The sequence below is a fragment of the Rhizobium sp. Root483D2 genome, from assembly GCF_001426685.1.
In the GTDB taxonomy this organism is placed as follows: domain Bacteria; phylum Pseudomonadota; class Alphaproteobacteria; order Rhizobiales; family Rhizobiaceae; genus Pararhizobium; species Pararhizobium qamdonense.
In genome coordinates this window covers 57,672-167,828 of record NZ_LMFB01000012.1, presented here as the reverse complement: position 1 = coordinate 167,828, position 110,157 = coordinate 57,672, and the positions used below count along the sequence as shown (strand labels likewise).

Annotated in this window: 117 protein-coding genes, 1 tRNA gene and 1 pseudogene (2 of these 119 running past the window's edge); 63 read left to right on the top strand and 56 right to left on the bottom strand. The window is 60.5% G+C overall.

The window, feature by feature from the left end; all coding sequences use genetic code 11:
* Positions 1-455: the 5' portion of a nicotinate phosphoribosyltransferase gene (locus ASD32_RS10310; protein WP_060637937.1), read on the bottom strand. It extends 928 nt beyond the left edge of the window; 455 of the gene's 1,383 nt are visible here — the first part of the coding sequence; it begins with the start codon at positions 453-455; the stop codon falls past the left edge of the window.
* Positions 456-813: 358 nt separating this feature from the next.
* On the opposite strand from ASD32_RS10310, the gene ASD32_RS10305 reads away from it, so the two are divergent.
* Positions 814-2,664: a hypothetical protein gene (locus ASD32_RS10305; protein WP_060637936.1), complete on the top strand. Its 1,851-nt coding sequence runs from the start codon at positions 814-816 to the stop codon at positions 2,662-2,664.
* 92 nt (positions 2,665-2,756) lie between these two features.
* Here ASD32_RS10305 and rpsA read toward each other — a convergent pair whose 3' ends face one another.
* Both rpsA and cmk read right to left on the bottom strand, forming a co-directional pair.
* Complete coding sequence (rpsA, locus tag ASD32_RS10300) at positions 2,757-4,460, bottom strand: 30S ribosomal protein S1 (protein WP_060637935.1); 1,704 nt, start codon at positions 4,458-4,460, stop codon at positions 2,757-2,759.
* A 153-nt stretch (positions 4,461-4,613) separates the two neighbouring features.
* Positions 4,614-5,264 carry a (d)CMP kinase gene (gene cmk, locus ASD32_RS10295; RefSeq protein WP_060637934.1) on the bottom strand — a complete coding sequence of 217 codons (651 nt, stop codon included), beginning with the start codon at positions 5,262-5,264 and terminating at the stop codon, positions 4,614-4,616.
* A gap of 311 nt (positions 5,265-5,575) precedes the next feature.
* On the opposite strand from cmk, the gene ASD32_RS10290 reads away from it, so the two are divergent.
* The 5 genes from ASD32_RS10290 to ASD32_RS10275 all read left to right on the top strand — a co-directional run bounded on the left by ASD32_RS10290 (position 5,576) and on the right by ASD32_RS10275 (position 8,599).
* Positions 5,576-5,965 carry a TIGR02300 family protein gene (locus tag ASD32_RS10290; RefSeq protein ID WP_060638155.1) on the top strand — a complete coding sequence of 130 codons (390 nt, stop codon included), beginning with the start codon at positions 5,576-5,578 and terminating at the stop codon, positions 5,963-5,965.
* Positions 5,966-6,167: 202 nt separating this feature from the next.
* Positions 6,168-6,243 (top strand) — tRNA-Ala (locus ASD32_RS10285).
* 197 nt (positions 6,244-6,440) lie between these two features.
* Complete coding sequence (locus ASD32_RS28955; protein ID WP_082546725.1) at positions 6,441-6,989, top strand: Panacea domain-containing protein; 549 nt, start codon at positions 6,441-6,443, stop codon at positions 6,987-6,989.
* On the top strand, positions 6,967-7,686 hold the full coding sequence (locus ASD32_RS10280; protein WP_060637933.1) for a hypothetical protein: 720 nt from the start codon (positions 6,967-6,969) through the stop codon (positions 7,684-7,686). The genes ASD32_RS28955 and ASD32_RS10280 overlap by 23 nt, the downstream gene beginning before the upstream one ends.
* A gap of 133 nt (positions 7,687-7,819) precedes the next feature.
* Positions 7,820-8,599, top strand: a complete 780-nt coding sequence (locus ASD32_RS10275) for an SDR family oxidoreductase (RefSeq protein WP_060637932.1) — start codon at positions 7,820-7,822, stop codon at positions 8,597-8,599.
* A gap of 45 nt (positions 8,600-8,644) precedes the next feature.
* Here ASD32_RS10275 and ASD32_RS10270 read toward each other — a convergent pair whose 3' ends face one another.
* Positions 8,645-8,899 (bottom strand): hypothetical protein, encoded by a 255-nt coding sequence (locus tag ASD32_RS10270; protein WP_348270736.1) that lies wholly within the window; start codon positions 8,897-8,899, stop codon positions 8,645-8,647.
* 150 nt (positions 8,900-9,049) lie between these two features.
* On the opposite strand from ASD32_RS10270, the gene ASD32_RS10265 reads away from it, so the two are divergent.
* Positions 9,050-9,769, top strand: coding sequence for a Crp/Fnr family transcriptional regulator (locus ASD32_RS10265; RefSeq protein WP_060638153.1), 720 nt, complete (start codon positions 9,050-9,052; stop codon positions 9,767-9,769).
* 7 nt (positions 9,770-9,776) lie between these two features.
* Here ASD32_RS10265 and ASD32_RS10260 read toward each other — a convergent pair whose 3' ends face one another.
* The 3 genes from ASD32_RS10260 to tauA are packed head-to-tail and all read right to left on the bottom strand — an operon-like array spanning position 9,777 to position 12,485.
* Positions 9,777-10,625 (bottom strand): ABC transporter permease subunit, encoded by an 849-nt coding sequence (locus tag ASD32_RS10260; protein ID WP_060637931.1) that lies wholly within the window; start codon positions 10,623-10,625, stop codon positions 9,777-9,779.
* A complete protein-coding gene (locus tag ASD32_RS10255; protein ID WP_060638152.1) occupies positions 10,622-11,419 on the bottom strand; it encodes an ABC transporter ATP-binding protein in 798 nt (265 codons plus the stop codon). The genes ASD32_RS10260 and ASD32_RS10255 overlap by 4 nt, the downstream gene beginning before the upstream one ends.
* A 55-nt stretch (positions 11,420-11,474) precedes the next feature.
* Positions 11,475-12,485, bottom strand: coding sequence for a taurine ABC transporter substrate-binding protein (gene tauA / locus ASD32_RS10250; protein ID WP_060637930.1), 1,011 nt, complete (start codon positions 12,483-12,485; stop codon positions 11,475-11,477).
* A gap of 217 nt (positions 12,486-12,702) precedes the next feature.
* On the opposite strand from tauA, the gene ASD32_RS10245 reads away from it, so the two are divergent.
* Positions 12,703-14,070: an LLM class flavin-dependent oxidoreductase gene (locus tag ASD32_RS10245; protein ID WP_060637929.1), complete on the top strand. Its 1,368-nt coding sequence runs from the start codon at positions 12,703-12,705 to the stop codon at positions 14,068-14,070.
* A gap of 4 nt (positions 14,071-14,074) precedes the next feature.
* Here the strand turns inward: ASD32_RS10245 and ASD32_RS10240 are convergent, their stop codons facing one another.
* From ASD32_RS10240 to ASD32_RS10230, 3 genes are all read right to left on the bottom strand, one after another.
* Complete coding sequence (locus tag ASD32_RS10240; protein WP_060637928.1) at positions 14,075-14,728, bottom strand: methionine ABC transporter permease; 654 nt, start codon at positions 14,726-14,728, stop codon at positions 14,075-14,077.
* Positions 14,709-15,788: a methionine ABC transporter ATP-binding protein gene (locus tag ASD32_RS10235; RefSeq protein ID WP_060637927.1), complete on the bottom strand. Its 1,080-nt coding sequence runs from the start codon at positions 15,786-15,788 to the stop codon at positions 14,709-14,711. The genes ASD32_RS10240 and ASD32_RS10235 overlap by 20 nt, the downstream gene beginning before the upstream one ends.
* 130 nt (positions 15,789-15,918) lie before the next feature.
* Positions 15,919-16,752, bottom strand: coding sequence for a MetQ/NlpA family lipoprotein (locus ASD32_RS10230; RefSeq protein WP_060637926.1), 834 nt, complete (start codon positions 16,750-16,752; stop codon positions 15,919-15,921).
* Positions 16,753-17,017: 265 nt separating this feature from the next.
* Here ASD32_RS10230 and ASD32_RS10225 point away from each other — a divergent pair, with 265 nt between their 5' ends.
* On the top strand, positions 17,018-17,446 hold the full coding sequence (locus ASD32_RS10225; RefSeq protein ID WP_060637925.1) for an OsmC family protein: 429 nt from the start codon (positions 17,018-17,020) through the stop codon (positions 17,444-17,446).
* A 3-nt stretch (positions 17,447-17,449) separates the two neighbouring features.
* Here the strand turns inward: ASD32_RS10225 and ASD32_RS10220 are convergent, their stop codons facing one another.
* Positions 17,450-18,037 (bottom strand): DUF1349 domain-containing protein, encoded by a 588-nt coding sequence (locus tag ASD32_RS10220; protein ID WP_060637924.1) that lies wholly within the window; start codon positions 18,035-18,037, stop codon positions 17,450-17,452.
* Between the two features lie 194 nt (positions 18,038-18,231).
* On the opposite strand from ASD32_RS10220, the gene ASD32_RS10215 reads away from it, so the two are divergent.
* Genes ASD32_RS10215 through ASD32_RS10205 form a run of 3 tightly spaced genes read left to right on the top strand, consistent with a single transcriptional unit; the run spans position 18,232 to position 21,377 of the window.
* On the top strand, positions 18,232-19,539 hold the full coding sequence (locus ASD32_RS10215) for a UDP-glucose/GDP-mannose dehydrogenase family protein (protein ID WP_060638151.1): 1,308 nt from the start codon (positions 18,232-18,234) through the stop codon (positions 19,537-19,539).
* Between the two features lie 49 nt (positions 19,540-19,588).
* Positions 19,589-20,620: an NAD-dependent epimerase gene (locus ASD32_RS10210; protein ID WP_060637923.1), complete on the top strand. Its 1,032-nt coding sequence runs from the start codon at positions 19,589-19,591 to the stop codon at positions 20,618-20,620.
* Positions 20,601-21,377 carry a metallophosphoesterase gene (locus ASD32_RS10205; protein WP_060637922.1) on the top strand — a complete coding sequence of 259 codons (777 nt, stop codon included), beginning with the start codon at positions 20,601-20,603 and terminating at the stop codon, positions 21,375-21,377. Before ASD32_RS10210 ends, ASD32_RS10205 begins: the two co-directional genes overlap by 20 nt.
* On the opposite strand, the gene ASD32_RS10200 is transcribed toward ASD32_RS10205, so the two are convergent.
* A complete protein-coding gene (locus tag ASD32_RS10200; protein WP_060637921.1) occupies positions 21,374-22,531 on the bottom strand; it encodes a fumarylacetoacetate hydrolase family protein in 1,158 nt (385 codons plus the stop codon). The two genes, ASD32_RS10205 and ASD32_RS10200, sit on opposite strands and share 4 nt — an antisense overlap.
* Positions 22,532-22,783: 252 nt before the next feature.
* Here ASD32_RS10200 and ASD32_RS10195 point away from each other — a divergent pair, with 252 nt between their 5' ends.
* The 3 genes from ASD32_RS10195 to ASD32_RS10185 all read left to right on the top strand — a co-directional run bounded on the left by ASD32_RS10195 (position 22,784) and on the right by ASD32_RS10185 (position 25,638).
* Positions 22,784-23,974: a TMEM43 family protein gene (locus ASD32_RS10195; RefSeq protein WP_060637920.1), complete on the top strand. Its 1,191-nt coding sequence runs from the start codon at positions 22,784-22,786 to the stop codon at positions 23,972-23,974.
* Positions 23,975-24,121: 147 nt separating this feature from the next.
* Positions 24,122-24,910 carry a YdcF family protein gene (locus ASD32_RS10190; RefSeq protein WP_060637919.1) on the top strand — a complete coding sequence of 263 codons (789 nt, stop codon included), beginning with the start codon at positions 24,122-24,124 and terminating at the stop codon, positions 24,908-24,910.
* A 92-nt stretch (positions 24,911-25,002) separates the two neighbouring features.
* Positions 25,003-25,638 carry a trimeric intracellular cation channel family protein gene (locus ASD32_RS10185; protein WP_060637918.1) on the top strand — a complete coding sequence of 212 codons (636 nt, stop codon included), beginning with the start codon at positions 25,003-25,005 and terminating at the stop codon, positions 25,636-25,638.
* A gap of 32 nt (positions 25,639-25,670) precedes the next feature.
* On the opposite strand, the gene irrA is transcribed toward ASD32_RS10185, so the two are convergent.
* Entirely contained in the window at positions 25,671-26,090 is a 420-nt protein-coding gene (gene irrA, locus ASD32_RS10180; protein ID WP_060637917.1) for an iron response transcriptional regulator IrrA, read from the bottom strand.
* A 320-nt stretch (positions 26,091-26,410) separates the two neighbouring features.
* On the opposite strand from irrA, the gene fabA reads away from it, so the two are divergent.
* From fabA to ASD32_RS10155, 5 genes are all read left to right on the top strand, one after another.
* Positions 26,411-26,926: a 3-hydroxyacyl-[acyl-carrier-protein] dehydratase FabA gene (gene fabA, locus ASD32_RS10175; protein WP_060501228.1), complete on the top strand. Its 516-nt coding sequence runs from the start codon at positions 26,411-26,413 to the stop codon at positions 26,924-26,926.
* A gap of 46 nt (positions 26,927-26,972) precedes the next feature.
* Positions 26,973-28,196, top strand: a complete 1,224-nt coding sequence (gene fabB, locus ASD32_RS10170) for a beta-ketoacyl-ACP synthase I (RefSeq protein WP_060638150.1) — start codon at positions 26,973-26,975, stop codon at positions 28,194-28,196.
* Between the two features lie 4 nt (positions 28,197-28,200).
* A complete protein-coding gene (gene fabI / locus ASD32_RS10165) occupies positions 28,201-29,007 on the top strand; it encodes an enoyl-ACP reductase FabI (RefSeq protein ID WP_060637916.1) in 807 nt (268 codons plus the stop codon).
* A gap of 101 nt (positions 29,008-29,108) precedes the next feature.
* Positions 29,109-30,995 carry a molecular chaperone HtpG gene (gene htpG, locus ASD32_RS10160; protein WP_060637915.1) on the top strand — a complete coding sequence of 629 codons (1,887 nt, stop codon included), beginning with the start codon at positions 29,109-29,111 and terminating at the stop codon, positions 30,993-30,995.
* A gap of 249 nt (positions 30,996-31,244) precedes the next feature.
* Positions 31,245-31,640, top strand: coding sequence for a type II toxin-antitoxin system HicB family antitoxin (locus ASD32_RS10155; RefSeq protein WP_060638149.1), 396 nt, complete (start codon positions 31,245-31,247; stop codon positions 31,638-31,640).
* Positions 31,641-31,645: 5 nt separating this feature from the next.
* Here ASD32_RS10155 and ASD32_RS10150 read toward each other — a convergent pair whose 3' ends face one another.
* The 9 genes from ASD32_RS10150 to rbfA form a co-directional block, all read right to left on the bottom strand.
* Positions 31,646-31,885, bottom strand: a complete 240-nt coding sequence (locus ASD32_RS10150; protein WP_060637914.1) for a hypothetical protein — start codon at positions 31,883-31,885, stop codon at positions 31,646-31,648.
* A 142-nt stretch (positions 31,886-32,027) separates the two neighbouring features.
* A complete protein-coding gene (locus ASD32_RS10145) occupies positions 32,028-33,044 on the bottom strand; it encodes a class I SAM-dependent methyltransferase (protein WP_060637913.1) in 1,017 nt (338 codons plus the stop codon).
* 163 nt (positions 33,045-33,207) lie between these two features.
* Positions 33,208-35,340, bottom strand: coding sequence for a polyribonucleotide nucleotidyltransferase (gene pnp / locus ASD32_RS10140; protein ID WP_060637912.1), 2,133 nt, complete (start codon positions 35,338-35,340; stop codon positions 33,208-33,210).
* 364 nt (positions 35,341-35,704) lie between these two features.
* Positions 35,705-35,974 carry a 30S ribosomal protein S15 gene (gene rpsO / locus ASD32_RS10135; RefSeq protein WP_060637911.1) on the bottom strand — a complete coding sequence of 90 codons (270 nt, stop codon included), beginning with the start codon at positions 35,972-35,974 and terminating at the stop codon, positions 35,705-35,707.
* Positions 35,975-36,152: 178 nt separating this feature from the next.
* Positions 36,153-36,458, bottom strand: a complete 306-nt coding sequence (locus ASD32_RS10130) for an SH3 domain-containing protein (RefSeq protein WP_060637910.1) — start codon at positions 36,456-36,458, stop codon at positions 36,153-36,155.
* 86 nt (positions 36,459-36,544) lie between these two features.
* Positions 36,545-38,254 (bottom strand): sensor histidine kinase, encoded by a 1,710-nt coding sequence (locus tag ASD32_RS10125; protein ID WP_060637909.1) that lies wholly within the window; start codon positions 38,252-38,254, stop codon positions 36,545-36,547.
* 168 nt (positions 38,255-38,422) lie between these two features.
* Complete coding sequence (truB, locus tag ASD32_RS10120) at positions 38,423-39,358, bottom strand: tRNA pseudouridine(55) synthase TruB (protein ID WP_060637908.1); 936 nt, start codon at positions 39,356-39,358, stop codon at positions 38,423-38,425.
* A 3-nt stretch (positions 39,359-39,361) separates the two neighbouring features.
* On the bottom strand, positions 39,362-39,817 hold the full coding sequence (locus ASD32_RS10115) for a hypothetical protein (protein WP_060637907.1): 456 nt from the start codon (positions 39,815-39,817) through the stop codon (positions 39,362-39,364).
* Positions 39,817-40,236 carry a 30S ribosome-binding factor RbfA gene (gene rbfA, locus ASD32_RS10110; protein ID WP_060637906.1) on the bottom strand — a complete coding sequence of 140 codons (420 nt, stop codon included), beginning with the start codon at positions 40,234-40,236 and terminating at the stop codon, positions 39,817-39,819. The genes ASD32_RS10115 and rbfA overlap by 1 nt, the downstream gene beginning before the upstream one ends.
* A 188-nt stretch (positions 40,237-40,424) precedes the next feature.
* On the opposite strand from rbfA, the gene ASD32_RS10105 reads away from it, so the two are divergent.
* From ASD32_RS10105 to fdhA, 4 genes are all read left to right on the top strand, one after another.
* Positions 40,425-41,180 (top strand): type 1 glutamine amidotransferase, encoded by a 756-nt coding sequence (locus ASD32_RS10105; RefSeq protein WP_060637905.1) that lies wholly within the window; start codon positions 40,425-40,427, stop codon positions 41,178-41,180.
* 204 nt (positions 41,181-41,384) lie between these two features.
* The gene (locus ASD32_RS10100) at positions 41,385-42,065 is read left to right on the top strand and encodes a pentapeptide repeat-containing protein (protein ID WP_060638148.1); all 681 of its coding nucleotides are present in this window, start codon (positions 41,385-41,387) and stop codon (positions 42,063-42,065) included.
* 168 nt (positions 42,066-42,233) lie between these two features.
* Complete coding sequence (locus ASD32_RS10095; protein ID WP_060637904.1) at positions 42,234-42,689, top strand: GFA family protein; 456 nt, start codon at positions 42,234-42,236, stop codon at positions 42,687-42,689.
* A gap of 164 nt (positions 42,690-42,853) precedes the next feature.
* Positions 42,854-44,044, top strand: a complete 1,191-nt coding sequence (gene fdhA / locus ASD32_RS10090) for a formaldehyde dehydrogenase, glutathione-independent (RefSeq protein WP_060637903.1) — start codon at positions 42,854-42,856, stop codon at positions 44,042-44,044.
* A gap of 79 nt (positions 44,045-44,123) precedes the next feature.
* Here the strand turns inward: fdhA and ASD32_RS10085 are convergent, their stop codons facing one another.
* Genes ASD32_RS10085 through ASD32_RS10070 form a run of 4 tightly spaced genes read right to left on the bottom strand, consistent with a single transcriptional unit; the run spans position 44,124 to position 47,859 of the window.
* A complete protein-coding gene (locus ASD32_RS10085) occupies positions 44,124-44,423 on the bottom strand; it encodes a CcdB family protein (RefSeq protein ID WP_060637902.1) in 300 nt (99 codons plus the stop codon).
* Positions 44,423-44,653, bottom strand: coding sequence for a type II toxin-antitoxin system CcdA family antitoxin (locus tag ASD32_RS10080; RefSeq protein ID WP_060637901.1), 231 nt, complete (start codon positions 44,651-44,653; stop codon positions 44,423-44,425). The genes ASD32_RS10085 and ASD32_RS10080 overlap by 1 nt, the downstream gene beginning before the upstream one ends.
* A gap of 58 nt (positions 44,654-44,711) precedes the next feature.
* Positions 44,712-46,547 (bottom strand): translation elongation factor 4, encoded by a 1,836-nt coding sequence (gene lepA, locus ASD32_RS10075; protein ID WP_060637900.1) that lies wholly within the window; start codon positions 46,545-46,547, stop codon positions 44,712-44,714.
* Between the two features lie 49 nt (positions 46,548-46,596).
* The gene (locus ASD32_RS10070) at positions 46,597-47,859 is read right to left on the bottom strand and encodes an MFS transporter (protein WP_060637899.1); all 1,263 of its coding nucleotides are present in this window, start codon (positions 47,857-47,859) and stop codon (positions 46,597-46,599) included.
* Positions 47,860-48,088: 229 nt separating this feature from the next.
* Between ASD32_RS10070 and ASD32_RS10065 the strand changes: the two genes are divergently transcribed.
* The 3 genes from ASD32_RS10065 to ASD32_RS10055 all read left to right on the top strand — a co-directional run bounded on the left by ASD32_RS10065 (position 48,089) and on the right by ASD32_RS10055 (position 49,731).
* On the top strand, positions 48,089-48,658 hold the full coding sequence (locus tag ASD32_RS10065; RefSeq protein WP_060637898.1) for an XRE family transcriptional regulator: 570 nt from the start codon (positions 48,089-48,091) through the stop codon (positions 48,656-48,658).
* A gap of 5 nt (positions 48,659-48,663) precedes the next feature.
* The gene (locus ASD32_RS10060) at positions 48,664-49,194 is read left to right on the top strand and encodes a GNAT family N-acetyltransferase (RefSeq protein WP_060637897.1); all 531 of its coding nucleotides are present in this window, start codon (positions 48,664-48,666) and stop codon (positions 49,192-49,194) included.
* A 159-nt stretch (positions 49,195-49,353) separates the two neighbouring features.
* Positions 49,354-49,731, top strand: a complete 378-nt coding sequence (locus ASD32_RS10055; protein ID WP_060637896.1) for a hypothetical protein — start codon at positions 49,354-49,356, stop codon at positions 49,729-49,731.
* 56 nt (positions 49,732-49,787) lie between these two features.
* On the opposite strand, the gene ASD32_RS10050 is transcribed toward ASD32_RS10055, so the two are convergent.
* Both ASD32_RS10050 and ASD32_RS10045 read right to left on the bottom strand, forming a co-directional pair.
* Positions 49,788-50,498 carry an anti-sigma factor gene (locus ASD32_RS10050; protein WP_060637895.1) on the bottom strand — a complete coding sequence of 237 codons (711 nt, stop codon included), beginning with the start codon at positions 50,496-50,498 and terminating at the stop codon, positions 49,788-49,790.
* A complete protein-coding gene (locus ASD32_RS10045; protein ID WP_060637894.1) occupies positions 50,495-51,046 on the bottom strand; it encodes a sigma-70 family RNA polymerase sigma factor in 552 nt (183 codons plus the stop codon). The genes ASD32_RS10050 and ASD32_RS10045 overlap by 4 nt, the downstream gene beginning before the upstream one ends.
* Positions 51,047-51,284: 238 nt before the next feature.
* Here ASD32_RS10045 and ASD32_RS10040 point away from each other — a divergent pair, with 238 nt between their 5' ends.
* From ASD32_RS10040 to ASD32_RS10030, 3 genes are all read left to right on the top strand, one after another.
* Positions 51,285-52,073 (top strand): DUF4394 domain-containing protein, encoded by a 789-nt coding sequence (locus ASD32_RS10040; RefSeq protein WP_060637893.1) that lies wholly within the window; start codon positions 51,285-51,287, stop codon positions 52,071-52,073.
* 192 nt (positions 52,074-52,265) lie between these two features.
* Positions 52,266-52,931: an OmpA family protein gene (locus ASD32_RS10035; protein WP_060637892.1), complete on the top strand. Its 666-nt coding sequence runs from the start codon at positions 52,266-52,268 to the stop codon at positions 52,929-52,931.
* 191 nt (positions 52,932-53,122) lie between these two features.
* Entirely contained in the window at positions 53,123-54,220 is a 1,098-nt protein-coding gene (locus tag ASD32_RS10030) for a helix-turn-helix transcriptional regulator (RefSeq protein ID WP_060637891.1), read from the top strand.
* On the opposite strand, the gene ASD32_RS10025 is transcribed toward ASD32_RS10030, so the two are convergent.
* Positions 54,217-55,269 carry a lysine-2,3-aminomutase-like protein gene (locus ASD32_RS10025; RefSeq protein ID WP_060637890.1) on the bottom strand — a complete coding sequence of 351 codons (1,053 nt, stop codon included), beginning with the start codon at positions 55,267-55,269 and terminating at the stop codon, positions 54,217-54,219. The two genes, ASD32_RS10030 and ASD32_RS10025, sit on opposite strands and share 4 nt — an antisense overlap.
* Complete coding sequence (gene epmA / locus ASD32_RS10020; protein WP_060637889.1) at positions 55,266-56,324, bottom strand: EF-P lysine aminoacylase EpmA; 1,059 nt, start codon at positions 56,322-56,324, stop codon at positions 55,266-55,268. Before epmA ends, ASD32_RS10025 begins: the two co-directional genes overlap by 4 nt.
* A gap of 191 nt (positions 56,325-56,515) precedes the next feature.
* Here epmA and efp point away from each other — a divergent pair, with 191 nt between their 5' ends.
* A complete protein-coding gene (efp, locus tag ASD32_RS10015; RefSeq protein ID WP_060637888.1) occupies positions 56,516-57,085 on the top strand; it encodes an elongation factor P in 570 nt (189 codons plus the stop codon).
* Positions 57,086-57,154: 69 nt separating this feature from the next.
* Here efp and ASD32_RS10010 read toward each other — a convergent pair whose 3' ends face one another.
* Both ASD32_RS10010 and ASD32_RS10005 read right to left on the bottom strand, forming a co-directional pair.
* Complete coding sequence (locus ASD32_RS10010; protein WP_060637887.1) at positions 57,155-57,484, bottom strand: hypothetical protein; 330 nt, start codon at positions 57,482-57,484, stop codon at positions 57,155-57,157.
* A 36-nt stretch (positions 57,485-57,520) separates the two neighbouring features.
* A complete protein-coding gene (locus tag ASD32_RS10005; RefSeq protein WP_060637886.1) occupies positions 57,521-57,772 on the bottom strand; it encodes a GlsB/YeaQ/YmgE family stress response membrane protein in 252 nt (83 codons plus the stop codon).
* A 258-nt stretch (positions 57,773-58,030) separates the two neighbouring features.
* Here ASD32_RS10005 and ASD32_RS10000 point away from each other — a divergent pair, with 258 nt between their 5' ends.
* The 4 genes from ASD32_RS10000 to ASD32_RS09985 all read left to right on the top strand — a co-directional run bounded on the left by ASD32_RS10000 (position 58,031) and on the right by ASD32_RS09985 (position 61,857).
* On the top strand, positions 58,031-58,876 hold the full coding sequence (locus ASD32_RS10000) for an EamA family transporter (protein ID WP_060638147.1): 846 nt from the start codon (positions 58,031-58,033) through the stop codon (positions 58,874-58,876).
* 84 nt (positions 58,877-58,960) lie between these two features.
* The gene (locus tag ASD32_RS09995) at positions 58,961-60,202 is read left to right on the top strand and encodes a cyclopropane-fatty-acyl-phospholipid synthase family protein (protein WP_060637885.1); all 1,242 of its coding nucleotides are present in this window, start codon (positions 58,961-58,963) and stop codon (positions 60,200-60,202) included.
* 137 nt (positions 60,203-60,339) lie between these two features.
* On the top strand, positions 60,340-61,323 hold the full coding sequence (gene mbfA, locus ASD32_RS09990; protein ID WP_060637884.1) for an iron exporter MbfA: 984 nt from the start codon (positions 60,340-60,342) through the stop codon (positions 61,321-61,323).
* 141 nt (positions 61,324-61,464) lie between these two features.
* Positions 61,465-61,857, top strand: coding sequence for a glyoxalase superfamily protein (locus ASD32_RS09985; protein WP_060637883.1), 393 nt, complete (start codon positions 61,465-61,467; stop codon positions 61,855-61,857).
* 64 nt (positions 61,858-61,921) lie between these two features.
* On the opposite strand, the gene ASD32_RS09980 is transcribed toward ASD32_RS09985, so the two are convergent.
* Entirely contained in the window at positions 61,922-62,542 is a 621-nt protein-coding gene (locus ASD32_RS09980; protein ID WP_060637882.1) for a transglutaminase-like cysteine peptidase, read from the bottom strand.
* Positions 62,543-62,767: 225 nt separating this feature from the next.
* Entirely contained in the window at positions 62,768-63,571 is an 804-nt protein-coding gene (locus ASD32_RS09975; protein ID WP_060637881.1) for an alpha/beta hydrolase, read from the bottom strand.
* A 217-nt stretch (positions 63,572-63,788) separates the two neighbouring features.
* Here ASD32_RS09975 and infC point away from each other — a divergent pair, with 217 nt between their 5' ends.
* From infC to ASD32_RS09930, 9 genes are all read left to right on the top strand, one after another.
* Positions 63,789-64,325 carry a translation initiation factor IF-3 gene (gene infC, locus ASD32_RS09970; RefSeq protein ID WP_082546723.1) on the top strand — a complete coding sequence of 179 codons (537 nt, stop codon included), beginning with the start codon at positions 63,789-63,791 and terminating at the stop codon, positions 64,323-64,325.
* Between the two features lie 219 nt (positions 64,326-64,544).
* Complete coding sequence (gene rpmI, locus ASD32_RS09965; RefSeq protein ID WP_018323613.1) at positions 64,545-64,748, top strand: 50S ribosomal protein L35; 204 nt, start codon at positions 64,545-64,547, stop codon at positions 64,746-64,748.
* A gap of 39 nt (positions 64,749-64,787) precedes the next feature.
* The gene (rplT, locus tag ASD32_RS09960) at positions 64,788-65,192 is read left to right on the top strand and encodes a 50S ribosomal protein L20 (RefSeq protein WP_060637879.1); all 405 of its coding nucleotides are present in this window, start codon (positions 64,788-64,790) and stop codon (positions 65,190-65,192) included.
* A 107-nt stretch (positions 65,193-65,299) separates the two neighbouring features.
* Complete coding sequence (gene pheS, locus ASD32_RS09955; RefSeq protein ID WP_060637878.1) at positions 65,300-66,385, top strand: phenylalanine--tRNA ligase subunit alpha; 1,086 nt, start codon at positions 65,300-65,302, stop codon at positions 66,383-66,385.
* A gap of 4 nt (positions 66,386-66,389) precedes the next feature.
* Positions 66,390-66,626, top strand: coding sequence for a DUF4160 domain-containing protein (locus ASD32_RS09950; protein ID WP_060637877.1), 237 nt, complete (start codon positions 66,390-66,392; stop codon positions 66,624-66,626).
* Complete coding sequence (locus tag ASD32_RS09945) at positions 66,607-66,882, top strand: DUF2442 domain-containing protein (protein ID WP_244490147.1); 276 nt, start codon at positions 66,607-66,609, stop codon at positions 66,880-66,882. The genes ASD32_RS09950 and ASD32_RS09945 overlap by 20 nt, the downstream gene beginning before the upstream one ends.
* A 4-nt stretch (positions 66,883-66,886) precedes the next feature.
* Positions 66,887-67,306, top strand: coding sequence for a GFA family protein (locus ASD32_RS09940; RefSeq protein WP_060637876.1), 420 nt, complete (start codon positions 66,887-66,889; stop codon positions 67,304-67,306).
* Positions 67,303-69,729: a phenylalanine--tRNA ligase subunit beta gene (gene pheT / locus ASD32_RS09935; protein WP_060637875.1), complete on the top strand. Its 2,427-nt coding sequence runs from the start codon at positions 67,303-67,305 to the stop codon at positions 69,727-69,729. The genes ASD32_RS09940 and pheT overlap by 4 nt, the downstream gene beginning before the upstream one ends.
* 872 nt (positions 69,730-70,601) lie before the next feature.
* A complete protein-coding gene (locus ASD32_RS09930; protein WP_060637874.1) occupies positions 70,602-71,786 on the top strand; it encodes a TCR/Tet family MFS transporter in 1,185 nt (394 codons plus the stop codon).
* Positions 71,787-71,805: 19 nt separating this feature from the next.
* On the opposite strand, the gene ASD32_RS09925 is transcribed toward ASD32_RS09930, so the two are convergent.
* Positions 71,806-72,165: a nuclear transport factor 2 family protein gene (locus tag ASD32_RS09925; protein WP_060637873.1), complete on the bottom strand. Its 360-nt coding sequence runs from the start codon at positions 72,163-72,165 to the stop codon at positions 71,806-71,808.
* Between the two features lie 131 nt (positions 72,166-72,296).
* On the opposite strand from ASD32_RS09925, the gene ASD32_RS09920 reads away from it, so the two are divergent.
* Positions 72,297-72,914: a hypothetical protein gene (locus tag ASD32_RS09920; RefSeq protein WP_060637872.1), complete on the top strand. Its 618-nt coding sequence runs from the start codon at positions 72,297-72,299 to the stop codon at positions 72,912-72,914.
* On the opposite strand, the gene ASD32_RS09915 is transcribed toward ASD32_RS09920, so the two are convergent.
* Complete coding sequence (locus ASD32_RS09915) at positions 72,911-73,354, bottom strand: GNAT family N-acetyltransferase (protein WP_060637871.1); 444 nt, start codon at positions 73,352-73,354, stop codon at positions 72,911-72,913. The genes ASD32_RS09920 and ASD32_RS09915 overlap by 4 nt on opposite strands.
* A gap of 21 nt (positions 73,355-73,375) precedes the next feature.
* Positions 73,376-74,326 (bottom strand): aldo/keto reductase, encoded by a 951-nt coding sequence (locus ASD32_RS09910; RefSeq protein WP_060637870.1) that lies wholly within the window; start codon positions 74,324-74,326, stop codon positions 73,376-73,378.
* Between the two features lie 173 nt (positions 74,327-74,499).
* Here ASD32_RS09910 and ASD32_RS09905 point away from each other — a divergent pair, with 173 nt between their 5' ends.
* The 5 genes from ASD32_RS09905 to ASD32_RS09885 all read left to right on the top strand — a co-directional run bounded on the left by ASD32_RS09905 (position 74,500) and on the right by ASD32_RS09885 (position 79,113).
* The gene (locus tag ASD32_RS09905; RefSeq protein ID WP_060637869.1) at positions 74,500-75,486 is read left to right on the top strand and encodes a Gfo/Idh/MocA family oxidoreductase; all 987 of its coding nucleotides are present in this window, start codon (positions 74,500-74,502) and stop codon (positions 75,484-75,486) included.
* 145 nt (positions 75,487-75,631) lie between these two features.
* Positions 75,632-77,224 (top strand): exodeoxyribonuclease VII large subunit, encoded by a 1,593-nt coding sequence (xseA, locus tag ASD32_RS09900; RefSeq protein WP_060637868.1) that lies wholly within the window; start codon positions 75,632-75,634, stop codon positions 77,222-77,224.
* A gap of 1 nt (position 77,225) precedes the next feature.
* Positions 77,226-77,816, top strand: coding sequence for an NAD(P)H-dependent oxidoreductase (locus ASD32_RS09895; RefSeq protein WP_060637867.1), 591 nt, complete (start codon positions 77,226-77,228; stop codon positions 77,814-77,816).
* A gap of 85 nt (positions 77,817-77,901) precedes the next feature.
* A complete protein-coding gene (locus tag ASD32_RS09890) occupies positions 77,902-78,252 on the top strand; it encodes a MarR family winged helix-turn-helix transcriptional regulator (RefSeq protein WP_060637866.1) in 351 nt (116 codons plus the stop codon).
* A 6-nt stretch (positions 78,253-78,258) separates the two neighbouring features.
* Positions 78,259-79,113 (top strand): NlpC/P60 family protein, encoded by an 855-nt coding sequence (locus ASD32_RS09885; protein ID WP_060637865.1) that lies wholly within the window; start codon positions 78,259-78,261, stop codon positions 79,111-79,113.
* Here ASD32_RS09885 and ASD32_RS09880 read toward each other — a convergent pair whose 3' ends face one another.
* The 7 genes from ASD32_RS09880 to ASD32_RS09850 form a co-directional block, all read right to left on the bottom strand.
* The gene (locus ASD32_RS09880; protein WP_060637864.1) at positions 79,114-80,073 is read right to left on the bottom strand and encodes a glyoxylate/hydroxypyruvate reductase A; all 960 of its coding nucleotides are present in this window, start codon (positions 80,071-80,073) and stop codon (positions 79,114-79,116) included.
* Between the two features lie 10 nt (positions 80,074-80,083).
* Positions 80,084-81,712 carry an ABC transporter ATP-binding protein gene (locus tag ASD32_RS09875; protein ID WP_060637863.1) on the bottom strand — a complete coding sequence of 543 codons (1,629 nt, stop codon included), beginning with the start codon at positions 81,710-81,712 and terminating at the stop codon, positions 80,084-80,086.
* On the bottom strand, positions 81,712-82,209 hold the full coding sequence (locus tag ASD32_RS09870; RefSeq protein ID WP_060637862.1) for a PIN domain-containing protein: 498 nt from the start codon (positions 82,207-82,209) through the stop codon (positions 81,712-81,714). The genes ASD32_RS09875 and ASD32_RS09870 overlap by 1 nt, the downstream gene beginning before the upstream one ends.
* Positions 82,209-82,508, bottom strand: coding sequence for a hypothetical protein (locus ASD32_RS09865; protein ID WP_156383134.1), 300 nt, complete (start codon positions 82,506-82,508; stop codon positions 82,209-82,211). The genes ASD32_RS09870 and ASD32_RS09865 overlap by 1 nt, the downstream gene beginning before the upstream one ends.
* 64 nt (positions 82,509-82,572) lie before the next feature.
* Positions 82,573-83,727 carry an ABC transporter permease gene (locus ASD32_RS09860; protein ID WP_060637860.1) on the bottom strand — a complete coding sequence of 385 codons (1,155 nt, stop codon included), beginning with the start codon at positions 83,725-83,727 and terminating at the stop codon, positions 82,573-82,575.
* A complete protein-coding gene (locus ASD32_RS09855; RefSeq protein ID WP_060637859.1) occupies positions 83,727-84,815 on the bottom strand; it encodes a microcin C ABC transporter permease YejB in 1,089 nt (362 codons plus the stop codon). The genes ASD32_RS09860 and ASD32_RS09855 overlap by 1 nt, the downstream gene beginning before the upstream one ends.
* 246 nt (positions 84,816-85,061) lie before the next feature.
* Complete coding sequence (locus tag ASD32_RS09850) at positions 85,062-86,831, bottom strand: extracellular solute-binding protein (RefSeq protein ID WP_244490149.1); 1,770 nt, start codon at positions 86,829-86,831, stop codon at positions 85,062-85,064.
* Positions 86,832-87,150: 319 nt separating this feature from the next.
* On the opposite strand from ASD32_RS09850, the gene mepA reads away from it, so the two are divergent.
* The 6 genes and pseudogenes from mepA to ASD32_RS09820 all read left to right on the top strand — a co-directional run bounded on the left by mepA (position 87,151) and on the right by ASD32_RS09820 (position 93,175).
* Positions 87,151-88,182 carry a penicillin-insensitive murein endopeptidase gene (gene mepA / locus ASD32_RS09845; RefSeq protein ID WP_162252662.1) on the top strand — a complete coding sequence of 344 codons (1,032 nt, stop codon included), beginning with the start codon at positions 87,151-87,153 and terminating at the stop codon, positions 88,180-88,182.
* Between the two features lie 130 nt (positions 88,183-88,312).
* Positions 88,313-88,692, top strand: a pseudogene (locus ASD32_RS09840) (methylglyoxal synthase).
* 48 nt (positions 88,693-88,740) lie between these two features.
* Entirely contained in the window at positions 88,741-89,766 is a 1,026-nt protein-coding gene (locus ASD32_RS09835; RefSeq protein WP_060637857.1) for a glucokinase, read from the top strand.
* Between the two features lie 101 nt (positions 89,767-89,867).
* A complete protein-coding gene (locus ASD32_RS09830; RefSeq protein WP_060637856.1) occupies positions 89,868-91,679 on the top strand; it encodes an ABC transporter ATP-binding protein in 1,812 nt (603 codons plus the stop codon).
* A gap of 14 nt (positions 91,680-91,693) precedes the next feature.
* Positions 91,694-92,512 (top strand): 4-hydroxy-tetrahydrodipicolinate reductase, encoded by an 819-nt coding sequence (dapB, locus tag ASD32_RS09825; RefSeq protein WP_060637855.1) that lies wholly within the window; start codon positions 91,694-91,696, stop codon positions 92,510-92,512.
* 27 nt (positions 92,513-92,539) lie between these two features.
* Positions 92,540-93,175: a 2,3-bisphosphoglycerate-dependent phosphoglycerate mutase gene (locus ASD32_RS09820; protein ID WP_060637854.1), complete on the top strand. Its 636-nt coding sequence runs from the start codon at positions 92,540-92,542 to the stop codon at positions 93,173-93,175.
* Positions 93,176-93,227: 52 nt separating this feature from the next.
* On the opposite strand, the gene ASD32_RS09815 is transcribed toward ASD32_RS09820, so the two are convergent.
* Positions 93,228-94,100 (bottom strand): bifunctional helix-turn-helix domain-containing protein/methylated-DNA--[protein]-cysteine S-methyltransferase, encoded by an 873-nt coding sequence (locus tag ASD32_RS09815; protein ID WP_060637853.1) that lies wholly within the window; start codon positions 94,098-94,100, stop codon positions 93,228-93,230.
* Positions 94,101-94,351: 251 nt separating this feature from the next.
* Positions 94,352-94,849, bottom strand: coding sequence for a DUF2244 domain-containing protein (locus ASD32_RS09810; protein WP_060637852.1), 498 nt, complete (start codon positions 94,847-94,849; stop codon positions 94,352-94,354).
* A gap of 22 nt (positions 94,850-94,871) precedes the next feature.
* On the opposite strand from ASD32_RS09810, the gene nth reads away from it, so the two are divergent.
* Positions 94,872-95,636 (top strand): endonuclease III, encoded by a 765-nt coding sequence (gene nth, locus ASD32_RS09805; protein WP_060637851.1) that lies wholly within the window; start codon positions 94,872-94,874, stop codon positions 95,634-95,636.
* On the opposite strand, the gene ASD32_RS09800 is transcribed toward nth, so the two are convergent.
* On the bottom strand, positions 95,629-96,207 hold the full coding sequence (locus tag ASD32_RS09800; protein ID WP_060637850.1) for a TetR/AcrR family transcriptional regulator: 579 nt from the start codon (positions 96,205-96,207) through the stop codon (positions 95,629-95,631). The genes nth and ASD32_RS09800 overlap by 8 nt on opposite strands.
* A gap of 83 nt (positions 96,208-96,290) precedes the next feature.
* Here ASD32_RS09800 and ASD32_RS09795 point away from each other — a divergent pair, with 83 nt between their 5' ends.
* The gene (locus ASD32_RS09795; protein WP_060637849.1) at positions 96,291-96,716 is read left to right on the top strand and encodes a VOC family protein; all 426 of its coding nucleotides are present in this window, start codon (positions 96,291-96,293) and stop codon (positions 96,714-96,716) included.
* On the opposite strand, the gene ASD32_RS09790 is transcribed toward ASD32_RS09795, so the two are convergent.
* Together ASD32_RS09790 and ASD32_RS09785 are read right to left on the bottom strand one after the other, a co-directional pair.
* A complete protein-coding gene (locus ASD32_RS09790; RefSeq protein WP_060638144.1) occupies positions 96,717-97,880 on the bottom strand; it encodes an MFS transporter in 1,164 nt (387 codons plus the stop codon).
* Positions 97,881-98,022: 142 nt separating this feature from the next.
* Positions 98,023-98,643: a TetR/AcrR family transcriptional regulator gene (locus ASD32_RS09785; RefSeq protein ID WP_060637848.1), complete on the bottom strand. Its 621-nt coding sequence runs from the start codon at positions 98,641-98,643 to the stop codon at positions 98,023-98,025.
* 139 nt (positions 98,644-98,782) lie between these two features.
* Here ASD32_RS09785 and ASD32_RS09780 point away from each other — a divergent pair, with 139 nt between their 5' ends.
* Positions 98,783-99,775 carry an adenosine kinase gene (locus ASD32_RS09780; protein ID WP_060637847.1) on the top strand — a complete coding sequence of 331 codons (993 nt, stop codon included), beginning with the start codon at positions 98,783-98,785 and terminating at the stop codon, positions 99,773-99,775.
* A 19-nt stretch (positions 99,776-99,794) separates the two neighbouring features.
* Here ASD32_RS09780 and ASD32_RS09775 read toward each other — a convergent pair whose 3' ends face one another.
* A complete protein-coding gene (locus ASD32_RS09775; protein WP_060637846.1) occupies positions 99,795-100,334 on the bottom strand; it encodes an SH3 domain-containing protein in 540 nt (179 codons plus the stop codon).
* Positions 100,335-100,531: 197 nt separating this feature from the next.
* Between ASD32_RS09775 and ASD32_RS09770 the strand changes: the two genes are divergently transcribed.
* A complete protein-coding gene (locus ASD32_RS09770; protein ID WP_060637845.1) occupies positions 100,532-101,536 on the top strand; it encodes a D-glycerate dehydrogenase in 1,005 nt (334 codons plus the stop codon).
* A gap of 3 nt (positions 101,537-101,539) precedes the next feature.
* On the opposite strand, the gene ASD32_RS09765 is transcribed toward ASD32_RS09770, so the two are convergent.
* Genes ASD32_RS09765 through recF form a run of 3 tightly spaced genes read right to left on the bottom strand, consistent with a single transcriptional unit; the run spans position 101,540 to position 103,905 of the window.
* Positions 101,540-102,010, bottom strand: coding sequence for a GNAT family N-acetyltransferase (locus ASD32_RS09765; RefSeq protein ID WP_060637844.1), 471 nt, complete (start codon positions 102,008-102,010; stop codon positions 101,540-101,542).
* Positions 102,007-102,768, bottom strand: coding sequence for a molybdopterin-synthase adenylyltransferase MoeB (moeB, locus tag ASD32_RS09760; RefSeq protein WP_060637843.1), 762 nt, complete (start codon positions 102,766-102,768; stop codon positions 102,007-102,009). Before moeB ends, ASD32_RS09765 begins: the two co-directional genes overlap by 4 nt.
* Before the next feature lie 12 nt (positions 102,769-102,780).
* Positions 102,781-103,905 carry a DNA replication/repair protein RecF gene (recF, locus tag ASD32_RS09755; RefSeq protein WP_060637842.1) on the bottom strand — a complete coding sequence of 375 codons (1,125 nt, stop codon included), beginning with the start codon at positions 103,903-103,905 and terminating at the stop codon, positions 102,781-102,783.
* Positions 103,906-104,119: 214 nt separating this feature from the next.
* Between recF and ASD32_RS09750 the strand changes: the two genes are divergently transcribed.
* Genes ASD32_RS09750 through ASD32_RS09740 form a run of 3 tightly spaced genes read left to right on the top strand, consistent with a single transcriptional unit; the run spans position 104,120 to position 107,323 of the window.
* The gene (locus ASD32_RS09750) at positions 104,120-104,581 is read left to right on the top strand and encodes a MarR family transcriptional regulator (protein ID WP_060637841.1); all 462 of its coding nucleotides are present in this window, start codon (positions 104,120-104,122) and stop codon (positions 104,579-104,581) included.
* Positions 104,574-105,776, top strand: a complete 1,203-nt coding sequence (locus tag ASD32_RS09745; protein ID WP_060637840.1) for an HlyD family secretion protein — start codon at positions 104,574-104,576, stop codon at positions 105,774-105,776. The genes ASD32_RS09750 and ASD32_RS09745 overlap by 8 nt, the downstream gene beginning before the upstream one ends.
* Before the next feature lie 5 nt (positions 105,777-105,781).
* Positions 105,782-107,323, top strand: a complete 1,542-nt coding sequence (locus tag ASD32_RS09740) for a DHA2 family efflux MFS transporter permease subunit (RefSeq protein ID WP_060637839.1) — start codon at positions 105,782-105,784, stop codon at positions 107,321-107,323.
* Positions 107,324-107,330: 7 nt separating this feature from the next.
* Here ASD32_RS09740 and ASD32_RS09735 read toward each other — a convergent pair whose 3' ends face one another.
* From ASD32_RS09735 to dnaK, 3 genes are all read right to left on the bottom strand, one after another.
* Positions 107,331-108,050 (bottom strand): glutathione S-transferase, encoded by a 720-nt coding sequence (locus ASD32_RS09735; protein ID WP_060637838.1) that lies wholly within the window; start codon positions 108,048-108,050, stop codon positions 107,331-107,333.
* 125 nt (positions 108,051-108,175) lie between these two features.
* Entirely contained in the window at positions 108,176-109,303 is a 1,128-nt protein-coding gene (gene dnaJ, locus ASD32_RS09730; RefSeq protein WP_060637837.1) for a molecular chaperone DnaJ, read from the bottom strand.
* Between the two features lie 320 nt (positions 109,304-109,623).
* Positions 109,624-110,157, bottom strand: partial view of a molecular chaperone DnaK gene (gene dnaK / locus ASD32_RS09725; RefSeq protein ID WP_060637836.1) — the end only. The gene runs 1,395 nt beyond the window's last position; only the last 534 of its 1,929 coding nucleotides appear in the window; its start codon lies beyond the right edge, outside the window; it ends in the stop codon at positions 109,624-109,626.

Sequence of the window (110,157 nt, the reverse complement as noted above, 5' to 3'; positions counted from 1 at the left end):
ATCTTGCGGGCATTGCTGGCGACCGAGGACGGATACCAGACGGCGCGCAGGAGTGCGGTTTCGATATAGGAGGTGAGCCAGAAGCTCTCCGGATCGGTATTGAGGACCTGCACCATCGGCACGCCACGGCGCAAAAGCGTTCCCTCCGGCAGAGCCTGGATCTCGAGCGGCAGGTAGCCGCCGAAATGATCGACGATGCGCATCCAGCCGGCGCGATTGAACGGCAGGCCATGGGCGACGACAATTGCTTCGGCCTCATCGACATCGGCCGATGTCACCGGCTTGCTGAGATATTCCTTCAGGAACATCTGCAGGCCGAAGAACACGACGTCGGCCTGATCCGGATGCCCGCGCGTCTCAATATAGGCGCAGATACCTTTCGTGCCGGACGGATATTGCAGGAAATGGCTGAACTTGTAGCTGTCGGTGTTGAGGATCAGGTTGGTCAGGTTCATCGCATTCCCCCGAAAGCAATTCCAAGCAGCGCCGCGAACTGCGGCGGCGCAGGGCCAAGATGTACGCGAGCCGCAAGGAGGCGGCAAGGGCCAACGGGCGGCCTGCCAGTCGCGGCAACCGGCCCGCGTCATGGTTAATATTCTGTCAATCATTCCACCTTAAGATGGGGATATACAAAGCCCGGCAACTTTGGTTGCACGCCGCAGCCGCAGTCCAGTACGGCCCGTGAAAGCGCCGCCGGGCATGCGCATGAAGCGCCATCATCCCTCGACAATGCCTGGTGACATCCGGCCTTTAGGCTGCCCGCCGGGACAGATATGGCTGCAAAGCCGCCACGCGAACAGGACGGAGATTGCGATGCTGATGCCCATTCTCTCAGTCAAGGCGCCGATTCCGGCGGCACAAGGAGCATCAGCCGTCGAAGCCGCCCCTTCGCGGGAGCGCGCGCCGATCGTCGCCATCCCTGGCCGGATCTCCGGAACCCAGTCGGAAGCGGTTTTGAAAATCCTTGAGACCTTGAACCGGCATCTGCTGGGAACCGAGCCCTTGCCGAAGGACGCCCTGATCCGCCTGCTCGACACGCTGGCGAAGATCCTGAAATTTCCCCCTTTGCCGCAGGAGACATTGCGCGATTTCACCAAGCGGCTCGCCGTCTTTCTGGAAACGCTGCCTCCGGCAACGCGGGTGGCGCTGGAAAAGCAGCTGGGGCAGCACAATCTGGCGATCTCCATCAAGATTCTCGCCGAAGTGCTGAAGATGCCCTCGCTCAGTGATATGCCGCGCCCGCTCGACAGGCCGGTGGTAATGCCGGCGATTCCCCGCGCCGGCAGCACGCTGCCGGAAGGCAGACCATTGCCGGCTGCAACCGTGCAGCAGGGCCAGGCGCAGATAGTGCCGGGCCGTCCGGCACCGGTCAACATCCCGCAGATGATTGTGCCGAATCCGGCTCATATTGCTGACCCCGGCCTGCTGCAGGCCGCGCTGAAAAAGGCGTTTGGTGGTGACGATAGGGCGTCGGCCATCATTGCCTTTGAAGAGAGCATCGACGGGGACAGCGCGGCAACAGCTGTGCGCACGGAGCAATCCCCGCCGAAGGGCCAGACGGCAAGCGGAAACGGCACGGCCGCCACCGGCGGGCAGCCGCAACAACCGGCCAAGGCGAATTCCGACACGATCCCGCTGCTGCGCGCCGCTGCCGCCTTTCTAGCTGATGATCCGGAGGCTCTTTCCCAAGTCGCCACGATCACATCCGGCATAGATGATCAATTGAAGGCGGAACTGGTGGAAGACCTGGGGCTCGACTTTGCGGAATCGGAGGAAATGTCCACGCAGCCGGAGCGCTCTTCCGGTGCGGCGGGAGCGCAGGCGCAGACCGAGGGTGATGAATTCGGCACTGCGCAAGCCCGGCCGGACACAGCCGATCGGGCAGTGCCACCCGCAAGTTCTGCCGCTGAAGGTGAGAGAACCGAGGCCGATGGCGTCACGGTTCGTGATCCCGGCGAGCGGGAGATCGATCTCCAGGATCCATCCATTGTCAGTGCCGATGAGATGCCGTCGTCTTATTCCGAAACCGAGATGGACCACACGGGAAAGAGCCTTGCGCAGACGCTGAAAGCGCTGGTGGAAGCCAGCCTGCCGCTGCCCGGCGCCGCGCCGGACAAAACCGGGACTCTGTTTGCCCTTATGGCAGGCGACACAGCGGATATGGGTGCCGAAATCCTGTTTGCGCAACTGGACGCCGCTGACATCGACGGGGTGCTGCCGGACACATCTGTGCTGACAGGCGATACAGGCGATCAGACCGAGCCGCTTGCGCTGGAATCCGAGGCTTGGAGCGCAGTGCTCGGTGGACCTGAGGAGAAAGCGGCAGGCCGCCAGGTGCCACTACACTCTGCTGCTATGGACGAAAGTGCGCGGGAAGCCCAGGCCATGCGGCTGCCCGATGCCGGGCTCGTCAGAGATGCAATCCCCTTCGCGATGATCCCTTACCTGCCGGCAAAGACGCAGGCGTCTCGGACCGTGGAGACCGAGGATGAGGAGCAGCCCGCCTTTTCCGGGCAAGACAGCGGGGATGAAGGCGAACACAGCGAAGAGCAAGGCGAGCCGGAAGACCAGACCGGGGCTGCGCCGCAGGCGATCACTGAGGACGCGGACGACGAGGCGGCTGACGCCTATGACCTCTACCGCCGCATGGGCGGCTATGGCTGAGCGGCTACGCGCTGCTCCAGCCTTTGGACCAGGCCATGAAAAAGCCCGCGGAAATTGCTTTCCGCGGGCTTCTTTATTCAGACTGCAGAGGCTTATTCGCCGCCGCGGTTCTTCAGGGCTGCGCCCAGGATGTCGCCGAGCGAAGCGCCCGAGTCGGACGAACCGAACTGTGCGACGGCTTCCTTCTCTTCAGCGATTTCCAGTGCCTTGATCGACAGCATGACCTTGCGGTCCTTCTTGGAGAAGTTGGTGACGCGAGCGTCGACAACCTGACCAACGGAGAAACGCTCCGGACGCTGTTCGTCGCGGTCACGCGACAGATCGGCACGGCGGATGAACGAGGTGAGGTCTTCGTGGTTGACGAGCTTCACTTCGATGCCACCGTCGTTGACGGCGAGCACTTCGCACGAAACAACGGCGTTCTTGCGCAGGTCGCCGGAAGCAGCAGCGTCGCCGACTGCGTCCTTGCCGAGCTGCTTGATGCCGAGCGAGATGCGTTCCTTTTCGACGTCCACATCCAGAACGACGGCCTTGACCATGTCGCCCTTGTTGAACTCTTCGATGACCTGTTCGCCCGGACGGTTCCAGTCGAGGTCGGAGAGATGCACCATGCCGTCAACGTCGCCGTCGAGGCCAATGAACAGGCCGAATTCGGTCTTGTTCTTGACTTCGCCTTCAACTTCCGTGCCAGCCGGATGGCTGTGCGCGAATGCCTGCCACGGGTTCTCAAGCGTCTGCTTGAGGCCGAGCGAGATGCGGCGCTTGGTCGGATCGACTTCGAGAACGACAACGTCGACTTCCTGCGTCGTGGACAGGATCTTGCCGGGATGTACGTTCTTCTTGGTCCAGGACATTTCGGAGATGTGGATCAGGCCTTCGATGCCCGGCTCCAGCTCTACGAACGCACCGTAATCGGTGATGTTGGTGACGGTACCGGAGATCTTCTTGCCGACCGGGTACTTGGCACCGATACCATCCCAAGGATCCGACTCGAGCTGCTTCATGCCGAGCGAGATGCGGTGGGTTTCCTGGTTGATGCGGATGATCTGAACCTTGACCTGCTGGCCGATGTTCAGGATTTCCGACGGATGGTTGACGCGGCGCCATGCCATGTCGGTGACGTGCAGCAGGCCGTCAATGCCGCCGAGATCAACGAACGCACCGTAATCGGTGATGTTCTTGACGACGCCGTCAACAACCTGGCCTTCTTCGAGGTTCTGGACGATTTCCGAACGCTGTTCAGCACGCGATTCTTCCAGAACCGTACGGCGCGAAACAACGATGTTGCCGCGGCGCTTGTCCATCTTGAGGATTTCGAAGGGCTGCGGGTTGTGCATCAGCGGGGTAACGTCGCGGATCGGACGGATATCGACCTGGGAGCGCGGCAGGAAGGCAACGGCACCATCCAGATCGACGGTGAAACCACCCTTGACCTGGTTGAAGATGACGCCTTCGACGCGTTCGCCGGCTTCGAACTTGACTTCGAGGCGGACCCAGCTCTCTTCGCGGCGAGCCTTCTCGCGCGACAGAACGGCTTCGCCCATCGCATTTTCGATGCGCTCGACGTAAACTTCGACTTCATCGCCGACCTTCAGCGTGCCGTCCTTGGCCTTCGCGCCGAATTCCTTCAGAGCGATGCGGCCTTCGACCTTGAGGCCGACGTCAACGATCGCGACGTCCTTCTCGATGGCCGTTACAATACCCTTGGTGACGTAGCCTTCGGCAAGATCCTGGGTGGCAAAGGATTCCTGCAGCAACGCGGCAAAATCGTCGCGGGTGGGGTTAGCTTGAGACATGAATACTCCTGATGTGCCTTCATGGGGCACAGGCGCCGGGGGTTAGCGTTGACAGGTCCAAAAACCATCCGCTCCAATCATGAAGGAGCAAATCCGGCGCGGGGATGGTGGTTCGAACTTCTTTTGGCGCAGGCGTGACCGGAAAACCGTGGTTCAGTTTTCCGAACCTGCTGAATGCTTCCATGCGGCATCGACAAACGTCTTCGCCGTCAAGAATGCGGCCTCTATACTCATTTCGGACGTATCTAGCAAGTGCGCATCGGACGCCGGGCGAAGCGGGCTATCAGCCCGTCCCATATCGCGTTCGTCACGCTTGACGATATCGGCCAGGATCTCGAGAAAATCGGCAGGAGTGCCGTTCCCGACGATCTCGTCGAACCGGCGGCGCGCCCGCACTTCGGCCGACGCCGTCACATAAAGTTTCACCGGCGCCTGCGGGCAGACGACAGTGCCGATATCGCGGCCATCCAGCACCGTGCCCGGCTCGCGACGCGAAAAGGCGCGCTGCGTCTCGACAAGCGCCTGGCGCACCAGCGGCATGACTGCGATCTTGGAGGCGGCCTCGCCGATCGAATGGGCCGCCAGCACGCCGCGATCGAGCCCGGAGAGCTCGACATCGCGGGCCATCTGCTCAGCAACCCTCTCGTCGTCCAGGGGCAGGCTGGCATCCAGCAGCGCCTTGGCCGTGGCGCGATAGGTCAGGCCGGTATCGAGATGATGGAAGCCATATTCCTCGGCGATCCGGCGCGACAAGGTGCCCTTGCCCGCAGCCGCAGGTCCGTCGATGGCGATGATGAAAGTCATTGTCCTACCTGAAAATGGATGTGGTCGTCCTGGCGCGCCGCCCGGCCCCCCTGGAATCTCACAGTATCGTTCTCCACGGCAAGCGTTTTTGCGAAATACCCCGCCCGCTATCCGCGACTTTGAATGCTGCGTAACACCAAGTTGCAGAATGGTCATCCTCCCTGCCAAAGAAAAGCGCAGCGGGCACTTGGGCAAGTTAATCTTTGACAGACGCGGCCAAGACGATTATGGGGACCGGCTAATTCATTTCATGTTCAACGCCGGTATTCCGGCAAATGCCGGTAATCCCGGCCATTCAAGAGGCTTTGACCGTGGCAAAAGCGGAACTTGGAACCAAACGCGTCGATCCGGAAACGGGCCGTAAATTCTACGACCTGAACAAGGATCCGATCGTTTCTCCCTATACCGGAAAATCCTATCCGCTCTCCTTCTTCGAGGAAACATCCGTTGCCAAGGTAATGGAAAAGGCCGCTGAAGAGGACGAGGTTCAGGAAGTCGATACCGAGAACCCCGAAGTTGAACTGGTCTCGCTGGAGGATGCCGACAGCGAAGCAGCCGGCGGCGACGACATTCCGGATCTGGGCGATGACGACGTCGAAATCGAAGGCGATGACGACGACACATTCCTCGAAGCCGACGAAGACGACGAGGACGGCCTGTCCGACCTGATCGGCGTCTCGGACGACGACGACGAGGTCTAAACCTCTCAAGATTCAAAGAATTGGCGTCCGCGCGGGGTTTTCATTCCCTTGCGGACGCAAGGCTCCGGGCTCACACAATAAAAACTTGGCCCTTTGTCTTTTTCGGCTTGCCATCTTCAAAAAGCAGAAGTATGAAGCCGCCAACCGACCGGACAAACAGTTCGGACGGCCTTCCCGGAACCGGCCTAGCCGGACCCAAAATGGGGCTATAGCTCAGCTGGGAGAGCGCTTGCATGGCATGCAAGAGGTCAGCGGTTCGATCCCGCTTAGCTCCACCAAATTTTCTTGGGATTAAAGAATTCCGAAATAAATTTAGTTAGATAAACTGTCCCATATTTGCATAGGTACCCAAGAAAGTACCCACAATAAGTACCCGTAACCAATTAATGCTCTAAGGGGTAGCTTTTCGATTCGCGCCGGGCAAGAATCGGTACTGCACAATGAAATCAGGACCGGAAACAAGAAGCTTCATGCCATGAGCGCTGGATACGACCCAAGGGCTGTCGCCAATCTGATGCTAGATGAAGCAGATAGGCTTGGCATTAGACTCAGTAACCTCGTTCTCCAAAAGTTGCTTTACTTTGCACACGGTATTTACCTCGTACAAACAAAGTTGCCGCTCGTGTCAGGTTATTTTGAGGCTTGGCAATATGGTCCGGTTCATCCCTCTGTCTATCGTGCATTCAGGGAAGCTGGCTCAACCATGATTTCTTTTCGGGCTTCGGCGCAAGACCCTATGACGGGTGCGCCTCGGGAAATGAAAACACCGTCTGACACTCGATTGATTGGATTGATTCAGCAGGTTTTGAACTCATACGGGCGAATGCCTGCCGGCCGACTGGTAGATCTCTCGCACGCCAAGGACTCGCCATGGTCGTACGTTGTAGACAAATCAAGAACAGAAGTTGCGTTCGGTCTAAGAATCCCGGATAGTATTGTTATAGACCGATTCCGATTCCATAAGGTCTCCGTAGGTCTAAAGCCGTTGTCTGGAGAGCCAAGTGACGATACCCCTTTTACCTGACACTGATTTGGCGCGAATTGCTCCAATGTCAGACGAGTTAAAGCGTTCGGCGTTAAAGCAAATGAAGGGTGGATTTTCCACATTCTCTTACAAGCCTGTCCGGTCATGCTTTGGCGAAGTATTCAACGTTGAGCTAGGGATGTTCGGTCCGCTGGAGCCAGCACCGTGGGACAAGATTAGAGACCAACTGACACGGGCTTGCAAGGCAGGCGACGAGCTGAAAAATAACCTTCAGATTGCCAAAGCTCTGCACGACTACGCAACATCTTGCAGCATTATGGGCAGACGACATGAGTTCTTTGCAATGCCGATGGGCGCGGGTCGTAAGGTATCCTTCTGGCTTCCTATGATCCTTGCGATTGAGGCGAAACCCTACGCGGTCTTTATAGACCCGCGCAGGACAAAGGGTCTTACAGAGCTTGGGCGGCGGTTCGTCTTCTCAATGATGCATGAGCGTATCCGCGCGGCGGATGAGGATTTTGCCAGCGTAAATCTTGGAATTATCCGCTTCACCGATAACGATGATAGCCGGGTTGTCCGTTTATTTAGCGACGAAGGTGTTAAGCTCTATTCGCTTGGCGAACTGGAGGCCATGGTGGCATCGACCTACCGCATTTGGCAGGAAGTTTTCGAGGAGCGGACAGCGGAAGCCCGTCGCAAGGGGACCGGTACCGGCGGTCTATTCTACGGTCTCTAGTTAGAACCTCGCAAATGATACCCCATCGCTTACGCTTGTCTTTTGAAGCGCCCAACCCTCAAACAAGCCGTCATCTCGCTTGACTACTATTTTTGAGCAGGCTCCAACGGGCGCTTGAGCAAAGGAGCACATCATGGATCTCGGCATCAACGGCAAGCGGGCACTGGTTCTCGGCGGCAGCAAGGGGCTGGGGCGGGGGATTGCTGAGACGTTGGCGGCGGAGGGGGTTGTTGTTGCCTTGACGGGGCGGGATCAGGAGAGGTCGGAGGCGAGTGCGAGAGCGATTGGGCACTCGGCTTGCGGGCTAGCGCTTGATCTGAGCAATCCTGATTCTATCGATCCGTTTCTGGACCGGCTCCGCGCCGATTTCGGAGATATCGATATTCTCGTTTTGAACGGTGGCGGGCCGCCGCCGAGCCTGGCGGCGCAGATCGATCCGGCGTTCTGGCGTGCGCAATTCGATACGATGGTGCTGGCCGGCATGCGCATCACTGAGCGTTTGCTGCCCGCGATGCGACAAAACGGTTTTGGGCGCATCATGGCCGTGGCCTCCACCAGCATCCGCGAGCCGATTGCAGGCCTGACCGCCTCCAACGCGCTGCGCAGCGCCGTTGCCGGCTGGCTGAAGACGCTGGCGGGCGAAGTGGCAGCCGAGGGCGTGACGGTCAACATGCTCCTGCCGGGGCGGCTGGCGACGGACAGGACGCTGAGCTTTGACCGGATGGATGCGGAGAGCGAAGGATTGAGCATCGAGACGGTTGCAGCACGCAGCAAGTCGGATATTCCGGTCGGGCGCTATGGCACTCCGGCCGAGTTCGGGGCGGCAGCGGCTTTTCTCGCTAGCCGGCAGGCCGGTTACATCACCGGCGTAGCGCTGCCGATCGACGGCGGTCTCAGCCGGGCGATGGTATAGGCAGTTCGGCGTTGCCCACGGATAGCTATCAAGATGCTCGCAGGGCTACTCGACAAGCTTGTCTTCAAACCAAGCGTTGCTGAATGTCAGGTTGGCCATTGAAATGGCCCTGCCCTTGTCATCGCGAACCACGACGGAGACCGCACCGTTTGGCTGATCGCCGATCTCGTCCTGGACGACATCCAGCAGAATTCGGGTGACCTCCCTTGTGACGCTTGCGCGTGTTGACAATTCCAACCCCTGTTCGTCGCGGGTTGCGCCGTCACCATTGTGCAGATCGAAAAAGTATCGGCTCATCATATTTGCATCCCCATGAACGGTCAGGAATTCACCGGGACGAAAATAGTTCCTGAAATCAACAGGATTCGTCATTTATGTGTCAATGTTAAATGAGCCCCGGCCGTTTGTGGGATAGGTGGAGAGCCCATCCATCACATGGCATGCCGCAAATTGATCGATTCGCTCCTTCTCAACCTTCAAAGCCATGACGTGGTGTCACCGCACGAGGTGTCGCTGCTCAGAGAGCTGATTTGGCGCGACCGGCGCTTCAAGGTCGACGAGGAGATCGTGGTCGAGGGATCGCGGCCGGGGTATAGCACGCTGCTGATCGACGGCTTTGCGGCACGCTACAAATTCCTGGCCGATGGCACGCGCCAGATCACCGCCCTGCACATTGCCGGCGACTTTGTCGATCTGCATGCATTCCTGCTGAAGACCATGGACCACGGCATCGTTGCGATGTCGCAATGCCATGTGGCCTTCGTCGAGCATGGCGACCTCAAGGCCATCACCGAGACGCAGCCGCATCTCAGCCGCCTGCTTTGGCTGGATACGCTGGTGGACGGCGCCATCCATCGCGAGTGGATCGTGGCGATGGGGCGGCGCTCGAAAAAATCGCATCTTGCGCATCTGGTCTGCGAATTGTTCATGCGGCTGCAGGTCGTCGGGCGCACCAGCGGCTATAATTTTCATTTTCCGCTGACGCAGGTGGAGCTCGCCGATGTGCTTGGCATATCGCTCGTGCATCTCAACAAGACGCTGCAGATCTTGCGCAAGGCCGAGCTTCTGACCTGGATCGGCCAGATGATCACCATCCTCGACTGGCCGCGCCTGCAGGAGCTGGCGCAGTTCGACCCGACCTATCTCAGCCAGACGGTCGAGCCGCGATAGGGCTGCACTACCGGTGTGCCGCCCAAGGCACGAACCAGCGTTCCAAAAGGCGCGCCAGGATTTCGAACAGAAACGCGATCGCGGCAATCACGATAATACCGGCAATGACGATGTCGGTGACGAGGAATTGTGCTGCCGACTGGATCATGAACCCGAGCCCCTGACTTGCTGCCACCAGTTCGGCTGCCACCAGTGTGGACCAGCCTGCACCGAGCGCGATGCGGGTTCCGGTCAGGATCGACGGAATGGCGCTGGGCAGGATCACCTGCAGGAGGATCTGCAGGCGCGATGCGCCGAACGACCGGGCGGCATTGATGAAATCGGACGGTGCGGATTTGACACCGGCGGCGGTGGACAGGATGACCGGCGGCAGCATGGCGAGCGAAATGACGGTAATCTTCGACGCCTCGCCGATACCGATCCAGATGATGATCAGCGGCAGATAGGCCAGCGGCGGCAGCGGCCGCAGGAATTCAACGATCGGATCGAGAATGCCCTTGCCGACGCGGCTGGTGCCGATGGCAAGGCCGGCCGGAATACCGATGACGAGGGCGGCGGCCAGGGCTGCGAAAATCCGCAGCAGGCTGGCGAACGTATGCTCGGCAAGCGTCGAATCGACAAAGCCATTGACCGCGACGGAACAGATTGCCTTCACGACGACCAGAGGCGACGGCAGGAAGAGCGGCGAGACGAGGCCATAGGCGGAAGCAAGGCTCCAGGCCGCGATGATGGCAGCAATGGTTGCCAAAGAGACCGGCAGAGTTCCCAGGCTGCGCCTTGGCTTTGGCGCCCCGGTGGTCACATCGGCAGGGGCTGTTGGGCTGACGGGGGCCATGGCGCCGATATCGATGCTCATGCCGCTTGCTCCTCGCTATCTGCATGAATGAGGCCGTTCAGGCCATCGTGAAGGCGCCGGTATTCCGGCGAGTCCTTGATATCCTGCAGGGATTGTCCACCGAGCAACTGCCTGCCGAAGCTTGCCGGTATATCGGCGATGATCCGGCCGGGATTGGGCGCCAGCACAATGACGCGGGTGGCGAGCAACATCGCCTCCTCGATACTGTGGGTGATCAAAAGCGCGCCGGTCTTGCTGTCTGACCAGACCTTGAGCAGGAACTGCTGCAGACGGGTGCGGGTCAGCGCATCGAGCGCGCCGAGCGGCTCGTCGAGCAGCAGAAAGCGCGGCTCGGAGGCCAGCGCCCGGGCGATGCCGACGCGCTGGCGCATGCCGCCCGACAATTCCCAGATGTTCTTAGCCCCGGCATTGTCGAGGCCGACCTTGGCGAGCAGGTCATCTGCCCGCAGGCGGCGCTCGCCCTTGGCAATGCCCTTGAGTTTCAGCGGAAAGGCGACATTGTCGCGGGCGTTCAGCCAGGGGTAGAGCGCATCGTCCTGGAAGACGACGGCACGATCGGCGGCAGGCCCGGGGATATCAGCACCATCCACCGACACGCGGCCGGATGTGGGCTTGAGAAATCCGGCCGCAAGATTGAGCAGGCTGGTCTTGCCGGAGCCGGAGCGGCCGATGACGACGATGAATTCATCGGATGCCAAGTGCAGCGTAACGCTATCCAGCACCAGCCGTGTCCGGCTGATATCGCGATCGGCCGGAAATGCCAGGGATACGGATTGCAGCGACAGCACGCTCATGATCACACCGATGGTTTGCGGCGCTGGAATCGCATGTGATTCCAGCGCCTGTTTGTTAAAGGCCAGCCTTGGCGGCTTCGACGACCCAGCGCGACGAAGCGTAAGGCGCGTAGTCCGGAAGAACCGCCGGGATCTTGCCCTGCTCCAAAAGGAAGGCGGATGTTTCCGCAACCGCCTTTGCCGTGCCGCCACCGAGCAGATCGGCACCGGCCTGCTCTTCCAGCGTCGGGAAGTGATAACCCTTCAGCAGAGCCGGCACTTCCTCAACCTTTGCGCCGGTGAGCTTGGCGATTTTTTCCGCTTCCGGCGACGCTGCGTTCCAGCTGTCCGGATTGGCGCGGTAGTCGGCATAGGCCTTGCCGGTCACCTGAACGAAGCCGGTAACGACGTCGGGATGTTCTTCGGCAAATTTCTTGCTGACGATCCAGGCATCGAAGGTCGGGCCGCCCCATTTGGCGACATCTGCCGACGTTGCCAGCACGCTACCGGTTTTCTTCAGCTCCGACAGGACCGGATCCCAGACGTAAGCGCCATCGATGTCGCCGCGTTCCCAGGCGGCTGCGATTTCCGGAGGCCGCAGGTTGAGGATTTCGACGGATTTCGGATCGACCTTCCAGTGCTTCAGCGCCGTCAGCAGGCTGTAATGGGCGGTGGAGACGAAGGGCGTGGCGATCTTCTTGCCGGCGAGATCCTCAGGCTTGTCGATGCCCTTGACGGCGAGCGCCTCGGCTTCCGAGATCAAGCCGACGACGAAGATCGTCTCGATCGGGATTTCGCGGCTGGCGGCGGCAGCGAGCGGCGAGGAGCCGACATAGCCGATATCGAGCGAGCCGGAAGCGACGGCGGTGATCACATCGGCACCGCTGTCGAATTTCTGCCAGTTGATCTTTGCGCCGGTGACCTTTTCATATGTGCCATCGGCCTGCGGCACGCGCGACGGCTCGACAATCGGCTGGTAACCGATATTGACGTTGACGTCGGCGGCGTAGGAAAAATTACTGTGTGTCGTGAAAGCGAGAACGGCCAGGGTGGCGGTTCCCAGAAGGCGGCGTCGGTTGATTGTCATGTCCCTCTCCCGGCAATGGTTCAATGGCATTCCGCACCGGAGGCTCCGATGGAATGATGAACGATCATTGTAAAATTCATAGAATTTATAGAGATAAAAAATTCCCGGATTCGCTATGCTTTCGTAATGCGAATCTAAATTCACGAAAGACTTGGGTGTTTTCGCCGGGATGGTATGAAACAGGGAAAAACACCACCGAAAGACAGGGAATAGCCGGATGAAGACAATGCAGATTTACGCCTTCGACATGAACTGTGTCGGCCACATCAATCATGGCCTTTGGACACATCCGCGCGACCAATCGGTGCGCTATACCGATCTCGACTATTGGACGGATCTGGCCATAACGGCCGAGCGCGGCAAGCTGGACGGGCTGTTCCTCGCCGATATTGTCGGGGTCTACGATGTCTACAAGGCAAGCCCTGCCCCGACGATCGAGGCTGCAGCGCAAATTCCGGTCAACGATCCGCTGATCCCGATTTCGGCCATGGCGCATGTCACAAAGCATCTTGGCTTCGGCGTCACCGTCAATACGACCTACGAGCCGCCCTTTCTCTTGGCGCGGCGCATGTCGACGCTGGATCACCTGACCAAAGGGCGGATCGGCTGGAATATCGTTACCGGCTATCTCGACAGCGCCGCGCGCAGCATGGGATTGGAACGGCAGCCGGACCATGATGCCCGCTACGATGCGGCGGAAGAGTATCTTGAGGTGCTCTACAAGCTCTGGGAAGGCAGCTGGGACGACGACGCGGTGCTGCGCGACAGGACGGGCCGGATATTTGCCGATCCCTCCAAAGTGCGCACCGTCAGCCATGACGGGCACTACCACAAGATGAAGGGCATTCATCTGAGCGAACCTTCGCCGCAGCGGACGCCGCTTCTGTTTCAGGCCGGCGCTTCGGCAAGAGGCCAGGATTTTGCCGGAAAACATGCCGAATGCGTGTTCATCGCCAGTGCCACGCCGCAAGCCGCAAGGCCGATCGTGGAGGGATTGCGGCAGAAGGCCGGGGAATTCGGGCGCGGCAGCGATCCCTTGCGCATTCTCAATCTGTTGACCGTCGTCGTCGGTCGGACAGAAAAGGAAGCGCGCGACAAGCTGGAGGATTATCGCCAGTATTCCAGCGTCGAGGCCTCGCTTGCCCATTATTCCAGCTCTATCGGCATCGATCTTTCCCAATACGGACTGGACGAGCCGATCGAACAGCTGACCACCAATGCCAACCAATCGGCGCTGGCGGCGATCACCAAACAGGCGGCAAAGCCGGTAACCGTGCGGCAGATCACCGAGCAGATGGTGCTGGGCAGCCGGATGAAGCCGGTTGTCGGCTCACCGGAGCAGATTGCCGATCATCTGCAGATGTGGATCGAGGAGGCTGGTATCGACGGCTTCAACCTTGCGCGCACCGTGGCGCCGGAGAGCCTTGCGGATTTCGTTGACCTGGTCGTGCCGGTGCTGCAGGAGCGCGGGCTGTTCAAAGCTGACTATGCCGCGGGGCCGTTGCGGCAGAAACTGTTCGGCGGCGAGAATGGAAGGCTGACCGCCTCCCATCCCGCCGCCGTTTTCAGGCACATAAGAACGTAGCCGGCTATTTATGATCCAGCCTGGCGACGAGGCGATCGCCCAGCCACTGGATGCCGCAGACCAGAACGATCAGCACGATGACGACGGCGATCATCACTGTCGTTTCGAAACGCTGGTAGCCATAGCGGATCGCAAGATCGCCAAGACCACCGGCACCGATGGCGCCGGCCATGGCGGAAGCGCCGACCAGGGTCACCAGGGTGACGGTGAAACCGGCAACAATGCCCGGCAGTGCTTCCGGCACAAGCACTTCGCGGATGATCGTCCAGCGGTTGCCGCCCATGGCGCGCACCGCGTCGATCAGGCCGCGATCCACCTCACGCAACGACACTTCGGCGATGCGGGCATAATAGGGCGTGGCGGCAATGGCCAGCGGCACGATGGCAGCCCAGGTGCCAAGCGCCGTGCCGACGATCAGCCGCGTCAGCGGGATCAGCGCGACGAGCAGAATGATGAACGGCACCGAGCGGAAACCGTTGACGATGGCACCCAGCACGCTGTTGAGCCACGGTTTTTCGGCAATACCGCCTCGGGCGGTGGCGACGAGCGCCAGACCGAGCGGCAGGCCGGCAACCAGCGAGATGATGCCGGAGGCGCCGGTCATCAGGATGGTTTCCCAGAGAGAGCGAAAAAGCAGTTCAAGCATGATTGGCGTCATAACCAAGCACCTCCACCCGCGCACCGCGAGCCTTTAGAAAATTCTGGACCTGTTCCGGCAGTGCGGCGTCGCGTGTGGGAACGGCTATGAAGAACCGCGCCACCGGCTGGTCCTGAATATGATCGATACCGCCGTGAACGAGGCGGAAGGCCTGCGGCAGGGCCTGCGACAGATCGGCAAACAGCGCACCTTGGGCGGCAGGGCCGGCCATATCGACGCTGAAAATCTGCTCGGCTCCGCCCACCGGCGACAGCCGCGCGGCAATCGCGTCAGGCAGTTGCGGCCGGATGCCGCTCAGCAGGCTCTGCGTGATCGGCGCCTGCGGATTGGCAAAGACCGACCAGACCTGGCCTTCTTCGACGATACGGCCGGCATCGATGACCGCAACGCGATCGGCGACGCTGCGCACCACTTCCATTTCGTGGGTGATCAAGAGGATGGTCAGGCCGAGTTTGCGGTTGATGTCCTTCAACAGCGCCAGGATCGAGCGGGTCGTTTCCGGGTCGAGCGCCGAGGTTGCCTCGTCCGACAGCAAAAGGGCCGGACGCGCGGCAAGGGCGCGGGCGATGCCGACGCGCTGCTTCTGGCCGCCGGACAGCGACGACGGGTAGGCCTTCGCCTTGTCGGACAGGCCGACGAGATCCAGCAGTTCGGCAGCGCGCTTCAGGCGCTCGGCCCTGCCCAGGCCTTCGATCTTCAAAGGCAGCGCCACGTTTTCCTCGACGGTTTTCGCCGACAGAAGATTGAAGTGCTGGAAGATCATGCCGATGCGGCGGCGCAGCGGCTGCAGTTCCTTTTCGCTCAAACCGGTGATATTGCGGCCTTCGATATGGATTTCACCGCTATCGGCCTGCTCCAGCCCGTTCAGGCACCGAATCAGCGTCGATTTGCCGGCGCCGCTTCGGCCGATAATGCCGAGAATTTCGCCTTTGCGCACCGTCAGCGACACACCGTCGAGAGCGGGTGTCGTGCCGAAGCGGCGCTTGACATCCACCAGCCGGACGACCTCACCCGCCTGCGATCGGCCCGCAGCCGCAGGATCGGAAACAACAGAATTCATACTTTGTCCTTCGTTGTGTTTTCGGCGTTTGTTTTGCGCATCTCTACAAAACGCCCAAGGCGGCCCTGGCAAACGAATGCCAGAACCGCCCGGTTTAGCGTACCCCTTCGCTCAAAGGTACGAAAGTGGATCAATAGGCGCTGATGCCGGTACCCTTGTAGACCTTGTCGAATTCAGCCTTGACGGCGTCGTTCTGATAGGCGGAGACCAATGTCTTTACCCAGGCTTCGTTCTCCGTGCCGGTCTTGACGGCGATGAAGTTGCGGTAGGGGTTGTTATCAACCGGCTCCTGGGCGACGCGGTCGTCCGCAGACAGGCCGCTCTTCAGAGCCCAATCGGTGTTGACGACGGCGGCATCGAGGTCTTCGATCGCGCGACCAACGACGCCAGCGTCGAGTTCCTTGATTTCGACCTTCTTCGGATTTTCAACGATATCGGCGATCGTCGCCAGGATGCCGGTGCCGTCCTTCAGCTTGATGATGCCTTCGTTCTGCAACACGCGCAGCGCACGGCCTTCGTTCGACGGATCATTCGGCACGCCGATCACGGCACCTTCTGGCAGTTCGGCGATGGTCTTGAACTTCTTGGTGTAGAGGCCGATCGGCCAGACGCCGGTATAGCCGACATTGACGATATGATAGCCGTGCTGCTGGATCTGGTTGTCCAAATAGGGCTGATGCTGGAAGGCGTTGGCATCGACTTCGCCGCGCTCCAGTGCCTCGTTCGGCTGGGTATAATCGTTGAAGACAACGGTTTCGATGGTCAGGCCCTGCTTTGCGGCCTCCGTGGTGACAACGCGCCAGACGTCTTCGTCCTCGCCGCTGATGATGCCGACCTTGATCGACTTGTCCTGGGCAAAGCTTGCGGACGGCGCGGCAAAGCCAGCGATCGCAGCGGCGGAAACGGCAAGAGCGGTCAGGGCCGCGCGGCGCGAGAGTGTGTGAAAGATCGTCTTTTTGGTCATTGTCAGTCCCGTCCTGTCAGATGAGGCGTTTGCCCCGGTGTGGTATGGTTATCGCAAAATCGGATGCCCCGGGCGAAGCACGAACGCCTCTTATCGTGTGATGGCCGGAAAAACTCTTGCGGATGTTCCGCTATTTGCGGACACAAATTTCCATAAAATCCGACTAATGATTCCGTCAGGTTTTATTGGTCATGAAGGCTCAAATAGCTTCCAACACTGAAAAATTGCCTATCAAATGTACTGCATGTGACTTCAGGAGAGCAAAATGGCGGAATTAGCGACAAAAACCAGACCAACCGGCGCAATCGCTGTTCTTGGCCGGCACGGGTTTCCTCAGGTCACATCCGCGACGGGCGGTGAAATCCAGATCGTGAACGGTCCCTCGCAGGCCGGCTTCAACCCGATCGACCTTCTCTACGCTTCGCTTTCAGCCTGTCTTGCCATGAGCGCCCGGATCGCTGCGAGCCAGATGGGCCTGCTCGACCGGGTGAGCGAAATCCGCGCCGATGTCAGCGGCGAAAAGTCCACCGAAGGCCTGTCGCGCGTGGTGAAGTTCAATGCGGTTTTGACAATCCGGGGAGACTTTCCGGCGGAAGCCCGGAATGCGATCGCTCACGCCGCCGAAGAAGAAATCTGTACGGTCAGCAACACGCTGCGTGGCGGTGCCGATTTTTCAATGACGGTTCTCGATTGAGATTTAGCCGTGGTCCGCATCGTGCAGGGCGCGGCTGATCGGCGGGCCGACGGCGATGCCGCTGAACGTCGCCTCAAACCCGCCGCGTTCCGGCGAGCATGCCGTGACCCCGAATGCGGCATCGCCCCTGAAGAACGGGCAGAGCCGCGCCATCTGCCAGGGCGCGTCCCCGCTCAACCGGAACTGAACGCGCACGGCCGCGTCATGGCGCGTCAACCGCACGAAAAGCTGTGCTGATGGGGCCATGTCGGGTAGCGGAATGACCGACCAGTCCGACACGCCGCGTGTGACCACCACGCTGAAATGCATCATTCCGTCCGTATATTCTATGCCGCATTTGATCCAGTTGCGCTCATTGAGGCGCAGCATGAGACCGGCCTGATCGTAGAGGGTTTCGTAAGCCCCGATGATTGTCGCAGATCCTGTAAAATCGCCGGAGACAGGACGAAGATAGGCGTGGCCGCTGTCCCGGTGGAAGCCGTAGAAGGTTTCCTGCCAGAAATCGGTTTTCGCGTCGGTTTTCAGAGAAAGCTGCCCGGCATCTCCGCTCCAGATAGCCGGCTCGTTGTGCCAGCGAAATATCTCCGCCATGTCTGCTGTTCTCCCGCCTGCCTTGCCTCTTCCGGCGGCAATCTAACCATCAGTGTCCGGCTGGCAAGTGCAGTCGCAGGCTGGCCTGGCATATCCGGCATTGGCAACATGAGTATGTTTGACTAAGGATGCGGCTATATGCGCATCCGAGGCTGGGCCGTTATGCGCCGTGCGATGTGTTTTTGGAGTTTGCCATGAAAATCACGATGATCGGTGCAGGATATGTCGGACTGGTCTCGGGCGTGTGTTTTGCCGATTTCGGTCATGACGTTGTCTGCATCGACAAGGACGCCAGCAAGATCGAAGCGCTGCTGGCCGGCCGCATCCCGATCTTCGAGCCGGGTCTTGAGCAGCTGGTGGCCGACAATGTCAAGGACGGGCGGCTGAGTTTTACCACCGATCTGGCAACCAGCGTTGCGCAGAGCGATGTGATCTTCATTGCGGTGGGCACGCCATCGCGGCGCGGCGATGGCCATGCGGACCTCTCCTATGTCTATGATGCCGCCCGCGAGATCGCCGCGCATGTGACCGGCTTTACTGTCGTTGTCACCAAGTCCACCGTTCCGGTCGGCACCGGCGACGAGGTCGAGCGGATCATGCGCGAGACCAATCCGGATGCCGATATTGCCGTGGTGTCCAATCCGGAATTCCTGCGCGAGGGTGCTGCCATCGACGATTTCAAGCGGCCTGACCGCATCGTTATCGGCCTTGATGACGAGCGCGCCCGGGGCGTGATGACCGAGGTCTACCGGCCGCTCTATCTCAATCAGTCGCCGCTACTGTTCACCACCCGGCGCACCTCCGAGCTGATCAAATATGCCGGCAATGCGTTTCTGGCGATGAAGATCACCTTCATCAACGAGATGGCGGACCTGTGCGAAAAGGTCGGCGCCAATGTGCAGGAGGTTGCACGCGGTATTGGTCTCGACGGCCGTATCGGCGGTAAGTTCCTGCATGCCGGTCCTGGCTATGGCGGCTCGTGTTTTCCCAAGGACACGCTGGCGCTGGTCAAAACAGCGCAGGACCATGACAGCCCGGTGCGCCTGATCGAGACCGTGGTATCCGTCAACGACAACCGCAAGCGCGCCATGGGCCGCAAGGTGATTGCGGCTGCCGGCGGCGACGTGCGCGGCAAGAAGGTCGCAGTGCTTGGCCTCACCTTCAAGCCGAACACCGACGACATGCGCGACAGTCCGGCCATCGCCGTCATCCAGGCGCTGACCGACGCTGGGGCCATCGTCACCGGCTATGATCCCGAAGGCATGGAAAACGCTACGAAGGTGATCGACGGCATCGCCTATGCCGACAATCCCTATAAGGCCGCCGAAGGTGCGGATGCGCTGGTGATCGTCACCGAATGGAACGAGTTCCGCGCGCTTAATCTTCTCCGCCTGAAGGCCCTGATGAACACGCCGATCCTCGTCGATCTCCGCAATATCTATCAGGCCGGCGAGGTCACCAAACACGGGTTTGCCTATACAAGCATCGGCCGCCCGGACTAGGAGGCGGGAGATATCGATCCACGGCGGTCACGACCAGCAAGGAGCCGGCATGCGCTATCTGATCACGGGAACGGCAGGGTTCATCGGGTTCCACCTGGCCAAGCGGCTGCTGGACGATGGCCATTTCGTGACCGGTTTCGATGGCATGACGCTCTATTATGATGTGCGCCTGAAGGAACGGCGCCATGCGATCCTCGCCCGGTCCAACGGCTTCCGGCCGGTGATCGGCATGCTGGAAGACAGGGATGCGCTGGAACGGGCAGCCGAAATGGGCGAGCCCGACGTCATCGTTCATCTGGCGGCGCAGGCGGGCGTGCGCTACAGCCTGGAAAACCCGAAGGCTTATGTCGATTCCAATCTGATCGGCACCTGGAACATGCTGGAACTGGCCAAGGCCGTGCAGCCCAGGCATCTGCTCTTGGCCTCCACCTCCTCGATTTACGGCGCCAACGACAAAATCCCGTTTGCCGAGACCGACCGGGCCGACGAGCCGATGACGCTCTATGCGGCCACCAAGAAGTCCGGCGAGCTGATGGCGCACAGCTATGCGCATCTCTACGGCGTGCCGACGACGGCGTTCCGGTTCTTCACGGTCTACGGCCCCTGGGGCCGTCCGGACATGGCGCTGTTCAAATTCGTCGATTGCATCCTCAACGGCCGGACGATCGAGATTTATGGCGAGGGCCGGATGAGCCGCGACTTCACCTATATCGACGATCTCGTCGAGGGCATTGTCCGGCTGACAGCCGTTGCTCCGGCGCAGGATAATCGCGTCGAGGCGATCGATACGCTGTCGCATCATGCGCCGTTTCGCATCGTCAATATCGGCGGCGGGCAGCCGGTCGCGCTGATGCATTTCGTCGAAACGGTCGAGGCCGCCGTCGGGCGTCCGGCGATCCGCACCATGCTGCCGATGCAGCAAGGCGATGTCCCCAGAACCTTTGCATCACCCGATCTTCTCCACAGCCTGACCGGCTTCACGCCGTCGATTTCGGTGGAAGAGGGCGTGCGCCGCTTTGTCGCGTGGTATCGCGCCGAGATGGTGGCGGCGGAGGCGCCTGATGATCCGCGGAATCCTTGATTTCCTGCGCAGCCGCGCTGCGGCATCGCCGCCCGAACAAAGGCGGAAGCTTTTGTTCGACAGGGCGCCGGACCATATCTATGCCGTCGGCGACGTGCACGGCTATGACGATACGCTGGGCCGGCTGGAAGAGCTGATCATTGCGGATGGCGCCAGGCGCAACGGGGTGAAATGGCTGGTCATGCTCGGCGATTACGTCGATCGCGGACCGAAATCATCCGCCGTGCTCACCCGGCTGACCACGCGGCCTCTTGCCGGTATCCGCCGCATCTGCCTTTCCGGCAATCATGAGGCGGTGATGCTTGATTTTCTCGGCAATCCCGCGACTGACCACCACTGGCTGCGCCTGGGCGGCATGGAGACGCTGCGTTCCTATGGGCTGAACAGGCTTCCAACAGGCCGGGCCGAGCAAAAAACGCTGCTGGAAACCCTTATTCCCGCCAGCCATGTCGCGTTCCTGACATCGCTGCCGTCGTTGCTACAGGTGCCCGGCTATTGTTTTGTCCATGCGGGCCTGAAGAAGGGCGTGGCACTGACAGAGCAGAAGGATGCGGACCTTTTGTGGATCAGGCCGGGGGCCGCAGACCATCAACACGCGGCCAACGGCTTCGTCACCGTGCATGGCCATACGCCGGTGGCACGGGTCGAGATCGGTCCTTCGCGCATCAATATCGATACGGGCATCTACAGGAGCGGCATCCTGTCGGCCGTGCGGCTATCACACGGCGAACCGCCCGGTATCATCCAGAGCCGTTAGAGCAGCCCACGGGCCGCAAGGTTGCGCATCAATGCCGATGGGCCGAACGTCCAGGGCGGGCATTCGGTCGAGAGGCGTACCGTGTTGGTCAGCGATCCCAATTCGGCATTTGCGATCGTCACGACATCGCCGAGCTTGTGGGTGAAGCCCTGGCCCGGGGTATCGCGATCCTCGACCGGCGCAAACAGGGTTCCCATGAACAGCATGAAGCCATCGGGATATTGATGATGTCGGCCGATCGTCTGGGCAACCAGATCGAGCGGATCGCGGCTGATCTCCCGCATCGTGCTTGCCCCTTTCAAGACGAAACCATCGGGGCCGCTGATCGTTAGCGACAGATCGGCGCTGCGCACATCGTCGATGGAATAGGTATCGTCGAACAGGCGGATGAACGGGCCGATGGCGGAGGAGGCATTGTTGTCCTTGGCCTTGCCGAGCAGCAGCGCCGAGCGGCCCTCGACATCGCGCAGGTTGACGTCATTGCCGAGCGCCGCCCCCTTGACGCGGCCCTGGCTATCGACGGCCAGCACGATCTCCGGCTCGGGATTGTTCCATTTCGAGATCGGATGCAGCCCGACCGAGGCGCCCCAGCCGACCGAGGCCAGGACCTGCGCCTTGGAAAACACCTCCGCATCCGGGCCGATGCCGACTTCCAGATATTGCGACCAGACGCCGACCTCGATCAGCGCCGCCTTCACCTTGGCCGCTTCCGGCGACCCGGCCTTCAGGTCGCGCAGGCTGTCGCCGATAATCCCGGTGACGCGCGCGCGCATCGTTTCGGCCAGAGCCGGGTTTCCCGCAGCCTTTTCCTCGATCACGCGCTCGATCATCGAACGGGCGAAGGTGACGCCGCAGGCCTTGACCGCCTGCAGGTCGCACGGCGCCAGCAGATGCATGATCGAGAGATCGCCAGCGGCCTCGACCGAGGCGGCCGTGATGGCCTCAAGGGTGGACAGACGCTCGCCTGACGTTCCGGCCAGAAATGCAATGGGGTCGTCGAACTCCAGAAGATCGCGCATCGTCGGCACCTCTTTCGAGGTGATATCGATGAGATCGCCACCGCGCAGGACCACCAGCGCGGGACCCGCCACATCGGGGCGCCAGACGCGCCCGACAAAGGTTCCTGTTTCAAATGCCGCGTTGAGCGATGTCATGCCAAGCCTCCCCATTCCCTGTCAGGCCGCAAGATACAAGCCGCCGGATCATGGACAAGGGTCGAAATGGAAAAACAACTCCGTCTGCAGGGAATGAATATGCCGAAACGTCCTTAATACCCCAAAGACGGTTCACCACGACCGGGGATCACTCTATTTAATTTTTCCAGTTTTCTGATAGCACCTGTTTCAGCGAATAAGTGTGCCGATCCAACCGTTAAAGGGATGGGCATCAGCAGGGGGACGAGGGGCATGAGCTTTACGGAAACAACTACAAGATCGTGGTTTTCAAAACTGAAAAGCGGTCTCGCCGGGCTGGTGATCGGCCCGATCCTGGTGATCGGAATGATCTGGCTGTTGTCCTGGAACGAGGGCCGTTCCGTCCAGACCTACCGCGCACTGGTGGAGGGTGCCGGCATCGTCCTTTCGATCGACAGCGGCGCCGTCGATCCGGCCAATGAAGGCAAGCTGGTGCATGTGTCCGGCCCGGTCAAACCCGACGGCATACCGGAAGATCCGATGCTGGGCGTTTCGGCTGACGGTGCTGCCGGGCTCAACCGGCAGGTCGAGATGTACCAGTGGATTGAAGACAGCAAGAGCGAAACCCAAAAGACGCTCGGCGGCGGCGAAGAAACAGTGACCACCTATAGCTACAAGAAGGAATGGCGCCCCCGCCCGGTCGATTCCTCCGATTTCAAGCAGAGCGGCCAGCACCAGAACCCCGACATGCCGATCGAGGGCGACCGCTTCACCGTGGCGACGGCGACGCTCGGCGCCTTCACGGTGGACGGCAAGGCCGTTGCCAATCTCGGAACGGAAACGCCGGTCAAGCTTACGCCCGATGTCCTCGGAAAGGTCACGGCTGCGATCGGCTCAGACAGGCCCGTCCAGGCCAATGGCACCACCCTTTATGTCTCGCAGAACCGCCAGAACCCGGCTATCGGCGATCTGCGCATCAGCTTCAGCCGCGAAGATATTGCCGAAGCCAGCTTCATCGGTGCGCAGAAAGGTGCGGGGATCACCGGCTACAAGGCCACAAACGGCCGCGAGCTGTTCCTGAGCGCCGCCGGACAGGTCGATGCGCCGCAGATGTTCGATGCGGCCCAGAGCGAGAATACGCTGATCACCTGGCTCATTCGCGGCGGCGGCTTGCTCGGCATGTTTATCGGCTTTGCCATGATGCTGTCGATCCTTGGCATCATCGCCGATCTCGTTCCGTTTGTGGGCTCGATCGTCGGCTTCGGCACCTCGGTCATTGCCGTTATTCTGACGCTGATCCTTGGTCCCCTGGTCATCGCCATCGCCTGGATTGCCTACCGGCCGGTGCTCGCCATCGCCATTATTGGCGCAGGCATATTGCTTGCTGGCGGGCTGATCTATCTGCGGCGTAACAGGACGGGAGCGGCAGCGGCACCGGCACCGACGAGGCTCGGCCGGGCCTGAGGCCTTACCGCCGGTCATAAGGGCTCGGGGCGGATGATCTGTCCCGGCCTTTTCTACCCCTATCCGGCCATATTGGCCAACATTACCTCAGGCTGCTAGGCTCATTTCGCAAACATTTCCCCCTTGGAAGAGACGGTAGCAGACCTCATGTTTCTCGCATCAAAACTGTTCTGGCTGCTTGCCCAGCCTTTATCGCTGATCTTCGTTCTGCTTGTCTTGAGCTTTCTCTTTGCTGCCGCCGGTTTGAAAAGCCTGAACCGGTTCCTGTCGGGGCTCGCCGTCATCCTGCTTTTTCTGACCCTGTTCACCAGCACCGGCACCGTGGCGCTGCAGGCGCTGGAAAACCGTATCCCGAGGCCTGCCAGCCTGCCTTCCGATCTCTCCTGCATCATCATCCTGGGCGGAGCCTTTGAAAACGAGGTGATTGCCCGGCGGGGCGGCATCGAGCTCAACCAGGCGGGCGACCGGTTCGTCGAAGGGCTGAGGCTTGCGCAGGCTCATCCATCGGCGCGCATTCTGGTCTCGGGCGGCGATGGATCGTTCAGCGGGCAATATGACGGCGATGCAAAGACATCGGAAATATTCTTTTCCACCTTCGGCATTGCCCCTGAACGGCTGATTCGCGAAGCGACGTCGCGCACCACCTTTGAGAATGCCGCCAATACAAAACAGCTGCTGGAGGAAAACGGGTTATCGAACTGCGCCCTGATCACCTCGGCCTTCCATATGCCGCGATCGGTGGGATTGTTTCGCAAGCTCGGTATAGACGTGACGCCATGGCCCGTTGATTACCGCACCAGCGGCGATGCGGCGCTTGGCCCCGACTTCAGCCAGCCCTCCCTGAACGCGCAGCTGACGACGACGGCGATGCGCGAATGGACTGGGCTTCTCGCCTATTTCATCAGCGGCCGCACACATGTGCTCTTTCCGCAATAGCTGATATCAGCGCTTCGAGACCTGCCGTTGACGCGCGCGCGCCATTGTGGTCCGTCTCGAACGTCTGGCTTGATTTTCTGGCGGGGGGAAAAATGCCGATCCTGGAAATTCTCGATTACGCGGGCGTCGCAGTCTTTGCAGCGACCGGCGCGCTGGCGGCCTCGCGCAAACAGCTGGATATTATCGGCTATATCTTTCTCGCCGCCGTCACCGGTATCGGTGGCGGCACGCTGCGCGACGTCATTCTTGGGGCGACCCCGGTCTTCTGGGTCACCAATCCGATCTACCTTCTGGTCTGCGGCGGCATGGGGCTTCTGGTATTCTTCTCGGCCCATATGATGGAATCGCGCTACAAGTTCCTGGTCTGGCTCGATGCCATCGGGCTTTCGGCCTATAGCGTCATGGGGGCTGCCAAGGGGTTTGCCGCAACCGGTTCACCGATCGTGGCGCTGGTCACCGGCATGCTGACGGCGACCTTCGGCGGTATTTTGCGCGACCTTTTGGCAGGCGAGCCCTCGGTGCTGCTGCGTCCGGAAATCTACGTGACCGCAGCACTGGCCGGTTCAGCCGTGTTCACGGCTGCGACATGGCTCGGGGCATCGCTGCTGATCGCTTCCACTCTCGGCGTTGCAACGGCCTTTGCGGTGCGCGGCGGCGCATTGAAATATGGCTGGACGCTGCCAACCGGCGATCCACGGCCCGGCCGTCATCCCGACGACGTCATGTAGAACGTCATCAATGAAATAATATAAGAAGAGGCTTAGCCGCGCTTGGGGCGCAGGCGGATGATGACGTCGACATGGGCGATTTCCATGCCTTCCGGCGGTTCCGGCAGATTGCCGATCGTCAGGCTGCTGACCGGAATATCGAGCACTTCGTTGTGGCCCTCGACAAAGAAATGATGATGATCCGACACATTGGTGTCGAAATAGGTCTTGGCGCTTTCGACGGCCAGAACACGGATCATGCCGGCTTCGGTAAACTGGTGCAGCGTGTTGTAAACGGTTGCCAGCGACACCGGGACACCCGCCGTCACTGCTTCTTCATGCAGCTCCTCGACGGTGAGGTGGCGATCACCCTTGGCAAAAATCAGGTCGGCAAGCGCCATGCGCTGACGCGTCGGCCTCAGACCGGAGCGGCGCAAACGTTCTTCCGAACAGATTTCGATGGCAGTCGTCATACGGACGGATCCAGATTTCCAAGCTATTGCAGAACAGTCTTACAGAGCCGATATAACTTTTGCCGAGAATGCTTTCAATAGTAAGCAAGCTCCCTCAAGGCATCCAGACGGTAAAAACCGCCTGATTCTTGGGGCAAAAGGCAATTATCTCTGGCTGTTGCAGCAGCCATCATGTATGCGACGGCGGAAATAGGCCTTGTGCTTGGCCAGACAGGAATATGCGAAACGACGCGCTTGGGTCATGCCGGAGCTTCAATTCGTCCCTATCTTGCTCTAAACCAAGTCAACCAAAAACGGATGTAGCGGGGAAACGACAGTTCATGACGACCAGACAATCCAGCTTCAATTATGAAGAGATCCTGAAATGCGGTCGCGGCGAACTGTTTGGCCCGGGTAATGCCCAGCTGCCCCTGCCCCCGATGCTGATGGTTCATCGCATCACCGATATTTCCGAAACCGGTGGCGCCTTCGACAAGGGCTATATCCGCGCGGAATATGACGTGCGTCCCGACGACTGGTATTTTCCCTGCCACTTCCAGGGCAATCCGATCATGCCGGGCTGCCTGGGTCTTGACGGTATGTGGCAGCTGACGGGCTTCTTCCTCGGCTGGCTGGGCGAACCCGGCCGCGGCATGGCGCTTTCCACCGGCGAAGTGAAATTCAAGGGCATGATCCGCCCGGACACCAAGCTTCTCGAATATGGGATCGACTTCAAGCGCGTCATGCGTGGCCGCCTTGTGCTCGGCACGGCCGACGGCTGGCTGAAGGCCGATGGCGAAACCATCTATCAGGCGACCGACCTGCGTGTCGGCCTGTCGAAAGAAAAAGCTGCCTGAACCGCGCATTGCCGCACTCAGCGAGATTAAAGAAGAGGTCATCAACATGAGACGGGTTGTTGTTACGGGTCTGGGCATTGTTTCCTCGATCGGAAACGATGCGCAGGAAGTCACCGCGTCGCTGCGTGAAGCAAAATCCGGCATTTCGTTTTCCAACGATTTTGCCGAGCATGGCTTCAAATGCCAGGTCTGGGGTGCACCCAATCTCGACACGACCGATCTCGTCGATCGCCGCGCCGCGCGTTTCCTGTCGCAGGGCGGCACCTGGAACCACGTTGCGATGAAGCAGGCCATCGCCGATTCCGGTCTTGAAGACAAGGATATCGGCGGCAATGAGCGTACCGGCATCATCATGGGTTCGGGCGGTCCGTCCACCCGCACGCTGATCGATGCCGCCGAGATCACGCTGAAGAACAACAGCCCCAAGCGCATCGGCCCGTTTGCCGTGCCCAAGGCGATGTCCTCGACCGCATCGGCGACGCTTGCCACCTGGTTCAAGATCCACGGCGTCAACTACTCGATCTCGTCGGCCTGCTCGACCTCGGCCCATTGCATCGGCAATGCCATGGAGATGATCCAGTGGGGCAAGCAGGACGTGATGTTTGCCGGTGGCCACGAAGACCTCGACTGGACCATGTCGAACCTGTTCGACGCCATGGGCGCCATGTCCTCCAAATATAACGATACGCCGTCGACCGCCTCGCGCGCCTATGACATTTCCCGCGACGGCTTCGTCATCGCTGGCGGCGCCGGCGTGCTGGTTCTGGAAGAGCTGGAACATGCGAAAGCCCGCGGCGCCAAGATCTATGCCGAAATCACCGGCTATGGCGCGACATCCGACGGTTACGACATGGTGGCTCCGTCCGGCGAAGGCGCTGTGCGCTGCATGCGCCAGGCGCTGGCAACGGTGAAGGGCGAGGTCGATTACATCAACACGCACGGCACCTCGACGCCTGTTGGCGATTCCAAGGAAATCGGCGCAATCCGCGAAGTCTTCGGCAACAAGATCCCGCATATCCAGTCGACCAAGTCGCTGACCGGCCATTCACTGGGCGCTGCCGGCGTGCAGGAATCGATCTACGGCCTGTTGATGATGCAGGCCGGCTTCATCGGCGAAAGCGCCCATATCACCGAACTGGACCCGGAATTCGACGGCGTGCCGATCGTGCGCAAGCGCATCGACAATGCCAAGATCGATACCGTCCTGTCGAACTCCTTCGGCTTCGGCGGCACCAATGCCACGCTCGTTTTCCAGCGCCACAACGGATAAACCCATGACCGGTATCATGAACGGAAAGCGCGGCCTCATCATGGGGGTCGCCAACAGCCACTCCATCGCCTGGGGCATCGCGCAGGCGGTTGCAGCTGAAGGCGCTGAACTTGCCTTCACCTATCAGGGTGAAGCGCTCGGCAAGCGCGTCAAGCCGCTGGCGGCCGAGGTGAACTCCGATCTGGTCATTCCCTGCGACGTCGAAGATATCGCCTCCGTCGATAGCGCCATTGCCACCATCAAGGAAAAATGGGGCAAGCTCGACTTTATCGTTCATGCGATCGGCTTTTCTGACAAGAACGAGCTAAAGGGCCTCTACGCCGACACGTCGCGCGAAAACTTCAGCCGCACGATGGTCATCTCCTGCTTCTCCTTCACCGAGATCGCCAAGCGCGCGGCGGAACTGATGACCGATGGCGGCACGATGCTGACGCTTACCTATGGCGGCTCCGTGCGGGTCATGCCGAACTACAATGTCATGGGCGTGGCCAAGGCGGCCCTTGAGGCTTCCGTGCGCTATCTCGCTGCCGACTACGGCGCACGCGGCATCCGCGTCAACGCGATTTCGGCCGGCCCGATCCGGACGCTGGCCGGTGCCGGTATTTCCGATGCGCGCGCCATGCTGTCCTGGCAGCAGAAGAACTCGCCCATGCGCCGCACGGTGACGATCGAGGATGTGGGCGGCTCGGCACTCTACCTGCTCTCCGGCCTGTCGCGCGGCGTTACCGGCGAGATCCATTATGTGGACTCCGGCTATAACATTACCTCGATGCCGGCCCTCGATACATTGCGCACGGCGGACGCGGAGTAACATCCGGGCCGCCTTCCTTTCCGTGCCTCTTGAATTTTGCATCTGCACTTGCCAGTTCAGAGCGCGCAAACCATCCAGAATCACGCTGAGGACAGACACGCATGAGCGATGCCGCCGAAAAACCCGTTGAAAATCACGTCTTCGAAGCCGATGTGGCGCGCCTGCTGCATCTCATGGTTCACTCGGTCTATTCCGACAAGGACGTGTTCCTGCGCGAGCTGATCTCCAACGCGGCTGATGCCTGCGAAAAGCTGCGCTACGAGGCCATCAGCGCGCCGGAACTGCTCAATGACGACCCCACACCGCGCATCACGCTGACGCTTGACGCCGAAAGCAACAGGCTGGTCGTCGAGGACAATGGCATCGGCATGAGCCGTGACGATATGGTCGAGGCGCTCGGCACCATCGCCCGTTCCGGCACGCGCGCCTTCATGGAGCGCGTCGAGGCTGCCAAGGCCGGCGAAGGCGCACAGCTGATCGGCCAGTTCGGCGTTGGCTTCTATTCCGCCTTCATGGTGGCCGACAAGGTCGATGTCGTCTCGCGCCATGCCGGCAGCGCCCATGCCTATGTCTGGTCGTCTGACGGCAAGGGAAGCTACACCGTGTCCGAGGCCGATCTCTCTGACGCACCGGCACGCGGCACCCGCATCACGCTGCACCTGATGGACGATGCCAAGAGCTATACGTCCAAATGGAGCGTCCAGAAGATCGTCAAGGACCAGTCCGGCCATGTGCCGGTGCCGATCGACCTGATCGAGAAGCCCGGCGATGACGCCGAGCGTATCGGCGATGGCACGGCGTTGTGGACGAAATCGCGCAGTGAGATCACCAAGGAAGACTATGCCGATTTCTATCGCGGCGTTTCCGGCCAGTATGATGAACCGGCGCTCACCGTGCATTTCCGCGCCGAAGGCCGCCACGAATATACCGGCCTTGCCTTCGTGCCGGAATCCAAGCCGATGGACATGTTCGACCCTTCCGCCAAGGGCCGCATGAAGCTTTACGTCAAGCGGGTCTTCATCACCGACGATGCCGAGCTTCTGCCGCGCTACCTGCGCTTCGTGCGCGGCCTTGTCGATACGTCCGACCTGCCGCTCAACGTCTCTCGCGAGATGATCCAGGAAAGCCCGATCCTTGCCGCCATCCGCAAGGGGCTGACCAACCGCGTGCTGAGCGCCATCGAAAAGCTTGCCGAAAGCGACAAGGACGCCTTTGCCAAGCTCTGGGATGCGTTCGGCGCCGTGCTGAAAGAGGGCATTTACGACGACTTCGAGCGCCGCGAACAGCTGATCGCGCTGTCACGCTTCCGCACCACCACATCCGATGAGGCGGCGCGGTCGCTGGCCGATTACGTCAAGGACATGAAGGACGCGCAGGCGGCGATCTATTACCTGACGGGCGACAATCTCGACCGGCTGAAGGCCTCGCCGCAGCTCGAAGGTTTTCGCGCTCGAGGCATTGAGGTTCTGCTGCTCACTGATTCCGTCGATAGCTTATGGGTGACGGCCGCACCCGATTTCGAAGGCAAGCCGTTCAAGTCGATCACGCAAGGGGCCGCCGACCTGACGCAAGTCCCCACGGCCGATGGCGAGACAGCGGCAACGCCTGAGACATCCGAAGCCGTCACCGGGTTCATCGCCTTTGCCAAGACAACGCTCGGCGATGCTGTATCGGACGTGCGGGCATCCGACCGCCTGACGGAAAGCGCCGTCTGCCTGGTAGCGCCCGAACAGGGCTATGACCGCCAGCTGGAAAAGCTGCTGCAGGGCTCTGGCCGGCTGGACTTGGTCGCCAAGCCCGTGCTTGAGATCAACCCAACGAACGGCCTGATTTCAGCTCTGGCCGCCAGTGGCAGCGACGAATTCCGCACCGATGCCGTGCAGCTCCTGCTCGACCAGGCCCGCGTCCTCGACGGCGACAAGCCACAAGACCCCCGCGCCTTTGCCGAGCGGCTTTCGCGGCTGTTCGAGCGGGCTTTGAAGGGGTAGGTTTGCCGGGTGCCAGCCGGTTCACCCCCCTCTGTCACTGCGTGACATCTCCCCCTCAAGGGGGGAGATTATTCTTTTTCCTTGTGGCGGCAGAGCCAACGGTCAATCTCCCCCTTGAGGGGGAGATGTCGGTGTCGCCGACAGAGGGGGGTGCTCGCGGCCTGACTAAGGGCTCATTTTTCTTTTCTTCAGTCAGGGAAGAATTTAAATGACACGCGCCATTGCAAAACAAGCCGGATGGATTTGACCATGAAACACTTCATTGCTCTCGTTCATAAAGACAAAGACAGTGCCTATGGCGTCACCTTTCCAGACCTTCCAGGCGTTTTCTCCGCTGCCGATGAAGAAGAGGATTTGACCGCAAACGCGGTGGAAGCAATCCGGCTATGGGCCGAGGACCAGCCCGTGCCGGTCCCCTCCTCGCATGACGAGATCATGCGCCTGGACGATGTTTCCGGCGAATTGGCTGCGGGCGCCTTCCTGATGCGGGTCCCCTTTATCGAGGACAGCACCCGGATCGTGCGCGCCAATGTCACATTTGAAAAGGGCATGCTGGATGCCATCGACATGGCCGCCCGCGAACGGGGCCTGACGCGCTCAGCCTTTCTGGCCAGCTGTGCCCGCAAGGAAATCGAAGCGGCCTGACGATATCAGGCGGCCCACCAGACGACCAGCAGTACCACCAAAACCGCCACGGCAAACGTGGCGAACATCATCATCTGTTTGCGGGTATTGCCGAGAATTGCGGGATCGACCGGGGTGCGGCCGGTCTGGAAGGCCAGAGGCACCTCCGAGGCACCGCTCTTGCCTTCCCCGCTCTTGATATCCTTGACGATGACTTCGGCGACGCCCTCACTGACGGGCGGGCGGTGTCCATAGCTAGAAACCATTGGCACACTCCATCGATGCTTGCGCGATCTCACGCAAGCGCTGGAGTTAAAGGTGTACCCGTTTCGTCAAGAAAGCAATTGCAAAAGCAAATGCTGATGAGAGCCTCGTACGATCCATGAGACGCATTGATCGTACGAGTCTTTAACGCTTGCCCCAGAGCACCTTGAAGCGTGCGTTGCGGCAGGTTTCGCCCCATTCCTTGAACGTCTCGGGCATCACCGTTTCATAGGGCAGGCCGCGATTGGCAACCAGCATCAGCCGTCCGCCGATCTTCAACGCCTTGGCGGCAGCCTTGATCATTGCAGCGCCCAGCGCCGGATCGGCAGCCTGGGTTTCGTGGAACGGCGGGTTCATGACGATCAGGTCGTATTTGTCGCGGGTTTCTTCAGACGTCAGGTCCTGCCAGAAGAAGCGGGTGGGAACGTTGGGGCAATTGGCCTTCAGGTTTGCACGCGCAGCTTCCAGCGAATGATAATCGGCCTCGAAAAGATCGATCCCCTTCAGGTTCGGTGCCTTTTCGGCCAGCATCACCGACAGATAACCCCAGCCGGCGCCAAAATCGGCGGCATGGCCTTTGAAGTCGTCGGGAAGGCGCGAGGCCAGCAGTTCGGACCCGGCATCGATGCGCTCATGCGAGAACATGCCGGGTGCAGCATCAAAACGGCCTTCGACCCGAACCGGTTTCTTGGAGAATTTGGCAATGACGTCGCCTGCATCTTCCGGACGGCCGAACCAGAAGGCGATGCCGTGATATTTGGGCAGGCTGTCGCCGCCCCAGCCCAGCTGGTTGACGCGCTTGCGCAGCGACTGGATGCCATCATCCTTGCCGCCGGCGACGACGATCAGGCCGCCGACCTTGACGCGCTTCAGCGCCTCGGCGATCCGGTCCTCGTTCTCGCCCTTGTGCTTGCCGCAAAGAATGAGTGCTACATCATAGTCGTCGCCCTCGATCTGGGGCGTAACCGATGCCTTGGCGGCCTCCAGGGCCTTGTAGAGCGGCTTTGAGGCCTGCACGGCGGTAATCGAGCCTAGAAACTCAGACGGCAGCCGGTAGCCTGCCTCGGCGCCGAGAAACAGCACGCGCTCGCCTTCGCCGGGTGCGGGGACAACGCCGGTCTCGAAAGGATGGAAAAGGGTCTTCAGCGTGTCGCGGCTCATGGTCGAGGTCCTCAGGCTTGTCAGGGACGGTGGAAAGTCATTTCCGAAAAGACAAACGGTAACAAAGGGAATGAGAAAAGCCCGGTCAGGCGGCTCTCAGGAAAATAAGAAAGGGCGCGGAACGATCTGCTCCGCGCCCGTAGTCGATTAAACGGCCGAACGCTTATTCAGCAGCTTCGCCTTCGCCCTTGGCGACTTCCTTGCCGGTTGCCTGATCGACAACCTTCATGGACAGGCGAACCTTGCCGCGCTCGTCGAAGCCCATCAGCTTGACCCAGACCTTGTCGCCTTCCTTGACGACGTCGGAGGTCTTGGCAACACGATCGGACGCGAGCTGCGAGATGTGCACGAGGCCATCACGCGGACCGAAGAAGTTGACGAAAGCGCCGAAGTCGGCGGTCTTCACGACCGTGCCTTCGTAGATCTGGCCGACTTCCGGTTCTGCAACGATCGAGTGGATCCACTTGCGGGCCGCTTCGATTTCCTTGGCGGAGGACGAAGCGATCTTGATCGTGCCGTCGTCGTCGATGTTGATCTTGGCGCCGGTCTTTTCGACGATTTCGCGGATGACCTTGCCGCCCGAACCGATGACTTCACGGATCTTGTCGACCGGGATGTTCATCACTTCGATGCGCGGTGCGAATTCGCCGAGCTGCGAACGGCCTTCGGTGATGGCGTTGGCCATCTCGCCGAGGATGTGCTTGCGTCCACCCTGTGCCTGCTCCAGCGCGACCTTCATGATCTCTTCGGTGATACCGGCGATCTTGATGTCCATCTGCAGCGAGGTGATGCCGTCGGCAGTGCCGGCGACCTTGAAGTCCATGTCGCCGAGGTGATCTTCGTCGCCGAGGATGTCGGAGAGAACGGCGAAGCGTTCACCTTCGAGAATCAGGCCCATGGCGATACCGGCAACCGGCTTGGCCAAGGGAACGCCGGCATCCATCAGGGCAAGCGAGGTGCCGCAGACGGTTGCCATCGAGGAAGAGCCGTTCGATTCGGTGATTTCGGAAACGACGCGCAGCGTGTAGGGGAACTGGTCGGCAGCCGGAAGCATCGGACGGATCGCGCGCCATGCGAGCTTGCCATGGCCGATTTCGCGGCGGCCCGGGGAGCCCATGCGGCCTGTTTCACCGACCGAGTAGGGCGGGAAGTTGTAATGCAGAAGGAACTTCTCCTTGTACATGCCGGTCAGGCTATCGACATACTGTTCGTCTTCGCCGGTGCCGAGCGTGGCAACGACGATCGCCTGCGTTTCACCGCGGGTGAACAGGGCCGAACCATGGGTGCGCGGCAGGATGCCGACTTCCGAAACGATGGCGCGAACGGTATCGAGATCACGGCCGTCGATGCGGCTCTTGGTGTCGAGGATGTTCCAGCGAACGATCTTGGCCTGCAGGTGCTTGAAGACGGCGCCGATGACTTCGTTGGTGTATTTCGGCTCAGCACCTTCCGGGAAGAAGTGAGCCTTGACCTTTGCCTTGACGGCATCAACGGCAGCGTAACGCTCGGCCTTCTGGGTGTTCTTATAGGCAACACGCAGTTCGGCTTCGGCGATGGAAAGCATTTCGGCTTCGAGTTCGGAATGATCTTCCGGGGTGAAATCGCGCGGTTCCTTGGCAGCCACTTCAGCGAGCTTGATGATCGCGTCGATGACCGGCTGGAAACCCTTGTGGCCGAACATGACGGCGCCGAGCATGACGTCTTCGTTCAGTTCCTTGGCTTCCGATTCCACCATCAGGACGGCGTCCTGGGTGCCGGCGACAACGAGGTCGAGGATCGATTCAGGCATTTCGTCGAGATGCGGGTTCAAGACGTACTGGCCGTTGATATAGCCAACGCGTGCGCCGCCGACCGGGCCCATGAAGGGAACGCCGGAGATCGTCAGGGCAGCGGATGCTGCAACCATCGACAGGATGTCCGGATCATTTTCGAGGTCATGCTGTACGACGGTCACGACAACCTGGGTGTCGTTCTTGTAGCCTTCCGGGAACAGCGGGCGGATCGGACGGTCGATCAGGCGGGAAACCAGCGTTTCCTTTTCCGACGGACGGCCTTCGCGCTTGAAATAGCCGCCGGGGATCTTGCCGGCTGCGTAGGTCTTTTCCTGGTAGTTGACGGTCAGCGGGAAGAAATCCTGACCCGGCTTCGGCGACTTGGCCGAAACGACGGTGGCGAGAACGATGGTCTCGCCGTAGGTGGCGAGAACTGCGCCGTCAGCCTGACGGGCGATCTTGCCGGTTTCGAGCTTGAGCGGGCGGCCTGCCCATTCAATTTCGACTGTGTGGGTATCGAACATGTTTTGTCCTTCGTGTGCGGCAATGCCGCGCCGCAGCCAGTGTGGCGCGGGCGGCAGTGTTTCCGCTGATATGACACATCACGGGCAAGACAGCGGGAGGCTTCCAAATTCGGCTGGCGGTAACCGCGCACTTATGAAAGCGGGTGCTTCCGGTGCGTGGCAAACGCGCAAGCGCCGAAGCATCCTGCAATCCTGCCCCATGACAGGTCATCGGTTGGTTCCGCAGAACCGGCCCATCCGGTCTGCTAGGGTGTCCGCTTCCAACAGCGCCATTTCGGCTTGGCTGGAAGCGCAAGGGCGGGGTAAATTCCCCGCAAAAAACAAACCGGCGGGCCCCTGTTGAAGGGTCCCGCCGGTGTAAGGCTTAGCGGCGAATGCCGAGAGCAGTAATCAGCTTGGTGTACCGTGCCTCTTCCTTGCCCTTGACATAGTCAAGAAGCGAACGGCGGGTGGAAACCATTGCCAGAAGGCCACGACGCGAGTGGTTGTCCTTCTTGTGACCCTTGAAGTGTTCGGTCAGGTTGTTGATCCGCTCGGTGAGGATCGCAACCTGGACTTCCGGGGAACCGGTGTCGCCTTCGACGGTTGCGTATTCCTTGATAAGCGCAGCCTTGCGCTCTGCAGTGATCGACATCGTGTCATCCTTTCAATGTTTAGGATTTCGGGTCGCCAGCAGCCGGGATGCCGTCTAGCTGCGGCCATGAAGGCAAAAGTCCGCAGAGAGCGGGGTCTGATGCTGGCGCTGCCTATAAACCATCCGGCATTAAAAAGAAAGAGGGCGGATAAAGACGCTGCAATGGCTCAACTGGCGCTCATTGCGGTGGCGTGCGTGGCCGCATCGGGGCGGATTTCCTGCGGTCATCGATCGTCTGGCAATCAAGATAGGCGGAGAAAACCCAGCCGAGCACCGCGCCATCGGCGGCGACCTTTGCCCATCGCTTGCCACCCAGCGTGCGCTGATCGACGATCTCGACGGCCACGCCATTGCTAAGAGCAGACACGATGCCGCCTTGAGGCTTTGAGCGCACATTGAGCGGCGTTCCGGTGGGATCGGCGACCAGGCACTCTGCGGCTGACGCTGTGCCTGCGAAAAGGGCTGCGACAAGAAATGCAGCCATTCCGAAACCTCTTTGCAACATCGACATGTCCTCCGACCGGGCAAACCACAAGGCTGGGCCACAAGGCTGGGCCGCAGGGCTTTGCTTCAAGGTTGAGCCGCAAGATTGGCGCTCAGCTTTTCCTCAGGGATCCGGACGCGCCATTCGATCCCGTCTTCATGCATGATCCGTTCCAGCTTGGCATCCAGCGCCATGCCGAGCATGCGCTCCAGAACCATCGTGCCAAAACCCTTGCGCGGGCTGGCGCCTTCAGCTGGAGCGATATCGGCGCCTTTTTCTCTCCAGACGAACAGGAAAGTGCCCTCCAGCACCGACCATTGCAGGTCGATCACGCCGCTGCTGTTGGCCAAGGCCCCATATTTCGTCGCATTGGTGGCAAGTTCGTGCAGGGCCATGCCAAGCGTCTGCGACACCTGCGCATCCAGCCGTACCGGCGGCCCGGAAAGATGAACCCTTTGCGGATCATCCGGTGTGAACGGCTGGAGCTGGTTTTGCGCGAGCTCCTGGAAATCCACCCCTTGCGCCGCATTGGCGATCATCAGGTCGGTCGAGCGGGCAAGCCCGGCGATGCGCTTGCGGAAGGTTTCGGCGAAATCCACCCGGCTTTCGGCCGCGTTCAGCGACTGGTTGAGCATCGACTGAATGACCGTCAGCTGGTTTTTCGAGCGATGCGCCACCTCGCGCATCAGGAAGCGGATTTCGTTTTCCGCCTTGCGGCGTGCCTGCGCGGCATCGGCCAAAGCTGCAGAAACCGTTTCGATCTCGACGATCATATGCTTGCGCGGTGCGATCGGCCGGCCGGCGCCCAGAAGATGAGCGTCACGGGCGAGAACCTTGACGCCCTGCGTCAGCAGGCTGGCAATGGCAGTGGATCCGGCAACGGCAATGCCGCCGAAAAGAAGTCCACCCAGCGACAGCCAGAGATAGGACCAGAGTGCTGGCGCATCGACATCGGCACTTTTGGCCCAGGCGACGATCTTCCAGCCGGTGAGCACGGAAAATTCCGTGACCGTACGGTATTCCACGCCATCATGAACCGCATCGCCGACGCCGACACGCAAGGCCGGCACGATCTCCATGAAAAACGGTTTGCCGACCGCAAGATCCGGATCGGACGAGGCGATGACATGACCGGCTCCATCCAGCAGCGCCGCATTCCAGCCGGGTGACAAGACATCGCGGTTGACCGTCTTCCCCATGCTTTCGGCGTTGCGCGTCAGCGCCAGAAGGTAATCGCTGTTTCCGAGCGGCGTAGTGATCGGCAGATAGACATTGAAAACCCATTTCTGCGCCGTCTTGCCGAAAAAGACGTTCGAAATGAACGGGCCGCCATTGCGGAATGCGTGATCGATCGAAGCCGGATCGGATGCCTTGCCCAGCGGACTGCCATAGGGAACGCGCGTATTGAAAAGCTGATTATGGCCGCGATCGATCACCAGGAGATTGGAATCGGTATCGGCAAGCGAGGAGCGGGCGCGGCCGTAGAATCGTTCAGGATTATTGCCATCGTCCGCACCGGCAGCGACAAGCACCTTGAGGGTGGTCAACATGCCATCGACCTCGCGCTCCACCAGCCGCGTTACCGATCCTGTCGAAGCCTTGAGCAGCGCCGTCACGACGCGCTCCTGCTCGTCGGTGCTGCGCTTCAGGATGATCAGCGAGAATACGAAGGATGGGACGATGGCGATAAGCAGCAGCATTGTCAGATAAAACGACAGCGGCCGCCGCAGCCGCGAGCGCAGGCGCGTTCGCCAGGAACCTCCCGGCCCGCTCTTTTTCTCCTGTGCGTCGCTCAAGCGCCCCTCATCCACCACATCTCATGCCTGCGCGCCGGCACCCGCATCCACCCGTCACGTCTCATTTGACGTGTGCGCGAATCCCGAACTCAGGCAGGACCATGCGCCAGCCGTTATATGAAGGCAACCGATCGCGTGTGACGAAATCTATGAGGGGCCTTTGAAGTGTCAACCCGTGACGAAGACGCGCTTGGGCCGGAATTCGCCTTCGCCGATCTCGCCGATGGCAACCAGCTTGCCGCGCGAGGTCGCATAGGCTTCCGGTTCTGCGGTTGGTGCATCGCGGCCGCGCAGGATGATCGGATTGCCCATTTTCAGGCGATGGGCCTGGTCTTCGGAAATCGCGATATGCGGCAGGTTCGACAAAGCTTCGCCGGTATCGATCAGGAAAGCATCGAGCGCTTCCAGGCGCTCCTCGTCACTTTCGATCTTTTCCAGAGCCACGAGCTCAGCCAGTGGCACCATGGCCTCCTCGGCAAAAGGCGCCACGAAGCTGCGGCGCAGCGAGGCGATATGACCGAAACAGCCGAGATCACGGCCGAAATCGCGTGCCAGCGAGCGCACATAGGTGCCCTTGCCGCATTCGATTTCGAAATGCGCCAAATTCGGCGTGCAGCCGAGCAGCGACAGGCGGAATATCTCGACTTCGCGAGCGGGAATATCGACGGTCTCGCCTTCGCGGGCCAGATCATAGGCGCGGTTGCCATCGATCTTGATTGCCGAAAACTGCGGCGGCACCTGGCTGATCACGCCGGTATATTTTGGCAGGAGCGCGCGGATATCTTCCTCTGAGGGACGATTGGGCGACGACTGCGTCACCTCGCCTTCCAGATCGTCGGTCGAGCGTTCCTCGCCCCAGGCAACGGCGAATTCATAGATCTTGCGGCCGTCCATGACATAGGGAACAGTCTTTGTCGCATCGCCCAGCGCAATCGGCAGCATGCCCGACGCCAGCGGATCGAGCGTACCGGCGTGGCCTGCCTTCTGCGCCTTGAACAGCCACTTGATTTTGGACACGGCTTCGGTCGAGCCGAAATCCAGCGGCTTGTCGAGGATCAGCCAGCCTGAGATCGGGCGGCCCTTGGGCTTGCGGGGTTTTGACATGGTTCAGGCTCTTTTTTTGCGGAATGTCGCTGCAGTCTTGGCAACGCTGCCATCCGGCATTTTCTGGCTGTTGCCTTTTTCAAATCCGAGCGCGTAGAGACGCTTGGCAATCAGGTATCCGGCAGCAATGGTGGCGCCATTGTCGATACGGTAATCGTCGCGCAGAGTTTCAGCCAGCAGGGGCTCGATGGCACCGAGCGGCGGCTTTCCGGACGCCGCGGCCTCAAGCAGCAGCTTTTCGTTATAGGGCGAATTGACGATGGCTTCGAGCGCCTTCATCTCGCGATCACCATGGGCGATGTCCTTGCCGTGGCGAAACGGCAGGCCGGAGGAGACAATCATTTCGACGAGACGGACGGCGTCGGCATTGTCGAACCGCGCCAGCCCATTGCGATAGAATGTCTGCCGCTGGTCAAACGTCCAGGCGTTGAGTTCGTCCAGAGTGATATGCTTTGCCATCACTCTTCGTTTTTATCGTTTTGACCGTCGTCATCCTTCAGGTCGCGCAGAACTTCCGGAGACCGCAGAAGCGCGTCGATCTTCTTGTAATTGTCGAAGCTGGTATCGTCCTTGAAGCGGACTTCCGGCATGTATTTCAACTGGCGGATATGCGGGGTCAGGCGGCCCCGGATATATTTGGCATGGCGGTTCAAAGCCTCGATGACGCTGCCATGATCGGCAACGCCGAGCGGGGTCACGAAAGCCGTGGCGACGCGCAGATCCGTGGACATGCGGACTTCGGAGATCGAGATCACCGTCGTTTCCAGCAGCGGATCGCGCACTTCGCCGCGCTGCAGCACCTGGGTCAGGCCTGCACGTACCTGTTCGCCGACCCTCAGCATGCGCTGCGAGGGGGCAGAGGAAGTCACTTTACTCATGGTTTTTCCGATGTCTGGCGTTTCAACGAACGCGACCAAGGCGGTCCAATGCTACTTTCGGGCCAAAAGGTCAAGGCTTTCCGGCCATTCCGAGGGCCGGACAGGCTGCCAAATCGGCAAAAAGCCCACTTGAAAGCGCCGCCGCCGCGTGGTCAATCTGATGGAAACAGCGAGCGGACGGAGAGACGATGCGGGTTCTGGTGGTGGAAAACATGAACCATTCCAGCCTTGGGCAGGTGGGCGTGGCGCTTGAAGAGGCAGGAGCCGAAATCGACCTTCGCCGGCCATACGCAGGCGAGGCGCTGCCGGCCGGCAGCCACGGTCATGACGCACTGGTGGTGTTTGGCGGCGAACAGAGCGCCATCGACGATGACATTCATCCCTATCTTCCGGACCTTGCCCGATTGATGAAGACCTTCACGGACGACGGCAAGTCGGTGCTCGGCATCTGCCTTGGCAGCCAGCTTCTCGCCCGCGCCCATGGCGGAGACAATCTGCTTGGCCGCACCCGTGAATTCGGCTGGCATGGCGTCGAGCTGACTGAGGACGGGAAAGAGGACCCGGTGCTGCGTGCCGCAGGCGACGCCTTTACCAGCTTCGAATGGCATTCCGACAGCTTCACCCTGCCTGAAAGCGCCGTTTACCTGGCCAGCAATCCGGCCGTTGCCAATCAAGCCTTCCGCGTCGGCCGCGCTGCCTATGGCATGCAGTTTCATTTCGAGGCGGGGACAGCGGTTGTCGAAAACTGGAACCGGACCTTTGAGACGGTGATCAACCGCATCGATCCGGATTGGCTGCCAAATTATAGCAAGTATGCAGCAGTGTATGGCGAACAGGCCGACGCTGCCGGATTGGCTCTTGCCCGCGCTTGGGTGGCGACAATACTTCCCGTGAAAACGGCCACAGATCACGAGGCCAGGGAAATAGCTGGTGTGAACGCTTGAAACATAAACCGCTTATGGTGTTTGCGGTGAAGGCCTGCGTTTCCTATCTACAACTCGGGACACGCTGTTATAGGCGCAAGACGTCTGCCCGCTGAGGCAGACAGAGGAGCGGAGAAGCGCATGACGATATTTTCCATGAGGCACGGGCGCCGGACCACTCGATCAACGGGCGAGGCCTGGCGCATTCAGGCGGTTGCCGCCGCCATGCTTCCGGCGGCCGGGCTGGCGCTTTGCCTTGCCACCACTTCACCGGCGCTCGCCGCCTCTTGCGGCAGCACCCCGGAACCAGGGCTGGACTGGAGCGAATGCACCAAGAAAAATCTCATGCTGCCTTCCAGCGAACTCGAAGGGGCGAACCTTTCCGGCACCGATTTCTCGCTAACCGATCTCAGCGGCTCAAACCTGGCATCCGCCAATCTCGAAAAGGCCAATCTGGTGCGCGCGTGGCTGGCCGGGGCCAAGGCTGAAAAGGCCAATTTCGCGCGGATTGAAGCCTATCGCTCAAGCTTTGCCAAGATCACCGCCAATGGCGCCTCGTTTGCCGGTGCAGAACTGCAGCGCGCCGATTTTAGCGGTGCCGATCTGACCGGGGCCAATTTCGAAAAGGCGGAAGCCGGCCGTGTCCTGTTCAAGGGCGCGACGCTCACCGGCGCGCGGTTTGCGCTCGCCAACCTGTCGCGCGCCAATCTCAGCGGCGTGACCTTCGAAGGCCCCCTGGATTTCGATCAGGCTTTCATGTTTCTCACGCATATAGAGGGTCTTGATCTCTCCGCAGCCAAGGGCCTGCAGCAGGGCCAGATCGATCTGGCCTGCGGCGACAAGGATACCAAGCTGCCGGACGGGCTGACTATTCCAACCGGCTGGCCCTGCGCCTCGGAAAAATAACAGCCATCCGCAATGGGAACCCATGGAATTCCCATACCGGGCACCTCTGTATAAGCCGGCTAATGAATTTTGCGCCTGCGCGACGGCCAGCCTTCGTTTGACCATTGCCGGCACTGGACATGAAGGGCTTCTCCGCTACGTTGAGGACCAAAACCGGAGGAGTTTCCCATGAGCAAACTGACGATCCCCCAGGAAGGCGGCTGCCGCTGTGGGCAGGTGCGGCTGAAGATTAGCGCGCAGCCTATTCTCACCATGGCCTGCCATTGCACCGGCTGCCAGAAAATGTCCTCCAGCGCTTTTTCGCTGAGTGCCGCCATTCCGGCTGAAGGCTTTGAAATCATCGCCGGCGAACCTGTCATCGGCGGCCTGCACGGTGGCACGCGCCACTATTTCTGCCGGCACTGCATGACCTGGATGTTCACCCGCCCCGAAGGCATGGACTGGTTTGTCAACCTGCGGTCGACCATGCTCGACGACACAGGCGGCATTGCCCCGTTCATCGAGACCTTCACCAGCGAGAAACTGCCCTGGGCGACAACATCCGCGGTGCATTCCTACGTGGCATTTCCGCCGATGGAGGCTTTTGAGGGGCTGATGCAGGAATTTGCCGGGCAGGAAACCTAGAATCAGGCATCCCAAAACACCTTCCGTTCAAGCCTTTTCTAAAATTCCCAAGCGGACGTTTGACGTCGCGATCAGAACTGTTCTGTCGAGAATTGGCCTTACATTGAAGCGAACCCGCGCCGGGTGGAGCCGGCCGGGTCTGCATTTTCAGCGGAGGAGATACTATGAGCAGGAACAGCGGCGTCGTCTATCTGAAGCCGGGCAAGGTCGAGGTGCGGGATATCGACGATCCGAAGCTGGAAGCCCCGGACGGGCGCCGCATCGAGCATGGCGTCATTTTGAAAGTCATCTCGACGAATATCTGCGGCTCCGACCAGCACATGGTGCGCGGCCGCACCACCGCTTTGCCTGGCCTTGTGCTCGGCCATGAAATCACCGGTGAGGTCATCGAGAAGGGCATCGATGTCGAGATGCTTGAGATCGGCGATATCGTTTCCGTGCCGTTCAACGTTGCCTGCGGCCGTTGCCGCTGCTGCAAATCGCAGGACACGGGCGTCTGCCTCACCGTCAACCCGGCCCGCGCCGGTGGTGCCTATGGCTATGTGGACATGGGCGGCTGGATCGGTGGACAGGCCAAATATGTCACCGTTCCCTATGCCGATTTCAACCTCTTGAAATTCCCGGACCGTGACAAGGCCATGGCGAAAATCCGGGACCTGACGATGCTGTCGGACATTCTGCCGACCGGTTTTCATGGCGCGGTCAAGGCTGGCGTCGGCGTCGGCTCCGTCGTCTATGTCGCGGGAGCCGGTCCCGTGGGTCTGGCTGCCGCCGCCTCGGCGCGCATTCTCGGCGCTGCCGTCGTGATGATCGGCGACTTCAACAAGGAGCGCCTCGCGCATGCCAAGAAGGTTGGATTCGAGCCGATCGATCTTTCGGCCAGCGACCGGCTGGGCGACATGATCGCTGACGTGACCGGCAGCGACGAGGTGGATAGCGCGATCGACGCCGTCGGCTTCGAAGCGCGCGGCCATTCAGGCGGCGAACAGCCGGCGGTGGTTCTCAACCAGATGATGGAAATCACCCGGGCAGCCGGCTCCGTCGGTATCCCAGGTCTTTATGTCACCGAAGACCCGGGCGCCGTCGACAGTGCTGCAAAAAAAGGCAGCCTTTCCATGCGCTTCGGGCTTGGCTGGGCAAAGGCGCTGTCCTTCCATACCGGCCAGACGCCTGTTTTGAAATATAACCGCCAGCTCATGCAGGCGATCCTGCATGACCGGTTGAACATCGCCGAAATCGTCAATGCGAAAATCATTTCCCTGGAAGATGCCGCGCAGGGCTATGAAAGCTTCGATCAGGGCGTCGCGCAAAAATTCGTCCTCGACCCGCACGGCGATCTCGCCAAGGTCGCTTGAACGGCAACACAAAGGGCGTCCGGTATTTCCGGGCGCCCTTTACGGTCAGGAACTCCTGCAGCTTCGCCGGTGGCGGGCATCAGAAGCCCTGGAACAGAAAATCCGTGGCGGCGGTTATGGTATCCGCGTGGATGGTGAGATTGGCCACATCGACACCAAGCTCGGCGATCGAAACGACGCCGATAAACTGCGTCGCCATCGTATAAGAGCGTCCATTGATGTCGAAATGCGGATTGAGCCGCGCAATGACGGGTGACAGCTCTCCCTTGGGAAGAAGCGGAACCACCGCACAGGTCTGGAGGCTCGACAGAAGATCGGACTGTACGGCCAGAACCAGCGCGTCGCCTTGCCTCAGGCGATAGGCATGAAATCTCGCCATCAGAATTGACGATATTTCGCCAAGGGCAAGCCATGTTCCTCGACATATTTATTGGACGCCGCAATCGCCTCGGCATTTTCCAGCCGCCACAAACGCTCCTGCTCGGCCTTGACGGCACTCTTGATGCCATCTTCGGCCGCGCGCGAGATATTGATCTTCAGGTCACGCGCCTGCGAGACGAGATTGCTATCAAGGGAGAGATTGGCGGATTTTCGGGCAAGTTGAGACATGGTTTTCTCCATCGGATATGCGCCTATTGTATGCGCATGTCCGATGGAAGAAAAGATGTTACTCGTCGCTCATCTTCAGCGCGGCGATGAACGCTTCTTGGGGGATGTCCACCTTGCCGAACTGGCGCATGCGCTTCTTGCCGGCCTTTTGCTTGTCCAGCAGCTTGCGCTTGCGCGAGGCGTCGCCGCCATAGCATTTCGCCGTGACGTCCTTGCGCAGCGCCGAGATGGTTTCGCGGGCAATGACGTTGCCGCCGATGGCCGCCTGGATCGGGATCTTGAACATGTGCTTGGGGATCAGGTCCTTGAGCTTTTCACACATGTCTCGGCCGCGCCGTTCGGCAGCCATGCGGTGAACCATCATCGACAAGGCATCGACGGGCTCGCCGTTGACCAGCACCGACAGCTTGACCAGATGGCCTTCGCGGTGGTCGGTCAGGTGATAGTCGAACGAGGCATAGCCCTTGGAGATCGACTTCAGCCGGTCGTAGAAATCGAACACGACTTCGTTGAGCGGCAAGTCGTAGGTCAGCATGGCGCGCTTGCCCACATAGGTCAGCTCGATCTGCAGGCCGCGCCGGTCCTGGCAGAGCTTCAAGATGCCGCCGAGATAGTCGTCCGGCGTCAGGATCGTCGCGCGGATCCACGGCTCGTGGATTTCGGCCACCTTGACGACATCCGGCATGTCGGCCGGATTGTGCAGTTCGCGCTCGGTACCGTCATTCATAAACAGCTTGTAGACGACGGACGGGGCGGTCGCGATCAGGTCGAGATCGAACTCCCGCTCGAGGCGTTCCTGGATGATTTCAAGATGCAGCAGGCCGAGGAAGCCGCAGCGGAAACCGAAGCCCAAGGCCGCCGAGGATTCCATTTCGAAGGAGAACGAGGCATCGTTCAGGCGCAGCTTGCCCATGGCGGAGCGCAGGTCCTCGAAATCGGCGGCATCGACCGGGAAGAGGCCGCAGAACACCACCGGCTGGGCCGGCTTGAAGCCGGGCAGCATCTTGGCCGTCTGGCGCTTGTCCTCGGTGATGGTATCGCCGACGCGGGTATCGGCCACTTCCTTGATCGAGGCCGTGATGAAGCCGATCTCGCCGGGGCCGAGCGCCTCGACATTGACCATCTTCGGCGTGATGACGCCGACGCGCTCCACCTGATATTTGGCGTCCGCACCCATCATGCGCACCGTCATGCCGCGCTTCAGCGTGCCGTCGAGCACGCGCACGAGAACGATGACGCCGAGATAGGCATCGTACCAGCTATCGACCAGAAGCGCCTTGAGCGGGCCGTTCTCGCCTTCTTCGCTTTTTGGCGCAGGCAGCTGATGCACGATCGCTTCGAGCACATCGGGAATGCCAAGGCCGGTCTTGGCCGAGATCAGCACGGCCTGCGATGCGTCGATGCCGATGACTTCCTCGATCTGTTCGCGGATGCGGTCTGGTTCTGCGGCCGGCAGGTCGATCTTGTTGAGGACCGTGACGATCTCGTGGTTGTTGTCGATCGCCTGGTAGACGTTGGCCAGCGTCTGGGCTTCGACGCCCTGCGACGCGTCCACCACCAGAAGCGAGCCTTCGCAGGCCGACAGCGAGCGCGAGACTTCATAGGCGAAGTCGACATGGCCGGGGGTGTCGATCAGGTTGAGAACATAGGTCTCGCCATTGTTGGCGACGTAATGCAGGCGCACGGTCTGCGCCTTGATGGTGATGCCGCGCTCCTTCTCGATATCCATATTATCGAGAACCTGTTCCGACATCTCGCGCGCGGCAAGGCCACCGGTTGACTGGATCAACCGGTCAGCCAGCGTCGACTTGCCGTGGTCGATATGGGCCACGATCGAGAAATTGCGGATATGCGACAGGGGCGTCTTTGAAGGTGTTGTGCTCATGGGCCGCATATAGCAGCGGTATCAACCGCCGCAAAGCGGGAAATGCAGGCTTTGTTCACTATAATTGCCGGATATCGCCCGCAACCGGATCGCCCTCGACCATCGCACCGGCATTCGGCATCTGCGCGCTCTTCATCTCGAAATTCTCCCGCAGATGCGGCGGCACCGTTTCGCGGAATTTCAGCCGCATGGCGACGAAGGCCGCATAGGCGAGCGCCGTGCCCATGGCGGCATAGATGAAGGTCTTCGGACCGAAGACCGGCGTCAGCAGCGTGATCGACAGCGGAATGATCGTGGCGGCGATCGACCAGCACATCAGGAGCGTCGAGGCGAGCGGGACGAAATCGGCGGGCGCGGTGCGATCATTGGCATGGGCATTGGCGATCGAATAGACGGTTTCAACGGCACCGGCGAAAACGGCAAAGACCAGCATCAGCAGGATCAGATTGGCGAACGACACCGACAATGCCACGACGGCGGCAGCGGCAATCAGCACACAGACGAGGATCAGCACGATGCGCCGGTCGATCCGGTCCGATAGCACGCCCATCGGATACTGGATGAAGATCAGGCCGAACTGCATGACCAGCATCAGAAGGGCGACATCGCCCTGGCTCGCCGCATTGGCGGCGGCATAGATCGGCGTGAAGCCCTGCACGGCCATGGAGAGACCACCGGCGGCGAGAACGCCGACGAAGGCCACGGGCGAATTGCGCCAGACCATCGGCACATCGACGCTGACCTTGGCTGGCGGCGGCGGATTGGGCAGGCGCGTCAGGCCGATGGGCAGGATCGCCATGGTGGTGAAGAAAATCGTCAGCAGCGGCGCCAGATTGCCGTCTGCCGGGATCTGGCCGAACAGCCAGGCGCCAAGACCGATGGCGATGACATAGACCATGTAGAACACCGACATGGCCTTGCCGCGCCAGCTGTTGGCACTGGCATGGTTGAGCCAGCTCAGCGAGATGATGAAATTGATATTGCCCGCCGCACCATAGACGCCGCGCGCAAACACCCAGAGCAGCGGATGAAAGCCGAGCGCGATCAGGAAGGCCGAGAGCAGCACCAGCGCCATCGAGCAGGAAAACGCCCGCGCATGCCCGACCCTGCGGATCACCGGGCCGGCAACGACACAGCCGGCGAGACCGCCGAAGGCGAGCGCGGTGACTGCCGCACCGGCAACCCAGGGCGGGCTGTCGCCTTTCGCCAGAAGAAAAGGCACATAGGCGAACATCATGCCATTGCCGATCCCGACGCAGGCCATGGAGGCGACGATGCTGGCGATCGACAGCACGGATGCGCGCGGCTCTTCCGACCGCATATCGTTACTCACCGCCATCTCCGCCCCTCAAGATCACCAAAGCCGCCCGGCTTGTGAAACAATGCTCTAACATATTGAGCGCAAGGCCGTTTCGTCCGCTACCACCCTAGAACCGCAGGATAGATGGATACCGCGTCCTGCGCTGTCGCCGCAGCGGCATGCAACGGATTTATTGCATCGGCTCCACATTTTCGTTGACTCCACTATATGAAATTATAATTCTCTTATAATGGAAAATGCATTCGAAGACGATATTGCCGAACGCCTCAAGCGCCTGCGCTTGGAACAGGCGATGACGCTTGATGATCTCTCGGCCCGCGCCGGTGTCAGCCGCGCCATGATCTCCCGCATCGAGCGTGGGGAGGCCAGCCCGACCGCACAGCTTCTTGCCCGGCTCTGCAGTGCCCTCGGTACGACATTGTCGCGGTTTTTTGCCGATGGCGAAAAGGCTGGCGATCCGCTTCTGCGCCGAGACGATCAGCGCGTCTGGCGCGATCCGGAAACCGGCTATCTGCGCCGCGCGGTTTCACCCGACGGTACCGGCTCACCGGTGGATATCGTCGAGGTCGAGTTTCCGCCGGGCGCGCGCGTCGTTTTCGAGCAGCAGCAGTTCGACGCAGCAATGACGCAACATCTCTGGCTGTTCGAGGGCCGGCTGACCATGACGGCCGGAACAGAGACACATGTGCTGGAGGCCGGCGATTGCCTGTTCATGCGGCTTTGCGAAGCCCACATCTTTCACAATCCTTATCGTGCACCCGCACGCTACGCCATCATTCTCAACCGCAGCAAAGTCTAATCCCGATGTCCGAAATCACGATCCGCACGCTGACCCCTTCTGAAACCACGGCCGCCCTGCCGGCACTTGCCGAAATTCTGTCCGATTGCGTCGAGGGCGGCGCCTCCGTCGGGTTCATGTCGCCCTATACGCCGAAGGATGCGAGCCCCTATTGGCAAGGGGTCGCCCAGGCGGTCAATGAAGGCAACACGGTGCTTATTGCCGCCGAGAGGGACGGCGATATCCTCGGCACGGTCCAGCTTGGTATCGGCATGATGCCGAACCAGCCGCATCGCGCCGATCTGAAGAAATTGCTTGTCCATCGCAAGGCCCGTGGTCTCGGGCTTTCACGCCTTTTGATGGACGCTGCGGAACAGGCGGCCATCCGGCATGGACGGCATGTTCTGGTGCTCGATACGGCAACCGGAAGCCCGGCGGAAAGCATTTACGAGCGGTTCGGCTGGCAGCGCGTCGGCGTCATTCCGCAATATGCCCTGATGCCGGATGGCAGCTATTGCGGCTCGACATTCTTCTACAAATCACTGGCGGCGGATTGACGTGTTAAAAACACAGGAGGCTCCACCTATCCTTGTCACCAAAAATGGCGATACCGCGCTGAAAAAACCTAGCTTTTCCGGCCGGTCCGCCCATTCCGCACCCCTTATCTTCGTGTTAGCTGATTTGAGCCGCAAGGCAGATATTCTTAAGGGGAACCCATGAAAACCATTCTTCAGCGCGCGGGTCTGGCCGCGCTATCCATTGCCATGCTTTTAGGCAGCATTTCCGCCGGTACCGCTGCCGACGTCACGTTCGAGATGAAGAACAGCCATCCGAATGCCGTCGAAGTCGAGCTTTACAGCCAGGACCGCGACCATGTCTGGCCGGGCAACAACCAGGTTTACCTGCTCGATGACGGCGAAACCAAGCAGATCCCGCTCTCCTGCGACCAGGGCGAAAAGATCTGCTACGGCGCCTGGATTTCCGGCGACAAGGAAACCTATTGGGGCACGGGGCCGGACAATGCCGAAACCTGCACCGATTGCTGCTACACCTGCACGGGCGGCAACACGGAAGAGATTGATCTGAGCGAATAGCGGATCCCAAACGCGGGCGCTTCTACGATTAGAGCGCCCGCCTGCCTTCAGGCTGCTCAGCGCGGCATTTTCGCAAAACCCTTGACCAGAATAGGCCCTGTCGGCCGCCCCGTCGGCGAGCCGCCCGCCTGTTCGATGGTGATTTCGTAGAGCTGCGCTTCCTGCGGCTGTGGCAGCACGGGTCCATCCAGCACGGCTTCCTGCGAGCGCGGCAAAAGCCCCAGCGATACCGGACCCAGTTCTTTCGATGGCAGCGTCCAGACCTGCATGGTGCGGCCATCAGGCACGGTTAAATCGACAAGCGGCGTCACCCTTGCCGATGCATTGCCGAAATCCTCGACAATGGCCTGCGGTTCTCCTGCATTATCCAAAAGCACGGCAACCACGCGCGGCTCCGGTTGCGACATCAGGCTCCAGCCAAGACCCACCGCCAGAAGCAACGATGCCGCGAGACCGCCAAAGGCCGTGCGGCGCCATACTGAGTTGCTATTGTCGTTTGCCGGCGCCGGTGGGGCGAGACCCGCAGCGACATCGCTCGCGGGGTTATCGAGCGTTGCGGCGATACGGCCCCACAGGCCCTCCGGCTCGGAAACCGGCTTTGCCAGGAGATCGAGCGCCAGAAAACGGTCACGGCTTGCGGCGACGGCAGCGCGCAGCGCAGCGTCGATTTCGATCTGGGATTCGACATGGGCATGATCGCCTGCGTCCAGAAGACCCAGCACGTATTCGTCGGCCACTTCATCGATATCCTGCCTGTCCGCGCTCATGCCATGCACTCCCGAAGCGAGGCCAACCCGCGGCGAACCCAGGCCTTGGCGGTGCCGAGCGGCACTTTCAGCCGGCCGGCGATCTCGCCATGGGTATAGCCCGACATATAGACCATCAGGATGCTCCGGCGCTTGGTCTCGTCGAGCCGCGACAGGCATTCGCGCAGCCGGTTCTGGCGATCGAGATCGGCCCAGACATTGGCTGCGTGATCCATATGCTCGGCATCGTGCAGGTCGGCCAGATTGTCCGGCTCGGTGAATTCCAGCCGTTTGCCGTCGCGCACCAGATTGAGCGCGCGGTTGCGGGCGATGGCATAGATCCAGCCCCGCGCCGATCCGCGATCCGGCGCATATTGTCCGGCCTTGGTCCAGATCTGGATGAAGGCTTCCTGCACGACATCTTCGGCCAGCTCGCGGCGGCGCAGGATGCGCTGGGCAACGGCCACGAGCCGGGCACCTTCGAGTTCGAAGATCGTGCGCAGCGCATTGCGGTCGCCCTTCGCGCAACCGGCCAGCGCATCCGCCAGTCTTTCCTGATGCTCCTGCATACTACTCCCACTGTCCCGGGGACCCGTTACCCGGTCTCCCCGTACCAATTCCATCCTAGGCCGTTGTTTGAGTGTCAACATAGCCATTTTACCCGCCAGGGCGACCTGCGGATGCATTTCGGAAAAATAAAATTTCGTCCGGTGCATCCAAACCCGGTCTCCCATGTGTCTACCGGTTGGAAGGCGGCTCGAGATGCATCGCCTCCTGTGACGATTTCAGACAACAAGGAGACTTCAAATGAAGACCATGAAGATCGCATTGATCGCCTCCACGGTTCTGCTTGCCAGCGGCGGCGCCGTCCTTGCCGCACCGGTTCTCGGCCTGACCGGAGACAAGACGCTCGTCCTGTTCGACACGGCCAGCCCCGCTGTTACCAAGACGATGGAGGTTACCGGCGTCGATAGTCTCGTCGGTATCGATTTTCGCCCGTCCAACAAGACCGTGGTCGGTGTGACGCCGGACAGCCGGATCGTCACCATCGATCTTGAAACGGGCGCGGCAACAGACCTTGCCAAGATGAACACACCGCTGCCGATCGACGATGCGGCTGTCGTGGTGGATTTCAACCCGATGGCTGACCGGCTGCGCTTCATGACCGGCACGACCAATCACCGCGTTCACCCCGATACCGGCGAAGTCACCGTCGATGGCAAGCTCGCCTACGAGGACGGTGACATGCACAAGGGCGAAACACCCAATATCGTCGCTGCCGCCTATATCAACTCCCACGGCAAGCCGGAAAAGACCGGGATGTTCAATATCGATGCGACGATCGGCGCCTTGATCAAGCAGACCAAGCCGAATGACGGCACGCTGGCGGCCATCGGCAAGCTCGGCATAGAGGGCGCGGCACCGAACTTTGCGTTCGATATCCAGACCACGGAAGACGGCACCAACACGGCATGGCTTGCCAATGGTACCAAGCTTTACACCGTCAACCTGGAAACGGGCGCTGCCACCGCAGCGGGCGACATCACCGGCGCCAGCGGCGCAATCCGCGACATCGCCGTTCTGCCGGCCATGTAACACCGACGCTCGCTTGCACCCAGGGCAGGACGGCATCTTTGCCGCCCTGCCCGCTTGCGAAAAAGACGCGGTGATGCGGTGCTGACCAGCGGCTTGAAATAGAAAGTTGATTTCTCAAAAGGCTTGCTCTTCATCTTCCTGCCGCAATCGGTAGTATGAAGCAGAGTAGATCTATTGGGGACCTGTGATTCCATGCTGAAGAAAATCGCCGTACTGGCCATCGCCGCAATCTATCTTTCCGGCTGCACCACGACCGACCCGTATACGGGCGAACAGAAGATGTCGAACACCGCCGGCGGTGCGCTGATCGGCGCAGGCCTGGGTGCTGCAACCGGCCTTCTGGTCGGCGGAAGCGCTGCCGGACGCCGCGATGCGGCGCTTGTGGGTGCCGGTATCGGCGCGCTCGGCGGCGGCCTGATCGGCAACTATATGGACAGCCAGGAATCCGAACTGCGCGCCCAGCTGCAGAATACCGGCGTCTCCGTGACGCGCGTCGGCGACCGCATCGTTCTCAACATGCCGGAGAACATCACCTTTGCCACCGATCAGGACCAGATGAGCCCGAGAGCCTATCCGACGCTGAATTCGGTTGCGATCGTGCTGCGCAAGTTCAACAAGACCTTGATCGACGTCGATGGCCACACCGACTCGACCGGCAGCGCCAGCCACAACCAGGATCTTTCCGAACGCCGCGCCATCTCGGTTGCCAACTATCTCGGCGCACAGGGCGTCGATCAGCGCCGCATGTCGGCCGTCGGCTACGGCCCGGATCGTCCGGTCGCCTCGAATGCAAGCCCGGCCGGACGCGCGCAGAACCGCCGCGTCGAAATCTCGATCGCGCCGATCAAGCAGGGCTGATCACAGACACCTTATGCGTTTAAAAAAGCCGGCCCCTGCGAAGGGACCGGCTTTTTTTACGCTGGAACGTTGCCTTGAGGCCGCGCTCTGCCTGAAATGAGGCCCGATTGCGCTGAAGCAAACCCCCTGCACCATTGACGCGAGGAGCCTTGCAAACTTAAAGTCGTCCCTTGCGAATGTGAGCAGATCAAATGCGCGTCAACGCGGGACATCTCTCTGAAGCCCTGGATAAGGTTCAGGCGGCAATTTTCGAACCGTCGCTATGGCTGACGGGTATTGAAGCTATCAGCCGGGCGAGCGGCGCTTTGGGCGCCAATATCATGGAGCCATCCGGACGGGGCACATTCGGCGCGGCCCTTTGCACGGAAAAGCTCGATCCGCTTCTGGAAGGCTATCTGCGCGAAGACTGGGGATCACGGGATTTTCGGGCGAATTTTATCCAGCCGATCCATCGCGACGGCGTGGTATTTGAAGCCGACATGGTCTCGAAAGAGCAATTCGACCATCACGAATACTATCAGTTCATGCGCAAATACGGCATTGGCGATTGTGTGCTGATGGACATTTCCGCCGGCAAGAATGCGCTCTATTTCGTCCTCCAGAACCGATTGGCCGATGAGTGTCCGCAGGCCGGAGACATGCCGCATTTTCATGCCATCCGGACACGGTTGCAGAGCGCCGTTCAGCTCGCCCAGCATATCGATGCCAGCCGGGTCATGGGCATGGCGGCGGCTTTCCAGACGTCGAATATCGGTTGCATCTTCTTCGACCGCAAAGGCCTTGTCACGATAATTAACCCGAAGGCCGAGGCGCTGTTTTCGAACGATTTCCGCATTTCCAGGGGCGAGGTCCGCACCGGCTCTGCGACCGAGACGGCGCGTTTCCAGCGGGAACTGAAGCTCGCGCTGCAGGCGCCCGGGCCGGGTGCAGAGCTTCTCTCTGCCGTCCGCCTTTCGCGGCCAGGCAGACGGCCGCTCATCGTCCGCTTTGAACGGTTTGGCACGCAGCTCGCCGATATCTTCACGCATTCCTGCGCCATGGCCCTGATCGAGGATCCGGACGACGAGATCCGGCAAAACCCGGACACGCTGATGGCTTTGTTCGACCTGACGCCGGCTGAAACGCGGATATCGCTGCTTGTTGCCAGCGGCATGAATGCCGTCGATATCGCCAGGCAGAACGGCATCGGCTATGAGACGGTCAGAAGCCATATCCGGTCGATATTCCACAAAACCGGCACCGGCCGGCAATCGGAACTCAGCGCCCTTTTCGGAAAAATCCGTCTTTAGAGCGCTGGCGGATAGGCATGTTCCGCGCCGTTGAAATCCGACACGGTGTAGCAGCCGCCGCCATTATTCTCGATGGTCGAGGCGCTGATCACCGTCTTACCGTGGCCGCCTGGAATATCGAGGATATAGGCAGGCTGGCAGAGACCGGAGATACGGCCGCGCAACGCGGCGACCAGCGCCTGGCCTTCTTCGATCGTCAGGCGGAAATGGCTGGTGCCGGGGGCAAGATCCGGGTGGTGCAGATAATAGGGCTTGATACGGTTTTCGACGAAGGCACGCATCAGGCTTGCCAGAGTGTTGGGGTCGTCATTGACACCCTTCAGCAGAACCGACTGGCTGACCATGACAATGCCGCTATCGACCAGCCGGGCGCATGCTGAACGCGCAGCCTCGGTCAGTTCGCGCGGATGGTTGGCATGCAGCGCCAGATACGTCGTCTTGCCGCTGGCCTTGAGGGCCGCGATCAGCGCCTCATCGACGCGCTCGGGCTCGACCACCGGCACGCGGGTGTGGAAGCGCACGATCTTCACATGCCCGATCGATGCCAGCCGCTCCATGATCGACGCCAGACGGCGCGGCGACAGGACCAGCGGATCGCCGCCGGTGAGGATCACTTCCCAGATTTCCGGACGCGCGGCGATATAGGCAAACGCAGCATCCATCGCCTGCGATGGAAGCGTGCCGAGCCCCTGCGGCCCGACCATTTCGCGGCGGAAGCAGAAGCGGCAATAGACCGGGCAGACATGCACCGCCTTCAAGAGCACTCGGTCTGGATAGCGATGGACAATGCCCTCCACCGGACTATGGGCGGCGTCGCCGATCGGGTCCTCACGCTCTTCCGGCAGGCGCAGAAGCTCGGCCGCATCGGGAATGAACTGGCGGGCGATCGGATCATTGGGGTCGTTGGGATCGATCAGGGCCGAAATGGCCGGCGTAACGGCCACCGCATAACGCGCGGCCACGTCCTCCAGCCCGGCGCGCCGGGCAGCCGATACCAGGCCGGCCTCTTCCAGATCACCGATCGTCTTTAAGGAGCGAAGCGCTGTCACGTGCGGCCCCCGGTCTCTGCCACCGGTGCCCAAATCACCTGATCGATCCGCGATGCACCGGTCGCCAGCATCACCAGCCGGTCGAAGCCAAGCGCGCTGCCGCTCGCTTGCGGCATGATCGCCAGCGCGCTTAGGAAATCCTCGTCCAGCGGATAGGTTTCGCCGTAAACACGGTTCTTTTCGGCCATTTCCAAATCAAAACGGCGGCGCTGTTCGCTGGCATCGGTGAGTTCACCAAAAGCATTGGCCAATTCGACACCGCAGGCATAGAGCTCGAACCGTTCGGCGACACGCGGATCGTGCGGCGTTGGACGCGCCAGTGCTGCCTCGGCAACCGGATATTCATAAAGGATCGTTGCGCGGCCAAAGCCGAGATTGGGTTCGACCTTTTCAACGATCACCCGGCTGAACATATCCGCCCAGGTATCGTCATCCGCGACCCGGATCCCGGCAGCGAGCACCGTTGCAGCAAGGCTTTGCCGGTCGGTTTCGCCGTTCCGGTCGATGGAGGAAAGGAGATCGACGCCTGCGAACTTCGCGAAAGCTTCGGCCACGGTGATACGCTCGGGCTCGGCAAAGGGATCGGCCTGCGCGCCGCGATAGCTCAACAGCCCTGTCCCCACCGTTTCGGCGGCCAGGCGCAGGATATCGGCGCAGTCGCGCATCAAGGCCTGATAGGTTTCACCGGCGCGGTACCATTCGAGCATGGTGAATTCGGGATGGTGCAGGGGGCCGCGCTCGCGATTGCGATAGACATGGGCAAAACAGGTGATGAGATGTTCGCCGGCCGAGAGCAGTTTCTTGCAGGCAAATTCAGGCGAGGTGTGGAGATAGAGCGGCGCCGTGCTGCCGTCATGATGGATAGCCTGCGTTGCAAAGGCATGCAGATGCGCCTCGTTGCCCGGCGATACCTGCAGCGTTGCGGTATCGACCTCGACAAAATCATTAGCGGCGAAGAAGCCCCGCAAGGCTGCCTGAATCCGGTTGCGGCCGATCAGGAAAGCCCGGCGGTCGGCATGGACATCGGGGGTCCACCAGGGGGAAGCAGCAGGCATCTCGGTCCCATATGCGGTTCTCAGGCATTGCCTGGCGTAAATTCGCGTTTCTTCGAGCCGGATCTGCCGTCACACTGGCAATTTGCCCAAATATAGGATAGGTGCGGCCCGAAAACGCATTCTGGCGTCTTTGACGCGCATATTTCGTGCGCTCCTCTACGACGCATCAAGCTCAGTTACAAGGAAGACTTATGGTCAAGGTAATCGCCTCTTCGGTCCGCAAGGGCAACGTTCTCGAAGTGGACGGCAAGCTTTACGCCGTTCTCACCGCCCAGAACTTCCACCCCGGCAAGGGCACGCCCGTCACCCAGGTTGACATGCGCCGTATTTCCGATGGCGTGAAGGTTTCCGAACGTTGGCGGACCACCGAACAGGTCGAGCGCGCCTTTGTCGAAGATAGCGAGCACACGTTCCTCTACGAAGACGGCGAAGGCTATCACTTCATGAACCCGCAGACCTACGACCAGGTGGCCGTTTCGCCCGACGTTATCGGCGACGATAAGGCCTACCTGCAGGAAGGCATGATTGTTCAGCTAAAGATGTTTGAAGGTCTGGCGCTCGCCATGGAACTGCCGACCCGCATGACGCTCGAGATCGTCGAAACCGAACCGGTCGTCAAGGGCCAGACGGCGTCGTCTTCCTACAAGCCGGCGATCCTGTCGAACGGCGTGCGCACAATGGTTCCGCCGCATATCGGCGTCGGCACCCGCGTCGTCATCCTGACGGAAGACGCATCCTATGTGGAACGCGCCAAGGACTGATCCTGGCCATCCTGGAACGCAAACGGGCGCGGCTCTCAAAGCCGCGCCCGTTTGCGTTTAGTCAGGATTCTAGTGCTTCAGTTCAGGATAGGCGTCGGTCACATCTTCGCCATCGCCATGCGTGTCGTCATAGCCTTCCAGCGTTACCGACACGCTGTCACCGACGTCCAGCCCGCCTTCGCGGCGCACGGCGATGCGAGAGCCATTGTCGCGAACCAGTGTCGCCTCGCCGTTGAAACCCTGTTTCAACAGCCAATCGCGCGGCGCGTTGAGACGAATGCGAACCTGACGGCTGTCGTCGTCCTCGCGTGCTTCCACGAGCTCATAGGAAACCGGCTGCGAATTGCCGTTGATTTCCAGCTGGCCCTGGCCACTGCCTTCGGCTGCGAATGTCAGCATGATCGTCTCCTTGTTAGAATGCGCCGGTTTCAGTCTTTACCGGCGTACGGCACGGCCTACCGCAATGAGAATGCAGGCGCCGATAAAGCCGATGACCAGATAGGCGAGCCAACCGGTGAAACCCATGCCGGCAAAGGCGAGGATTGCATTGAGGACGACGGCGCCGATAATGCCCAAGATGATATTCATGAACAAACCCATATTGGATTTCATGAATTGTTCTGCCAGCCAGCCGGCAAAGCCACCGATGATGATTGCTGCGATCCAACCTACGCCGTTTACGTCCATGGTATTTTTCCCTCGTTTAACACACAGTTTCTGCTGCAACCTGTAACGGGCTGGCGGGCAATATGTTCCAAGGGCTCCATAAGCATGATCAAATACCCTTATATTAACCGCCACAAATATGAATTTGCCGCAACCGCCGGCATTCGGTAGAGCCAGTCAGGGGCGTGAGCGCCATTGCCTGTGGGAGGACGAGCCTTGGATCAGCGGACAAAAACACCAGTCCATGGCAGCGAAGGTGTCGTTGCGCCTGTCAACACGCTGCCTGCTGCCGGCACCGCAGCAGCACTCACCGGCGGCCTGATGTGTCTGTTGTCGATGTCGAGTGTCCAGTTCGGCTCGGCGCTGTCGGCACCGTCGATCGCTGCCTATGGGCCGTTCGGCACCACCTGGCTGCGCCTGGCCTGGGCTGCGGTTCTGCTGGCCTTGATCGTTCGCCCGCCGGTCCTTCGTTATTCGCGGGCGCAGTGGCAGATGGCGGGAATGCTGGGCGCCTGCATGGCCGGTATGACGCTGTGCTTTTTCACCGCCATCGAACGTATTCCGCTCGGTCTCGCCGTTGCCATCGATTTCCTCGGTCCGCTTGCGGTTGCCACTTTTGCCTTCGGGCTTGGCTGGCGGCTTGTCTGGCCGCTGATCGCCGGGGCCGGCGTGCTGCTTCTGGCGCATGATGGAAATGGCTGGATCGGCGATACGACCGGCATACTCTTTGCCTTTGGGGCTGCCACCGGCTGGGGGCTTTACATCATCCTGATGAAGAAGGCCGGGGACGCGTTTGAAGGCCTGCAGGGGCTCTCCATGTCGCTGATCGTTGCGGCCGTTGTCGCCACGCCGTTCGGGCTCATCGACCTGCCACGCATGACGACGGAAGGTGTCGTCACCATTGCCGGGCTCGCTCTCCTCGTGCCGCTGATCCCCTATGCGCTCGAAATGATCGCGCTGCGGCGGATGAGCACCTCATCTTTTGGCATCCTGATGAGCCTTGAACCGGCGCTCGGCGCGCTTGCGGGCTTTCTGGTGCTCAGCCAGCCGATGACCGCGCTGCAGATCGGTGGCACCGTTCTCGTCGTTGCCGCCAGCGCCGGAGCCACCGCCACAGGCCGCTGACAGGCCAGAATTAATGGCGCGCTTTTTACAAGCCGGGTGATAGAGTGCTGCTTTGCAAGCGTCGCTTTTTCCATCGAGGTGTGCATGTTTCCACTATCGCATATGATGAAAGCATTCATTCGCAAGGGCCAGCTGACCGTTATCGACGCCGATGGCAAACCACATGTTTTCAAGGGGGAGCCGGGCCCGGAGGTAACGATGCGGCTCACCGATCGCAAGCTTTACCGCAGCCTCGTATTCAATTCCGAACTGGCCGCCGGCGAGGCCTATATGGACGGCACGCTGCGCTTCGAAGACGGCTCGACACTGCGCGATTTCCTGACGCTGTTTTCGATCAACCGGCTGTCGCTCGGCTCCTATCCTATCCAGAAGGCTTTGCGCGCCATCAAGATGCGCTTTCGCAAGCGCCAGCAATCCAACGTCAAGGGCGAGGCCCAGCGCAACGTCGCCCATCACTACGATCTCGGTAACGAATTCTACAAGCTCTTCCTCGACAAGCACATGCTCTATTCCTGCGCCTATTTCCGCGAGCCAGACGAGACGCTGGAGCAGGCGCAGCGCAACAAGCTGCGGCTGCTGGCCGCAAAACTCTGCCTGCGGCCCGGCATGAAGGTGCTGGATATCGGCTGCGGCTGGGGGGATCTGGCGCTCTATCTCGCCCAGCTCGAAAATGTCGAGGTGCTGGGTGTCACACTCTCCAGGGAACAGCAGGCGCTGGCGACGCAGCGCGCCAAGGATGCGGGCCTTGAGGGCCGCGTCCGTTTCGAGCTGCGCGACTACCGCGAGGTCAATGAGACCTTCGACCGCATCGTCTCAGTCGGCATGTTCGAGCATGTCGGCGTCAGCCATTACGACGAATATTTCAAGAAGCTGAATGCACTGATGCCCGACGACGGCATCGCGGTGCTGCATTCCATCGGCCATATGAGCCCGCCCGGCATGGCCAGCGCCTGGCTGCGCAAATATATCTTCCCCGGCGCCTATTCGCCCGCCCTCTCCGAAGTATTCGAAGTGGTGGAGCGCAACAGCCTGTGGGTCAGCGATCTGGAATTCCTGCGCGTTCACTATGCAACGACGCTCAAGCACTGGGTCGAGCGCTTCGACAAGAACCGCGACAAGGTGGTTGAACTCTACGACGAGCGCTTTGCCCGCATGTGGGAATTCTATTTGGTGAGCTGCGAAACGATGTTCCGCACCGGCAGCCAGCTGGTTTTTCACATGCAGCTGTCCCGTTCGCGCGATGCCGCACCGATCGTACGCGATTACATTACCGACCGGCAAAAAGCCTATATCGTGCGCGAGCAGACGCTGAACATCACTCTCTAAGCGGCTGGCCGCCGTGCCATTCTTATCCTTCTGTTCCCAGGGGAATTTTATCCTGCAGCCTAACTCGGCGCCGGGGCTTGACCTTCACATGATGCAGCCCTAAATTTAGAATTATTCTAAACTAGGTCGCTTACATCATGTTTTCCCGCCTGCTGCCGCGCTCCAAGCGCACATTGTCCTCGCTGTCCGAACAGGAGGTTCTGGCCCTCGCCATTTCCTCTGAAGAGGACGATGCCCGCATCTACTTTGCCTATGCCGATGCGCTGAGGGACAAATATCCGGATTCCGCCAAGGTTTTCGATGATATGGGCGAGGTGGAAAACACCCACAAGACCATGCTGATCGACATGCATCGCCGCCGTTTCGGGGAGCGGATTCCGCTGATCCGGCGCGAGCATGTCAGCGGCTTTCTCACCCGCAAACCCGACTGGCTGCGCCACAACCAATCGCTCGATGCCATGCGCGGCGAGGCCGAAGCGATGGAAACACAGGCCTATAATTTCTATGTGGAGGCAGCGAAAAACACGTCCGACGCGGCGACCCGGCAATTGCTGGGAGACCTCGCTCTTGCCGAACAGGGCCATGAAGACATTGCCCGCATGCTGACGGACAAGCATGTGCCGGAGAGCGCGCGCAAGACCGAGGATGAAACCGCCCATCGCCAGTTCCTGTTGACCTACGTGCAGCCGGGCCTTGCCGGGCTGATGGATGGCTCGGTTTCCACGCTCGCGCCGATCTTTGCCGCCGCCTTCGCCACGCAGGACACCTGGCAGACGTTCCTGGTCGGCCTGTCCGCCTCGGTCGGTGCGGGCATATCCATGGGCTTTACCGAAGCCGCCCATGACGACGGCAAGCTCTCGGGCCGGGGCTCGCCGCTCAAGCGCGGCCTTGCCTGCGGCATCATGACGACGCTCGGCGGTCTTGGCCACGCCCTGCCCTATCTCATCCCGCATTTCTGGACGGCGACCATCACCGCCGCCATCATCGTCTTCTTCGAACTCTGGGTCATCGCCTTCATCCAGAACAAATATATGGAAACGCCGTTTTTACGCGCGGCATTCCAGGTGGTGCTGGGTGGCGGACTGGTGCTGGCGGCAGGTATCCTGATCGGCAATGCATGACCGGGCGCTTTGCCATTGAGGATTTTCCTGCTAAAGCCGATCGGGCGTGAGCACCGTCTCATCAATCGAAAAAAGGAGTACGGTTCTGACGCGGCACCGCCCGCCTTGGCCCCGGAATTCTCCCAAATCTGAGGTGAAGCGATGGATGACATCGCCGATCACGGCATTCGCTTCGGGCGAATTGCCGCCATGCTCCCGGTCAAGGACATGGGCAAGGCCCACGACTTCTATGTCAACGTCTTCGGTTTCCGGAAAACCTTCGAAAACGGCAATCCGGTCGGCTTCATGATCCTTGCACGGGATCAGGCCGAACTGCACCTGACCCTGCAGCCGGATCACAAGGCTGCAGCCTTCAATGTGGCCCATATGATGGTGGGGGATGTCGATGCCCTGCATGCAATTTGCCAAGGCCAGGGGCTACGCATCATCAAAAGCCTGCAGGACAAGGATTATGGCCTTCGGGCCTTCGTCTTTGAGGATCCCGATGGCAACCGGATCGATGTCGGCCAGGTCCTGCCGGTGAAGACAGCCTGATCAAATAAAGAAGGGCGCGCCCGGATCCGGTCGCGCCCTTTTCAAATTCAGAATTTCGTGAATGTCAGTTTCCGACCGAGCCGACCAGGACTTCCGCACCGTTTTCGATCGTCACCCAGCGGCCCGTGTTGAACGATGCCTGGCGCTTAAGGAAGCGATAGGGTGTCTTGCTCCAGATCTTTACGTCATTGTCGAGATTGTCGAGGATGAAGTCGCCCTGTGCGGTGCGCACGGTGAGAACGGCATGGCCTTCGCCATCCGGCTTGCGCACGACGGTGATCAACAGGTCGGCCGGAGAAAAACCTTTTTCCAGCAGGCGTTTGCGCTTCAAGAGAACATAGTCTTCGCAATCGCCGGCACCCTCCGGATAGGCCCAGACCTCGTCCTTGCCGTAAAGGTCCATGTCGGTCATCGGGGTGACTTCATTGTTCACGGCGAGATTGACCTGGCGGATGACCGACCAGCCGAAATCGGTGACGCGCGGGGCGACCGTCGATTTGGTCTTGATCTCGCATTCCGGACGGTGGGACTGGCAGAACTCGTAATGGCCGATAGGCTGCGAGGTGATGGCGCCCGTCTGCATCGACAGGGCGGTTGCCGACGGCGCCGGGATTGCGGCGCCTGCTGAAACGAAAACTGCCGCGAATGCCACGACCATTTTCCGGATGCCCATCAACTGCGCCATGCAAGTCCCCTGTGGCGCGGTTTTCTTCAAAACCATGTCTGAAGAATCCCCGCGAAGCTTGAAAACCGTGGTCAGCTTTCGCGGAGATACCCCGCCGCGCGCCGCTCTAATCGTTAACAAAGAGTTAACAGCGCGGCCGAAACGAAGTCAATCTGCAGATTTGGGGATCGCCGGATATGGTTAAAATGCCCGGCAATCCCTTTGGCACAAGGGGTATTGCGGTTTTCAGCCAGCCGCCATGGCGTCCACGGCAGCTAAAATCCGTGCGATATCCTCCGGCCGCGACAGCCGATGATCCCCATCGCGGATGAGCGTCATGACCACATCGTCCGATGGCAGATGCTCCATCAGCTTCAGGGCATGCGCATAGGGCACATCGGGATCCTGCATGCCCTGCAGGATATGCACGGGGCAGCCGGTTTCGATAATGCCGGTCAGCACCCGGTTCTGCCGCCCGTCCTCGATCAGCCGCGCGGTGAAGATGTTCGGATCCGGGCCATAGGGTGTGGGCTCTTCGAAATAGCCGCGCTCGGACAGCGAGGCGCGTTCGGCATCCGAAAGATTGGGCTCGATGAGGTCGCTGGTGAAATCCGGGGCCGGCGCGATCAGAACGAGACCGGCGACTGTCTCGCCCTGCCCGCGGGCGCGCAACTCGGCAATCAGCCGGAGCGCCACCCAGCACCCCATCGACGAGCCGACCAGAACCATGCGTTCCGGTGCGGCATGATCGATGACGGCCAGACTTTCCTCCAGCCACCTTGAAATCGTGCCGTCGGCAAAGGCACCGCCGGAAGCGCCATGGCCGGAATAATCAAAGCGGATGCATGCGGCGCCGGCCGCCGCCGCGTGACGCTCCAGCTCCACCGCCTTGGTGCCGGTCATGTCCGAGCGATAACCGCCGAGCCAGACCAGGGTGGGCAGGCTGTTTCCGCTTTTTGCCTTGAGGACGCGCATGGCAATGCGGCGCGATTCGGGACCGTGACCAACCTCGAGCATGTCCGGATCCGTATTCGACAGTGGCAATGACATGCTGTTTTCCTTGTTTTAAAGCGCTTTCCGCCGATTTTCTTTCTAAAACAGATTCTTCGAATGCCTGACAGGTGGTGATTTTCGTGAAGACCTGTGTTATTGACTTTTCCGCAGCAATTTACACATGAAGACCAAGCGGCAGTTGGACGGCATTTTTGCCGGGACAAAGCGCTATTATCCGACATTGCATTCGTAACAGCTCGAGGAGAGTACGACCATTCGCAGACCGTTCAAAACGGACGCCCCAGTCAAAGACGGGCCCCGCTCTAACAAGGAAATCCGGTCCCTCCGGGTTCAGCTCATCGACGCCGAAGGTGTAAACCACGGTAGTGTTCCCACAGATCAGGCGCTCCGCATGGCGGAAGAACTGGGTCTTGACCTCGTCGAGATCTCGCCGAACGCGGAACCGCCGGTGTGCAAGATCCTTGATCTGGGCAAACTGAAATACGCGACGCAGAAGAAAGCCGCCGAAGCGCGCAAGAAGCAGAAGATCATCGAGATCAAAGAGATCAAGATGCGTCCGAACATCGATACGCATGACTATGACGTCAAGATGCGCGCGATGAACCGCTTCTTCGAAGAGGGCGACAAGGTCAAGGTGACCCTGAAATTCCGCGGTCGCGAAATGGCACACCAGGAGCTGGGCATGAAACTGCTCCTCCAGGTGAAGGAAGACACCACGGCAATCGCCAAGGTCGAAGCCGAGCCGAAGCTGGAAGGCCGTCAGATGATGATGGTTCTGGCTCCAAGGTAACCGCCCCTCCAGGGCCGCACCTGATGAAAGCCGCCGCAATGGCGGCTTTTTCATTTTGACGGCGGGCAACGGGAATTATCCTAAGTCCCATTGCACTTTGCGGGCGCTTCGGTTACAAGCCCCCGTCCGAACGGTCCGGCAGGGCATGCCGTGGCCGTTCTTTACGCTGGAGACGACCTCGTCAGTCGATCTCAAAACCAAGAAGAATGGAGTAGCAAAATGCCCAAGATGAAGACGAAATCCTCGGCCAAGAAGCGGTTCAAGATCACCGCGACCGGCAAGGTGATGGCAGCTGCCGCAGGCAAGCGCCATGGCATGATCAAGCGGTCCAACAAGTTCATTCGCGATGCACGCGGCACCATGGTGCTTGCAGAGCCTGATGGCAAGAAGGTCATCAAGAACTACCTGCCCAACGGTCTCTAAGACGTCTGGCACTTTTGGATTTTTTAAGGAGATCATGACATGGCACGTGTAAAACGCGGCGTAACTTCCCACGCCAAGCATAAGAAGACACTCAAGGCAGCCAAGGGCTTCTACGGCCGCCGCAAGAATACCATCCGCGCAGCCAAGGCTGCCGTGGATCGCTCGAAGGCTTTTGCCTATCGCGACCGCAAGGTCAACAAGCGCAACTTCCGCGCTCTCTGGATCCAGCGCATCAACGCTGCCGTTCGCGAACATGGCCTGACATATGGCCGTTTCATCGACGGTCTGTCGAAGGCTGGCATCGAAGTCGACCGCAAGGTTCTCTCCGACATGGCAATCCATGAGCCTGAAGCATTCGGCGCGCTGATCGGCGCTGCCAAGAAGGCGCTTGAATACCTCAAGGACGCAGGCACCACCAACGAGTTTGAAAGCGCGGTTCGTTAAAACCAGCGCTTCCCAAGCCTTTTGGATATGAATTGGGAAACCCGCGCTGGCACGGCTGGCGCGGGTTTTTCTTTGACCGATCACGGCAATGAACCGGGAAATGAACGATGTCCGATCTGGAAACACTGAAAGACAATCTACTGGCCGAAGTGACCGCTGCCGGTGATGAGGCGGCGATCGAGGCCGTGCGCGTCAACGCACTCGGCAAGAAGGGCTCGATCTCCGAACTCTTGAAGACGCTCGGCACGATGACGCCGGAAGAGCGCCAGACGCGCGGTGCTGCGATCAATGCGCTGAAGACCGATATTTTTGCCGCCATCACCGCCCGCAAGTCCGATTTGAAGGACGCTGCGATTGCCGAGCGCCTGGCCCGCGAGACCGTCGATATCTCGCTGCCGGTGCGCTCCTCGCCGGCCGAGCGCGGCCGCATCCACCCGATCAGCCAGATCATCGACGAGATCACCGCGATCTTCGCCGACATGGGGTTCTCGATCGCCGAAGGTCCCGATATCGAGACCGACCATTACAATTTCACCGCGCTGAACTTTCCCGAAGGTCACCCGGCCCGCGAGATGCACGACACGTTCTTCTTCAATCCGGACGCAAACGGCGAGCGCAAGGTCCTGCGCACCCATACATCGCCGGTGCAGATCCGCACGATGGAAGCCTCGAGCCCGCCGATCCGCATTATCATTCCCGGCAAGACCTACCGCCAGGACAGCGACGCGACGCATTCGCCGATGTTCCATCAGGTCGAAGGCCTCGTTGTCGATACCAAGTCAAACGTCGCCAACATGCGCTGGATCCTCGAAGAGTTCTGCAAGACCTTCTTCGAGGTCGATGACGTGACGATGCGGTTTCGCCCGTCCTTCTTCCCGTTCACCGAGCCGTCCTTTGAGGTCGATATCCAGTGCGACCGCTCCTCCGGCCCGATCGTCAAGTTCGGCGAGGGCACCGACTGGATGGAAATCCTCGGCTGCGGCATGGTGCATCCGAACGTTCTGCGCGCCGGCGGGCTTGATCCCGATGTCTATCAGGGCTTTGCCTGGGGCATGGGTCTCGACCGTATCGCCATGCTGAAATATGGCATGCCCGATTTGCGCAACTTCTTCGATGCCGACGTCCGCTGGATGAGCCATTACGGTTTCCGCCCGCTCGACATGCCGACGCTGTTTGGCGGGTTGAGCGCTTAGCGACATGCCGACCCTGCTGATTTGGCATGGCTACAAGTTCCGCTTCTATGCTTTGGACATCGGCGAGCCGCCGCACGTTCATATCGTTAAGGACGGAAAGTCCCTGAAGATCTGGCTGAAGAGTTTGGATGTGGCGCAGAACAAGGGATATACTGACCAGGAAATCGCACGGTTGCTTAAAGTAGCCTTGCAACATCGTGATGAATGGATAGGTGCCTGGAATGAATTCTTTGGCCTTTGAAACCGATGAAATGCGGCCGGTACGGGCCTGGTGTTCGGATGGCGAAGTTCATGTCGCGCTCGCCGACGGCCGTGTCATTGCAACGCCTCTTTGGTGGTATCCCTTCCTTTCGAAGCTCAACGACAGCGAGTTAAATGACATCGAGTTGATGTACGAAGGCATCTGGTGGACTGCGGTCGATGAGGGTATTTCGGTGAAAAGCATGTTTCTTGGCATCAAAGCTCCCGGCGCTGTGGCCCCAGAAAAGGCAGCATGAAGCAATGACCCTTCACACAGGCGGATGCCGCTGCGGAGCCATTCGATTCCAGGCCAGCGCAGATCCCTTTTACACCAGCTATTGCCATTGCGGCGATTGCCGGCGGGCAAGTGGTGCGCCGGTTGTCGCCTTTGTCGGTTTCTACAGCGATGACGTCACCTTCGCAGGTGAAGACGCATCGACCTATGGCGAGGCCCCCGTCACGCGCAGTTTTTGCGGCACCTGCGGCGCGCCACTTGCCTATAAGGACGCGCGTCTCGGCGACCAGATCTTCATGATGCTCGGGGCCATGGATGCCCCGGAAAACTATCCGCCGACCGTGCATGGCTACGTGCGCGAGGAACTGCCATTTTTTCATCTCGACGACGGTCTGCCCCGCATGGAGACCAATACTGTGCCGAGACCCGAAGGAGCAACTCAATGAAATTCACACTCTCCTGGCTGAAAGATCATCTGGAAACGGATGCCACCCTCGAACAGATCTGCGCGCGCCTGACGGCGATCGGGCTTGAGGTCGAGGAGGTCGATGACAAGGCCGCGTTCAAGCCTTTCGTGATCGCCAAGGTCGTCTCGGCGGAAAAACATCCGCAGGCTGACAAGCTGAGAGTGCTGATGGTCGATACCGGTGCGGGCGACCCGATCCAGGTCGTCTGCGGCGCGCCGAATGCACGCGCTGGCCTGATCGGTGCCTTTGCCGCTCCCGGCGCCTATGTTCCCGGCATCGACGTGACGCTCGCCGTCGGCACAATCCGTGGCGTCGAGAGCCGTGGCATGATGTGTTCGGAAAAAGAACTGCAGATGTCGGATAGCCATGACGGCATCATCGACCTGCCGGACGACGCCCCGGTTGGAACCAGCTTTGCCGCCTATGCCGGGCTTGACGATCCGATGATCGAGATCAACCTGACGCCGAACCGTCCGGACTGCACCTCGATCTACGGTATTGCCCGCGATCTCGCCGCCTCCGGCCTCGGCACGCTGAAAGCGCCTGTTGCACCATCCTTCAATGTCGACGGCGAGACGCCGGCCAAGGTCCGGCTCGATCTCGGCGCAGACAGTCATCTCTGCCCGGGCTTTGCGCTGCGCCTCGTGCGCGGCGTCAAGAATGGCCCGAGCCCGAAATGGATGCAGCAGCGTCTGCTTGCCATCGGCCTTCGCCCGATCAATGCCCTGGTCGATGTCACCAACTATATGACTTTCGACCAGGGCCGGCCGCTGCATGTCTTCGATGCCGCCAAGGTCAAGGGCGATCTCACGGTTCGCCGTGCGGTCGAAGGCGAAAAGGTTCTGGCGCTCGATACGCGCGAATATACGCTTTCGCCGGCTAACGTGGTGATTGCCGATGAAAACGGCATCGAGTCGATCGGCGGCATTATGGGCGGCGAGCATTCCGGCTGTGACGAGAACACCACCGATGTTCTCATCGAATCCGCGCTCTGGGACCCGATGAACATTGCCAAGAGCGGCCGTGCATTGGGTATCATTACCGATGCGCGCTACCGCTTCGAGCGCGGCGTCGATCCTGAATATATGGTTCCCGGCCTCGAACGCGCCACCCAGCTGGTCCTCGACATCTGCGGTGGCACGGCCGCCAAGACCGATGTTGTCGGCTATGCCGGCTACACGGCCAAGATCGTCGATTTCCCGGTTTCCGAAGTGAAGCGCCTGACGGGTCTTGAGGTCAGCGCGGAAGAGAGCATCGCGATCCTCAATGGTCTCGGCTTTAGCGTTGCAGGCTCGGGTGAACGCGTTGCGGTCTCCGTGCCCTCCTGGCGTCCGGATGTCGATGGCAAGGCGGATCTGGTGGAAGAAGTCATGCGCATCCATGGCGTCGACAATATCAAGCCGGAGCCGATCGAAAGCCTCGGCGCGGTCAACGGCAAGATCCTGACGACGCTGCAGATCCGCACCCGGCTTGCCAAGCGGGCGCTGGCCGCGCGCGGCATGCTCGAAGCCGTCACCTGGTCGTTCATCTCCAAGGCGCAGGCCGAGCTGTTCGGCGGTGGCGCCGCAAGCCTGTCGCTGGCCAACCCCATTGCCGCCGATATGTCCGACATGCGGCCGTCGTTGCTGCCGGGCCTCTTGACCGCTGTCCAGCGCAATGCCGACAAGGGCTTTGGCGACGTGGCGATCTTCGAGGTCTCCGGTATTTATGAGAACGACACCCCGGCCGGACAGCGGCGGGTTGCCGGCGGTATCCGCCGTGGCACGGCCGCGCTTGCGGGCGCTGGCCGCTCCTGGTCGAATGCCGTAAAGGGCGGCGGCAAGCCGGTTGATGTTTTCGACGCCAAGGCCGATGCCATCGCGGTTCTGGAAGCCTGCGGCGTGCCGATGGGCAATGTCCAGTTCGAGGCCGGCGGCCCGTCCTGGTATCATCCCGGCCGTTCCGGCACGATCAAGCTCGGCCCGAAAATCGTTCTCGGTCATTTCGGCGAGTTCCATCCCAAGGTGCTGGAAGCGCTCGACGTTTCCGGCGCGCTTTGCGGCTTCGAAGTCTATGTCGACGCCATGCCCGAGCCAAAGAAGAAGGCCACCCGCACCAAGCCGGCGCTGGAGCTTTCGCCCTTCCAGGCCGTCAAGCGCGATTTCGCTTTCGTGGTGAACAAGTCGGTCGAAGCGGGCGCGATCCTGAAGGCTGCATCGAGCGCCGACCGCAAGCTCGTCACCGGCGTCAACGTCTTCGATATTTTCGAAGGCGCATCGGTGGGCGAAGGCAAGAAATCCGTTGCCATCGAAGTCGTCATCCAGCCGGCCGAGCGCACGCTGACCGACGAGGATTTTGACGCTCTAACGGCCAAGATCATTGCCAATGTGACGAAGAACACCGGCGGTGTTCTGCGGGCTTGAGTATCAACATATTGATAGGGGCGGATTTTGCCCCTATCAAATTCCGGTCACGGTGAGCTACCGTGTTTGTAGCGATGAATTCAAGGACAAGTCGGGTTGTTCTACAGGCTGACACGAAACAGAGAAACACATAATGGGGGTTGAGGAAGCCACCCCAAGTGTATCGCGCGGTCTTTTTAGAGTTGGGACCTTCCTCGCGTTTGTCGCTTTCGTATCGTATTTTCTATGGGACATGTACAGCGAGAGCGCTGCACTCAGGCGTCTGGCGGATACAGCTAAAAACTTTCCCTATACAGAAAGGTGCGACGCCGATGGCAACTGGATTGCCACCGGACCACCTAACTGCGTTGATCTCAATGGGTATCTTTTCGTCTACGGTCCTGTCAGCAGGGCTTTTCGTAGGGCGTGTTCCGGGAAAGCAGCAACGACGCTTTTATTCGAAAAAAACAAGGTGGCTAGAACCGAAATCATTAGCGTTCAAAGGTCGTTGCAATTTAAAGCACGAACCGGTGTGAATCCGCCATGTTGATCGCCTAAGAAGACGATAGCCGTTCCGAAGGGCGGCTTTTACGCAAAATGCAACGAGACGCTTGGCACCTCTTTGCCACCACCAAAAACCGACTTGCCGCGCGCAATCGTCCGATGTAAATAACATCCATCGCGAAAAGCGACCGCCTCCCTTGAGCCGCCCATTGGCGGAGTAAACAGGTGGACGAATTGTCGTCCAGGTGGTCAAGCACACGCCATCCCTGCGCATTTCGGCGGGATCGGCCAGCGTTTCCTTGAAACCACATGCCTGACCTCCGTCAGGCCCCATCGCAGGTCATCGGCGTCTTTTTGCGCCCGCATGCCTGCGTCGATCGGATCGCGCCATGAACAGGCCTCTCTTTGTCATATTTACCGCCATTGTGCTGGATGCCGTCGGCATCGGGCTCATCTTTCCCATTCTGCCCACGCTCCTGCAGGACGTGGCCCATACCCAGAATGTCGCGCCTTATATCGGCACGATGACGGCGCTTTATGCCGTCATGCAGTTCATCTTTGCACCGGTTCTCGGTGCGCTCAGCGACCGGCTGGGCCGCCGGCCCGTGCTCCTGATTTCGCTTGGCGGCGCCGCCGTCAACTATCTCTTCCTTGCCTTCGCTTCCAACCTCTGGATGCTTTTCATCGGCCGCGCCATTGCCGGCCTGACGAGCGCCAATATTGCCGTGGCGATGGCCTATATCACCGACATCTCCCGCGAAGACCAACGCGCCCGCCGCTTCGGCCTGTTCAATGCCATGTTCGGCATCGGCTTCATCATCGGGCCCGTCCTTGGTGGTGTGCTCGGTGAGCATTGGCTGCGGCTGCCTTTCATTGCAGCCGCATTGTTGAACGGCTGCAATCTTCTGCTGGCATTTTTCGTGCTGCCGGAATCGCGCATGCCCTCCAGAGAGAAAATTAATCTCAGTGCGCTCAATCCGCTGCGGCCGCTGCGCTGGGTGTTTTCGATGAAGAGCGTGCTGCCGGTCATCCTCATCTTTTTCATCTTCAGCGCCACCGGCGAGGCCTATGGCACCTGCTGGGCGCTCTGGGGAAGCGACACTTTTCACTGGAACGGCTTGTGGATCGGCCTTTCGCTCGGCGCCTTCGGTGTCTGCCAGACGCTTGCGCAGGCATTCCTTCCCGGCCCCGCCGTGAAGCTGCTCGGCGAGCGGGCAGCTATTCTGACCGGTGTCGCCGGGACCTGTATCGCGCTCATCGTCATGGCGTTTGCGACGCAGAGCTGGATGATCTTCGCGATCATGCCGATCTTCGCGCTGGGTGGTATCGGCGTGCCGGCGCTGCAGTCTCTCGCCACCCGTCAGGTGGACGAGAGCAGCCAAGGGCAATTTCAAGGCGTGCTGGCATCTGTTGTCAGCCTTGCCTCGATCGTTGCGCCGCTGGCTTTCTCAAGCTTCTATTTCGTCTTCAGGCAGGAATGGCCCGGCGCGATCTGGCTATCGGTCGTCGCCATCTACGCGCTCGGCGTGCCACTGGTGCTTGGCCTGCGGTTGAAGACACCGGTGGTGGCGTAGGCGGCCCCCGCTCAAAATCCTACCGGTGCAGATGATAAAGCTTGTTGACGATCACCCAGCGGCCGTCGATCTTCAGGAGCGACAGGTAATCGGTGAACCGCATACCGGCGAATTCGTCGGTGACCTTGACGAAGGCGGCGTCGCCTTCGATGTCGGTGATCTCGATATCCATCAGCGGCTGGGTTCCGGGAGGGGCCGGCGGTTCGGCCAAAATGGCGGCGATGAAATCGTCACGGGACATCCATTCGACGGCACCTTCGTAATGACCGATGATCTTGGCATCCGGATGGAAAGCCTTGCGCAGCGCCGCTTCGTTGCAAAACGCCATGCCATCGACATAGAGGTGAACGACCGCGCCTATTGCCTGCTCGTCGGACATGTTTCTCTCCCTTGCTGACCATACAATCCTATCACGATGGCGCGGTCGAATGAAGGCAATCCGGCGCGCCGGAAACGGGTGGCTCGCTGGTTCGCTCCGGCATAGTCTTCGCTAAAACCGAGGAGCAACGGATGAAAAAACCGGGATCAATGAAAGCACTGGAGGATCTGGGACGGGCGCAGCTGTCTGAGAATTTCTTCCTGCGCGACTTCCTGCATTCGGAAATCGCCGATTTCTACGGCATGCCGAATATTCCCGACGATCCGGATCTGGCGATCGCCGCTGGAACAAAACTCTGCGAGGAGCTGCTGGAACCGCTGCAGCGGACATTCGGGCGGCTGCATATCCGCTCCGGCTACCGGTCTCGTTCGGTCAACGCATTCGGCAACCGCAACAGGCTCAACTGCTCGACCAATGCCGCGACGGCTGCCGACCATATCTGGGATATGCGCGATGCCGATGGCTGCATGGGGGCGACGGCCTGCATCGTCGTACCCTGGGTCTGGGACCGGCGCGCGACAATCAGCGGCTGGCAGCCGCTCGCCTGGTGGATCCATGACCACCTGCCCTATGCCTCGCTCTGCTTTTTCCCGAAACTCTGGGCCTTCAACATCCAGTGGCATGAGCGCCCTGTCCGGCGCATCCGCAGCTATGTCGCGCCGGCCGGGCTTCTGACCAAGGCGGGCATGGACAACCATTCCGGCGATCATTCCGCATTCTACGCGGGCTTCCCTAACCTCAGAGCTTAAAAGCTCATCCGGTAGCGCACATGGCCGTCAGCCTCGACATATTGGTCGTAGAGTTTGCGCGCCGTCTCGTTGCCCTCGTCGGTATGCCAATACAGACGCGCCCAGCCGTTGGATCTCGCCTTGGTGACGAGGTCATCGAGCAGGGCCTTGCCGATTCCTTGTCCGCGTGCCGCCTCATCCAGGAACAGATCCTCCAGATAACAGACCGGCTCCTTCACCCAGGTTGCCTCATGCAGGAGGCAGATGGCAAAGCCGACCACCTGGCCATCCAGGACCGCCACCCGCATGAACAAGGGCGTTGCCGGATCGATGATCCGCGCCCAGGTGGTGGACGTTACGTCCTGCGACACGGCAACCCGGTAGAAGGCGACATAGCCTGCCCAGAGCCTGCGCCAATCGGCTTCGTCACCTGGCGCTGCGTCGCGTATTTCTATCGCCATTGTCCGCCCCTCCCGTTGCGTTTATTCGCTGGCTTCGTTGAGCAGCCGGATGGCTTCGTCCGAAAGAGTGATCGAGGCTGATTTCACCAGGCTTTCCAGCTGTTTCAGGCTGGTGGCGCTGGCGATGGGCGCGGTCACGCCCTTGCGCGCCATGATCCAGGCGAGGGCAATTTCCGCCTGGGTATTGCCGGTATCGGCAGCCACTTCGTCGAGTGCGCCCAAGATGCGCATGCCGCGTCCGTCGAGATATTTACCGACGCCACCGCCGCGTTGTGAACTCTCAAGATCCTTGTGCGAGCGGTACTTGCCCGACAGAAAGCCGCTCGCGAGCGCGTAATAGCTGATGACGCCGATCTCTTCGGCGATGCAGAGATTGCGCAGCGGCCCGTCGAAGGAAGCCCGGTCATAGAGATTGTATTCCGGCTGCAGCACATCGTAGCGCGGCAGGTTTTGACTGGCCGAAACATCGAGCGCTGCGCGCAATTGCCCGGCATTCAGATTGGAAGCGCCGCAATGGCGGATCTTGCCCTGCTGCAGGAGCTTGTCATAGGCGCCCAGCGTTTCCTCGTACGGTGTCTCGTCATCCGGCCAATGGGAGAGATAGACATCGATATGATCGGTCTGCAAGCGCCGGAGCGAATCCTCGACCGCCTGCGTGATCCACGTGGCCGACAGGCCCTTTTTGCCCGGCCCCAATTCGGATCCGACCTTGGTGATAATAACCGCCTCGTCCCGGGCGCGGCCGGACTGCTTCAGCCATTTGCCGATGATCACTTCAGATTCGCCGCCCGTGTTGCCGGGAACCCAAGAGGAATAGACATCGGCTGTGTCAATGGCATTGAAGCCCGCCTCGAAAAAGGCGTCGAGCAACTGGAAGGAGGTTTTTTCATCGGCGGTCCAGCCAAAGACATTGCCGCCGAAAACCAGCGGCGCGATCGGCAGGCCGGTTCGGCCAAGGGTTTGCTTTTGCATGAGGTCGCTCCAGATTGTTTGGGGTCATCGCTTGGGAGGCGTGAAGCCTGCACCAAGGACATAGGCGGGGTACAGCGCTTTTACATGCCAGGCGGCAATTTTATTCCCGCCTGGATAGCTTGATAGGCACGTACCTCGCAGATACTGTGCCGCCAAAACGGAGAGGACACACCATGTTGCGTTTCGGTATTCTGTCGACGGCCAAGATCGGCCGCGAACTCGTTGTTCCCGCCATTCAGGACGCTGAAAACTGCGTCGTGACGGCGATTTCCAGCCGCGATCTTTCCAGGGCCCGCGAGATGGCCGACCGCTTTTCGGTGCCGCACGCCTTCGGCTCCTATGAAGAGATGCTCGCATCCGATGTGATCGACGCCGTCTATATTCCGCTGCCGACCTCGCAGCATATTGAATGGACCATCAAGGCCGCCAATGCCGGAAAGCATGTGCTGTGCGAAAAGCCGATGGCGCTCAAGGCATCGGAAATCGATGCCGTGATCGAGGCGCGCGATCGCAACAAGGTTCTGATTTCCGAAGCCTTCATGGTCACCTATAGCCCCGTCTGGCACAAGGTGCGCTCGCTTCTTAATGAAGGTGCGATCGGCACGCTCAAGCATGTGCAAGGCGCCTTCACCTATTACAACCGCGACGCCGGCAATATGCGCAACAAGCCAGAACTTGGCGGTGGCGGATTGCCGGATATCGGCGTCTATCCGACGATCTCCACCCGTTTCGTCACCGGCAAGGAACCGCTGCGGGTGCAGGCGAACACCGATCGCGATCCGGAATTCGGCACCGATATCTTTTCGAGCGTGCGGGCCGATTTCGGCGATTTCGAACTGAGCTTCTATATCTCGACCCAGTTGGCCGCCCGCCAAGTCATGGTGTTCCATGGCGACAAGGGGTTTATCGAGGTGAAATCCCCGTTCAACGCCGACCGTTACGGCGCCGAGGAACTGGAACTCACCAACCAGAACCATTCGCAATCCCAGCTTTTCCGCTTCCAGGATGCGCGCCAGTACAAGCTGGAGGCCGAAGCCTTTTCGCGCGCTGCGAAGGGCGAAAGCCAGGAAATCGTGACGCTGGAAAGCTCTGTTAACAATCAGAAACTGATCGACGCCATCTACCGGGCGAGCGAGAAGGATGGCTGGGAACCTTTCTGATCCGCTTCCAACGGAAACCTGCCGGTAAAAGCCCGGCGGGTTTCGGGCACTCCAAGACAGATGTGGAGCACCGCCATGCGCAAAGGTCTGTTGAGCACAAGGCGCAAGGCTGGCTATCTTACACTAGGCGCGGCAAAATAAGCGGATGAGCTCGTTCTTCGAATCCGATTCGCCCTCCAATCTCGCCGAGTATTCGGTCTCCGAACTGTCCGGCTCCATCAAGCGCACGGTCGAGCAGGCCTTTGACCAGGTGCGGGTACGCGGCGAGATTTCCGGCTATCGCGGCCCACATTCCTCCGGCCACGCCTATTTTGCCTTGAAGGACGACAAGGCGCGCATCGACGCTGTCATCTGGAAGGGCACGATGAGCCGGCTGAAGTTCCGGCCCGAAGAGGGCATGGAGGTGATCGCCACCGGCAAGGTAACGACGTTCCCCGGCTCCTCCAAATACCAGATCGTCATCGAAACGCTGGAACCGGCAGGGGCCGGCGCGCTGATGGCGCTGATCGAGGAGCGCAAGCGCAAGCTGGGCGCCGAAGGATTGTTCGATGCCGCGCGCAAGCGGCCGCTGCCCTACATGCCAAAAGTCATCGGCGTCATTACCTCGCCCACCGGCGCGGTCATTCGCGATATTCTGCACCGCATCTCCGACCGTTTTCCCGTCCATGTCATCGTCTGGCCGGTCCGCGTGCAGGGCGAAGGGTCGGGCAACGAGGTGGCGGCGGCGATCGAGGGTTTCAATAGCTTTTCCAGCGGCGGCCTGATTGCGCGGCCCGACCTTTTGATCGTCGCGCGCGGCGGCGGCAGCCTGGAGGATCTCTGGAGCTTCAACGACGAAGCGGTGGTGCGGGCGGCGGCGAATTCGCAGATACCGCTGATTTCGGCCGTCGGCCACGAGACCGACTGGACGCTGATCGACTATGCCAGCGACCAGCGCGCGCCGACGCCGACGGGCGCTGCGGAAATGGCCGTGCCGGTGAAGGCCGATCTGGAAGCCGCCGTTTCGGCGCTGTCGGCCCGCCTGAAATCGGCTGTCGGGCGGCAGATGGATAATCGCCGCCAAAGCGTGCGCGCACTGACACGGGCGCTTCCCTCGCTCGACCAATTGCTGGCTCTGCCACGCCGCCGTTTCGACGAGGCCTCTGCGGGGCTCGGCCGCGGGCTGCAGATGAATACCGCCAACAAAAGGCGAAGCTTCGAGCGAACCGCCGCGCATCTGCGACCCGACATGCTCTCGACGCGGATCAATGAGCGGCGCCAGAAACTCGGAGAGCGGATGATCCGCGCCGAGCGCATCATCGAGCGCCTGCTGCAACGCTCCGCCTCGCGGATATCCTCGGCCGATGCCGCCTTGCGCACCCTGCCTGGCCGTTTGCTGAGCCAGATTCACCGGTCACAGGATCGCCTGAGCGGTCTTTCCGGCCGGGCCGACAGCGCGCTTCTGGCCGACCTGCGCCGCCGGCGCAGCACTGTCACGGCGCATGACCGCATCCTGCAATCCTTGTCCTACCGCAACGTGCTGAAGCGCGGCTATGCACTGGTGCGCGACGAGATGGGAGCGCCGGTGAAGGGTGCTGCTGCCCTGTCTCTCAACCAGACGATCGCCATCGAGTTTGCCGATGGCTCGATCAACGCCGTAACGACCGAGGGCAGCGCGACGCCGCCAGCACAGACGGCAAAGAAACGCGCCGAAAAGCCGCCAGCCGCAGCGCCGCCCAAACAGGGCAGCCTGTTCTAGGATGCATATTCTCCTCGTTCTCGCTCATCCGCTGAGTGACAGCTTTGCCGCAGGCGTTGCTGCCACCGCGAAGGCGGCATTGGAGAAGGGCGGCCATAGCGTCGATCTGCTCGATCTCTACAAGGAAGGTTTCGATCCGCGTCTGCTGGAAGACGAGCGGCGCGGCTATTTCGACACGCCCTATGACACCACGGCGGTGGATGGCATCGTTGCGCGGCTGCGCGCTGCCGATGGGCTGATCCTCGTCTTTCCGCAATGGTGGTTCAACTTTCCGGCAATCCTCAAGGGCTTCTTCGACCGGGTGTTTGCGCCGGGCGTTGCCTTCGACCACGAGCAATCCGGCGGCCGCATCCTTCCACGGCTGACGAATATCAAGCTGTTCTGGGCATTCACGACCACGGGATCGCCCTGGTGGGTCGTCAAGCTCTACATGGGTAACCCGGTGCGCCGCCTTTTGAAACGCGGGATCGCGGCCTTCTGCGCCAAGGATGTCAAATTCCGGATGATCTCGATGCACGACATGGACCGCGCAACACCGGCAAAACGCGCCGCGCATTTGCAAAGGATCGAAAAGGCCATCGCGCGGATCTAAGGGCCTTGTCACACGCCCTCAAGAAGAAACGCTTCCGTAACGGTCTCATCGCTAAAATAGGGGCTGATGCAACCAGGGACGTCCTATGCCGGTGGAATTGACAGCTTCGCAGGCTTTGAACCTCTGGCACAGTGTCTCGCTGCAACAGGTCCGGGTCGATAACCGCGACCTGACGCTCCGGCAGATCTCCATTCTCCTGCACATCTACCTCGTTCCGCCGCCGCATACGGTGCGTGGTCTCGCTGGAATTCTCGGCGTGACCAAGCCGGTGATTACCCGCGCGCTGGATACGATGGGCGATCTGGGCCTTGTCACCCGCAGCCGCGACGAGCGCGACAGACGCAATGTGATCATCAAGCGCACGGTCGATGGTGCGCTTTATCTTGAAAAACTTGGCGACCTGATCATTGATCAGGGACGCAAACTGTCTATCTGAGACCCCATGCTCGATCTTCCAGACCGCCGGCTGAACGCCTATCGCACCGACCTTGCCGAAGAACGCCTGCGCGGCGTCGTCGAGGCGCCCAATTATGTCAGCGGCACTGCGGGGATCATCTGCGTTCCCGTCGTCCAGATGCGGGCACGTCCCGAACTGGAATGCGGCACGGATACGGAACTTCTGCTCGGCGAAACCGTGCGCGTCCTCGATACCGGCGCGGGCTGGGCCTGGGTGAAGGCGGATTTCGACGATTATGTCGGCTATATCCCCGATTATGCGGTGTCCCCTGTCGTGCGCAGCCTGACCCATATCGTCACCGCACCGCGCACCTTCATCTATTCCGGGCCGGACCTCAAATTCCCGACTGTGCAGGCGCTGTCCATGGGAAACCGGATCGCCGTCATCGACGAGCGCGAGACGCGTGGCACACGATACTTCCTGATGGAAGGCGGACAGGCGGTGATTGCCAATCATTGCGCCGAGGCTGGCCAGCCGCTTTCCGGCGATTATGTCGCCATCGCCGAGCGGTTTCTCGAAACCCCCTATCTCTGGGGCGGGCGCTCGGGCTTCGGCATCGACTGCTCGGGCCTCGTGCAGCTCTCGATGATGATGACCGGCCGCAGCGTGCCGCGCGATACCGATATGCAGGCGAACGGACTCGGCACGCCGATCGACCGCAACGAACTGAACCGCGGCGACCTGGTGTTCTGGAAGGGACATGTGGCGATCATGGAAGACGAAAATACGCTTCTGCACGCCAATGGCCACACGATGAGCGTCTCGCACGAGGGGCTGGAGGAATCGATCCAGCGGATCGGCTGGCTTTACAACAAACCCACCGGTTTCCGCCGCCCCTGATCAATAGCCGGCTTTGCGATCCACCAGATGTTCCAGCGGCAAACCGTTTTCGAAACGGTCCATCTGCTGTTCGGCATGGACAAACAGCGCCTTGACGTCTGAAGACGCCGCCACATGCGGCGTGACATAGACATTGTCCATATCCCAGAACGGGCTGCCGCTGTCCAACGGCTCCTCTTCGAACACATCAAGCGAGGCGCCGCCGAGCGCGCTGGATTGCAGCGCCGCGATGATATCGGCACTCACCTGGCTGCCACCGCGCCCGCCATTGATCAGGACCGGGGCACCGAAGGGGCCGTTGCGGCTGAGCTTTGCAATCAGGTCGGCGTTGAGGATGCTTTGCGTCTCCGCCGTTAATGGCAAGAGGCTGACAAGAAAATCGGTCCGGCCCAGAAACGCATCCAATTCGCCACCGGCGAAGGTCTCGACACCATCGATCGTCTTTTTCGAGCGCGACCAGCCGATCGTCCGGAAGCCCATCACGCCGAGCTTGCGGATGGAATCCTGGCCGAGAACGCCGAGCCCCATGACGCCGACGGTCACATCGGCCGCCTCCGGCTGGCTCAAGTCTTCCCAGACATGCGCCTTTGCCCGTGCCTCATAGGCACGGTGCTGGCGCAGGTGCATCAGGCAGTTCATGACCACCCATTCGCTCATCCGCGTCGTCAGGCTGCGATCGACGAAGCGCACCAGGGGCACATCCGGTAAGCCAGGAAGTGTCAGGACATGATCGACGCCGGCACCTCCGGAAAACACCACCTTCAAATCCGGCGCGCGGGAAAACAGGGCCGGGTCCGATTTCCAGACGACGGCATAATCGATGCCGGAGAGATCACGGCCCTTATGGGCGGGGTCGGCGAGATTGATGACCTCCCGTCCGGGAAACGCCCCTTTCAGGCCGTCTTCCACTTCGCGCGGAATGAACTTCAGGTCGATGATGACAGGGCTTTTGGCAGGCATGAAAACAGTCTCATTGGCGGACGGCGGGCAGATCGACCGCTTCCATATTGAAGGCGGCAGCCATCAGCGCCTTGGTATAATCTTCCTGCGGCGCCGTGAAGATGCGTTCGGACGGTCCCTGCTCGACGACCTTGCCCAGCCGCATGACGATCATGTCATTGGCAAGGGCGCGTACGACTTTCAGGTCATGGCTGATGAAGAGATAGGCGAGCGAATGCTTCGCCTGCAGATCGCGCAGGAGATCGACCACCTGCGCCTGCACGCTCATATCCAGAGCCGAAGTCGGCTCGTCGAGCATGACGAATTGCGGCTTCAGTACCATGGCGCGGGCGATGGCAATGCGCTGGCGCTGGCCACCCGAGAATTCGTGCGGATAGCGCCAGCGGGTCGAGGCATCGAGGCCGACCTCCTCAAGAGCGCCCGCTACGCGCGCATCGCGCTGCTTTTCCGACAGGCCCGGCTCGTGCACTTTGAGGCCCTCGGCGATGATATCGCTGACGGCCATGCGAGGGCTGAGAGAGCCGAAGGGATCCTGGAAGACGATCTGCATGCGATTGCGCAACGGGCGCATCTGCGTGAACGAATAGCCGGCTATCTCATTGCCGATAAAGGAAATGCGGCCTTTGGACGAAATGAGCCGCGTCAGCGCCAGTCCAAGCGTCGTCTTGCCGGAACCGGATTCGCCCACGACACCCAGCGTCTGTCCGGCCCGCAGCGTCAGGTCGATGCCATCGACCGCCTTCACATGATCGACGACCTTGCGCAGGAAGCCGGCCTTGATCGGAAACCACACTTTCATGTCTTGCGCCTGCATCACCACCGGCTTCGACGTATCGGAAACCGGCGGCACGCCCTTGGGCTCGGAGGCCAGAAGATGGCGGGTATAGGCGTGTTGCGGATTGGCGAAAATTTCGGCTGTCGGGCCGGTTTCGACGATCTTGCCCTTGGTCATGACGCAGACCCGGTCGGCAATCTTGCGGACGATGCCGAGGTCATGGGTGATGAACAGCATCGACATGCCATGATCGTCCTTGAGCGTCTTCAACAGCTCGAGAATCTGCGCCTGTACGGTCACGTCGAGCGCCGTCGTCGGTTCGTCGGCGATCAGGAGTTCCGGCCGGTTGGCAAGCGCCATGGCGATCATTACCCGCTGGCGCTGGCCGCCGGACAATTCATGCGGATAGGCGGCAAGACGCTTTTCCGGCTCGCGGATACCCACCTGATTGAGCAGTTCGAGCACGCGGGCACGCGCGGCAGCACCGGTAATGCCCTGGTGCAGATCGAGAATTTCGGCAATCTGCCGCTCAATTGAATGTAGCGGATTGAGCGAGGTCATCGGCTCCTGGAAGATCATCGTGATGTCGTTGCCGCGCACCTGGCGCAGTTCCGCATCAGACGCCGTCATCAGGTCCTTGCCGTTGAACAGAATTTCGCCGCCCGGATGGCTCGCAGCCGGATAGGGCAGAAGTTTCAGGATCGAATTGGCCGAGACAGATTTTCCCGAGCCGGATTCGCCCACCAGCGCCACCACTTCGCCGCGCTTGATATCAAAGGAAACGCTGTCCACCGCCGTCGATGTCTTGCCGCCCTGATGAAAGGCGACCGAGAGATTGCGCACGGAAAGAAGTGTGTCTGTCATCAGGTCAGGCTTTTCAGGAGAGAGGTTAGGGTCGAGTCGTCCAGCCGGATGGTTTGGAGCGAGGGGGCGTCGGTCACGATTCCATATCGCGGATGCTGCAGCCTATATTCCCCGTTTATTCCGCGATCTTCGGTCAATATATGCGAGCAGTTCGTGCCAATGGCTGTACTGAGATGAATGGCATCGGGCAATTTCAGGCTTCGATATTGCGATCGCAAGACTGCCGCATAACGAAGTGTCGGTTGTGCAACGGGGACGACTTCAAGCCAGCTGTTGGTCAGGATCAAGCTTTCATATGTATCGATCAAACTGTCGTCATTATCCCGATACGGGACGACCAAAAGCTCGGAAAGCGTAAGCTCGCTCGTAACAAACCTTGTCTGCGAAGACTGACGCGTGAAGAACAGTTGAGCCAAACGATCACTGAGTTCATCCCGACGCTCGAAAGCCACGATAAAGATATTCGTATCGAGATAAATTCTGCTGATATCATGCATCAATCGTCCCACTCATCTCGCAAAACCCGAACGCGGGCTACGGCTTCTTCGGAACTGACCGATGGTCTGTCTTGCGCCTTTATGCGTTTGATAGCAGCAAGCGTATCTTCAATGCTCAAGGGTTGCCGCACGATGGACGGAAGCTTCTGGAACCCAGGAAAACTGCGCGCCTCCTGTGTCTGAGCTTGCTTTGGTTCTTCTTCAATCACGATGCGGACCGTTGCGCCCTTGTCCAGCCCTTCCCGAAGATCAGCAGGAAGTTTTGATGCGGGATAATGTTCGAACATCAGCTTATTCATGCGCGCCATCCCCATGATACGGTGAAACTCACGATAGCTTGAATGGTGGCAAGTTGCGAGATGTTCACCGGAACGTCTTCCTCGGGTCAAAGGCATCGCGGGCGGCTTCGCCGATGAAGATCAGCAGCGACAGCATCACCGACATCACGACGAAGGCGGTGAGGCCGAGCCAGGGGGCCTGCAGGTTGGACTTGCCCTGACTGATCAGTTCGCCGAGCGAGGCCGAGCCCGGCGGCATGCCGAAGCCGAGGAAATCGAGCGATGTCAATGTCGTGATCGAGCCGGAGAGAATGAACGGCAGGAAGGTCAGCGTTGCCACCATGGCATTGGGCAGAAGATGGCGGAACATGATCGTCCGGTTGTTGACGCCGAGTGCGCGGGCGGCGCGCACATATTCGAAATTCCGGGCGCGCAGGAACTCGGCCCGGACGATGCCGACAAATCCGACCCAGGAGAACAGCAGCATGATGCCGAGCAGGATGAAGAAGCCGGGCGGCAGGATCGCGGCGATGATCAGGAGGATGTAAAGCACCGGCATCGACGACCAGATCTCGATGAAGCGCTGCAAGAGAAGATCGGTCCAGCCGCCGAAATAGCCTTGAACAGCTCCGGCCGTAACGCCAACGACAGCGGAGGCGATGGTCAGGCACAGGCCGAAGAGGACTGAAATGCGGAAGCCGTAGATCATCCGCGCGGCAACGTCACGCGCCTGGTCATCGGTACCCAGCCAGTTGAGATTGCCGAGCGTGCAGCCGGGATCGTTCTCGCCCTGCGGATAGCCGGAGCAGCGCTCGGCCTTGTCCATCAGCCAGAAGGGACGGGTGGGCGCGGAATGCGGAATATAGGAATTGGCCGTCTGGTAGGAATAGCGGATCGGCGGCCAGATCATCCAGCCGTTCGCCTTGATTTCATCGGAAATTTCCGGCGCGCCATAGTTGGTGATCGCCAGGAACCCCATGTCGCCGAGGAATTTTTCCTCCGGATATTGCACCAGAGCCGGGACCAGCAGTTCACCCTTGTAGGACACCAGCACCGGGCGGTCATTGGCAATGAATTCGGCACCGAGGCTGAGGCCGAACAGGACAAGAAAGATCCAGAACGACCAGAAGCCGCGGCGGTTGGCCTTGAAATTGTCCCAGCGGCGGCGATTGACCGGCGACAGGCGGCCCGTGCGGCCGGTTATAAGCGTTGAATCGGAAGAGACGATATCGGCAGCCATCACACATCCCTCCTGTCGAAATCGATGCGCGGATCGACCCAGGTATAGACGAGATCCGACAGCAGGCTGACGAACAGGCCCATCAGCGAGAAGATGTACAGCGTTGCAAAGACGATCGGATAATCGCGCTTGACGATGGCGTCATAACCCAGGCGCCCGAGCCCATCGAGCGAGAAGATATATTCCGTCAGCAGCGAGCCGGTGAAAAAGGCGGTGATGAACGCACCGGGGAAACCGGCGATGATGATCAGCATGGCATTGCGGAAGACGTGGCCGTAGAGCACCTGGCGCTCGGTTAGCCCCTTGGCCCGCGCAGTCGTAACGTATTGCTTCTTGATTTCGTCGATGAAGGAATTCTTTGTCAGCAGCGTCGTCGTGGCGAAGGCCGACATCAGCAGCGTGATAAGCGGCAGCGTCATGTGCCAGAAATAATCGAGGATCTTCTGCCACCAGTTCAGCTGCGCGAAATTATCCGAGACGATGCCGCGCAGCGGGAACCAGTCGAAAAACGAGCCGCCAGCAAACAGCACGATCAAAAGGATGCCGAACAGGAAGCCTGGAACCGCATAGCCGACGATGATGATGCCGGATGTCCAGACATCGAATGTAGACCCGTCCGACATGGCTTTCTTGATACCGAGCGGAATGGAAATCGCGTAGGAAAACAACAGGATCCACAGGCCAAGCGAGATCGATACCGGCATCTTCTCAAGGATCAGGTCGATCACCGAGGTGTTGCGGAAGAAGCTCTCGCCGAAATCAAAGCGGATATAGTTCCACATCATCTCGCCGAATCGCTGCAGCGGCGGCTTGTCGAAGCCGAATTGCTTTTCCAGCTTCTTGATGAATTCCGGATCGAGCCCTTGCGCGCCGCGGTAACGCCCGGAGGAATCGTCGCCCATCGACTGGCCGCCGAGATCGCCGCTGCTTCCCGACAGCCGGTCGCCCTGGTTCTGGCCGGTCAGATCGGAAATCACCTGCTCAACAGGTCCGCCAGGCGCAAACTGAATGACGGCAAAGGAAATCGCCATGATCCCGACGATCGTCGGGATCATCAGGAAAAGACGCCGCAGGATATAGGCACCCATCAGCAGCTACCCGCCGGGGCTTGCCGCCGGGCTTTTGATACAGGTGCACATACGGATGCAAAACCGCTCCGCCCTGTTGCTGGAAGCGCTCTCGCACGCCGCGTGGATCTCCAGTCGGTCAAGCCCAACCCTTCCCGTTTTGCCGCCGCGCATCGCTTGCGGACCGGCAGGCCCCGCCGGCAGGCGGCGGGGGTGATTCGTCATGGCTATATGGAACCCAGCCGGCCTTCCGGCGCAACCCCCAGCTCATTTCTCAGCGTTTTTCGACCACCAGACATCGGGAAAGCCCAAGCCGTAATAGGGCAATTCAGCCGGATGGGTCAGGTGGTTCCAATAGGCGATGCGTTGCGCCTTGGAATAGAACAGCGGTACGACATAATGATGGGAAAGAAGGACGCGGTCGAGCGCTCTCGTGGTCGCCACCAGTTCCTCCCGGTTCGGCGCGAAGATGATCTTGCGGATAAGCTCGTCGATTGCCGGATCGGCAATGCCTGCATAGTTCCGCGAGCCCTGCTGATTGACCGAGGCGGAGCCCCAATAGTCGCTCTGCTCGTTGCCCGGCACCAGCGATTGCCCCCAGATGCCGTAGATCATGTCGTAATCGAAGCTGCGGACGCGGTTGGTATATTGCGAAGCGTCCACGGTGCGCATGCGCGCATCAATGCCGATTTTCTTCACGCTGTTGACGAAGGGCGAAACCGTTCGCTCGAAGGATGGATTGGACAGAAGAATCTCGAACCGGAACGGCTCACCGGTCTTCGTGTTGACCAGTTGGCTTCCCTTCAGCTCGTAACCGGCCTCCTTGAACAGCGCGAGTGCGGTGCGCAGGTTTCCGCGCACCTTTTGCGGATCGCCATTGATGGGGTTCGTGTAGGGCGTGGTGAAGACGTCGGCGGGGATCTTGTCCTTCAGCGCTTCCAGGATTTCCTTTTCGCGCCCCTCGGGAAGCCCGGAAGAGGCAAGCTCGGTATTCCAGAAGTAACTGTCGATGCGCTGGAAGGCATTATAGGCAAGCGTGCGGTTCAAGTCCTCGAAATCGAAGGCGTAGTTCAGTGCTTCGCGCACCTTCTGATCCTTGAATTTGTCCCGGCGCAGGTTCGGCACGAAAGCCTGCATGATGCCGGTGGCACGCAGCGGGTTCTCGATCTCCGCGCGAATCACACGGCCATCCTTGGCGGCAGGGAAGTCATAGAACGTTGCCCAATGGCTGGCGCTATTATCCTGGTAATAATCGACATCGCCGGCACGCACACCCTCGAACTCGATCGTCCTGTCGCCAAAGAATGTGTAGGTAATCGTGCCGAAATTGTTCTGGCCAACATTGACGTTGACGTTCTTGCCCCAATAATCGTCACGCAATTCGAAGCGGATTGAACCTCCTGCCTGGAAGGCAGCGATCTTGTAGGGCCCTGAGCCCATGACCAGTTCCAGCGTGGTACGGCTGATATCGCGCTTGTTGCCCTTGGCATCCTGACCTTCCCACCAATGCTTCGGCACGATCGGAAACTGGCCGAGAATGTTGGGAAGCTCGCGGTTGTTCTTCTCGTCGAAGCGGAAGGTGATGTCGCGCTCGCCGGTTTTTTCAGCCGAGACCACATGGCGGTAATAGTTGGAGAGGAGCGGGTTATGCTCTTTCGACATATCGAAGGAGAAGATGACGTCTTCGGGCGTTACCGGCTGCCCGTCCGCCCATTTTGCTTCGGGGCGAAGCCTAAAGGTGGCGGAGGAAAAGTCGTCGGGGTAGGAGACGCTTTCCGCGAGAAGCCCGTAGGAGGCGGTGACCTCGTCTTCGGCAGACTTCAGCAGCGTATCGAAAACCAGTGAAGCGACACCCGCCGGCGCCTCGCCCTTGGAAAGGATCGGGTTGAACGTGTCATAGGTTCCGATTGCGGAAAGTTTCAGTTCGCCGCCCTTCGGCGCATCCGGATTGACGTAATCGAAGCGGATAAAGCCGTCTTTGTATTTCAACTCGCCGATCGTGGTGACGCCGCCGTGCCAGACCGGTTCCTGCGCCATCACTGGTCCGGTTGCCAGGAATAGGGTTGCCGCCAAAGCCAGTGCGCGTCTGAAATTCATGCCAATTCGCCTCTTCCGTTTTTCATTTTTCCGCTACTGGACGACAGAATAGGCAAAATCCGGGCAATTGACAGAAGCTGCCTCAAATCGGGCCTTTTTTTTGGGTCACGGTTGCGTGTGTGCGTAAGTCTGACACAAAGACGGCGTGTCAGTGTCTACCAGGCGAATCGCGGATGGGCACATCCGGACGCGGAACACCATGGATTGATTGGGAAACGGGCGGCAGATGGCAGCGACGAAGACGGCTTATTTCCGGCGGATGGCATCGGTTGCGCTGATAGCGTTGACGGGCCTCAGCCTCGCCGCAGGTGCGGCCGCTTCGGCTGACGATACACCTGCCAAGCAGATCTTTGGCAAGGTGCAGCTTCCGAGCGAGGCGGCGCCAAACCCGATCGGCTTTTATGCCAAGGGCTGCATGGCCGGCGCCGTGGCGATCCCGACCGACGGGCCGACATGGCAGGCGATGCGCCTGTCGCGAAACCGCCGCTGGGGCAATCCGGCGATGATCCAGCTTCTGGAACGGTTTTCCCAGGATGCGGTGCAACTTGGATGGGGATCCGGCATCCTGATCGGCGACATTTCGCAGCCGCGCGGCGGGCCGATGATCACCGGACACGCCTCCCACCAGATCGGGCTCGATGCCGACATCTGGTTTACGCCCAAACCCGCACAGCCTCTGTCCACCCAGGCGCGCGAAGACATGCCTTTTACGTCTATGCTCGACAAGAGCAAGTTCCTGACCGTGAACGCTGCCCGCTGGACGCCGACCCATGCCAGGCTGGTGATGCAGGCGGCGAGCTATCCGCAGGTGGAGCGCGTTTTCGTCAATCCGGCGATCAAGAAGAAACTCTGCGAGACCTGGACCGGCGACCGCGATCTGCTTGGCAAGGTGCGTCCGGTCTATGGCCATGACGAGCATTTCCACATCCGCATGTTCTGCCCGCCGGGCACGCCGAACTGCAAGGCGCAGGCGCCGGTTGCCAGCGGCGATGGCTGCGACAAGTCGCTCGCCTGGTGGTTTACCAAGGAGCCCTGGGCCACGCCGAAGAAAGATCCGAACGCAAAGCCGGTAAAGCCACGCTTCACCACCCTTTCGGACTTGCCGAAAGCCTGCACGGCGCTGCTTTCCGCACCTGCGGCCTCCGAACAGTCAGCTACGTTCGGGAACGCCTATGTGGCGCCGCAGCCGGCGTCCAGCGAAGCCGCAATCCGGCAGGCTATCCACGCAGGCAGCAACGAGCTTCCGGATACGGGCGTTCCTATTCCGTTGGCCCGTCCCGCCCTGCAGTAAGTCCTGCCCTCCAGGGAGCTAAGGCGCCGGCACGTTCGGCGCTTTTCAAGCGGCAAACTGTGCTGTAAAGAAAATCAAATCGATTTAAGTCGAGACTTTCTGCGGTCGGCTTGATGCCGGGAGATCTGTGATGGCCAGCCAGAAATGCGTGGCGCTGATTGCGCACGATCAGAAGAAGGACGACATGGCGGCGTTCGCGCAGGCCAATGAGGCAGTTTTCGCCGGCTGGAAATCGTTGCCACCGGCACCACCGGCGGCCGGGTGCAGGAGGCCTGCCCCAGCCTCAACGTGATCCGGCTGAAGAGCGGTCCGCTGGGCGGCGACCAGCAGATCGGCGCGATGATTGCCACCGGCGACGTACAGATGCTGATCTTCTTCGTCGATCCGCTGACGGCCATGCCGCACGATGTCGATGTGAAGGCGCTGATGCGGCTTGCCACCGTCTACGATATTCCGATGGCGCTGAACCGGGCGACCGCAGAACAGTTGATCGACTTCAACCATCCCTGATACAGCTCTCATCGACCTTCAGTCTGCACGATCATAACGGAACCCTTCATGCCCACGCTCCCAGATACCGATAGCGGCCTCACCTTTCCAATCCTGATCGGCGATATCGGCGGAACCAATGCCCGGTTTGCGCTGCTGATCGACGCCTTTGCCGAGCCGAAGCTGTTTCCGATCATTCCGACGACCAACTATGCCAGCATCGAGGAAGCGCTGCAGACCAGCATTCTCGACAGGACATCCGTGCAGCCGCGATCGGCGATCATCGCGGTGGCAGGCCCGGTCAAGGGCGACGATATTCCGCTGACCAATGCCGGCTGGGTGATCAAGCCGAGGGACATGCTGACGGCCTTGTCGCTGGAAGATGTCATCATCATCAACGATTTCGAGGCGCAGGCGCTGGCGATCGCCGCGATCGGCGAGGAGGGCCGCGAACAGATCGGCCCCGGCTCCGTTCTCGACTCCGCCTCCTGCGCCGTGCTGGGCCCTGGGACCGGCCTTGGCGTTGCGGGACTTGTGCATGCGCAGCACACCTGGTTTCCGGTTCCCGGCGAAGGCGGCCATGTGGATGTCGGTCCGCGCAGCGAGCGCGATTACCAGATCTGGCCTTTCCTCGAGCCAATCGAAGGACGGATTTCCGCCGAGCAGTTGCTCTGCGGCCGTGGGATCACGAACATCTACCGCGCCGTCTGCGAATCAGAGGGCCGCGACCCGGCGCTTGCCGATCCGGCCGATGTGACCACCCATGCACTGGCCGGCACTGACGGACTGGCTGTCGAGACAGTCTCCTTGTTCTCCACCTATCTCGGCCGCGTTGCCGGCGACATGGCGATGATCTTCATGGCGCGTGGCGGCGTTTTTCTGGCCGGCGGCATTTCGCAAAAGATCCTGCCTGCGCTGAAGAAACCGGAGTTCCGGCAGGCCTTTGAAGACAAGGCACCGCATTCGGCGCTGCTCAAGACCATTCCGACTTTCGTGGTCACCCATCCGACCGCAGCGCTTTCCGGCCTTGCCGCCTATGCGCGCACGCCATCGCGCTTTGGTGTTGCAACGGAGGGACGGCGCTGGAGAACTTGAAGCCAGGACAGCGGCTCAGACTCGCCAAACAGGGATCAAGGTACTATAGAGCCCGGTGAAATAAGGCGCCTCAGAGCGCGCCGGGTTTTGAGGAAACCAGCTTGAAGCAAGCCAAGACAAAGCTCCCTGCAGTCGATCGCGAGACCATTACCAGCGTTCTCAAGCGCGTGATCGCCGAAAACGGGCGCGCGCATCTGCGCGGGTATACCATTGCCGTCGCCTGCCTCGTCCTTGTTGCGGGAACCACCGCGTTTACCGCCTGGATCATGGAATCGGTCGTCAACGAAGCCTTTGCCAACAAGCGTGCCGACATCGTTCTTTACATCTGTGGAGCGATCTTTCTCGCCTTCGTCCTGCGCGGCTTTGCCACCTATGGCCAGGCCGTGGCGCTCTCGAAGATCGGTAACAATATCGTCGCCAGCTACCAGCGCCGCCTCTATTCGCACCTGATGGCGCTCAGCGTCGGCTATTTCAGCGATACGCGCTCGGCGCGGATTTCCGCTCAGATCAGCCAGAACGTGTCTGGTATCCGTGACGTGCTGAACATGACGGTGACGTCGCTTGCGCGCGACTTCCTGACATTGGTGGCGTTGATCGGCGTGATGATCAGCAAGGACTGGCTGCTGACGCTGATCGTTTTCGTCGTTGCCCCGCCGCTCCTGATCGGCCTTCGCTACATTTCGCGGCGGCTGCGGCTGGCAACCCGCGAATCCGTCGAGATCAACAGCCATGTGCTTGGCGCCATGCAGGAAACCATCCAGGGCATCACCATCGTCAAGGCGTTCACGATGGAAGAGCAGCTGCGGACCAAGGTCGAGACGATCATCGACCGGGCGGAAAACCGCGCCAACCGCATTGCCCGCCTCAGCGAGCGTACCGCGCCGATGACAGAAACCTTTGCGGGTTTTGCGATCGCCAGCGTTTTGGCTTATGCCGCCTTCCGGTCGATCTATGATGGCATCCAGCCGGGTGCCTTTTTTGCCTTCGTGACCGCGCTGTTAATGGCCTATGACCCGGCCAGGCGCCTGGCACGGTTGCAGGTTTCGCTGGAACGCGCCGTCGTCAACGCCCGGATGATCTACGAAATCCTCGATATGGTGCCGCATCAGCGGGACCTGCCGGATGCTCTGCCCTTAAAGATCACGGCCGCCAAGATCGAGTTCCGGAATGTGCGTTTCTCCTATAATGAGGGCGACGACATCCTCAAGGGTGTCAGCTTCATTGCCGAAGGCGGCAAGACGACGGCGCTGGTCGGGCCATCCGGCGCCGGGAAATCCACCGTCATCAGCCTCATTCCGCGTTTTTACGATCCTTCCGGCGGCGATATCCTGATCGACGGGCAGGATATCGCCCATGTCACCAAGCAATCGCTGCGCAACGGGCTCGCCTATGTTTCGCAGCAGCCTTATCTGTTCGAAGGCTCGATCCGCGACAATATCCGCTATGGCCGCCCGACAGCCACGGATGCGGAAGTCGAGGAAGCCGCGAAACTCGCCTATGCGCATGACTTCATCCGCACGCAGCCGCGCGGATACGATACGCCCGTGGGCGAGAACGGCGTGACCCTGTCCGGCGGCCAGCGCCAGCGGCTTTCGATCGCCCGCGCGCTGGTGCGCAATGCGCCGATCCTGCTTCTCGATGAGGCGACATCGGCGCTCGATACCGAATCGGAAGCCGCCGTGCAGAAGGCGCTCGATCACGCCATGAGCGGGCGCACCGTGGTTGTCATCGCACACCGCCTCTCGACCGTCGTCAATGCCGACAAGATCATCGTCATGAAGGATGGGATCGTGGCGGAAGAAGGCACGCATGAGGCGCTTGCGCAGCGCAGCGACGGCCTTTACGCTCGCCTGCACAACCTGCAGGGCACATCAACTGCGCAACCGGTCGCGGACGCCGAAACACTGATCTGAGGAATGAGACGGGCATGAGCGGGACAGACATGAAGCTGGTGGTGGTCGGAGCCGCAGGACGGATGGGCCAGACCCTGATCCGCACCATCCACGCCATGCCGGGTGCCACCCTGTTTGCCGCCGTCGAACGGCCGGGCTCCGCCTTCATCGGCCGGGACGCCGGCGAGATCGCAGGCCTTGGACCGACCGGCGTCGTTATCACCGGCGAGCCGCTCGAGGCCTTTGTCGAGGCAGAAGGCGTGCTCGACTTTACCGCGCCGGCGTCTTCGGTGGATTTTGCCGGGCTTGCCGCGCAGGCGCGCATCGTCCATGTGATCGGCACGACCGGCTGCTCTGCGGATGACGAGGAAAAATTCAAGGCGGCCGGGCGGCATGCAAGGATCGTCAAATCCGGCAATATGAGCCTCGGCGTCAACCTGCTCGGTGTTTTGACGGAGCAGGCGGCACGCGCGCTCGGACCGGAAAACTGGGATATCGAGATCCTCGAAATGCACCACAAGCACAAGGTGGATGCCCCCTCGGGAACGGCCTTGCTGCTGGGCGAAGCGGCTGCCAAGGGGCGCCAGATCGGCCTTGCCGGTCATTCCGTTCGGGTGCGCGACGGCCATACCGGGGCGCGTGTTGCCGGGACAATCGGCTTTGCCACATTGCGCGGCGGCTCGGTCATCGGCGAACATTCCGTCATCCTCGCCGGCGAAGGCGAGCAGGTGACGCTGTCCCATTCCGCCACCGACCGGGCGATCTTTGCCCGTGGCGCGGTTACCGCCGCACTCTGGGCACGCAACCAGAAACCCGGCTTCTATTCCATGCTCGACGTGCTCGGGCTGTCCTGATCCCTAAAACTCCCCGGAGGAATTTCCATGAGCGGCACCCTCGTCCTTGTGCGTCACGGCCAAAGTGACTGGAACCTGAAGAACCTGTTTACCGGCTGGAAGGACCCTGACCTGACGCCGCTGGGCATCGAGGAAGCCAATGCCGGTGGCAAGGCGCTGGCCGATTACGGCATCAAGTTCGACGTCGCCTTCACCTCGGTTCTGACGCGCGCGCAGCATACGTTGAAGCTCATTCTCGACAATCTCGGCCAGCCCGACCTCGAAACCATCAAGGACCAGGCCCTGAACGAGCGCGACTACGGCGATCTCTCCGGCCTCAACAAGGACGACGCCCGCGCCAAGTGGGGCGAAGAACAGGTGCATATCTGGCGCCGTTCCTATGACGTACCGCCGCCGGGCGGCGAAAGCCTGAAGGACACCGGCGCCCGCGTCTGGCCCTATTACATGACCGACATCCTGCCGCGCGTGCTGGCAGGCGAAAAGGTGCTCGTTGCTGCCCACGGCAATTCGTTGCGCTCGCTGCTGATGGTTCTCGACCGGCTCGACCGCGAACAGATCCTCTCGGTCAACCTCGCGACCGGCGTGCCGATGGTCTACAAGCTGAAGGCCGATTCCACCGTCGCGTCCAAGGAAGTGCTGGGCGACATGTCCGGCGCGCATTGAGCCGGAGTTGATTGCTTCCATCAAAGGGCGGCGCAAACCGCCCTTTTTTTTGTCAGAGCTTGCCCGCTTCCCAGCCAAGCATGGCCCGCTTGCGGGTGAGGCCCCAGTGGTAGCCGGTCAAGGCGCCGCTCTTGCCGAGCGCCCGGTGACAGGGGACGACGAACGAAATCGGGTTGCGGCCGACGGCAGCGCCGACGGCGCGTGAGGCTGTGGGCTGTCCGATATCGCAGGCGATGTCGGAATAGGTGACGGCCTTGCCCATGGGAATTTTCAAGAGCGATTCCCAGACGCGGATCTGAAAATCGGAGCCGATCAGGACGACACGCAAAGGCTCTTCGGCGCTCCATTCCTTCGCGTCGAAAATACGGGCGGCATAGCCTGCGGTCGCTGCGCTATCCTCGATGAACCTGGCATTCGGCCAGCGGCTCGCCATATCCTCGAAACTCGCCTTCTCGTCGCCGGCATCGTTGAAGGCAAGGCCCGCCAATCCGCGATCAGTGACCATCACCAGCGCCACGCCGAACGGGCATGGGTGAAACCCGTAGCGAATGGTCAAGCCGCCACCGCGCAACTTCCATTCGCCCGGCGACATCGCCTCGTGGGTGACGAAGAGATCATGCAGCCGGCTTGGGCCTGAAAGGCCAAGCTCAAAGCTGGTTTCCAGAAGCGGCAATTCCTCCTGGCGCAGCAGGCGCTTGGCATGATCGAGGGTTACGGCCTGCAGGAACGCCTTGGGAGAGAGCCCGGCCCAGCGGGTAAACGTCTTTTGCAACTGCGTCGGCGACTGGCCGAGATCGCTGGCAATGGCGTCGAGAGACGGCTGCTCGCGATAATTCTCGGTCAGCAGTTCGACGACGCGGCTGACGATCTCATAATCGCTGCCTTGCGGCGTGATATCAGTGGGCTTCGAGGTTTTGATATCCATGGTTCTATCTCCTTGGTGCCAGAGATAATCACTCCCAATGGGGGATCGCCACCCGATTCTTGTCCAAGAGCGCTTCATCTTTAAACGGAAGCAATTCTGTTGGCTCAAAACGGCCGTTCCACACGAAGGATGGCGCAGAGCGATGCCGATCCATCGGGCCAGCCATCCGACACAGTGGACGGCCGTTTTCAGCCAACCCAAAGGGCCGGATGAATTTCCGGCAGAATGCTTTCGTTTAAAGATGAAGCGCTCTAACGCCGTTTCACGGTAGCCAAGGCGCCGGAAAAGGCGGTGGCGAACGTTTCGCGGTCGTCGCGGTTGAGGAAGGAGCCGATATCGGTGCTGCGCTGCCGGTCGCTGAGCTGCATGGAGACGATGCCGATTTCCTGGTGGCGGGCAATGTTGAAGCGCGTCCAGAAGGGGTTGAACCGGTGTTCGATCATCCGGCCGGCCGGGTTAAATTTGCGCACGCAGACATCAGTGCGGGACACGCGGATTTCTTCGCGGGCACGGGCGGAGCGATAATTCAGCCAGAAAGCGCCAAACAGCAGCAGGAAATCCAGCCCGAAGAAGAAAACGATCGGCCAGGCGCCGATCACGACGAACACGAAAATATGGAGCAGGCTCATCAGCGCTGCGATCAGCAGGAAAACCTTGAAGCCCTTGACCCCCAGCGAACGATAGGGCGTCAGCTCGGCTGCAAAAACCGGCTGGTCCTCGTTCGATATCTCGGCGTTGCCATCGTTCATGGCGAATGACTATAGATGCATCATGAAAAACGTGAAGCCAAAATCCGCGCTCAAACCTGCGAAAGCGAAACCCGCGACAACCGGCCGCGCCAGGTCAAAGCCGAAGACAGCCTATAGCCAAGCGGAAATCGAGGAGATTTTCCGCCGCTTCTCGATCCAGCGGCCCGAGCCGAAGGGCGAGCTGGAACATGTCAATCCGTTCACCCTGGTCGTTGCGGTGGCGCTGTCGGCACAGGCGACGGACGCGGGCGTCAACAAGGCGACGCGGGCGCTTTTTGCCATTGCCGACACGCCGGAAAAAATGGTGGCGCTCGGAGAAGACCAGGTTCGCGACTATATCCGGACGATCGGGCTTTACCGCAACAAGGCGAAGAATGTCATTGCGCTCAGCGAAAAGCTGATCGCCGAATACGGCGGCGAAGTCCCGCGCACCCGCGAAGACCTCATCACCCTGCCCGGCGTTGGCCGCAAGACCGCCAATGTGGTGCTATCGATGGCCTTCGGGCAAGCGACCATGGCGGTCGATACGCATATTTTCCGCATCGCCAACCGGCTCTGTCTGGCACCGGGCAAGACCCCGGACGAAGTCGAACACAAGCTGATGCAGATCATTCCCGATCATTATCTCTATCACGCGCATCATTGGCTGATCCTGCACGGGCGCTATTGCTGCAAGGCCCGCAAACCGGAATGCCAGCGTTGCGTGATTGCCGACATCTGCAAGGCGGCCGAAAAGACCAGCGAGATACCGGCACCGCTGGTCGAACTGCCGGCCCAGATCATTTGACCGCGATCCCGTCAATGAGGGCGGCGATGGCGCTTTCGTAATCCTTGCGCTGCGCACCCGCTTCGATGGCCAATGCTGCGCGGTCGAAGGCGGCGGACAGGAGCTGGGTGAAGACATCCAGCAGCGCCAAATCTTTTCCGCCTGCAGCAAAAAGATCTGACAGGCCCGCCTTCAAACTCCCCTCAGCATGTTCCTGATCGATATCCTGCAGGCTGCGAAGTCCAAGGATGGCGGGGCCATCGAGCAGGAGAAGCCGCGTACGGCCGGGCACTGCCATGGCATCGAAATAGCCGCGCGCGCCGTCAAGTAAAGCGTCTCGCGCGTTGGACGTGTTCTCTGATCCAGCCGCGATCCCCGCACCGACCTGCCGCGCCTCCTCTGCGACGACGGCTGCAAACAGCGCCTTCTTATCCTCGAAGTGATGATAGAGCGCGCCGCGCGTGACGCCGGCAGCGCTGGCGATCTCAGGGGTTGCGGTCTCGGTATAGCCTTTCGCGACGAACAGCGTGCGCGCCGCCGCCATCAGCATCAGCCGCATGCTTTCGGTTCGTTCCTTGTTGGTACGGCGCATTTTCCACCTTTACATACAATCTGTATGTATGTTAATTACAAAAACATACAGACTGTATGATAATTTCACACGGAGGAAAAGAGATGAAAATCACCAATTATTATCCCGTCATCATGACGCGTGACGTTCAGGGGACGGCCGATTTCTACATCCGGAACTTCGGCTTCGAGGCACTGTTCACTGCGGATTGGTACATGCATCTGCAATCGATAGAGAATGCGCATGTGACACTGGCCATTCTCGACGGTACACACACGACGATCCCTGAGAGCGGGCGCAGAACCGTTGGCGGGCTGCTTTTGAATTTCGAGGTCGAGGATCCGGATGCGCTCTATGCTCAGTTCCAGGCCGCCGGCCTGCCGATCCTGAAGGCGATTTGCGACGAGGATTTCGGCCAGCGGCATTTCATCACCGCCGATCCGAACGGCGTTTTAATCGACGTGATCAAACCCATCCCGCCGACGGCGGAATTTGCGGGACAATACGAGGCTTCAGTGCTTCCCGGCTGATCAGCCGGGCTTGCGTTCGCCAAGCGAATAGAGGAGCGCCAGCACCGGCAGAGCAAGACCCATCATCGAGGCCGCCCACCAGCCGCCCTGCGCATAAAGCCAGCCGCCGAGCGCCGAGCCGATGGCGCCACCGGCAAAGAAGGTCGCCATATAGAGCCCGTTCAGGCGGCTGCGATATTCGGAGCCGAGCACGAAGATGGCGCGCTGGCCGAGCACCAGATTGGTGGTGACGCCAAAATCCAGCAGGATGGCGGCGAAGGTGAGAAGACCCAGCCCCAGTACCGAGCCGGACGGCGCGATATGGGTGATGAGGAAGGCCGCAGCCACCGACAGCATCGACAGGCGCGTGGCAAGATAGCTCCAGCCCTTGTCGGCAAGCCGCCCGCTGATCGGCGCGGCGATGGCGCCGGCGGCACCGGCCAAGGCGAACAGGGCGATCTGCCCCTGCGACAGGCCGAATTCCGGCCCCGACAGAAGCAGCGGCGTCGTCGTCCAGAACAGGCTGAAGGCGGCGAACATGAAAGCGTGATAGAGCGACCGGCGGCGCAGGATCGGGGTTGTGGCGACCAGCTGGCCCATCGACGCCAAGAGCGCGCCATAGCTCAATCCCGTCTGCGGAACGCGCGGCGGCAGAGCGCGGGCAAGCACCAAAGCCAGCACCACCAGAACGGCAGCCGAAATGAAGAAGACCATATGCCAAGGCAGGAACTCGGCGATGAAGCTGGAGGCCGGGCGCGCCAGCATGATGCCAACCATCAGGCCGCTCATAACATTGCCGACGGCCTGTCCGCGATGCGCCTCGGGCGTCATATGCGCCGCATAGGGCACGATGATCTGGATGGCGACCGAGCCCAGACCAATGAAGAATGCCGAGGCCAGAAACGGCAGTGGCGTCGAGGCAAGCCCCGCTCCGACCACGGCCACGGTTCCCAGCGCCATCACCGAGAGGATGAGCTTGCGATTTTCAAAGAGATCGCCCAACGGCACGATCAATAGAAGACCGATGCCATAGCCGATCTGCGTCAGCGTCACGATCAATCCGGCAGCGCCCGGCGACAGGCCGAGTGACGCGCTGATCGGGCCGATCAGCGGCTGTGCGTAATAGAGATTGGCAGCGATCAGGCCGCAAGCCGCAGCCAGAAGGAACATCATCGACGATGACATGGCTTTCGGTTCAATGGCCTCGGGCGCGATGGCATTGGGTTCGATAGGGGATTGCGGGGCAATATCAGGCCGGCTTGCAATGCTGGTCACGGTCGTCTCCAAATCCAGTTCCCAAGATCGGCGTCTCAAGACATCAAAATGTTCAAACAAGCAGTCTCATCGCCACATCCGTGACCGCCATCATGTCCGCGCGGCTCCGGCCGGTTTTCCCGACGATGCGCATGCCCTGCAAAAGGCAGAGCAGTGCGCGGGCGGTATCGGCCGCATCGATGCTCGAAGCCACCGATCCATCCGACTGGCCGAGCAGAATGCAATCTTTCATGACGGCTTCATTGGTTGCGTGCGCGACATCGACGCGCTCTGCGGCAACCGGATCGGAGGCGGCCAGTTCCGCAGCGGTCGCAATGACGAGGCAGCCGCGCTGGCCAAGTTCGCCATGGGCGGCATCGGCGTAGAATTGCAGGGCCGCCCTGATCTTGTCGCGCCCAAGCGGAAAGGGCGCAATCGCCGCCGCAAGTTTCGTGCTGCGCAAAACACGATAGCGGTCGAAAGCCGCCAGCAGAATGCCGCGCTTGTCCTTGAACGCCTTGTAGATGCTGCCCGGCGTCAATTGCATGGCATCGGTGAGATCGCTGATCGAGGTGCCGTGATAGCCGCGCGTCGAGAAGATATCGATGGCGCGCTCCAGCGCTGCATCGGTATCAAATGCCCTCGGGCGGCCGCGCGGGCGCTGGACTTCAGGTGTTTCGGCTGCGGTTTCCATGAGCGCTATATAGGAAATGATTATTTCCTATATCAAGTAAAATCTACCTTTGACGGCTCTTTTTCGCTTTCCGCTTCCAAACTTCCACAAATCCGCTATTACCGGACACCGACTGACACACATTCCAGGCGGTTTCCGGATGACAAAATTCGACGTGCTCACGATCGGCAATGCGATTGTGGATATCATTGCGCGCTGCGACGACGCATTCCTTGTCCATAACGGCATCATCAAGAGCGCGATGAACCTGATTGATGCGGATCGGGCTGAACTGCTCTATTCGCGCATGGGACCGGCGCTCGAGGCTTCCGGCGGCAGTGCCGGCAATACGGCGGCCGGCATTGCCAGCCTGGGCGGCCGGGCGGCCTATTTCGGCAAGGTTGCCAATGACCAGCTGGGCGAAATCTTTACCCATGACATCCGCGCCCAGGGCGTGCATTTCGAGACGAAGCCGCTGGAAGATCTTCCGCCGACCGCGCGCTCGATGATCTTCGTCACCGAGGATGGCGAGCGCTCGATGAACACCTATCTGGGTGCCTGCGTCGAGCTTGGCCCCGAAGACGTCGAGCCATCCGTCGTTGCCGAAGCCGCCGTGACCTATTTCGAGGGCTATCTGTGGGATCCGCCACTGGCCAAGGATGCCATTCGCGAATGCGCCCGCATTGCCCATGCGAACGGCCGCGAAGTGGCCATGACCCTGTCCGACAGCTTCTGCGTCCATCGCTACCGCGCGGAATTCCTCGACCTGATGCGATCGGGCACCGTCGATATCGTCTTTGCCAACCGCGCCGAGGCGCTGGCCCTCTATGAAACAGAGGATTTCGAGCAGGCGCTGTCGATGATTTCGCAAGATTGCAAGCTGGCTGCGGTGACGCTGAGCGAGGAAGGTTCAATCGTCGTCAGGGGCGGCGAGCGGGTGAAGGTCGAGGCAACGACGGTTCAAAGCGTTGTTGACACGACAGGTGCCGGCGACCTTTATGCCGCCGGCTTCCTGCATGGCTACACGACGGGACGGACATTGGCCGATTGCGGCAAGCTCGGCAGCCTTGCGGCTGGAATCGTCATCGAGCAGATTGGCCCTCGGCCGATGATCTCGCTGTCTGCAGCGGCGAAGGATGCCGGTCTGCTCTGACCGGCTCTCTCGCGAAACTTTATTTGAACGCTTCGCCCGGATAGGCGCCCCAGATTTCACCCTGTGAAATCCAGCCTTCCGCGCCCTGCGCTTCGGCGCGGCACCATTCGCCGTTGCATTCGCCGACATGCACGACGACGCCCGGTTCGATCCGCGCGACGATGGCGCCGCCCGACTGCGGGTCACGCCGCATGTTGACGAAGACACCCTCGCCCTTGCCGCGCATCCACGGGGCAGCAACGGCCGTCCGGTCGCCCGAGAGTAGCGCCTGGTTGACCCAGCCTTCGGTGCCATCGGCATCGCGGATCTTGCGCCAATTGTCGTATTCCTGGGTCACTTCGACCGGCACGCCTGATCTCAAGTAGCGCCAGGCGACGGCATAATCGACGCTGGGGCCGACACGCAGATTGACGCTCTTGGATTTCAGGCTGACGAAGCGCGGCAGCGGCAGGCCGCTCGCACCCTTGGCCGCCTGGGCAAGGGCCGGTGTTGCCTCGAGGGCAACGAGGGACAGTGTGACTGCGGTGGCGAAAGCGAGCCTGGAAAGGAACTGACGCATGACAAAATCCATTTTCCAAAAAGATTCAGAAACTTGCAGTTAAATCTCTGACCAACCCCGCCGAAGACACGCAAATCGTCTGGGAACATCTCGAGTTTTGTTTGTCTTCCCCACCGGGTCTGGTAGAAAATGGAACTGCAGGGAGAACGATCACTCATCTTGGTTAAAAATCCGTCAACAAGGCGAAGCAGGCAGCAATGACCGCGAAGAAAAAACCCAAGGTCTACATCACCCGCAAACTGCCCGATGTCGTCGAGACACGCATGCGCGAACTGTTTGACGCCGAACTCAACATCGACGACACGCCGCGCACGCAGCCCGAACTCGTGGCGGCGGTGAAGCGGGCGGACGTGCTGGTTCCGACGCTGACCGACCGGATCGATGCGGCACTGATCGAGCAGGCGGGACCACAGCTGAAGCTGATCGCCAGCTTTTCCAATGGCGTCGATCATATCGATGTCGATGCCGCCGCCCGCCAGGGCATTACCGTGACCAACACGCCGAACGTCTTGACCGAAGATACGGCCGATATGACGCTGGCGCTCATTCTCGCCGTGCCGCGCCGCCTCACCGAAGGCTCGCGGATTCTCACCGACCGGAAAGAGGAATGGGCGGGATGGTCGCCGACCTGGATGCTTGGACGCCGGATTTCCGGCAAGCGCATCGGCATTGTCGGCATGGGCCGGATCGGCACCGCCGTTGCCCGCCGCGCGAAAGCCTTTGGTCTGTCGATCCACTATCACAACCGCCACCGCGTCAGCACCGAGACTGAGGAAAAGCTGGAGGCGACCTATTGGGACAGCCTCGACCAGATGCTTGCCCGCGTCGATATCGTCTCGGTCAATTGTCCATCGACCCCTGCGACCTATCACCTGCTCTCCGCGCGGCGCCTGGCGCTGATGCAGCCAACGAGCTACATCGTCAACACGGCGCGCGGCGGCATCGTCGATGAGGTTGCGCTGATCAAATGCCTGCGGGAATGCAAGATCGCCGGCGCCGGGCTTGACGTGTTCGAAAACGAACCGGCGATCAATCCCAAGCTGATCAAGCTTGCCAGCGAAGGCAAGGTGGTGCTTTTACCGCATATGAGCTCGGCGACACTCGAAGGCCGTATCGACATGGGCGACAAGGTGGTGATCAACATCCGCACCTTCTTCGACGGACACCGCCCGCCGGATCGCGTCCTGCCCGGCCGGGGTTAGGCCTCAGAGGGTTTTGCGCATCTCGATGAAGGTCGGATGGGGGAACCCGGGATGACGACCTTCCGCCGTGCGGATAAAGCCCCATTTGGCAAAAATCCGGTGGTTTTCGACAAGTTCGATCCGCGTTTCCAGCCGCAGGCAAGTTAGCTTGCATTGAGCGGCATAGATCTCGGCCGCCTGCAACAACATCCGCCCGGCACCCCGGCCTTGCGCATTCGGGGCGACAGCCAGCTTGCCAATGTAAAGGCAATCGGGCGGTTCCGGCTTGCAGAAGATACAGCCCAGCACTATGCCGTTCTCGACGGCACCATAGGCCTTTTCCACCCTTGCCTTCTGCTTCAGCCCTGCAAGCGTCAGAAGCAAGGCGGAAGACGGCGGATCGATGCGGGGTTGCATATAGGCAAAGGAGGTAAGGATGAGCGCCAGAAGAGCGTCCCAGTCACCGAATGCGTCATCGATCGGCGCGATATTCACCGCGCTTTCCGGCTGTATTTGATCGTCTCGAACCGGGCGGTCAAGCCGTCATACATCAGGAGGCGGCCGACCAGCGGCTCTCCGGCTCCGGTGATGATCTTGATGACTTCCATAGCCTGCAATGTACCGAGAACGCCGGTCAGCGCGCCGACGATGCCGGCCTCTGCGCAGGAGGGCACGACGCCCGGCGGCGGCGGTTCTGGAAAGAGATCGCGATAGCCGGGATTTGGCCGGCCATCGGCCGCTGTCTTCCAAGGCTGCAAGACCGTCAGCGACCCATCGAAGCGGCCGACGGCTGCTGTCACCAGGGTGATCTGCAGGCGCTCCGCCGTATCGGCGGCGAGATAGCGGGTGGTAAAATTGTCGGAGCCATCGACGGCGATGTCATAGCCGGACAACAGCGCCTCCGCATTGGCCACCTCAAGGCGCTCCACATGCCGGACCACGTCCACATGGGGATTGATCCGCCGCAGCGCATCCAGGGCGCTATCGGCCTTGGCCCGGCCGATATCCGGCGTGCCGTGGATGACCTGGCGCTGCAGGTTCGACAGCGACACCGTATCGTCATCGACGATCCCCAGCGTGCCGACGCCGGCGGCAGCGAGATAGTGCAGCACCGGCGCGCCAAGACCGCCGGCGCCGATGACCAGCACGCGCGCGGCCTTTAGCGCCTGCTGCCCGGCTCCACCGATTTCCGGCAGGATGATATGGCGGGCATAGCGCTGGATTTCTTCGGAATTCAAAGGCTGTTTGCTCATGATGTCGAATTCTCACCCGGAAACGGTGCCATTGGCAACCGTGAGATAACGCGCCCGGTCGCCAAGGGCTGAAAACATCGACTGGTCCGTGCCGGTCATGAAAGCCTGGCCGCCGAGATCATCGACCAGATCGAACAGCGCCGCGCGCCTGCCCTCATCAAGATGCGCGGCGATCTCATCCAGCAGCAGCACCGGCGCATGACCGGTCATATTGCCGACCAGGCGGGCATGGGCAAGGATCAGGCCGACGAGAAGCGCCTTCTGCTCGCCGGTCGAGCAGCGCGCGGCCTCCATGTTCTTGGCGCGGTGGCGGATCAAAAGATCGCTGCGATGCGGGCCATCCAGCGTGCGGCCGGCGGCGGCATCGCGGTAGCGGCCTGCCTTCATCATCTCCAGATATTGCTCTTCCAGATCGAAAGCCGGGCGATGCCATTCGCCGTCGAGGAAGCCTGAGAGTGCCAGATCAGCCGCAGGAAAGACGCCACCTTCGTGGTTGCGGTCCACCAGCCCGGCCAAAAGCCCAAGCATTTCCTGCCGGGCGAGCGCCATCGCAATGCCCAGCTCGGCCATTTGCCGTTCCAGCCCGGTCAGCCAGACCGGATCGGGCCGCCCCTCCGACAAGAGCTTGTTGCGGCTGCGCATGGCGCGCTCATAATCGCTGGCGCGGCGGCCGTGTTCGGGGTCAAGCGACAGGACGAGCCGGTCGAGAAAGCGGCGGCGATCGCCTGAACCGCCGGTAAACAGTCCGTCCATGGCCGGCGTCAGCCAGAGTACGCGCAGATGATCGAGCAATTCATCCACCGTCTTTGCCGGTGTACCGTTCAGCCGCAGGCGGCGCGTCTGGCCTTCGTCGGTGCCGGCCGTGCCCGTGCCGATCTCGACGTCGCCATCCATGCCCTCCAGTTCGGCAAAGACCGAAAAGCCGGTTTCAGCACCAACCCGCGCTACATCGGCATAGGCAGCACGGCGCAGGCCACGCCCCGGCGAGAGGAAGGAAACGGCCTCCATCAGATTGGTCTTGCCCGCACCATTCTCGCCGGTCAGCACCACATGGCGTGTGTCGAGATCGAGCGACAGTCCCGCATAGTTGCGGAAATCGCTGAGCTTCAGGCGGGACAGTGAAACCTTGTGCGGCATGGAGAATCCGGTTGCTTTGGGGTGAGAGCTAAGCCGGGAAGGCGCCGATGGCAAGGTGGAACATCGGTAAACGTCACGCACGCGGCCGCGCGCCAGCAGATCACCGAGATGTGACAGGAGAAATGCCGCGGCGCACATATGTCTTATTGCGCAGATGCGAAACCTCACATAAGATAGCTTATCTTATGCATGCTAATGATATGGCATTCACGAAATGAACCTCACCCCGACTTTGGGCTTTCTGCTTCACGATGTTGCCCGGCTGCTGCGCAAGCGCTTCGAGCAGCGTGCGAAACATATGGGCCTGACGCGCTCGCAATGGCAGACGATCGCCTACCTGGCGCGCAACGAAGGCATCCATCAAAGCGGCCTTGCCGAACTGTTGGAAATCGAGCCGATCACCCTGATGCGCGTGCTCGACAAGCTTGCCGAGCGCGGCTTTATCGAGCGCCGGCGCCACGAGACGGACCGGCGCATCCAGCTTCTCTACACGACCGAACGGGCGCGCGGGCTGTTGTCCGACATGCGCGCTATCGGCGACGCGACGCGCTTTGAAGCGCTTGAAGGCATTCCCGACGAGGATCGTGAAAAACTCGTCGCCATTCTCGACCTGATGAAATCCAACCTCCTGCAGGCCTGCCGCGCGCCGGCCGACAAAGAAACGCACCATGGCTGACTCCCTTCGCATACCCGCCAATGCCAATGTCACCGCCCTCGAACCCTCCGGCCCCGCGACGGCCGAGGCAAAGATCGACACCGCTCCTCCGGCGCTGGCCGAGCCCCTGCCCGCTGAAGGCACCGCTCGCCGCCGCCGCAGCCTGAAGCGGCCGATCCTGTTTGCGCTGCTGCCGGTCGCCCTTGTTGCCGGCGGTTATTTCTACGTGACCGGCGGCCAGATCATGGAAACCGACAATGCCTATCTGCAGGCGGATATGGCCGGTGTTTCGACCGACGTCGCAGGCACGGTTGCCAGCGTCAATGTGCACGAGAATGAGGAGGTCAAGGCCGGACAGGTGCTGTTCCAGCTGAAGCCGGATTCGTTCCGCATCGCCCTCGAAGGGGCGCAGGCGAAGCTTGCCGCTTCCCGCAACGAACTGTTGAACCTCAAGGCGAGCTATGCCCAGACATTGGCGCAGATTGCCCAGGTCGAAGCCGATATTCCCTATTACCAGACCGCGTTTGACCGGCAGCAGACCCTGATTACCAATGCCGCGGCCTCGCATGCGACTTATGACCAGGCCAAGCACGATCTGGACGCCGCCAAGCAGAAGGTGGCGGTTGCCAAGGCCCAGGCCGAAACGACGCTGGCGCAGCTGGGTGGCGACACCAGCCAGCCGATCGAGCAGAACCCGCTTTATCTGGAGGCCAAATCCGCCGTCGATGACGCGCAGCGCCAGTTGGACGATACGACGGTGCGCGCGCCTTTCGATGGCGTCGTCACCAATGTCAACGCCTTGCAGCCCGGCAGCTATCTGGAGGCGGCGCAGCAGGCCTTCTCGCTGGTCTCCACCCAGAACATGTGGATCGCGGCCAATCCGAAGGAAACCGAGCTTACCTATGTAAAGCCGGGGCAGTCGGTGACCATTACCGTCGATACCTATCCGGGTGTCGAATGGAAGGGCAAGGTGGCAAGCGTCAGCCCCGCCTCCGGTGCCAGCTTCGCGCTGCTTCCAGCACAGAACACGTCGGGCAACTGGGTGAAGGTGGTGCAGCGCATCCCAATGCGCGTCACGATCGACGAGACCGCAGGCAAGCCGCCGTTGCGCGTCGGCATGAGCACGCTGGTTGCCGTCGATACCGGCCACGCGCGCGGCCTGCCGGACATGATCCAGAAACTTCTCGGCCATTCGACCGCGCACGCCCAAGAGTAAAGGTCATGAGCAGCATCGCCTCTGCCGCCACGACGCCCGTTGCCAATCGCGGCGCCATTACTGCCTGCATCATCCTTGCGGTGATCATGCAGGCGCTCGACACGACAATCGCCAATGTGGCGCTGCCCTATATTCAAGGGAGCGTTGCGGCAAGCGCCGACCAGATCAACTGGGTGTTGACCTCCTATATCGTCGCCGCCGCGATCATGACGCCGCCATCAGGGTTTCTGGCGGCGAAGTTCGGCCGCAAGCGGGTTCTTTTGGTGGCGATCGTCGGCTTCGTAGCGGCCTCGGTTTTATGCGGTCTTGCGCAATCGCTGCCGCAGATCGTCGGCTTCCGGCTGCTGCAGGGCCTGTTTGGCGCAGCGCTCGTTCCCCTGTCACAGGGCATCCTGCTCGACATCTATTCGACCGAGGAGCGCGGATCGGCCATGGCCCTGTTCGGAGTTTCGGTCATGGTCGGCCCGGTACTCGGCCCCGTCATCGGCGGCTGGCTGACGGAAAATATCAGCTGGCGCTGGGTGTTCTACATCAACGTACCGATCGGCGCGCTCGCTTTTGCCGGCATCAGCGTCTTCGTCAAGGAAACGAAGCTGGACACGCAGGCAAAGCTCGACTGGTTCGGCTTCGGCATGCTCAGCCTTGGTATTGCCTCGCTGCAGCTGTTTCTCGACCGTGGCGGCCAGCTCGACTGGTTTTCCTCCGGCGAAATCCTGATCGAGGCTATCGTCTGCGCCAGCGCCTTCTATCTTCTGGTCATCCACACGCTGACGACGAAAAAATCCTTCATCAATCCGCGCCTGTTCCTCGATCAGAATTTTGCCGTCAGCATGCTGTTCATCTTCGTCGTCGGCGTCACCTATCTGGCCTCGCTGGCGCTGATGACGCCTTATCTGCAGTCGTTGATGGGCTATCCCGTGGTGACCGCCGGAATCGTCATGGGGCCACGCGGTCTGGGCACGATGGTCTGCATGTTCGTGGTTGGCCGCCTGATCGGCAAGGTCGATACCCGCATCCTCTTGTTCATCGGGCTCGCGATCACCGCCTGGGCGATGTATGACATGATCGGCTGGACGCCGGATGTGTCGCAATGGACGATCATCTCCGTCGGCTTCATCCAGGGCGCCGGTCTCGGCTTCCTGTTCGTGCCGCTGACGACGATCGCCTTTGCGACGCTGCCGGCCGAAATGCGCGGCGACGGGACAGGGCTCTACAATCTCTCGCGCAATATCGGCTCCAGCGTCGGCATCGCCGTCGTCTCGGCCTTGCTGATTGAAAACACCCAGATCAACCATGCCTCGATCGCAGCCTATGTGACACCATTCAACCATGCCTTCCAGGCACCGGCTGCCGCAGGGCTCGATCCGATGACGGCGGTGGGGCGTGCCTCGCTCGACAGCATCATCACGCTGCAGGCGACGATCATCGCCTATATGGATGACTTCAAGCTGCTGATGATCATGTCGCTGGCGGTGATGCCGCTGGTCCTCTTGCTGCGCAAGCCAAAGGCTCCGCCGGCAATAGACCACAGCGCCGTCATGGAATAGTCCGGGCTTACGATGCGTCGAGTTCAGGATAGTAGCGGAAAATCCCCTGCTCGTTGAACGCAAGGCGGCGTTCCGAGGCGAGATAGGCCTTGATCCGTGGCAGGTCCCGAACCTGAGCATTAAGCGCAACGAGAAGCGGATATTCCGGCTCTGCCGCAGCCATCGTGTTTGGGAAGGCGTAACGCAGCCCCTCGACAAGATGAAACAGCGACAGATCAACATAGCTGAGCGCATGACACAGAGCGTGGACCTGTCCCTGGCCGTTCTTCGCCAGCTGTTTTTCGAAATAGCTTAGAAATTTCGGCAGCCGTTCGCCGCGAAAATCCTCCGCGCGCCGCAGTGCTTCGTCCTTCTGGTCCTCAAAGTAGAGCGACACGCCGATCGGATGATGGACGTCGTGGACTTCGGCGACAAAATCGGTGATGCCAAGCTGTAGCCCGTTGGCGGTTATCCGCCCCGCTTCATCGTCCGGCGCAAGGCCGAGCCGGTTTCCCAGATACAGCAGGATATTGGCGGCGTGCGAGATGACGAGGTCGCCATCCTTCAGGAAGGGCGGGGCAAACGGCGTGAAGCCCGACGTCTTGGTCTTCATCATCGCCATCATGCGCGCCATGCCGCCATCGGTGCGGGCGACATCGACATAATCGGCACCGGCCTGTTCCAGCGCCAGACGCGCGAATTCACCCCGGCCGGGGATGCCGTCCCAATAATAGAGCTCGTAGGTCATTGGCATTCCTCCTGAAAGCGAATTGCTATTTGATGCTTCAGGCCAACGAAAAAGGCCGGACGCATCGCTGCCTCCGGCCTGGATATATTGCAGATCGTCCGTTCGGCCAGCTGCCGGTTCGACGATTACTCGATATCGAAGAAATCCTTCATGCGGGAGAAGAAGCCCGCCGATTCCGGATTGTTTTCCTTCGAGGACAGCTCATCAAACTCGCGCAGCAGCTCGCGCTGGCGCTTGGTCAGGTTCTGCGGTGTTTCGATCTGGATCTGGATGTAGAGATCGCCGATCTGGCTGGAGCGCAGCACCGGCATGCCCTTGCCCTTCAAGCGAAACTGTTTGCCGGCTTGCGTACCTTCCGGCACCGAGACCCGCGACTTGGTGCTGTCGAGCGTCGCCACATCGAACTTGCCGCCGAGTGCTGCCGTCGTCATCGAGATCGGCACGCTGCAATAGAGATCGGCGCCATCGCGCTGGTAAAACTCATGCGGCTTGACCGACAGGAAGATATAGAGATCGCCCGCTGGCCCGCCGCGCAGACCGGCTTCGCCCTCGCCGGACAGGCGGATGCGCGTGCCGTCTTCAATGCCGGCCGGGATATTGACCGAGAGCGAACGCTCTTCGGTGATGCGGCCCTGGCCGTGGCACTTGCCGCAGGGATCGGCGATGGTCTGGCCCCGGCCCTGACAGGTGGGGCAGGTGCGCTCGATCGAGAAAAACCCTTGGGCGGCGCGGACGCGGCCGGAGCCCTGGCAGGTGGCGCAGGTGGTCGGCTTGGTGCCGGGCTTGGCGCCGGAGCCGGTGCAGACATCGCAGGTGATGGAGGTCGGTACGCGGATCTGTGCCGTCTTGCCGGCATAGGCCTCTTCCAGCGAGATTTCCATATTGTAGCGCAGATCGGCGCCGCGCTCACGGCCACCGGACGAACGCCGCTGGCGGCCGCCGCCCATCATCTCGCCAAAGATGTCTTCGAAAATATCGGAGAAGCCTCCGGCGCCACCGCCCATACCGCCGCCGCCGCCCATGCCGCCCTGCTCGAATGCCGCATGGCCATACCGGTCATAGGCCGCACGCTTCTGTGGGTCTTTCAGCACTTCATAGGCGAGGCTGATCTCCTTGAACGTCTTTTCAGCTTCCGCATCACCAGGGTTTTTGTCCGGGTGATACTTCATTGCGAGTTTGCGGAAAGCGCTCTTGAGCTCTTTCTCGTCTGCTGTTTTCGCAACGCCGAGCGTTTCGTAGAGATCACGTTTCATACTTGCAGATTGTCCTGTTGAATAGGCGCGTCAAAACCGGCTGCCCGGCGGTCGCCAAATTTCCTTGCAACAGGATTTAGTAAACCTTCAAGCGCGATACCATAGGCAATACACCATCCCGGCCGTTTTTTGTCGGAAAAGCACAGAATCAAGGTGCTTTACCTTGGGCTTTTGCCGCACAGCAACACCGCCTAAGGCCGATCACGGCATGAAGCTTCCGCTCGCATGGTCCGCCGTCACTGTTGCGGCTGATAGACGCTGGCAACAAAAAACCCGGAACCTTGCGGCTCCGGGTTGATGATGGGCTTACGGAAGAAGACTTATGCGGACTTCTTGCGGTCGTCCTCGTCTTTGACTTCTTCATAGTCGGCATCGACGATGTCGCTATCGCTGTCGCGGGCGGCATCGGCCTGCGCGTCGGCATTGGCCGCTTCGGTCTGCTGCGATTCATACATCGCCTGGCCAAGCTTCATCGAGGCTTCGAGAAGCGTCTGGGTCTTGGTCTTGATGTCTTCAGCATCCGGTTCGGACGCTTCGACAGCGGTCTTCAGCGAAGCGATTGCGTCGGAGATCGCGGTGCGCTCGGCTTCCGTGACCTTGTCACCGAATTCCTTCAGCGACTTTTCCGACGAATGGATCAGGCTTTCGGCCTGGTTCTTCGCTTCGACACCTTCACGGCGCTTCTTGTCGTTTTCGGCATTGGCCTCGGCATCCTTGACCATCTTCTCGATATCCGCGTCAGACAGACCGCCCGATGCCTGGATCCGGATCTGATGTTCCTTGCCAGTGCCCTTGTCCTTGGCCGAAACCTGAACGATGCCGTTCGCGTCGATATCGAAGGTGACTTCGATCTG

What these genes read in the sequence shown, in the direction of transcription:
- ASD32_RS09770 (WP_060637845.1), top strand. Translation starts at nt 100,532, where the DNA reads ATGACCGCGAAGAAAAAACCCAAGGTCTACATCACCCGCAAACTGCCC.
- ASD32_RS09890 (WP_060637866.1), top strand. Translation starts at nt 77,902, where the DNA reads ATGCCGGTGGAATTGACAGCTTCGCAGGCTTTGAACCTCTGGCACAGT.
- ASD32_RS09735 (WP_060637838.1), bottom strand. Translation starts at nt 108,050, where the DNA reads ATGACCTACGAGCTCTATTATTGGGACGGCATCCCCGGCCGGGGTGAA.
- fabB (WP_060638150.1), top strand. Translation starts at nt 26,973, where the DNA reads ATGAGACGGGTTGTTGTTACGGGTCTGGGCATTGTTTCCTCGATCGGA.
- ASD32_RS09920 (WP_060637872.1), top strand. Translation starts at nt 72,297, where the DNA reads ATGAAAAAACCGGGATCAATGAAAGCACTGGAGGATCTGGGACGGGCG.
- ASD32_RS09905 (WP_060637869.1), top strand. Translation starts at nt 74,500, where the DNA reads ATGTTGCGTTTCGGTATTCTGTCGACGGCCAAGATCGGCCGCGAACTC.
- ASD32_RS10305 (WP_060637936.1), top strand. Translation starts at nt 814, where the DNA reads ATGCTGATGCCCATTCTCTCAGTCAAGGCGCCGATTCCGGCGGCACAA.
- ASD32_RS10195 (WP_060637920.1), top strand. Translation starts at nt 22,784, where the DNA reads ATGAGCTTTACGGAAACAACTACAAGATCGTGGTTTTCAAAACTGAAA.
- truB (WP_060637908.1), bottom strand. Translation starts at nt 39,358, where the DNA reads ATGTCAAAACCCCGCAAGCCCAAGGGCCGCCCGATCTCAGGCTGGCTG.
- ASD32_RS10070 (WP_060637899.1), bottom strand. Translation starts at nt 47,859, where the DNA reads ATGCGGTCGGAAGAGCCGCGCGCATCCGTGCTGTCGATCGCCAGCATC.
- ASD32_RS10030 (WP_060637891.1), top strand. Translation starts at nt 53,123, where the DNA reads ATGCGCGTCAACGCGGGACATCTCTCTGAAGCCCTGGATAAGGTTCAG.
- ASD32_RS09870 (WP_060637862.1), bottom strand. Translation starts at nt 82,209, where the DNA reads ATGCATGATATCAGCAGAATTTATCTCGATACGAATATCTTTATCGTG.
- ASD32_RS09775 (WP_060637846.1), bottom strand. Translation starts at nt 100,334, where the DNA reads ATGCGTCAGTTCCTTTCCAGGCTCGCTTTCGCCACCGCAGTCACACTG.
- ASD32_RS10245 (WP_060637929.1), top strand. Translation starts at nt 12,703, where the DNA reads ATGAAGACAATGCAGATTTACGCCTTCGACATGAACTGTGTCGGCCAC.
- ASD32_RS10145 (WP_060637913.1), bottom strand. Translation starts at nt 33,044, where the DNA reads ATGAGCCGCGACACGCTGAAGACCCTTTTCCATCCTTTCGAGACCGGC.
- ASD32_RS09810 (WP_060637852.1), bottom strand. Translation starts at nt 94,849, where the DNA reads ATGAACGATGGCAACGCCGAGATATCGAACGAGGACCAGCCGGTTTTT.
- ASD32_RS09875 (WP_060637863.1), bottom strand. Translation starts at nt 81,712, where the DNA reads ATGACAGACACACTTCTTTCCGTGCGCAATCTCTCGGTCGCCTTTCAT.
- ASD32_RS10095 (WP_060637904.1), top strand. Translation starts at nt 42,234, where the DNA reads ATGAGCAAACTGACGATCCCCCAGGAAGGCGGCTGCCGCTGTGGGCAG.
- ASD32_RS09785 (WP_060637848.1), bottom strand. Translation starts at nt 98,643, where the DNA reads ATGGAAACCGCAGCCGAAACACCTGAAGTCCAGCGCCCGCGCGGCCGC.
- irrA (WP_060637917.1), bottom strand. Translation starts at nt 26,090, where the DNA reads ATGACGACTGCCATCGAAATCTGTTCGGAAGAACGTTTGCGCCGCTCC.
- ASD32_RS10185 (WP_060637918.1), top strand. Translation starts at nt 25,003, where the DNA reads ATGCCGATCCTGGAAATTCTCGATTACGCGGGCGTCGCAGTCTTTGCA.
- ASD32_RS10155 (WP_060638149.1), top strand. Translation starts at nt 31,245, where the DNA reads ATGAAACACTTCATTGCTCTCGTTCATAAAGACAAAGACAGTGCCTAT.
- ASD32_RS10105 (WP_060637905.1), top strand. Translation starts at nt 40,425, where the DNA reads ATGCGGGTTCTGGTGGTGGAAAACATGAACCATTCCAGCCTTGGGCAG.
- ASD32_RS10230 (WP_060637926.1), bottom strand. Translation starts at nt 16,752, where the DNA reads ATGACCAAAAAGACGATCTTTCACACACTCTCGCGCCGCGCGGCCCTG.
- ASD32_RS10100 (WP_060638148.1), top strand. Translation starts at nt 41,385, where the DNA reads ATGCTTCCGGCGGCCGGGCTGGCGCTTTGCCTTGCCACCACTTCACCG.
- ASD32_RS10115 (WP_060637907.1), bottom strand. Translation starts at nt 39,817, where the DNA reads ATGGCAAAGCATATCACTCTGGACGAACTCAACGCCTGGACGTTTGAC.
- ASD32_RS10050 (WP_060637895.1), bottom strand. Translation starts at nt 50,498, where the DNA reads ATGAGCGCGGACAGGCAGGATATCGATGAAGTGGCCGACGAATACGTG.
- pheT (WP_060637875.1), top strand. Translation starts at nt 67,303, where the DNA reads ATGAAATTCACACTCTCCTGGCTGAAAGATCATCTGGAAACGGATGCC.
- ASD32_RS09745 (WP_060637840.1), top strand. Translation starts at nt 104,574, where the DNA reads ATGGCTGACTCCCTTCGCATACCCGCCAATGCCAATGTCACCGCCCTC.
- pheS (WP_060637878.1), top strand. Translation starts at nt 65,300, where the DNA reads ATGTCCGATCTGGAAACACTGAAAGACAATCTACTGGCCGAAGTGACC.
- xseA (WP_060637868.1), top strand. Translation starts at nt 75,632, where the DNA reads ATGAGCTCGTTCTTCGAATCCGATTCGCCCTCCAATCTCGCCGAGTAT.
- dnaJ (WP_060637837.1), bottom strand. Translation starts at nt 109,303, where the DNA reads ATGAAACGTGATCTCTACGAAACGCTCGGCGTTGCGAAAACAGCAGAC.
- ASD32_RS09940 (WP_060637876.1), top strand. Translation starts at nt 66,887, where the DNA reads ATGACCCTTCACACAGGCGGATGCCGCTGCGGAGCCATTCGATTCCAG.
- mbfA (WP_060637884.1), top strand. Translation starts at nt 60,340, where the DNA reads ATGTTTTCCCGCCTGCTGCCGCGCTCCAAGCGCACATTGTCCTCGCTG.
- ASD32_RS09860 (WP_060637860.1), bottom strand. Translation starts at nt 83,727, where the DNA reads ATGGCTGCCGATATCGTCTCTTCCGATTCAACGCTTATAACCGGCCGC.
- ASD32_RS09740 (WP_060637839.1), top strand. Translation starts at nt 105,782, where the DNA reads ATGAGCAGCATCGCCTCTGCCGCCACGACGCCCGTTGCCAATCGCGGC.
- ASD32_RS09780 (WP_060637847.1), top strand. Translation starts at nt 98,783, where the DNA reads ATGACAAAATTCGACGTGCTCACGATCGGCAATGCGATTGTGGATATC.
- cmk (WP_060637934.1), bottom strand. Translation starts at nt 5,264, where the DNA reads ATGACTTTCATCATCGCCATCGACGGACCTGCGGCTGCGGGCAAGGGC.
- ASD32_RS09850 (WP_244490149.1), bottom strand. Translation starts at nt 86,831, where the DNA reads ATGGCGCAGGAACCGGTCTGGCACGGCGGCGTCACCACGATCGGCGAG.
- ASD32_RS10200 (WP_060637921.1), bottom strand. Translation starts at nt 22,531, where the DNA reads ATGACATCGCTCAACGCGGCATTTGAAACAGGAACCTTTGTCGGGCGC.
- ASD32_RS10040 (WP_060637893.1), top strand. Translation starts at nt 51,285, where the DNA reads ATGAAGACCATGAAGATCGCATTGATCGCCTCCACGGTTCTGCTTGCC.
- tauA (WP_060637930.1), bottom strand. Translation starts at nt 12,485, where the DNA reads ATGACAATCAACCGACGCCGCCTTCTGGGAACCGCCACCCTGGCCGTT.
- ASD32_RS09950 (WP_060637877.1), top strand. Translation starts at nt 66,390, where the DNA reads ATGCCGACCCTGCTGATTTGGCATGGCTACAAGTTCCGCTTCTATGCT.
- ASD32_RS10080 (WP_060637901.1), bottom strand. Translation starts at nt 44,653, where the DNA reads ATGTCTCAACTTGCCCGAAAATCCGCCAATCTCTCCCTTGATAGCAAT.
- rplT (WP_060637879.1), top strand. Translation starts at nt 64,788, where the DNA reads ATGGCACGTGTAAAACGCGGCGTAACTTCCCACGCCAAGCATAAGAAG.
- ASD32_RS10220 (WP_060637924.1), bottom strand. Translation starts at nt 18,037, where the DNA reads ATGGCGGAGATATTTCGCTGGCACAACGAGCCGGCTATCTGGAGCGGA.
- rbfA (WP_060637906.1), bottom strand. Translation starts at nt 40,236, where the DNA reads ATGAGTAAAGTGACTTCCTCTGCCCCCTCGCAGCGCATGCTGAGGGTC.
- ASD32_RS10085 (WP_060637902.1), bottom strand. Translation starts at nt 44,423, where the DNA reads ATGGCGAGATTTCATGCCTATCGCCTGAGGCAAGGCGACGCGCTGGTT.
- ASD32_RS09930 (WP_060637874.1), top strand. Translation starts at nt 70,602, where the DNA reads ATGAACAGGCCTCTCTTTGTCATATTTACCGCCATTGTGCTGGATGCC.
- ASD32_RS10275 (WP_060637932.1), top strand. Translation starts at nt 7,820, where the DNA reads ATGGATCTCGGCATCAACGGCAAGCGGGCACTGGTTCTCGGCGGCAGC.
- ASD32_RS10010 (WP_060637887.1), bottom strand. Translation starts at nt 57,484, where the DNA reads ATGCTGACATTCGCAGCCGAAGGCAGTGGCCAGGGCCAGCTGGAAATC.
- ASD32_RS10260 (WP_060637931.1), bottom strand. Translation starts at nt 10,625, where the DNA reads ATGAGCATCGATATCGGCGCCATGGCCCCCGTCAGCCCAACAGCCCCT.
- pnp (WP_060637912.1), bottom strand. Translation starts at nt 35,340, where the DNA reads ATGTTCGATACCCACACAGTCGAAATTGAATGGGCAGGCCGCCCGCTC.
- moeB (WP_060637843.1), bottom strand. Translation starts at nt 102,768, where the DNA reads ATGAGCAAACAGCCTTTGAATTCCGAAGAAATCCAGCGCTATGCCCGC.
- ASD32_RS10060 (WP_060637897.1), top strand. Translation starts at nt 48,664, where the DNA reads ATGTCCGAAATCACGATCCGCACGCTGACCCCTTCTGAAACCACGGCC.
- ASD32_RS09895 (WP_060637867.1), top strand. Translation starts at nt 77,226, where the DNA reads ATGCATATTCTCCTCGTTCTCGCTCATCCGCTGAGTGACAGCTTTGCC.
- mepA (WP_162252662.1), top strand. Translation starts at nt 87,151, where the DNA reads ATGGCATCGGTTGCGCTGATAGCGTTGACGGGCCTCAGCCTCGCCGCA.
- efp (WP_060637888.1), top strand. Translation starts at nt 56,516, where the DNA reads ATGGTCAAGGTAATCGCCTCTTCGGTCCGCAAGGGCAACGTTCTCGAA.
- ASD32_RS09985 (WP_060637883.1), top strand. Translation starts at nt 61,465, where the DNA reads ATGGATGACATCGCCGATCACGGCATTCGCTTCGGGCGAATTGCCGCC.
- ASD32_RS10045 (WP_060637894.1), bottom strand. Translation starts at nt 51,046, where the DNA reads ATGCAGGAGCATCAGGAAAGACTGGCGGATGCGCTGGCCGGTTGCGCG.
- ASD32_RS10150 (WP_060637914.1), bottom strand. Translation starts at nt 31,885, where the DNA reads ATGGTTTCTAGCTATGGACACCGCCCGCCCGTCAGTGAGGGCGTCGCC.
- ASD32_RS10210 (WP_060637923.1), top strand. Translation starts at nt 19,589, where the DNA reads ATGCGCTATCTGATCACGGGAACGGCAGGGTTCATCGGGTTCCACCTG.
- ASD32_RS09795 (WP_060637849.1), top strand. Translation starts at nt 96,291, where the DNA reads ATGAAAATCACCAATTATTATCCCGTCATCATGACGCGTGACGTTCAG.
- ASD32_RS09800 (WP_060637850.1), bottom strand. Translation starts at nt 96,207, where the DNA reads ATGCGCCGTACCAACAAGGAACGAACCGAAAGCATGCGGCTGATGCTG.
- ASD32_RS09820 (WP_060637854.1), top strand. Translation starts at nt 92,540, where the DNA reads ATGAGCGGCACCCTCGTCCTTGTGCGTCACGGCCAAAGTGACTGGAAC.
- ASD32_RS10190 (WP_060637919.1), top strand. Translation starts at nt 24,122, where the DNA reads ATGTTTCTCGCATCAAAACTGTTCTGGCTGCTTGCCCAGCCTTTATCG.
- ASD32_RS09855 (WP_060637859.1), bottom strand. Translation starts at nt 84,815, where the DNA reads ATGGGTGCCTATATCCTGCGGCGTCTTTTCCTGATGATCCCGACGATC.
- ASD32_RS09925 (WP_060637873.1), bottom strand. Translation starts at nt 72,165, where the DNA reads ATGTCCGACGAGCAGGCAATAGGCGCGGTCGTTCACCTCTATGTCGAT.
- ASD32_RS28955 (WP_082546725.1), top strand. Translation starts at nt 6,441, where the DNA reads ATGAGCGCTGGATACGACCCAAGGGCTGTCGCCAATCTGATGCTAGAT.
- epmA (WP_060637889.1), bottom strand. Translation starts at nt 56,324, where the DNA reads ATGCCTGCTGCTTCCCCCTGGTGGACCCCCGATGTCCATGCCGACCGC.
- ASD32_RS10255 (WP_060638152.1), bottom strand. Translation starts at nt 11,419, where the DNA reads ATGAGCGTGCTGTCGCTGCAATCCGTATCCCTGGCATTTCCGGCCGAT.
- ASD32_RS09945 (WP_244490147.1), top strand. Translation starts at nt 66,607, where the DNA reads ATGAATTCTTTGGCCTTTGAAACCGATGAAATGCGGCCGGTACGGGCC.
- fdhA (WP_060637903.1), top strand. Translation starts at nt 42,854, where the DNA reads ATGAGCAGGAACAGCGGCGTCGTCTATCTGAAGCCGGGCAAGGTCGAG.
- ASD32_RS10240 (WP_060637928.1), bottom strand. Translation starts at nt 14,728, where the DNA reads ATGACGCCAATCATGCTTGAACTGCTTTTTCGCTCTCTCTGGGAAACC.
- ASD32_RS09750 (WP_060637841.1), top strand. Translation starts at nt 104,120, where the DNA reads ATGAACCTCACCCCGACTTTGGGCTTTCTGCTTCACGATGTTGCCCGG.
- ASD32_RS09815 (WP_060637853.1), bottom strand. Translation starts at nt 94,100, where the DNA reads ATGGATATCAAAACCTCGAAGCCCACTGATATCACGCCGCAAGGCAGC.
- fabI (WP_060637916.1), top strand. Translation starts at nt 28,201, where the DNA reads ATGACCGGTATCATGAACGGAAAGCGCGGCCTCATCATGGGGGTCGCC.
- ASD32_RS10205 (WP_060637922.1), top strand. Translation starts at nt 20,601, where the DNA reads ATGATCCGCGGAATCCTTGATTTCCTGCGCAGCCGCGCTGCGGCATCG.
- ASD32_RS09885 (WP_060637865.1), top strand. Translation starts at nt 78,259, where the DNA reads ATGCTCGATCTTCCAGACCGCCGGCTGAACGCCTATCGCACCGACCTT.
- htpG (WP_060637915.1), top strand. Translation starts at nt 29,109, where the DNA reads ATGAGCGATGCCGCCGAAAAACCCGTTGAAAATCACGTCTTCGAAGCC.
- lepA (WP_060637900.1), bottom strand. Translation starts at nt 46,547, where the DNA reads ATGCGGCCCATGAGCACAACACCTTCAAAGACGCCCCTGTCGCATATC.
- ASD32_RS09835 (WP_060637857.1), top strand. Translation starts at nt 88,741, where the DNA reads ATGCCCACGCTCCCAGATACCGATAGCGGCCTCACCTTTCCAATCCTG.
- ASD32_RS09980 (WP_060637882.1), bottom strand. Translation starts at nt 62,542, where the DNA reads ATGGCGCAGTTGATGGGCATCCGGAAAATGGTCGTGGCATTCGCGGCA.
- ASD32_RS10235 (WP_060637927.1), bottom strand. Translation starts at nt 15,788, where the DNA reads ATGAATTCTGTTGTTTCCGATCCTGCGGCTGCGGGCCGATCGCAGGCG.
- rpmI (WP_018323613.1), top strand. Translation starts at nt 64,545, where the DNA reads ATGCCCAAGATGAAGACGAAATCCTCGGCCAAGAAGCGGTTCAAGATC.
- ASD32_RS09915 (WP_060637871.1), bottom strand. Translation starts at nt 73,354, where the DNA reads ATGGCGATAGAAATACGCGACGCAGCGCCAGGTGACGAAGCCGATTGG.
- ASD32_RS10065 (WP_060637898.1), top strand. Translation starts at nt 48,089, where the DNA reads ATGGAAAATGCATTCGAAGACGATATTGCCGAACGCCTCAAGCGCCTG.
- ASD32_RS09975 (WP_060637881.1), bottom strand. Translation starts at nt 63,571, where the DNA reads ATGTCATTGCCACTGTCGAATACGGATCCGGACATGCTCGAGGTTGGT.
- ASD32_RS10215 (WP_060638151.1), top strand. Translation starts at nt 18,232, where the DNA reads ATGAAAATCACGATGATCGGTGCAGGATATGTCGGACTGGTCTCGGGC.
- nth (WP_060637851.1), top strand. Translation starts at nt 94,872, where the DNA reads ATGAAAAACGTGAAGCCAAAATCCGCGCTCAAACCTGCGAAAGCGAAA.
- recF (WP_060637842.1), bottom strand. Translation starts at nt 103,905, where the DNA reads ATGCCGCACAAGGTTTCACTGTCCCGCCTGAAGCTCAGCGATTTCCGC.
- fabA (WP_060501228.1), top strand. Translation starts at nt 26,411, where the DNA reads ATGACGACCAGACAATCCAGCTTCAATTATGAAGAGATCCTGAAATGC.
- rpsO (WP_060637911.1), bottom strand. Translation starts at nt 35,974, where the DNA reads ATGTCGATCACTGCAGAGCGCAAGGCTGCGCTTATCAAGGAATACGCA.
- ASD32_RS09865 (WP_156383134.1), bottom strand. Translation starts at nt 82,508, where the DNA reads ATGAATAAGCTGATGTTCGAACATTATCCCGCATCAAAACTTCCTGCT.
- ASD32_RS10035 (WP_060637892.1), top strand. Translation starts at nt 52,266, where the DNA reads ATGCTGAAGAAAATCGCCGTACTGGCCATCGCCGCAATCTATCTTTCC.
- ASD32_RS10005 (WP_060637886.1), bottom strand. Translation starts at nt 57,772, where the DNA reads ATGGACGTAAACGGCGTAGGTTGGATCGCAGCAATCATCATCGGTGGC.
- dapB (WP_060637855.1), top strand. Translation starts at nt 91,694, where the DNA reads ATGAGCGGGACAGACATGAAGCTGGTGGTGGTCGGAGCCGCAGGACGG.
- ASD32_RS09790 (WP_060638144.1), bottom strand. Translation starts at nt 97,880, where the DNA reads ATGTCATCGTCGATGATGTTCCTTCTGGCTGCGGCTTGCGGCCTGATC.
- ASD32_RS10225 (WP_060637925.1), top strand. Translation starts at nt 17,018, where the DNA reads ATGGCGGAATTAGCGACAAAAACCAGACCAACCGGCGCAATCGCTGTT.
- ASD32_RS09910 (WP_060637870.1), bottom strand. Translation starts at nt 74,326, where the DNA reads ATGCAAAAGCAAACCCTTGGCCGAACCGGCCTGCCGATCGCGCCGCTG.
- ASD32_RS09880 (WP_060637864.1), bottom strand. Translation starts at nt 80,073, where the DNA reads ATGCCTGCCAAAAGCCCTGTCATCATCGACCTGAAGTTCATTCCGCGC.
- ASD32_RS10130 (WP_060637910.1), bottom strand. Translation starts at nt 36,458, where the DNA reads ATGGCTGCATTTCTTGTCGCAGCCCTTTTCGCAGGCACAGCGTCAGCC.
- ASD32_RS10270 (WP_348270736.1), bottom strand. Translation starts at nt 8,899, where the DNA reads ATGATGAGCCGATACTTTTTCGATCTGCACAATGGTGACGGCGCAACC.
- ASD32_RS10055 (WP_060637896.1), top strand. Translation starts at nt 49,354, where the DNA reads ATGAAAACCATTCTTCAGCGCGCGGGTCTGGCCGCGCTATCCATTGCC.
- rpsA (WP_060637935.1), bottom strand. Translation starts at nt 4,460, where the DNA reads ATGTCTCAAGCTAACCCCACCCGCGACGATTTTGCCGCGTTGCTGCAG.
- ASD32_RS09995 (WP_060637885.1), top strand. Translation starts at nt 58,961, where the DNA reads ATGTTTCCACTATCGCATATGATGAAAGCATTCATTCGCAAGGGCCAG.